Origin of the sequence: Prochlorococcus marinus (genome assembly GCF_001180245.1) — a bacterium.
Taxonomy (GTDB): domain Bacteria; phylum Cyanobacteriota; class Cyanobacteriia; order PCC-6307; family Cyanobiaceae; genus Prochlorococcus_A; species Prochlorococcus_A marinus_F.
The window spans coordinates 1-111,401 of sequence record NZ_CVSV01000131.1; the positions used below are offsets into that span (position 1 = coordinate 1).

The window sequence follows — 111,401 nt, forward strand, 5'->3', positions numbered from 1 at the left end:
GGCGAGCGAACGGGGAACAGCCCAAACCGATAGTCTTGACTATCGGGGTTGTGGGACAGCAATATGGATCAACAAGTCTAGAAGAAACGTTTGAATGGCGTGCCACAGAGGGTGAAAGCCCCGTAATCGAAAGATAAGTTGACCTAGCTGTATCCCGAGTAGCACGGAGCACGTGGAATTCCGTGTGAATCTGCGAGGACCACCTCGTAAGGCTAAGTACTACTGTGTGACCGATAGTGAAACAGTACCGCGAGGGAAAGGTGAAAAGAACCCCGGGAGGGGAGTGAAATAGAACATGAAACCGTGAGCTTACAAGCAATGGGAGCCCGACTAATCGGGTGACCGTGTGCCTGTTGAAGAATGAGCCGGCGACTTATAGGCACTGGCGGGTTAAACCGGAAATGGTGGAGCCACAGCGAAAGCGAGTCTTAATAGGGCGTTTGTCAGTGTTTATAGACCCGAACCCTGGTGATCTAACCATGGCCAGGATGAAGCTTGGGTGATACCAAGTGGAGGTCCGAACCGACTGAAGTTGAAAATTCAGCGGATGAGCTGTGGTTAGGGGTGAAATGCCAATCGAACCAGGAGCTAGCTGGTTCTCCCCGAAATACGTTGAGGCGTAGCGTCTAGTGCTCCAGCAGGGGGGTAAAGCAACCATTTCGGTGCGGGCTGCGAAAGCGGTACCAAATCGATATGAACTCTGAATACCCTGTGTGTAACTAGGCAGTCAGACTGTGGGGGATAAGCTCCATAGTCAAGAGGGAAACAGCCCAGACCGCCAGCTAAGGTCCCAAAATTAACGCTAAGTGATAAAGGAGGTGGGATTGCCCAGACAACCAGGAGGTTTGCCTAGAAGCAGCCATCCTCAAAGGAGTGCGTAATAGCTCACTGGTCGAGCGATCCTGCGCCGAAAATGAACGGGGCTAAGCGTTATACCGAAGCTGCGGATAAATTTATTTATGGTAGGGGAGCGTTCTATGTAGGGTGAAGCGTTAGCGTAAGCGGACGTGGACAGCATAGAAGTGAGAATGTCGGCTTGAGTAGCGAAAACATGGGTGAGAATCCCATGCCCCGAAACCCTAAGGGTTCCTCCGGCAGGCTCGTCCGCGGAGGGTTAGTCTGGACCTAAGGCGAGGCCGAAAGGCGTAGTCGATGGATAACAGGTCAATATTCCTGTACCAGATGTGTTTTGAGAAGGGGGACGGAGAAGGCTAACCAGGCCAGATGTTGGTTACTGGTTCAAGCGTTCGAGGCTTTGAGAGATGGAGAAAACATCTTGAGCTAAGGCGTGAGTACGAGCTGCTACGGCAGCGAAGTTGGTGATGTCATGCTTCCAAGAAAAGCCCTATACTCGTTAAGACACAAATGCCAGTACCCGAAACCGACACAGGTGGGGTGGTAGAGAATACCGAGGGGCGCGAGATAACTCTCTCTAAGGAACTCGGCAAAATGGCCCCGTAACTTCGGGAGAAGGGGTGCCAGCGAGAGCTGGTCGCAGTGAAGAGGCGCAAGCGACTGTTTACCAAAAACACAGGTCTCCGCTAAGTCGCAAGACGATGTATGGGGGCTGACACCTGCCCAGTGCCGGAAGGTTAAGGAAGCTGGTTAGCTTTTAGTGAAGCTGGCGACTGAAGCCCCGGTGAACGGCGGCCGTAACTATAACGGTCCTAAGGTAGCGAAATTCCTTGTCGGGTAAGTTCCGACCCGCACGAAAGGTGTAACGATTTGCGCGCTGTCTCGGAGAGAGGCTCGGCGAAATAGAATTGTCTGTGAAGATGCGGACTACATACACCCGGACAGAAAGACCCTATGAAGCTTTACTGTAGTTTGATATTGTGCTCGGGCTCTGAATGCGCAGAATAGGTGGGAGACGTTGAAATAGTGCTTGTGGGTACTATTGAGTCATCGGTGAGATACCACTCTTTTAGAGCTAGGGTTCTAACGCTTACCCGTTATCCGGGAAGCGGACAGTATCTGATGGGCAGTTTGACTGGGGCGGTCGCCTCCTAAAAGGTAACGGAGGCGCACAAAGGTTCCCTCAGGCTGGTTGGAAATCAGTCGTTGAGTGCAAAAGCAGAAGGGAGCTTGACTGTGAGACCTACAAGTCGAACAGGGACGAAAGTCGGTTTTAGTGATCCGACGGTTCTGCGTGGAAGGGCCGTCGCTCAACGGATAAAAGTTACTCTAGGGATAACAGGCTGATCTCCCCCAAGAGTTCACATCGACGGGGAGGTTTGGCACCTCGATGTCGGCTCATCGCAACCTGGGGCTGAAGTCGGTCCCAAGGGTTGGGCTGTTCGCCCATTAAAGCGGTACGCGAGCTGGGTTCAGAACGTCGTGAGACAGTTCGGTCCATATCCGGTGTATGCGCAGGAATATTGAGAGGATTTCTCCCTAGTACGAGAGGACCGGGAGGAACGCACCTCTGGTGTGCCAGTTATCGTGCCAACGGTAAACGCTGGGTAGCCATGTGCGGAGTGGATAACCGCTGAAAGCATCTAAGTGGGAAGCCCACCTCAAGATGAGTATTGCCATGGCTTAAGCCAGTAAGGTCACGGGAAGAACACCCGTTGATAGGCTCTACGTGGAAGCTTGGTAACAAGTGCAGCGGAGGAGTACTAATAGACCGAGGGCTTGACCAAATAAACTTAATTTATTGTTTTTAATATATAATTTTCTATGCAGTTCTCAAGGTTCACACTATCCTGGTGTTCATGGCGATGTGGAACCACTCCGATCCATCTCGAACTCGGTTGTGAAACGCATCAGCGGCGAAAATATTTAGGGGGTAGCCCCTTGAGAAAATAGCTCAATGCCAGGTAAAAATATTTAAAAGGGTTTACTCATGATGAGTAAGCCCTTTTTTATTTTTGGCATTTTGGACACCAATGGGTACTTCTTCCAGTAATTTTTTGTCTTTCAATTAAATTTCCACATTTACGACATTCTTTTCCAGTTCTCCTGTAGACATTTGTCTGTAAACCAAAATTCCCATTTTCTCCTTCCAAGTCCCTAAAATCACTAAATGTAGTACCACCAGAACCTATACTTTTTTTTAATATAGTCACAATAGATTCTTTGAGCTTTATTAACTCATTCTTTTTTATTGTTCGAGCTTCCCTAAAAGGGGAGATGCCAGCAGAGTATAAACTTTCATCAGCATAAATATTACCAATACCTGCCACTATTGTTTGATCTAATAAAATAGCTTTTATAGATTTTGTTCTTTTTGAAATAACTTTCTTAAGGTAATTTGCATCAAAGTCTTTAGAAAATGGTTCTGGTCCTAATGAACCTAATCCTTTTATTATTTTGTTAAGCGATAGGTCTTTATTAATCCACCACATTTGGCCAAAACTTCTTACGTCAATGTACCTAAGCTCATTATTATTTTTATCGAAAAATCTTATTCTTGTATGTTGACAAGGATGACTTGCGTTTTCAATAAATTTAAAATATCCAGTCATTCTAAGATGAACTACAAGAAATCCGTTATTTTTTGAATTTTCTAAAAGAAATTGGGCATTATCATTTTGAACTTCTTTTAATTGAGCTATTAAATATTTTCCTCTTCTATCCCATTTATAAATAAGTGAGTTCAGAAGTCCTTTAATGAATTCTTCTTTGTTTTTTGGGAATGCAATAGTTGAATCCCTACAGATTTCTACTTTTTTAATAATAAAGTTATTAAGTTTTTGCTCTAAACCTCTGCGAACTGTCTCTACTTCTGGTAATTCAGGCAATTATTTAAGCTTTCTCTAATTCACTTTCAGCGAAATTATTTGTATTTGCTCCACCATCAGTTCCGCTTATCCCAGCGTAATTTACTTTATCGAATCTGACTACACAGTTATATTTAATGCCTGAGGTGTCAACTGAAGCAACTTTACCGATTTCATTATACCAATATGATTCTGGTCTTTTTACTCTTACGAGATCTCCTCTTGAAATAGCCATTACTATTAATTTAACTTTTTGTAGAATAACTCATCATTAATATTCTTAGACAAATTATTCACACATATTAATTAAAGTTTTAACAAAAATCATTTATTAAATTGTTTTCGAATTCTTCTTTAACAGGCTTACTTCCCATCCATTTCCTGCCAGGTATTCTTACATCTAATTCATTTTTATCACAATTGATTGAAATAATCAGTTTTTTATTTTCTTGATTTAGAACGTTTAAAACTTTTCTACCTTTAATATCTTTATATGATTTACTTTGGATAATTATAGGACCATAAATTTTTTTATCTAACTCAATTAATTCATTATTTTTTTTATTTTCAGTTGTTTCATATTTTTCTGAATTAATTGTGTTCTTTTTTCTTATTGTGAGCTTTTGACCAATTTTTATTGAATCAGGATTATTGAGATTATTAATTTCTGTCAGTTCTTTTACTTTTAAATTATATTTGTTCGATATGTCAGTAAGATTTTCACCAGTTTGAACAATATGATAATTTTTAATTAAATCTGATTGTTTTGTGAGATTTTCAGGAGAATCGGAGATAATAAGATTTTGGCCAATAAAGATATAATCTTCATCTTTTAAGTCATTCAATTTAATAATTAAATCTTTATTAATTGAATAGAATTTTGAAATACTTGATATTGTATCTCCACTTTTTACAATATGAATTTTTGTTATTTCACTTTTTTCTTCAGTAATTGATTCTTTTCTAGCAATATTCTCAATTTTATTTTTTGATGAAGATATCTTTTCTTCTGATTTTATCAATGAGTGATTAAAAAGATTAATAAATATGGCAATTACTAAAAATGCAAATTTCATAAAACTCACTATTTATTTAAAGATAAACTTTAAATTTAAAATCGCTAGGTTTTTGAAAACAATTTAAGTAATTTAAACCTGAAAAATAAACTTTAACAATTTCTTTACTCTTTCATAAGGGGGATACCGCAGATTTGAATCAAATAAAAAACCTTTAAAAGTAATAGATTTTTGATTTGAAAAATTTCGAAAACCTTCTTCTCCATGAAATTTACCAATACCACTTTGCCCAACGCCTCCAAACGGTAAATTTGGAATAAGGACTGGTAACATCACATCATTTATACAAATTGTTCCGGAGCTGGTTACTTTTGAAATATGATTATGGATTTTTTTATTGCCTCCAAATAAGTAGATTGCTAAGGGTTTTGATGTTTGACTAATCTGTTTTAAAGCTGATTCCTTATCATTAATTCCAACTACAGGAAGTAGTGAACTGAATAATTCTTTCTGCAAAATATCTTTTTCATTTAATTTAGTTCTCAAAATTGTCGGAGATATTTTCAACTTTTTTTTACTAAAAGTCCCCCCAAATAAAATTCTTTTTTCTTTTTCATATTTTTTGAGAATTTCTACAGTTGAGGTAAATTGTTTTTTCTCCAATCTTGATAGGTTTTCGGAAATAATTGGATTATTTCCGTAAAAACTTACTATGTATTTCTTTAATTTTTCTATAAAAATATTTTCAATTTCTTTATCTACAAAGATATGATTCGGAGCCATGCAGGATTGACCAGAGTTAAAAAATTTACCCCAAACAATTCTTTTTGCAGCCACTTCTAAATTCGCATTCTTGAAAACAATTACAGGATTTGTTCCGCTTAACTCAAGAGTTAATGGAGTTAAGTTTTTTGAAGCTAATTTCATTATAGATTTTCCAGTTTCAGTACTACCTGTAAAAAAAATGTGGTCAAAATTTTGTTCAATTAATTTTATGGATTGTTTATTATCACCCTCTACTGTCATTAGAACATCTTTACGGAAATATTTGGAAGTAAGCTTTTTAATAAGTTTTGAGGTCGCAGGACATTTTTCTGATGGTTTTATAACTGCAGTATTTCCTGCTGAGAAAATATTTACCAATGGCTTTAAAATATAAAGTAATGGATAATTATAAGGACCAAGAATTAAGACACACCCAAGAGGTTCATATATAACTTTGGAGGATGATGGAAAAAGATAAAAAGGGGTGTCAATCTTTTTTGGTCGCATCCAAGAATTGAGTTTCTTTTTTATAAGTGAAATTTCTTCTTTCACTAAAAGGATTTCTGAAAGCCCTTCAATTTCGGATTTGCCGAGATCAATAAAAAGTGATTTAATTATCTCTTTTTTATTTTCATTTAAAAGTTGAGAAACTATATTAATCTGATGGATCCGCCATTTTATATCTTCCGTTTTACCAGTGAGAACTGTATTTTTTAATTTATAGATGTCTTCTAAATGAAATTTATCAGAAATTTTCATTTTTTACCTTTGGATAGTATTAAATATATCAGAGGATAAATTTTAAATAACTGAGGTTTTTAGGCAATTAAATCAAAGCGAATGATTTATGAGAAATAATCAAATTTATTAATATTGTCTTTAAAAATTCAAATTTTTCTTGGTTAGTATATTTCTATGAGGGAAAATTTTTCTATTAGATTGATATCTATAAATGAAATACCAGAAGTCACAAACTGGGCAAGGTTAGAAGGATTTTCTCCTGGAATGGATGATGTATCAATTTATAGAAATACAGATAAACAAGGGATATGGGTAGCTTGTCTAGATAATAATCCTATAGGCTCTATTGCGTGTATAAAATATAATTCCTCTTATGGTTTTATAGGCTTATTTATCGTTAAAAAAGAATTCCGAAATAATGGGTATGGAGTGAGATTATGGAAACATGCTCTAGAATACTTGAAAAATGTTGCTTGTATTGGTCTTGAGGCTGCCCCAGATAGATTAAATGATTACGCAAAGTGGGGATTTAGAAAATCTTCCATTACAAATCGATGGAAATTAAATGGTTCTCAAGATTTGCCATTGAGAAATTTCTATAAAGATCAATTTCATTCTTTTAAAGTTGTCCCGGGTAATAAAATTTCCTCTGAAGCAGTTTTAATTTATGATGATCAAAGAGAACCTAGCCCCAGACCACATTTTCTAAATGACTGGTTGAAAAATTCTCATGGTAATGTCAGTGCAATTGTCGATAAAAATGGGATGTGCCATGGATTCGGCAGGATAAGACCTTGTGTATTAGAGGATAATGAGCAAGGCTGGAGAATTGGCCCCCTTTTAGCGGATACTCCACCACTTGCTGAATTATTAATAAGGGAGTTAGTTGGTGATTTAGATGCTCAAATCTTATTGGATTGCTCTAATCTGAACCCTTATGCAAATTATCTTTTATCAAGTTTGGGATTTGAGGAAATATCAAAAACTTACAGAATGTATAAAGGCATTCAACCTCCCTGCCCTATGAATCAAGTATACGGACTTGCCTGCTTGGAACTGGGGTGATTTCCTTTAAAGCGTTTATTTTTACTTTTGTTTCTGTAATTCTGAAAGAAGTTTGTTTGATTAAGATTAACTTCCAGAAGGTTTCAAAATTTTTTCTACAATATCGGCGTTGATTATAGTGATCTCTCCATTGTCAATATTGGCAACTTGAAACAAGGTCCATGAATTTGGATTTCTAGCTCCTCCAATACAGTCGATAACTTGACCGACCCAATAATTTTCATTCTTTTCCTTAGTATCTTCGCAATTTTCTTTTTTAATTGCGACATAATCACCAGGCCTAACGAAAAGAAACTCAGGAGTTGCTGAGTTCACAATAAATAACTAATAGTATATATGTACTATAGCAAGTTATTAGTTTTGTTGCTGAATTTTGAATTATTTAGCAAACTAGGAGTAATTCTAAAATAAAATGGAATCAACTGAAATTGCTATATTTTCAACATTATTAGGATTAATTTTAGCTTTAACTGACGCTTATATAGAAAGAAATATTCCTGGATAATATTTCCAATTCATTTCTTAAATTAAATAAGATGTAAGTTGATCTAATATGTCGGCACGGTTGGAAACTAATTTTGTAAAAACTAAATATATCAACCCTCCCATTGCGAGTCTTCCGTTAATTTTTTCTAACTGCTTTAGTTTTCTCAAAAATTACCCTTGCTGTTGTATAAAATTTAAAGGGTATAGAAAATAAAAAAGTATTGATTACTTCAGAATTAAAAAAAAATAAGTAGAAATATTGTTTCAAACAAGAATTAAATTTAAAGCCAAGCTTCTTTCATCTCAAAATAAAGTTTCTCGCTCTCAGCAGAATTAATTTTGCTGTCTGAATAGGATTGCTGCTGCTGCTGTTGTTGTTGCTGAGTTGAGTTAGTATTTGAATTTTGGACTTCGCTCATTAGAGGGAATTAATATTTGTGTTTATTCTCTCATATTTAGAGCTTTTTTTGTCAACTTAAATTCTTAAATTTTATTTAAATTTTCTACGTTTTTAATTTTCCTGTTTTGAGTGAATTTATTTCGCTACAGTAGTTTTGGTATAAAGGAATTTAACTTCCCAATATACAATTCCTAGGAAAATAGCACTTGCAATAATAATTTCAGAAATGGCTAACATTTTATTTTTCAATACTAATTTAATTTTGGTATCAAATTACACAGAATGCAATAGGTACTAATTACATTTTAGATTTTAAAAAATCTTATTTAATAAAATAACGCGTCGATATAATATAAAATTTTAAGTTAGATACATAATTATTTCTGTGGGAAATTTGATAAATTCAACAACTCTTATACCTTTAATACCTTTAGTAACCTCTTTTTTTATTCTTATTTTATTGGCAAGTTTTAACAGAACACTTAACAGGTTAACAAAACCAGTTACTGCACTGGTTGCATTATCTTTATTAAGTTCTGCTTTTATAAGCTTATTTGACTATTTTAAGAAAATAGAACAAGAATTAGTTTTATCTGAATTTCTCAAGTTTTTTGAAGAAAAAAATTTAGTTATACATCTCAATTTAGTAAATGAAAAAATTATAATTTTTTTCTCATTAATAATGATATTAATTATTGGAATATCTTTTTATAAATTGCCTAGAAAAAAAGGTTTTGTCTCATTAATGATTAGCCTAGGATTAATTTCTTCTTCGGTGATACTCTCAATATTGCTAATAGATTTCTCAGCACTAATCTAAACTGTTGTAAGCATTGACAAAGCTTCGTTAAGTTCTTGGACATGATTCAATTCATCTTGAGCAATTTCTTTAATTTTTTGATCATTTGGATTATCTATTAAATATTTGGAATAAGTTTCAAATGCATGTTCTTCGATTTTTATGTTGACATCATATGCATTGGCTGGAGAGAGGAAATAATAAAAAACCATGATCCAGTAATAGACAAGAACAAGGTGTCTCGCAAAAAATCTATCAATCCAGAACCTATCTCCTCCTCTTTTCTCCATTTCTTTAAGATGCTCAGTTTCGTTAATAGCTTGATAAAAATGTTCTTTCATTAAAATCATTGTTTTCTCATTTTTAATTCCTAGGGATTCTTTAAAATGAAGAACTGAAAGAAATGCAAAATAAGGTGATCTAGCTATAACTTCTAAAACCCAAAATCTTTGTAAAGATCTACCAGAGTATATGAAATCTAAGAATTTAACTGTACTATTCAAAATCAAAGAATTTAATTTCTTCATAAATTTGATTTTCTTTAAGTATAATTACTTAGCTATTAGAGGACTATAATTTCTTGAAGTAATTAACCAAAATTAATATTCAAGTCTAAAAAATTGTTACTTCCATTGAAATATTTTTTTTTCATGCATTAATTGGATAGATAAAAATTTTATATGACAACTACTGAAAAAATTGCAAATGCCAAAAAGAGGATTGATGAATTAGAAAGACTTATAAAATTTTGGAATGATTCAGACCATGATGAGGCAAAAATTGTAAATTTTTCAAGGAATATTGAAAATAAAGTTGCTTAGATTATGAAGATTAAGGTTAATTAAGTTTATCTACTGAAATTTATTTAATATCTTAGAGGTTTCGAATAGTGTTTAATTTATAAATAGAGCAATTAAACCTATTTTCAAAAACGGTAAGTAAGAAATAATCTAAAAGAAAAATAAATATGAAAACCTTTTCAAAAAAATATTTAGTTCCGATTAAATTTATACCATGGGTTTTTTGGGTATTTATATCTTTTATGAGTTTATATTTGTGTAAGATAGCCTGGGTAAATTGAATAATTGATAGATCTAGCTTCTTCTTAGCCAACCAGGAGCACCGCCAAACCAATCAGATATATCATCTTCATTAGGGTTGAAATGATTTTCTTTATCTAGTCCATCTATCCCAAATGATTGTAAGAGGTTATCAATCCCCCCATCACTTTTTGTACCATTCCTTCTAAAGCTGTTAGCTTTTTTCAGCCAAAGAGAAATTGTAGAATTATGGTGTGCAAATTTCTCAACAAATATCCTTTCTTCTAATGTAATTGATCTATCTTGAGCAATTCTTTTAATTATTCCTTGGATTTTTAGTCTTTTTGCATTACTAAGCATTTTTGATCAATTCTTTATTCTTTTTTATAGGAAGGAATACTAAATATATCTTGTCAATGTTAATTTCAACAAATTGACTATTTTAAAAGGTTTTTAAGCAAGAAAAGTTTTAAGACACTAAAAAAAGGGATCAATAAGTTACGCATGATACTTTTATACATTTATCAAACTTATAATTCCTACAAAAAAGATAAAAAAAATCAATTCATTCTCAAAGAGATTTTAAACTTAAGAAAAAGCCGATCCGATTGTTGCATAATAGTAAAACTGTACTATTATTAGTACAGATGTATTATTAAGATATGAAAGTGATTTCGTCTTCTCCTTATGCTCCTTTTAATTCAAAAGAGTGGAATTTTCTAATAAGCAAAAATGTAAAGTTTGAAAATACTCCAATAAAGATTCAAAAAAAAATTTATAGAACTTCTACTCTAAAAAAGATTGAAAAAGATAAAGTTTTGCAAGAGAAGATTGGATTGCACCAACAAATGCAACTTGTATTCGGATAGGAAAATATTAACTAACAATCTTTTTATTGAATATTATTTTACGAGATCCAATTTTTTGTTAGATTAGTAGAAATACAAGAAGGATTTAATTTGGCTGTTGATCGAGAACTTTTAAAAGAAGTTACCCAAGAACTTTGGAATACCGTAAAAAAACTAAGACCTGAAATAGATCGGCAAACTAGACTTCAATTAGTTTTAAAGGCCTTATTAACTATTGGAGATTTACCAGATCAAATGCAAGCTGCCATGGTAGTAGGTGTTTGCGCAGAAATGGATAAAAGTGATGTTGATAATGTTGAAACTAATTTACAAACTAAAGATTCAAGCGGAGTTGATACTTCTACAGGCAGAAAAGTAGTTAGAAGAAGTTCAGCTAAATAGACCTAAAACGATCACCCTTTAATTTTCTTTGATTCGTTTTTGTTAAGTCTATTGAATAGGTAATATGAAATTACAAGTAAGAGAGGAACGAATATTGAATGCAGAGTCATCATTAATTCTGTTTGGCCCATTCCTATAAGATTTGACTCGTTTGGAAGTTGTTCTGACCAAGTGCCAACTAAATGCCAGGCTTGAGGAATTGATAAGAAAAACATATAAGAGCTATAAGTTAAGTTTATGTTCAGATAAAGATTATCATTATTGAACGTTTTTGCTTTCTTTATTCTTATTTCTTAACTAAGTATTTGTAGAGTTATAAAAAATAACTTGATTCATAAATTTATTTTCTTAAGAAGAGTTTTAAACTCTTTTTTACCAATAATTTTTTCAGCTGCGTAAGCGCCACTTGCCGAAACAGCAGGAATTCCAATACCTGGAAATGTACTTGCGCCGCAAGTAAATAAATTTTTCACTGGAGTTTTGCAGCCTGGGAAAAGACCTTTTGCTGCAGATAATGCAGGGCCGTAACTACCGCAATAGGTATTGGTGAATTTTTTATGAGTGATTGGGGTTCCTAGCATCTTTAAATCAATCCTTTCATCTATATCAGGGATAAATTTTCGCACTGCATTAAGGAATATTGAACATCTTTCTTCTTTCAAATTTCTATATTCTAATTCCTTTGGATTTAGGTTTTCCCAAATTTCCCAAGGTTCATTTGCGGGAGTATATCCATGAAGAACATGTTTTCCTTCAGGGGCCATATTTTTATCTAAAACAGATGGGATTGAAAATACGACTATATTTCTTTCTGCGGTTATACCTTTTTCCCACTCATCAACATGTATTGCATGTATTGGCAAATTTTCAAGACCATCAGCATCAAAACCTAGATGTATATGAAGGAAAGAATCACATTTATTAGGGTTCAAAACTTTTGTATTCCATTTTTTTGAAATTTCATTTGGAATTAACTTTTTTAAATTCCAAACATCAGTATTCGTGACAACAGATTCACAACTATAACTAGAACCATCATTCAGAGTTATACCTGTGGCTAAATTTTTATTGAAGTTAATTGTCTTTACTCTCGAAGAAAGAATTAATTCTCCTCCATTTTTTTTAAATCCATTAATTAAAGCTTTTACGATAGATTCACTACCTCCTTTGGGGTATTCAAGGTATGAATTTGGTTCAAACCATTCGTTAAATAAGGTAGCCATCGCAGCTGTATTTGTATCATGCATTGACATACCACTTATCAAAAAGCTCAATAGATCAACCCAATTCCTGAGAAAAGGATCCTCTAGATGATTATTTACTAAATTCCCAAAGCCTTTATTAATTTTTGGTATTTGATTGATATTAGGTAAAAATTTTGAGATTAAATTTATTAAATCTAAGAAATTTATTGATTCGGGAGAAAATGAGAGTAAAGGTATTTCATTTATTATTTGGCTAAGAGGTTTTATTCCGGAAATAAATGATTCCCATTCTTTAACAGATTTCTCACCTCTTAAAGTTTTAATAGTATTTTTAAAAGGTTCTTCCCCCACATCAAGATTAAAATTGCCTTCTGGGACAATTACTTGCCAACCTTTGTATTGAAATAGTTCAACTTCTTCATCAAGTAATTTAAGAATTTGCCCTAGGGGATTAGTTGTCGGCCATTTACCTATTCCACTCCACAATGAAGGACCTGATTCGAAAGTGTAACCATTTTTTCTGAAACTGTGGGCAACACCTCCAGGTTGGCTATGAGCTTCACATATAAGTACTTTTTTACCTGATAAAGCGAGAATCGAACCGCAACATAATCCCCCTATTCCACTACCTACTATTACGACATCGTACTTTTCCATTAAATATTAACTTTACTCTTCTCTCAGAACTAATTAGTTTTAGACAAATGTATTAGTTGAAGTTGTAATACTTAGTACAACAGCTAGGAAAAATATGTAAGGGACTGCCTTTAAAGGGATGTAGCCTTGACTTTTAGAAATAAAATCCATTACTTTAGTTACTTTATGTAAATATATTAACGAGATATTGTTCCTTATGTGTGCCATCAAATTATTTTTTTGGAAATATTTTGAAATAAAGAAATCTTTTTGGAGATATTTTTAACTAAGAACATTTTTTTTTGAGTTATCTTAGTATTTGATTCTTAGATTAAAATCTATTATGAAACAATTTCCTGATATTAATGAGATAAAACTTTTAGAAAAAAATTCTCAAAAAAACGGTAGCGGAATCTTATATGAGGAATTATTAGGAATATGGAAGTTTAATTATGTATGGGGAAAGGAGTCAGATGAAATCAAAAATATACCCAGTTCTATTCTCCAAGTATTGTCGGCAAGACTCGAATTAAGAAATAAAAATAAAGAGGATCAAATAAATTATGAAATAAAAAATTCAATTAATTTCGGATTATTAAATATTACTTTTATAGGCAGTGCAGAATTAAAAGGGCTTAGACCTTTATTGGCTTTTTATTTTGAAAAATTGAAAATTAGTATTAGTAGTTTTCCAGTATTTAATAAGGAATTAAAAAAACCAGAAGAAAAAAAAATGCCTTTTTTCTCTCTTGTAGGAATTAGCACTAAAGATAATTGGTTATGTGCTCGAGGAAGGGGCGGAGGGCTTGCAATATGGGTTAAGTCTTAATTTAGTGATATTCTCCTGGATGATCTACCTTTCTTACGGTAACTTTATCAACTTTTTGTCCATTAAATCTTAAGAGATCATCTCCGGAAAAGTCATAACCTAAGCGTTGACCAATAAGGGCTACATCATCCGCTGTAGAGGATGTTGTAACCTGCTTTTTTAAGTCTTCATCAGATTGCATCTTGATTAAAAATTTTCTTATTTCAGAAAAACTCATTACTAGAATTTGATTGATTGATTTAAAAGAAATTTATAAAATCTTTTTCTTAGTAAGAACAAGATAAATAGATAATCATTATACTATTTTTATGACTTACTTATTCCTATATATAGTTGGCATAATTTTAATATGGTGGATATATCGTGTTGGTTGGCTTGAGGCGCTCAAAACAGTAGTTAAAGTTATAGTCCCCTCAGCGCTTATTATTTTATTTAACGTAAAAGCAGGAAGATTACTTTTTAAAAGTCCTGTAGTTGGATTATTAAGCGCTTTGCCTACCTCTATTTTTATTTTTAGAGGTTCATTGCCTTTAGTTAGTTATATAAATAACTGGATTGAAAATAAAATAAATAAGTATGATGATTCGGAAGTTATAGATACTGATTCTGTGTCTTTAGATGATTAATTTAGTTTAATTCAATCAAAGCCAAGAAATAATTCTTTGTGTACAACAAGAACATCAAATAAAGTTGTTCTATGAATAGGACTTAATGGGATTTTGTCTATATTTAATGCTTCTGCACAAATTAAATGAGCATCCCATCTTGTATTGTGATCACTTATTTCAATTGACCACTCAATTACTTTTTTGAAATGATCTGGCATCTCCGAACCAATTTTTCTGCAAATTTGACATAAAACTGACAAAAGAGGAGGTTTTGATGGCCTTTTTAAATCTTTAATAAGACTAGGTTGTGTAAAAACACTTGTATAGCGGATGTAGTCTATCAATTCATATTCTTCTTTAGTAAGAGCTGCTTTATCTAATGCTCTTTCAAATTCGTCTATGGGGGTTATGGGCCTATCCAAGATATTATTTTTTGCTGTTTTCTGAATCTATTTTTTCTTGATTAATTTCGTTGGTTTGATTGCTTTCTATAGATTTAGGAGATTCATCTTTATCTTCTTCGTTCATAACTTGGTCGATTTCGTTTTGAAATTCATTCGATGCTTTTTTAAGACTTTTCAAAGTTTTACCAAGCTGTTTCCCTAATTCTGGAAGCTTTTTTGGACCAAAAATTAAAAGAGCTAAGATAAGTATTACAGTAACTTCAGGCAAACCTACACCAAAAATATTCATAACTGATAACTATTTAACTAATAAGGCAATCTAGTATTAAATATAGTCAAATCATGTGAAAATTTCATTCTCGGAAGAGCTTTTTTTAATATTAAAAAATTTTGAAAAATATTATTGTGATTAATACTCCTTTAAAGAAAACTAACCAAAGTAATTGATAATCACTCAATTTGAATTTTTTTTGGTACCAATTTATAAGAGTTTTATGTTTGTCTATTAATTTTCTCATTTTCACCGAGACTATTTATTACTAACACTTATTTTATCTTAATTTCTTTTAGTATTATTTTATAGAAATCCTAGATTCAATTCATAATAGATTATTCTATTAAATTTTAATCTTTTCTAAATTAATTTTTTTTCTAAACTATTCAAACCATTTGCTAAATATCTACTATCAAAAAAAAATGAAGTACTTATTTGTTGTTTTTTACCTTTTTTTTCAAATTTATCCAGCTGAAGCTGTTACCACAAAAATGTTTAAAGTATTGGATACGTGTGCAAGATATCGACTAGGTGAAATTAATGCTAATGAGGCTATAGAAAAACTAAAATTAAAATTAACGAATCCTTCCAATATTCAGCCAAAGGACCTTGTAAAAAAATATTGCTCAGTATTTACTCCAAATGAAAAAATTGAATTTTAATCTTAGCAATACTTATTTAATTATTCTTTTTTGAATAATCTTTGGCTTTGTTTTGTATTTCTTTAATTTTTTTAAAATTAGTTATTTTTAAGTTAAAAATAACTCCCAAAAAAAGAATTAGAAATAAAAAAATATAAATTATTAATTCCATATTGTTGAATTAATAAATTTACCCTAGTTTATTTCAATAATTTTTTAGTATCTTTTAAAACAAAAAAACTGACTTTAATAACAGTTATTTACTTTAAGGCCACAAAAAAAACATACTAACCTCTAATATGGAATTTTATAAGAATCATTGTGCAGATTGGAGATAAAATTCCAGAATTTTCTTTACTGGATCAAAATGGAGTTAAAAGATCAAATAAGGGATTAAAAAATCCCCTTGTTTTGTTCTTTTATCCAAAAGATGATACGCCGGGTTGCACTATAGAAGTTTGCGGATTTAGAGATAAATATGACTTATTTAAAGTATTAGGGGCACAAGTTTGGGGAGTAAGTAATGGAAGTACCTCAAGTCATTTAGCATTTGCCAATAAAAATAAATTACAATATCCATTACTTTGTGATACGAATGACGCTCTTAGGAAAACTTTTAAAGTACCTAAAGTATTAGGTTTTATGGATGGTAGGGTAACTTACGTTATCGATCGCAAAGGGATAGTTAGGCATGTTTTTAGAGATTTATTGAATGGTCCTCAACATATTAAAGAGGCTATTAGAGTACTTAAGGAAATTCAAAATCAATAAATTATTATTTAAAGAATTTTAGATTAATAACTTTTGTTTTATTATAGTTTCAGCTTTTTTTAAGTATATGAAGAAAATGGGAATGCAGGCTGTTGATCTTGCTATTGAAAATGGAGTGGATCTTGACGGTACTCCAATCCCTCAAAAAATGCTAGATCTATACAATAGAATTATGGATGAGGAGAATAAAAGACAAAGGAGTGGTGTTAAAAAATCAATGAGAAATAGATGCGTCAAAACCGGTTCTAAGCATTTTGATAAAGAAACATTGAATCAATTATTAATAGACTCGGGATGGGAAGGTCTTAAAGAAAAGGAAATTTTATTTTTTTATAACTAAAAAAATCTTTTTAGTTATTTTAAAAATTATATATGGTAATTTTTTACTTAAATTAAAAAACTGAGAACTAATAAAATATTTTTTAGATCTAATTTTTTTGAATTATTTAAACCATCCTTTTTTGGTAGTGGATATTATTTTCTCTTTTTCAGCTTTTGTTTTATTAATTGCTTTTTTGAAAGCCAAGTTGGCTTCTATAACTGTAACTATTGATATGAAAAAAAGACCAGAAATTCCAATTATTTGTTCATTTTGAGAAGGCTCTGAATCACCTTGTAAAAAAATACCTAAAGCGAACCAAGCAGTACTAGCAGTGAGGGTAAAAAAATAGGGTTTCCATCTTCTTTGATATAAGTAACCCGATCCTAAACCAGGAAGAAAATTTAAAAAAGATGCTACCCACCCTTTTGAAGATGCAAGTATTTCATCTCTTGTGGGATAAGACATTTATTTTAGGTATTTATTAAATGCGAATTTATATAAGCAAAAGATATTGCTGCACAAATTATCCAACTAAAGGGTAAGAACATTCTTATTTTTTCTTTGTTGTTGTTCATTTTTTAATTATGGAAAATATTTTTAAAATCTGTGGATTTAATATATCCCTTACAACTATAAGAATTAAAAAAAGACGGTTTTTAACCGTCTTTGAAAAAAGTAATTTCTCTAAAAATAAATTATTTATCTTTTGAGGCTGAGAGTACTTTAAGTTCTTTTTTTACTTCTTTTTCTCTCTCTTCAAGATGTTTTAGTTGAGCTTTAAAAGCATCTTCAAGTCTTACTTTTTGTTTTGTAATTTCATCAAGCTCTTCTTGATGTTGGTTTTTCTTTAACTCCTTCATTTCACTATCGGAAATAACATATACAGGGCGATATGAAGGTGTTTCAAAAAGAAGATCAAACATTGAATACATAAGTGACCTTTGAATTAGTACAAATTCAATATCTGATAATTCTTTGAAATATGAAAGGATAAATACCGAAGATATTGATACGGCAAATACACCGAATTTCGGTTTACCTAACTTAACCGCCCAGTATTTACCGATCGAATTTTAAGTTATGTTTTAAAGTATTAAGGAGATTATTATAAAGATCTAAATCAAAAAGAACTAAAAATGGATTTAAAAATTACTAAAACATTAGTAATCCCATCCAACGAAATTAAGTGGCGATTTTCCAGATCCTCCGGTCCTGGAGGACAAAATGTAAATAAAATTGAAAGCAGAGTAGAGATTATTTTTAATTTAGAAGATTCCAAAGTATTAAATGATTATCAGAAAGAAATTCTTAAGAGAAACTTGAAAAATAAATTAGTGAATAATAGCTTACGTTTAACGTTTCAAGAACACAGAAATCAATTATTAAATAGGCAGCTAGCTTTAATAAAATTAAGTTCAATAATAAAAAATGCTTTAACTAAACCTTTTAAATTAAGAAAATATACACAACCCACTAAAGCATCACAAAAGAAAAGAGTTGAGGTTAAGAAAAAACGTGGCGAATTGAAAAAAAGTAGACAAAAAGAAAAAACGTATCAAATATGAATAAACTAAATAAATATTTTCCTCGTAGATTGCAACTAAACATGTGATAAATTTAATTTAATTTTTGGTTTATTGAATTCAACTAATGATTTCTGGTTAATAGACTCCAATTTTGTAGGGGTGATGCGTTTCTACAAAGATAATGATCATTCTGATAAATCTATTGATTATATGTTTATTGAAGAAGGAATTATTATGGGAATGCATGGAGAAAATGCTCCTTTGATGAAAACTAGAAAAAAAATTTTTATAGAAGAAGCAAGATTATTGTGGCAAAAATTGTTAAATGAAGGTTGGCAAAAAACTAATAAAAAATGGTGAGTAGATTTTACAAAAACTTTTTTAATTTCAGAAAATAAATGAACCTTTAGGGTATAGCCTGGAAATTTTTTCCTGTTGTAAATATTTCTTTTTTTTGATGTCGTTTTCATATCTTCTCAACATCATTAGATAGTTTGTAACTCCAAAAATTACTAAAAAGACAATAAATCTTATTCCTGCCTCAAAGTTCATATGAGAATTCAGCTTTATTTTAATCTGACAATTACCAATCAAAAATCAATCGGTATTTATATCTAATTAAAACGTCTAAGGAAATTTTTTTTTGATTTTACTGCATAAAAAATACATAACAAAAGTAATATTAAAATTGCACTAAAGCTTCCGATTGGGTTCGGAATATTTTGTGTAAAAGGACCTGCTAAGAAAGAAGGTGTATTTTCTTTGAATTCTATTAATCCGTTATTTATAAAAAACCAAATACCCACAAGTCCCCCATGAAGTCCTATGCAATTCCATAGAGAACCTTTATCTCTAATTTTGACTAATGATAGAAATATCCCAAGTAAAATAAATCCTAAACGTAATCCTATTATGTTCCAAAATATGTCATTTGATAAATTATGAACAAAGCTAAAAACTATAGCTTGTAAAGCTATTGATATTTTTGTACCATATTCAAATTTTAGTTCTTCTAGTAACCATCCTCTAAAAATTATTTCCTCTGCGAATCCAACACCTAATCCTAGTACAATAGAATTTAATAATATTATTGGCGAGAATTCACCTATCCAAGAAATATAATTTTTTTGCAATAGTGGTACCAGAATTAGAATTATTAAAACTAAGGAAAATAAGATACCTTTAGAAAAATTGACAAAGTTTTTTAAAAATTTGTCTTTAGTTATCCCAAGAAGTAACCAAGCACTTGTTTTGTTTCGTTTTATATAAAACCAATATGGGAGTAAAAAGATAAAAAGAAAAAAAGTAATAATAGTTCCAATTAAGGATAAATTTTCTTCTTCAAAATTAAACAATAGAAGTGGCTGAGATAAAGCCCAGCCAATGCCATAAAGAATTGGAATAAAAAATATAGTGGATAAAAATCTTGGTCTTAAAAGAAAAAAACTTTTAATTAATATCATTAAATTTTTCATTTTAGTTTGAATATTAATTAACCCCAGCCTTTGCCTTTTATTATTCTAACTACTTGTTCAAAAAGTTTTAGCTTTTTCTTTTTACTATAGTTTATGTTTTTTGAAAGATCCGATAAATCTTTATAAAATTGCCGAGTTATTTTATCTTCTTTATCACTAGGCCATAGTAAGTCTGACCCCTCTTCATATTCTTCTTTATATCTTTCTTTATTCAAATTTTTTTATATCGTAATAATTTAAATTTTACTTATTGCAAATGCTTAAAAGTGATGTTTATTAAATTTGTTTATTTATTTAAAATTTATGCTGATTAATCTTTCAACTTTAATTTTTACATTATTATCTCCATTGCTTATTTTTGCAGTAATAGTATCGGTTTACTTATTTCATTAGGAAGTATCTAACAAATTAAATTAATTATTTTAAGGGTGTATTATGCCTACTTTTTCTAATGCAAATGATAAAACTGCAATTACGGCCATTACTGTTAAGATCTTGTTCTTTTTGATGAAATCCATAATGCATATTAATAATCTATTTATTAAATTCTTATATAAAATAATAAATAATTAAAACTATTATAACAATTAGAATGGAACCCATATATGTAGGAGATTTACTACCCTCAATAGCTTCTTATAAAAAGATAATTGAAAAATATGATAAAGGTATAAAAGAAGGGGAATTTTATGAAGAACTTATAGGCGGAGATTTTAATTACCCTGATTGGTAAATATGCTTACTACAAAAATAACTTTTGCCTTGGCAGATTGGATTAGAGAGTGGCGTAAGTGCCGGGATAAGAATCCTTCTATTGATGAGTGTGTAAAATTTGTTCAGTGGAAATTGGAAGATTATAAACTTTCTGATAGTGAAAAAAGAATAATTGAATCTATTTTGCTCTATGAATCTGAATAAATAAGAGATTATAGACTTTATTATTTCAATTTATCTATAAAAAACAAAGGATCATTTAAATCCTCTTACAAATTAAGAAAAAAGTAAATCAGCATATTTACGGATTTACTGAAAATATAAAAAGGAGTAATTTATAAATGTTGAGTTCGGAGGCAATCTAAATGATTGATAGTCCGCCTGAAATTTAGCAAATTCCAAAATATAGGAAGCGTATTCCTGAGAATGGGATTATTCGAAAATTAAAGTTCAATCAATTAGTCTGATAAGACTTCGCTTTATAATTACTAGCGACAATAGGGACTGAAATTATCGAGAGAAATCCCCGAATTCACGTATTCTAGGTTTATGAGTAAATAGACTTTAAAATATGTAATTACAAATCCTGTAAGAAGGAAATCAAATATCAAAAAGGACTGTACAAGCAGTCCTTTTTTTGTTTAACAAAATACTTCTAAACTAGACTTCTTTTTGGATAATATGAATAAATAAAGTGATTAAAAATATTTAAAAATGAAAGATCAAGTCTTGTTTCCGAAAATTGAAGTACGTGAAAAGGGTTTTTTACAAGTAAGTGATATTCATACGATTTATTGGGAAAGATCTGGTAATCCAAAAGGCAAAAAAATTCTTGTTATTCATGGAGGTCCAGGAGGAGGAAGTCAACCAAGATATAGAAGATACTTTGACCCAGATAAATTCGATATTATTCAATTTGACCAAAGAGGTTGTGGTTCTTCAACTCCTTTCTCCGAATTAAAAGAAAATACGACCAATCATTTAGTTGATGATATTGAGAAATTAAGGATCCTTTTAAAAATAGATAGTTGGCATTTGTTTGGTGGATCTTGGGGCTCAACACTTTCACTTATTTATGCGATTAAAAATCCCTCAAGAGTTATCAGCTTAACTTTGCGAGGAATATTTTTATGTAGAAAGTTTGAATTATTGTGGTTCTATCAATATGGTGCAAGTGAGATATTCCCCGATGAATTTGAAGAATATATTTCTGTAATACCAAAAGAAGAAAGAAATGATTTAATAAGTTCTTTTTATAAATATCTAACATCATCAGATGCAAATCTTAGATCAAAAGCAGCAGCAGCTTGGACAAAATGGGAACTCTCAACAAGTCATTTAATAAATAAAAAATTTGATTTTGATAAGTCTGCAGTTAATTCTTTTTCAGATGCCTTTGCAAGGATCGAATGTCATTATTTTATTAATAATATTTTCTTAGAGGATGATTTTATTTTGAAAAATATAAAAACAATAGAATCGATTCCAACAAAAATAATTCAGGGTAGGTATGACGTAGTATGTCCTGTTAGGAGTGCTTGGGATTTAAATAAAAAATTAAAGAATTCTGAATTAATTATTGTTGATGATGCTGGTCATTCAATGAGTGAAAAAGGTATTACTATCGAACTAATAAAAGCTGTAAAAGGAATTCAAAATCTCTAAAAGAGAGAATATCCCTTTAAAATTTAAAGGCCATTATCTTCAATATTTTGTGCAATACTTCTAAGAAGTTCGACAATATCAGAATCTTCGCATTTAGTATCTTCTTTGAGCAAAATGCACTCGTCTCTAATACTTACATTAGTACTCCACCATATACCTGAACTATTGGTATCATCCCATTCAAATCTCTCAGACATAATTAATGAAATCTAATAAATACATTAAAGCTTGCATTAGTTCATCGTGGATTTATATATTTAATTTTAAAATTTAAAAAACTTTCCTAGGCATTAAAAGGAATCTAGAAATTTCTGACAATAAAATTTAGAAATCTAATTTCAGTTCGTATTGTTTTTCTTTTTCCTTAGAAACAGTTTTTTTATTATTTATGTTTTTTCTAAGCCTTTTTCTAGAGCCATGCTTTAAATAAATTTCTTTTGAGATATCCCAATATCCATCCTGTTTTGTGATTTCCTGGATTTTCTTCTTTGCAGTTTTAGTGCTATTTGGGATGTCAATTATTGGTCTTGTGTAATTAATTTGTTCATATTCTTCTTGATTAAATCTAGATAATAGCCATGGTTCATGAATGAAATTAAGTGATATATGCTTTAATTCTGGTATCCATTTTTTTATAAATTTTCCTTGAGGATCATGATCTTTTCCCTGCTTAATAGGATTATAAATTCTATTGGTATTTATAGAAGTAGTTCCAGATTGCATTTGGCATTGGTTCCAATGTATTCCAGGCTCATAATCTACAAATTTATTTGCTAATTCAGAACCTGAATCTTGCCATGGTAGCCATAAATTATAGCTAGCAAAAGACATTAACATAGCTCGCATCCTAAAGTTAATCCATCCATTCAAATTTAATGAGCGCATACATGCATCTATAAAAGGAAAGCCAGTATTACCTGAACTCCATAAATTTAGAAATTCATTATTTTTTTCTCTAATATTTTTAAAAAAAGGATGGAATTCCCTAAACTCAAGTTCTGGTTCACTTTCAAGTTTCTGAATAAAATGACAATGCCAAGTTAATCTGCTTTTTAACATCCTGGAATTATTGTTTTTTGATATATTTGCCTTTTTAAAAATTTCTTTTAATGAAATGCATCCCCAACAAATATATGGGGATAGTCTTGAACAACTATCAAATGATTTTTCTGGGCTAGAAATATCTTTTGAATAAGAATCTAATTTATTACTAAAGAAGTATTGCATTCTCTCTAAACCTTTCTTTCTTCCACCTTGCATTCTTCCCGGACAAGTTTCTTTTTTAAAGGTAAAAATTTCGTCTGAGGGTATTTCACCAATACTGTAGTTAATAGAATTAATTCTTAATGGAGCCTTAAAAAAGTCTTTTTCGGCATTTTTTTGCCACTTTTTAGACCAATTATTCCTATCTAAATTTCCTCTAAAAACTGAAAATTGTAGAAATTCCTTCCAAATAATATTTTTGCTTAAAGCCCATTTTCTTACTTTTTGATCTCTTTTATAAGTAAGCCAATCTCCGGTTTCTTGATGGCTATATATACCTTTGATTTTAAATTTTGAACTAATTTCATCAAAAATATTGATAACATTGCCAGTCCTAATAATTAATGGTTGTCCAATCTCAGCAAGTGCATCTCTTAAGTCTATTAAACTTTCTTTGCAAAATTGCCATTGTCTATCTGAATGAGTATTTTGGCTCCAAATATCTAACTCAATAATATAAATAGGTAAAATATCATAATCTTTAATAGCCTCACAGAGAGCTTCGTTATCAAAAATTCTTAAATCTTTCTTAAACCATAAAATATTTATTTCTTTCATAATTTTTTCTTTTAATCCTAGAAAAATAAGATTAAGTTTGTAGGTGAAAATATAAAAAATTTTAGAATAACTAAAAATCAAAAAAATGAAAATAACAAAAAAACTTTGGAAGGATAATTATGAGATTGCTTTACTAAGTTTAAATACAAAATTTGTTCAAGGTTTAAAGAATGGAAGTCTCCCTAAAAATATATTTCAAGAATATTTAGCTCAAGATTATTTCTTTTTAGAGACTTTTGCTAAGGCTTATGGTCTTGCTGTTTCCAAATCAAAAGATAAGTACTCAATAAGGAAGTTAAGTGAACTCTTAATGGGCGTTTCAGAGGAGTTAATACTTCATGAAACGTATGCAAAAGAATGGGATATTGATTTGTCTAATAACTATATAAAAAAAGCCACTAAAAATTATACAGATTTTCTTGATGATACTTCCAAAAGACTTAGCTCCGTTGAAATAATGTTTGCAATGACTCCATGCATGCGACTTTATTCTTGGATAGGAAAAAGTTTGTATAAGGAGGATTTTGACATTAAATATAAAGAATGGATAATTACTTATTCTGATGAGAGCTTTGAAAAGCTAGCAGATTCACTTGAAAATCTTATTGAGACTAATAAAGAAACATATGATATTAATCAGGCCAAATATTTATACAGGAGAGCTATGGAATTGGAGTTAGATTTTTTTAATGCATATTCAGATTTCTGATTTAAATTAAAATTTACTTATAGTACTTTCAAAAACAATTTAATAAATTATGTATTCTAAAATTGCACTTTCAATAGGTGGTAGTGACTCCGGCGGTGGAGCAGGTATACAGGCTGACTTGAGAACTTTCATGGCCCTTAAAGTACATGGATGTTCTGTTATTACATGTATTACAGCACAAAATAGTGTAGAGGTTTCGTGCGTTCAGCCAGTAGAGAAGAATACTTTATTAAGTCAGTTTGATACTTTATTTGCTGATTTTGGTATTGATGCCTTAAAAACTGGAATGTTATTAAATGAAAGGATAATCAATGATACTGCTTCAAAATTAAATACATACAAAATAACCAAAATTATTGACCCAGTAATGGTTACAAGAACTGGTTCTAAATTACTGGAAGATTCTGCTATTAATGCTTATAAAAATCTCTTATTACCAATTGCTGATTTGGTGACTCCAAATATTTATGAAGCAAATCTACTTTCTGGTTTAGAAATAAGGAGTAAAGAAGATATCGAAAATTCAGCAAGAAAAATTATTGGTCTTGGAGCTAAAGCGGTACTTATAAAAGGTGGCGGTTTAAAAGATATGAAAGGGAAGGATTTTTTCCTTGACTTAAATGGTAGAAAAGAGTGGTTATTTAATAATTTTATAAATACAAAAAATACCCACGGAAGCGGCTGTACTTTGAGTGCTGCTATTTGTGGTTACAAGGCTTTAGGTTTTGATCTATTTGATTCCATACAAAAAGCGAAATTATTTGTTGAGAAATCTTTAGACAATTCTTATAAAATAGGCTCTGGCCCTGGTCCCTTAGGCCATCATTAATTATTTATAGAAGTGGAGTTAGAACCACCATTTTCTGTAGGGTTTTTTTAAAAATAAGATTTCTTCAGTCTCCCATCCGCCCTCCAACCACTCAAGATGCTCAAGTAATAAAGACTCACTTTCCCTTTTGCTTAATTGCCCGATTCTATTAGCAATACCATCGAACCTTACTTTCATCAATTCCTCAATCTTGATGTTATTCATAGGTTAAATAATAAATTTTTTCTACTCTTACTTGTATACATTTTCTTGTCAACGATTTAATTTTATTTGTTTACTAGCAGTTTTTAAATATGTATTAAATACAACTTTTTAAAATAGATAGTAATTAAGACTTATTCACATAGATTTAATTAAAGACTAATTTATATAAAAATACTTCAACTATGAATAAAGAAGAAACATCAAATCAAAAAACTATTTTAAATGTAGGCTATTGTGAAACGACCTCTGAATGGCTCAATAGAATCATTACTGAACTGGCAGATGAAAATAAAAATTTTGTAGATTTGTCAGTTATTTGTGCTTAATTTTTTAGAAAATATAGTTTATTTTGATTTTTTTTCAGTTTGCTTTTAATTATAAGAGAAATTTAAAAGATATTTTGTGATGTGAATCCTAATAAAAAAAACATAGAAATAATTAAACAATTCAATTTATCTCCTCATCCTGAGGGTGGATGGTTTAGAGAGATAGTAAGGAGTGAGAATTCTCTAATAAGAGAAGATGGCCAAAGTAGAAACTTTATTACGGGAATTTATTATCTTTTGGAGAGAGATGCAAAAAGTGCTTGGCACAGAGTAAAAAATGCAGATGAAATTTGGATTTATTTAAGGGGTGATCCTCTGAATTTATGGTGCCTAGATAATGATAATAAGTTAATAAGAAATTTAATTTTAGATTCCAATAATCCAGTAGAAATGATCCCATCTGGATATTGGCAAGCTGCAAAAAGTACAGGCGAATTTACTTTAGTGAGTTGTTGTGTTGGCCCCGGCTTTGATTTTAAGGATTTTGAATTACTCAGAAATACAAATCATACTTCTAGATTGGATAAAGCAATTAATGATCTTATTTGAGACATTTTTTTGTTTATATTTTTGAAATTATCCTCTAGATTTATAAGGCTACTCAATCAATCTATATTTAATGAATGAAAATTCTGTCAAAACAATTGGTATCAATGATGAACCAAGAAAAGATTCATACTTAGTATATGTAAATCAGGCTGATGGATTAAAAGGCATCCTTAATAGAGATTTTGATGAATGGTCAAATTTTGATAGTTGGAAAAATTATTTCAGTTCAGCAATGGATTTTTTCTAGAGCTTTAGAGGTTTTCAGAGGTAAGAAAATTGATATTAAATGCGACTGATGTGAATATAATGATTTAATCCCAAATGATTTTGAGAGTATTAAAAAAGAAAAAAGTTTTGGTAAAAAAAGTGCTTACATGATTGAAAAAGTTGTAGATGAAATTGTATTAGCTAAGGCAAGAAGAGAAAGTGATGGAACATATTCTGCGTAAGATTCATAAATATATATGAAATGAAAAATCTTTTACTTACCAGTGAAAATTATCAGAAGAACCAATCGTTAAATTTCTAGTTGACATCTTATGGAACTTAAAGTGTACCGAATCACTGAACTCCTTTTCATCTGAGTAATTAACAAGATCCACTGGGTCGATGTTTTCATCGAACCATGCATCATATTCAATATGGTTTGGTTCAGCAAAATAACTCATATCCAATTAATAGCTTTCAAAAAACATATAAACGGTACAAGCGATACCAAATTAACATTCTTAATTTTTAGATAATCCATATTTTTATTTTTTTCATAAAGATTAGTTGCTAGAAAGATGGGAGAAATATCTGTAAATTAATGTCTCTAGATACAACCATGGTTTCTATCCATCCCCACTTCACAATCAAGGATGGGAAGATGGACCAGTGCATAGCTCTCTTAGAAGAAATTTTGGTACTGACAAAAGCTAATGAACCTGACTGCCTTTTTTTTAATATCACTACATGCGGTTCAAATAAGGCTTATGTAAGAGAGGCATATAAAGATGGTGCTGCCGCTTTATTTCATCTCAAAAATATGGGACATATGATTCCCAAGCTTTTTGAAGTGTCAGATATTACTGTGCAGGTCCAAGGCCCAGCTAAGGAGATTGAACCTTTGAAGGAAATACTCCCAGACGCTGATTTCTATGAAGCAATATCTGGATTCTGATAAAGGGTGTTTTTATTGACATTCGATAGCTTGGGGCTTTTAGCCCCCTTTTTTATTTAGGAATTCAAAATAAATTAATCTTCCATTTACTTATATCAAGTAGCTTTATTTCAGCACAAAAATTATTTTTATGGCATCAACTTTTTATATTGTTCATCATGAATTTAAGGCAGGAAAAGCTGAAAAATGGTGGGAAACAGCTTATGCGGCAATGTCACCAGGTGGTGGATGGGATGATGCGGTAGCAGCTAATAAAGAAAAAGGATTTTTTAACCATTCTGCAAATGCAGTAACTAAAACTGGCCCTGTATATTGTTTTTGGGAAGTAAAAGAGGGTATTTCAGCTGAGGAGTTTCAGGAGTTTATAGACGGTCCCTCTGGTCCAGGTTTTGGACAAGATGCTCTGATGAATATCTGTAAACCAATTGACACATCATTAATGAATGGACAAACGCCTTATCCACCAGTTTTTTCTTGATTATTGACAGTCGATCTAAAATAAATAGCAATTAGCTTTTTTTTATGACTATTGAAACTACTGTTTTCACCTTTAAACTTTCAAATACATTTGAGGAGTGGGTAAAAATGTTTGATAGTCCAGAGATAGATGAATTTCATAAAACGGTAGGACTTACTCCTCTATATCGTGGCAAAAGTTTAATTGATCCAAAAGAAGTTATTGTTATTCATCAAGCTGAAGAAGGTGTGGCTAAGCATGTTTTTTCAGATCCAGAAACCATCAAGAATATAGAATCTGGAGGGCATATTTATAGCACAACAAAAATCACATGTTGGGTTTCTGATTAGTCGAAAAAGTAACTATGCAAACTTACACAAGTTTAATGCGTAACAAGAGTCCCATATAAGATCTTTAAAACAAAATTTGGTTATAACAGAGTTTAAGGATAAGGGTATTAACTAACTAGTTCGACTAAATTATTAATAGGAATCTGAGTGCTAGAGGTAACCACAGACATAAAAGAAGCAATAGTAAAAGGGTAATAGCATGAATATTTGGAATGTATTGCTCTTTTAAAATTTGTGTCTTCATAATCTATCTAGCCTTCTTAAGTTTGATTTCTCTTCTGATAAGCAGAGCTATAACTACAACACACATGTTCATTAGAAATACGTCTAATGGCATTTGATAAAAAAGTCTCTACTCAATTAATAGCAAGATTTTTGATCTACGAATCAAGAAATGATTACTAATATTTATTGGCTTAATAAAACGAATTTAAAAATTAAATTTATGCTTAAATATCTCAGTTCACATAACTATTAAATGGCTTATTCAGAAACAAGAATAGTAATAGGCGGTCTAGCCCATGTACCTGTTCTTATTTTTATAGCCAATTTTATAAAAGGTAAGTTTGGAATTAAAACTCAAGAGACAAAAAACACTTTAGTCAAAGGAGAGCTAGTTAAAATTATTGAGGTAAAAGATACTGTAGTTAAAGAAGGAAAAGCAGAAGCTATAAAAGAAATCTCTAGTAAGCTGGACAGTATCGAAAAGAAGGCTGATAAGCTTTATGAAAAGGTAAAGAAGAAAAAAAAGGATAAGAAGAAGAAAAAAAAGAATAACTAGATTGAGATCCTATCAAGCATTAATATGTCTTGAGCTTGGATTGTATCTCTCTTATCTTCATCTTCGGGGTCTTTATAAGATTCAATTTCAGCTTGAATTTTTCTCTTGTAAACTCCTTTGATATAGTCCATTTCTCTTTTGTCTTTGTCCAGAATTGAGAATGGTGATCTTTTTAAGTTCATAACTTTATCCTAATAAATAAGTTTTGATCAGCTCCATTTTTTATCAGATTCAACAAAGCTATCCAATGTTTGTTGATTCCTTATTTCTTCCTCAAGAAGTTCTTCTTCTGATCTTTCTTCAATCTCAGATTTAAGATCTTCTTTTAGAGTGGATTTGGTAGACATTTGCTCATGACGACTACAATAATGTTCTAACTAGTTAGAGAGGCCATTCGACTAATAAATATGTACGGTTTGAGGTACTCCCATATACGGATAAAGGATCAACAATTGAATTTGAATATGGTTAAAATCGAAAAAATCGCGATTAATTTTTTCCCCCTTTAAAAATCATTAGTAAAGGCAGACAAATAAGCATAAGACTCCCATCAATTAATAAAAAAGTATTCAGATGCATTTACCCATTCCCTCGGGGGTAACCAAATTAAGGGGTATGCCTTTTTTTACGGGCTCTTTTCTCATATCATCCATCTCTTTTCTGATTTTGTTGTAATATGCCAACTCTTCTGGATCATCAGAACCAAGGCCATAATTCATGGTCGCTGCAAGATAAATTCGGTGCATACGGTATGACGATAGTGGCATTACTAAAGGCAAATTATTTTAAATATATTTGAATTTTAGTTAAAGTGCTGATCTACGAGATCTCATTTATATTAATCAATTGCTCAAGTGCCCTCGTCGGGACTTGAACCCGAGACCTCTCCCTTACCAAGGGAGTGCTCTACCGCTGAGCTACAAGGGCAATTTTAAAGTGGGCCGGGTTGGATTTGAACCAACGTAGGCAGAGCCAGCGGATTTACAGTCCGCCCCCTTTAACCACTCGGGCACCGACCCCCACTATTTGAACTTATCAGTTAATGGACACTTTGTGTGAAATTGTTTTGGTTTTTTTGTTTCTTTCTAGATAGCATTTGTAAAGAAAAGACTTTATTGATGATGAATATTTTATTGATAAATGGACCAAATCTTAATCTTTTGGGCACTAGAGAACCTGAAATATATGGTAATAAAACATTGAGTGATATAGAAAAAGATTTAACTAAAGTTGCTAAAGAAAAAAGTATTAATCTTGAATGTTTTCAAAGTAATCACGAAGGAGAAATAGTAGATAAAATTCAGGAGTCTGTAAAAAGTATCCAAGGTATTCTTATAAATGCTGGTGCTTTTACTCATACCTCGATTTCTATTCGTGATGCTTTAATTGGATCAAAAATTCCTTTTGTAGAGTTACATATTTCAAATATTTTCAGTAGAGAAGATTTTCGTAAAGAATCTTTTCTTACAGATAAAGCTGTAGGAATTATTAGTGGATTTGGCATATCAAGTTATTCCTTAGCTCTTGAAGGAATTATTGGATATTTAAGTAGTAAAGATTAAATGCTAGTCCATTTTAAAAGGCCCACTTCTCATATTAAATATTTATCGTCATTTACCTCAGATGAGTGGATCAAACTCGCATTATCTAATCCAATAGATATTCTTATTGACCATGCTCATTGTGAAAGAAAAGCAGCTGGAGTAGCTATTCAATTGATGTTTAGATATCCATCAGAACCAAATCTGGCAGAAGTTTTAAGTCCAATAGCGAGAGAGGAATTAGAACATTTTGAAAAAATACTTTATTTTTTGAAGGATCTTGGACATTCTCTTGAGTCCTTAAAACCACCTCCATATGGAGCTGAATTGTCCAAGAATATAAGAAAGGAAGAGCCCAATAGAATGCTTGATAGTTTCTTAATAGCAGGACTTATTGAAGCAAGAAGTCATGAAAGATTAAGCTTGCTTGCGCTGAATTATGAAGATAAATCGTTTAAATCCCTTTATGAGTCTCTGCTAGAGAGTGAGGCAAGACATTTTGGAGTTTACTGGAAACTAGCGCAAACTAAATTCTCTAAAAATCAAACCTCTAAAAGGTTAGAGGAATTGTCTGAAATTGAGTCAGCAATACTGGCTGAAACTTTTATATTGCCAAGGGTACATAGCTAAAGTTAAAAAAATAAAAATGATAATAAAAAAGTTCTTAAATTTACTTAATCCATATAAAACTGATTTACCAACATTCACCATCGTTGGTGTAGGCCCTGGAGATCCATCGCTTTTAACAATTGCTGCTGTGGATGCAATAAAAAAAGCGAAAGTTATTGTTTTCCCAATATCAGATGATAATAAAAAGAGTTTTGCTGCGGAAATAGTCAAGAAATACACCAAATTTAAAAAAAATATCCCAATCATCTTTCCAATGGCTAGGAAGGATTTCGATCCAGATGAAATATGGTCTAATGCTGTAGAAAAAATTGTGAAATTTGTACAAAATGGTGAATCAGTCGTTTTACTTTGTCTTGGAGATACTTCACTATTTGCAAGTTCTTCTAATATCTTGAGGTTAATAAAAAATAATCATGCTGAAATTATTACCAAAACCATACCTGGTATTTCCTCTATTTCAGCGGCAGCAGCTTTGAATGATTTTGATTTGGTAAAAAAAGGCGAGACATTAATCATCAAAGAATGCCCTTCTTCAGAATCTGAACTAACAACCCTAATTAGGGAAAGTAAGGCAAATAAAACGGTATTGGCCATTATGAAAGTTGGCAAAAGATGGAATTTAGTTAGGGAAATTTTAAAAAAAGAGGATATCATCAATACAACATTAATAGCTTTGAGTGTTGGGATGCCTGATCAAATTATTCAATATGCATCACAATATAATGAAGCATTTATGCCTTATTTTTCTTTGATTTTGATAAGGTTAGATTAATGTATAAAAAAGAAAAATTAGTTGAAAATAAATTTACATGGCCAATATGTAAGGATCTATTATTTCTTGTTCTCGAAGATAGGGTTAGTGATGTTTTTGTTTGTGAATTGGTTTGGGAAAGACTTTTTTATACTAAAGAACTCTCTATAAATGATTGGGTCTTTAGCGCATTAACTCCTTCTTATTGGTCAGAAAAATTTGAAATAGCTCCTCAAATCATTTCAGAGCGACCAGCCTCAATACATTTGACTCGATCAATTCCAAAAGAATATAAACAGGGATTGAAAAATTTTCTCAATTTTAAAGGTTATAAGATTAATGAACTATATCCAAGAAGAACTAGAAGAGCGACGGCAGTAAATTGGTTGATTTATTGGGCGATTGAAAATGATTGTTTTTCAAAAGATAATGGATTAATGCCAAATCCTACTTCACCCCCTGTTAATCCAGTTATAGGACATTTTGGCGATCCAGAAATTAAATAAGTTTTTTTTGAAAAGGGTAAATGATTCTATTAAAGGTATAGTTGTAATGGATACTACTTTCTTTGGAGAGAAGAATTGATTCTTCCTACAGTAGCAATTATCGGAAGACCTAACGTTGGGAAATCTACCTTAGTTAATCGTCTTTGCCAAAGTAATGATGCAATAGTATTTGATAAGCCAGGTGTTACAAGAGATAGAACTTATCAAAATGCTTCATGGGGAGGTAAGGAATTTCAAATAGTTGATACTGGAGGTTTAGTTTTTGATGATGATAGTGAATTTCTCCCAGAGATAAGGACGCAAGTTTTCTTAGCTCTAGAAGAGGCTTCACTCGCGTTACTGGTGGTAGATGGGAATCAAGGCGTTACTGATGGTGATTTATCAATAGCAAAATGGTTAAGAAACTCAAGCTGTAAAACTATTGTTGCTGTTAATAAATGTGAATCGACTACTCTAGGAATATCCCTAGCTTCAGAGTTCTGGAAATTAGGATTGGGCGAACCTAACCCTGTTTCAGCTATTCATGGTTCAGGTACTGGAGATCTTTTAGATCTCGTTATTGGCGAACTTCCTGAAAATAATATCCAGGATGATGAAGAAAAGATAATGATGTCTATTATTGGTAGGCCTAATGTGGGTAAATCTAGTTTGTTAAATTCAATCTGTGGAGAAAAAAGAGCAATAGTTAGTGATATTAGTGGTACAACAACTGATTCAATAGATACGCTCATTAAAAAAGGTGATATTCATTGGAAAATTATTGATACCGCAGGGATTAGAAGAAAAAAAAATGTTAAATATGGCACTGAATTTTTTGGTATTAATAGGGCTTTTAAATCTATAGATAGAAGTGATGTTTGTGTTTTAGTTATAGATGCTATTGATGGAGTAACTGATCAAGACCAGAAGCTGGCTGGGCGCATAGAAGAACAAGGCAGAGCTTGCATAATTGTTGTTAATAAATGGGATCTTGTAGAAAAAAATAGTTCAACAATTTATCAAGTAGAAAAAGAACTTAGATCTAAACTTTATTTTTTACACTGGTCAAAAATGATTTTTATATCTGCCCTAACTGGTCAAAGGGTTGATAATATTTTTGAGCATGCTCTTAATGCTGTAAATCAACATAGAAGAAGAGTTACAACATCTGTAGTTAATGAAGTACTTAAAGAATCAATCAGTTGGAAAAGTCCTCCAACAAAGAGAAGCGGAAAGCAAGGTAGGCTTTATTACGGTACTCAAGTAAAGAACAAACCTCCCACTTTTACTCTTTTTGTAAATGACCCTAAATTATTCGGAATAACTTATAGAAGATATATTGAAAAACAAATTAGAGTAAATTTAGGCTTTGAAGGCACACCCCTCATTTTACTTTGGAGAGGGAAACAGCAAAGAGCTTTAAATAAAGAAGTCGAAAGAGAAAATATTGAGTTAATTCAAAAAGATTAATGAATTTGCTAACCAAATTTTCTGTTGGTCAATACGTTCATGGTAATAGAAGTTGGCTAAGAATTATAGATAGTAGATTAAAAATAATTATCGTAATGATATTTTTAATCACTCCAATCTGGGCAGGTCCAATATGGAGATTGAGTTTAGTTGGTTTTTTACTATTAATTACTTTTTTAAGTTTATTGCCATCTAGAGTATGGTGGCGATCATTATTTTTTCTCTCATGCTTGTCACTTTTAATTGGATGTATATCAATTCTCGCCTCTTCTGATATTCAATCTCTTGATGGCTACTTGAGAAATCCCAATGAGTTGCAAGTAGTACTGGAAAGCCAAAAAGAATGGAATATTTTGCAAATTCCTTCGCAGAAGATATGGTTTATAAATTTTGGTCCCTATAACTTATCAAGAAAAGCCTTTGAACTAGGAATAAAAACCTCCACTTTGATATTTACCGTTATTCATAGTGTGAATTTGATGCTTTTAACCACATTGCAGGAAGACATTGTATGGGGATTAAGTTGGTTTATGTATCCATTAAGAAAGATTGGATTGCCAACTAGTAAGTGGCTGTTTCAGTTGTTAATTGCATTACGTTTTATTCCTCTAGTGCAGGAAGAACTTCAAAATATCATTAAATCAGTGTCGGTTAGATCAATAAATTTTCGAAATTTAGGATTAAAGAAATCTTTTAATGTTTTGTTAATCTTAGTGGAGAGGTTATTTCAAAATATTTTTCTGAGAATTGATCATGGAGCAGAATCATTACTTTCAAAAAAAAATATTATTATTAAAACCAACAGATTTAGAACTCTTTATCCTTCAAAATCACTCAATGTAATTGTCAATACATTATCGATTTGTTTTATTTGCATAGCAATTTTTCTTAGAAAACTGTATGGTGCATTATAAATAACACAATATTTAGGTTTGAGTTCTGAGCGTTATTTAAACCATCCAACATTTGGTATGTTGTACCAAGTCTCTCCTGGAAATGATGGGAGAGATATTTACGCGACTTTATATGCTCAAAAAATGTTTTTTTTGGTAGAAGTTAGACAGAGAGAAGTTTTTTTTGAAGTTATACCTTACTTAGATGCTCGTAATCAGGCGGAATTAAACCTTCAAAAAGCTAGAAGACAAGGATCTGAAGAACTATCTAAATGGGAGAATTTATTTACGCAAACTTTCTTATAAAATGTGAACCCTGCAAATTATTTAGAAATAAAAAATAAAATTCCTTCAAATGTAAATATTCTTGCGGTAAGTAAAGGATGTAAAAGTCAAGAAATCAAGACTATTCAAAATATAGGTCAGAACGATTTTGGTGAAAGTAAGGTTCAAGAGGCGCTTGAAAAACAATTAACCTTAAAAGATCATAAACAAATAAATTGGCACTTTATTGGAAGAATACAAAGTAACAAAATAAGAAAAATAGTTCAAAATTTTAAATACATTCATTCAGTAGATTCATTTGAAAAATTGCAAAAGATTTCTAATATTTCACGTGAAGAGAAGAAAAATCCATTAATAATGTTGCAGGTTAAGTTGAGTGATGACCCTACTAAAGGAGGCTTTAATCCTGAATTTTTAATAATGAAATGGAGGGAAATTCAAGAGTTGAAAAATATTTCATTAACCGGTTTGATGACTATTAATCCTAAAGGACTTAGCTCTAAAGAAAATTCAGGGTTGTTCAAAAAATGTCGTGCTCTCGCTGATTCACTGCAACTACAAGATTGTTCAATGGGGATGTCTGGTGATTGGGAGGAAGCTATTGACGCTGGATCTACTTGGTTAAGATTAGGAGCATTAATTTTTGGAGGTAGATCCTAATTAGTTATTTTTTTATAAAAATCTTATCTATAAACTTGCAGTTAAGTTCAACTAACGTTATTTAAGTATAGGTAGTTTATTCATTTAAAAAATGAATCTATTACTTAAGGTTCTTAAACCTTAGTAATCAATTTCAAGAGGATTTAAAAGGTGTCACTTATTTCTAGATTAAAGGCAGTAGTTGCAGGGGATGAGTATCTCGATGATGATTTTGATGAGTTGGATTATGCTTCAGAGGATGAATTAAATGATATTAATAATTTCAAACAAAATCCAAAGAATGCAAATGCCCTTGCAAATTCCAATCCATTCGATTTTATGAATAACAACAGATCATCAAAAGTAGTTGGTATGCCTGGAATCTCAAATTCATCCTCAGAAGTAAGCTTAATGGAACCAAGAAGTTTTGATGAGATGCCTCAAGCGATACAAGCATTAAGAGAAAGAAAAACTGTAATACTCAATTTAACTATGATGGATCCTGATCAAGCTCAAAGAGCGGTTGATTTTATTGCTGGGGGCACATATGCAATTGATGGACATCAAGAGAGAGTAGGTGAAAGTATTTTCCTTTTTGCTCCAAGTTGTGTAAATGTAACTAGTTCTTCCCCAGAAGAAGCTTCTCCTTCTTCTGTATCTACAGAAAACACTCCACAATATAGTTTGGGCAAAAATACCACTCCTGAACCAGCATGGGGTAATTCTAAATTAAGTGCTTATTCATGATTAATCTGTGACAGATAAAATTGCGGTAATTGGTTTTGGAAATATTGCAAGTGCTATAGTTACACCTCTATTAGATAACAAATTAATTCAGCCAGAGAATGTTTTTTGTGTTGTAAATACAGAAAAAAGTTTAGAAAAAATAAAAAATAACTATAAACATAATATAAACGTTTATAAATCAGGTTCTAAAGAGTCAAAAATAATTTGGGATTGTCAATATAAACTTCTTTCGATAAAACCCCAACAATTAAATGACATAAGTGAGGCACATCATATAAAAAATAAGGACAATTTAATAGTTTCTATTCTTGCCGGAGTTTCAATAAATAGACTTGCTCAAAAGTTTCCTAATCATAAATGTGTGAGAGTGGTTACAAATATTCCAATAACTATTGGAAAAGGTTTAACAGGGATTTCTTGGGGAGAAGAAATTACAGAAGATCAGAAACAATTCACAAAAAAATTATTTGAAAATACTAGTAAAATTTATGAATTTACTGAAGATTACCTTGATATATTTTTAGCTTTAACTTCATCAGGTCCTGCAATTATTGCTTTAATTATAGAAGCATTAAGTGATGGAGGATTAAGCGGGGGATTACCAAAAATAATTTCAGAGGAACTTGTTATGGAAATGATACTAGGGACTATTTTTCTAATAAAGGAAAATAAACTTACTACATCTGAGCTTAAAAATTTAGTAACTTCGCCAGGTGGAACAACTATTTCTGCTTTAAGGGTTTTAGAAAAAAAGAGTGTAAGGTCAGCATTAATTGAATCAATAGTTTCAGCTAGTAATAGAAGTAAGGAGTTTCGTTAGGTTTTTGAATTATCTTTTAAGTTCATATAAACTTTTTCAAGTGAATTTATATTTTTAGTAATTGTGTATCTCTGAAGTATACGACCTCTAGCTTTCTCTCCAAGATCTTTTGTAAATGAAGGGTGTTCTACAAGAATTGGGATTATAGTTTTTAATTGTGCAGCCACATTATCAGTTGAAATTACTATTCCTGCTCCGTTATCTAAAACTTCACCGTCAGCTCCAGCATCTGTAGCTACACAAGCAGTACCAGCAGACATTGCCTCTAAAAGTGATAATGATAAACCTTCTACTAGGCTTGGTAAGAAAAAAACTTCTGCTATTTGCATTATTGCTATCCTAGTTTCTAAATCTAATTCGGCACCCCACCAAATTAATTTCTCATTGCCAAGGTTAGAAAAACTATTTTCAAGTGTTGGCTTCATGGGTCCATCCCCAACAATAACTAATTTGCAATTTTGAGTTTTTGTTTGGCGCCAAGAACGTAAAAGTGCCTCGATATTTTTCTCATTTGCAATCCTTCCCATATATAAAAAGATTCTTTCATTTCCAAGTTTGTTTTTTACCTGATCATATTTTTTACTTTTTTCGCAAAAAGGTTTCCAAATATTTTCATCAACGCCGTTTGGAATAACTATTAGTTTTTCTGTAGGTACGCCTAATTTATCAAGAACATTTTTTTGAGGTTCAGAAAAAATAATTATTTTATCGAACTTTGCTAAAGATGGAGCATAAAGTTGATAGGTTAATTGTTGAGTGCTCGCAGTTAGATTTCTATTTTTTGCATCAAATGGTGGATGAAATGTTCCTATAAGAGGAACATTAATTTCATTACACAGCTCTGGAAGTCTAAAGTCTAAAGGAGATAAAGTTAGGCTTGCATGTACTATGTCAGGTTTTAATCTTTCCAATGATAGTCTTAGCTCTTTTTCCGCCCTTGGTGAGGGTATTGTATAAACTTGAGATTTAATTAAATATGGGAGACTTACATCAGGATCATTTGCAAGAAATAATGGTTCTGATGAATTTGAACTAGAGGGATTGTCGAAATGAATAAAACTAATTTTATGCCCTCTGGCCTTCAATTCCTTAGTAGTTGAATTGCCATAAGTTACATTTCCGCAAAAAGGGGATTTTTTACCCAACCAGGCAATATGAACCACATTAATTGATTTAGCTATTTATAAAGTTAACAGTAAGAGCCGCTATGATCATAATTTTTAAATTTTTTTATGATTTATAAAAATCTTAGTTATATATTTCTCTCAACATTTTTAGTGAAGATAATTCTTTCTCTAGTTGAGCAGAGATCCATGTCTCAATAATAAATAATATTTTAAGCCAGACTTTTTTTGGTCCCAATAACTCTCCATTAGATTTTATTGGTAATTCGGGGAAAAGAAGTCTTTGTAATAGAGCAACTTCAGATGCATTTATTTTTAGATTACTTTGAGGATCTTCAATTGAGGAAAACCCTTCACTTGGCAAATAATAACAACGCCATTCCCAATTTCCTAAAGGCGGAATAATAGGTTCTCCAGTTTTACAGCAATGATGAATTGGTAAATTTATACCTCCAATGGCTAATAGATGGATTAAAGATTGAATACTCATTGAGAGCATTTTAATATCTTCTTCTTTAGATTCTTCATACAAATAAATCCTATCTAGATGTGCAAGAACACAAGATAAATAGTTTTGTTGCTTATCATTATTACCTACTAATAAAAAAGTTAATTCAGTTATTGCTTGCGCGGCTGCAAGACATTCAATATTTTTCCCTAGACCAGAATAGCTTTTTAATATTTTAATTTGACGTACAGATTTAAGATTTCTTTTCCCAAAAATTTGCAGACTTAAATATGTTAATGGAGTAGCTGCGGCAAGACTACTTTTAGGACGTCTAGCACCAGGCACCGCTAATCGAACAATCCCCTGCTCATCAGTAAGAATAGTTATTAATCTATCATTCTCGCCTAATGGAGAAGCTTTAATACAGAGACCCTCTAGTCTGCACTCACCAGAACCAGACATTTAAAAATTTATTTCTTGGAAAATCTCACAAAAATTAGAAGTTCCAACGCAACTAATTCCATTATCAAACAAATCAATAACTTGTGTAAGTTTTTTTATACCACCTACAACTTTTATTTGATTTTGAGAGCCTGTTATTTTTAGTATTTCGGGGACATCATTAGATGTAAGAGGAGATCCAAACCCGTCCCCGAATTGAAAATTTTTTATTCCTAATTCCAAACATATTTCTATCGCATTAATAAAAACTTCTTCTTGTAGTTTTGATTTATTTATGATTATTGAAACTGGTAATCCAGATAATTTAACTTGCTCAATTTCAGCAGCGAAAGTTTCTAAATTTCTTTTGGATAAATTGATAAAGTTTGGGATATATTCGATTCCTTTTGCACCCTTATCTTTTGCAAAACAAACTAATTCTACAATAAATGAAACTGGTAAATCTGCTAAAGGGTAAGAAATAAGTGCGTTTATATCTGCACTGTAATTACCCAAACAGTTTTTAAGATCAGTTAAATAATTTAGTGAAGTAGAAATATTTTTGATATTGTATTTTCTTATTAAATCGCAATTCACACAGAAATCTTCCCATGATAAGTAAGGGTTAATAATAATCGCATGAATTTTCTCGTTTAATTCATATTCAATATTGGGCATTTAAAACTTATTTAGATTGAATCAATCCATAACCTCCATGATTCCTTTTATATATAACTTGAAGTTCATTATTTTTCTTGTTTCGAAAAACATAAAAATCATGATCAATTAAATCTAATTGTTTTCTTGCTTCGTCTGATGAAATTGGAATCATTTCAAAGTATTTATTTTTTATAGATGGCTCAGGCAGACGTGCTTCAGTTCCTTCTTTAAAAAAAGCTTTATCCAAAAAATTTGATTCCATACTTTCAATTGGTAAAGAATCTTTATTTTTAAATTGTTTATTATGAATTGTTTTATTGTTTCTTTCTTTGTATTTGCGTAATTTTCTACAAAGTTTATTCGAGACTAAATCAATACTTGAGTATAGATTTTCAGTTTTTTCTTCAGCTCTAATTACGGTACCATTTGCAAAAATAGTAACTTCTGCAGTTTGGAACGAGACTCTTGGATTCTTTTCAATTGAAAGGTGTATGTCAGCTTCTTTAACGATATCCTTATAGTGATGTGTTGCTTTTTCTATCTTTGCCTCAGTATATTCTTTTAATGCTCCAGTGAGCTCAAGATTCTTTCCATGGATTAAAATTTTCATAACAAATCTAAAAATATTTACTTACTTTCTAAATCTACTTAAATATGGATAATAGAACAGCAATAATTAAACAACCTGATAATATTTCTTCTTTTAATGATGTTTATAAATTACAAAAAGAATATCAGGAGGCATTGATTTTAGATAATTCTAACCCTGATTTTGTTTGGATAGGCGAGCATCAACTTTGTTATACATTGGGGAGAGGATCTAATTACGATAATTTACTATTTTCTCTAAATGATACTAAATATGATGTTTTTAAGATTGATAGAGGTGGTGAGGTAACTTGTCATATGCCAGGACAATTAGTAACGTATTTGGTTTTAGATTTGAAAAATTTTAATAAAGATTTAAATTGGTACTTAAGAAAAATTGAAGAAATTATTATAAGAATCCTTGGAGCTTTTAATATAGATTGTCACTCTAGAAAAGGGTTTACTGGTGTTTGGATAGGAAATAAGAAAATCGCATCAATTGGAATTGGGTGTAAAAGATGGATTACGATAAATGGATTTTCAATCAATATTGACTGCGAATTAGAAAACTTTAATAAGATTGTTCCTTGCGGAATAGAAAATTGTCTTATGGCAAATATTATTGATTACAATAAAAATTTAAATATTCAAGAAGTCAAGAGAATTGTTAAAAAAACCATCGAGGAAGAATTTAATTTTGATTTTATATCAAAATAGAAATTAAAATTTCAAAATCAATTTGATATGGGTGATTTAGCGTATTGGCCTGCAGCCAAACCTCTTTCTAAAAAAAATACATTTGCCAAAAATAGAGATTTTATTAAGAACCTTGATCATATAGATCAAATTTGGGAAAAATTAAAATTTAAATGTGGTGATACTTTAGCTGTTTGCGATTTAAGAGGGAAATACAAAGAAAAATTTTCTTATTCTGAGCTGGCTGATTTAATAACAAAAGTCTCTTTTTCTTTCGAAAATTATGGTTTAAAAAAGGGGGATGTAGTTACTGTAATATCTGAAAATTCTCCAAGATGGCTAGCAGTAGATCAAGGCTTAATGCGTTTAGGCGCTATAAATGCAGTGAGAGGTATTAATTCTCCTTCAGTAGAATTAGACTATATTATTGGGCACTCTAATTCAGTAGGACTAATAGTTCAATCTAGGGAAATTTGGCTAAAGTTAAACAACAAAGAAGAATTAAAAAAAAGACTGAAATTTATAATCAATTTAGAAGATGAACAATTTGAAAGTTTAATAAGTTGGAGTACATTCTTAAGTTCAGTAGAAAAAGAAAATTCACAAAATAATAATCTTGAAAAATTTAATCCAGAAATTGATGACATCGCTACTATCCTTTACACTTCTGGGACGACCGGAAAACCTAAAGGTGTGCCTTTGACTCATGCAAATTTTTTACATCAAATAATTAATTTAGCCTATATCGCTGATCCAGAACCAGGGACCTCTGTATTAAGCGTTTTGCCTATCTGGCATTCTTATGAGAGAAGTGCTGAATACTTCTTTTTTTCATGCGGTTGTTCTCAATACTATACAATTCCAAAATTTCTTAAAGATGATATTACACAAATAAAACCTGTTGTCATGGCTACTGTACCGAGACTATGGGAAGCAATACATGATGGTTTTTTTCAGGCTTTGAAAAAAATGCCTTCCAAAAAGCAAAAACTTATTAAGTTTTTGATAAGTAATAGTTCAGTTTTCAAAAGGAGTCTTAGAAAGATAAGAAATATAGATATAAATCAAATAACTTTTAAATCAAAAATCCCCTTGCTGGGTGCTGTTATTAGCCGATATCCTTTACATAAATTGTCTACTATTTTTTTATGGCCGAATATTCTTAGACAACTATGCGGAGAAAAACTGAAATTTCCCATTAATGGTGGAGGTGCATTGCCAGAACATGTAGATCTTTTTTTTGAATCTTTAGGTGTAGATGTTTTGGTGGGATATGGACTCACAGAAACTAGTCCAGTATTAACTTGTAGGAGAAGAGAATTAAATGTTAGAGGATCATCTGGGCAGCCTCTTTCATTTACTGAAATCAAAATAGTGAATGATGATAAAAAAAAGATTCTGAAGTTCAGAGAAGTCGGGAAAATACTTGTTAGGGGGCCGCAAGTAATGAAAGGTTATCTTAATAATGAAATAGCTACAAATGATGTTTTATCCAAGGATGGTTGGTTTGATACTGGTGATTTAGGTTTTCTAATACCAAATGGTTCTCTCTTTATAACGGGAAGAGCCAAGGATACAATTGTGCTATCAAGTGGTGAAAATATAGAACCAAATCCGCTAGAGACTGAAATTCTTAGTTCTGAATTTATTAATCAGATTCAATTAGTAGGACAAGATAAGAAATGTTTAACAGCCCTTGTAGTTCCTAATGTCGAATTGGTTAAAAGCAAGTTTTTGGAAGAAGACCTTTCAAAATTAAACCTGAATAAGAAAATTGGTACATTTTTTAAATCACAAATTAATAATTTGCTTAAAAGTCGATTAGGAGCAAGATCAGAAGAACAAATATTAGATTGTTATTTTGTTGATGCCTTTACTCTAGAAAATGGGTTATTAACACAAACTCTTAAACAAAAAAGAAAAGAAATAGAAAAAAAGTATTCATTACAAATAGAAAATATGTATGAAAACAAATTTAGTAAGAAAATTTGATTTGTTCTATCTATATTGAATAGGTAATTTAATTTTTTATGGAAACAAAAAACTCAATATCTATAAAGCGCTCAATAGCTATTAAAGCTGTAGTTACACCAACTTGGAAGGAAGATGCTGAAAAAGAATTAAGTAAAGCAATTTCAAACATTGATCAGCAATTATCGCAACTGGAGCAAGAGGGGCAGCAAATAGTAAATAATATTAGATCCCAATCGGTTAATCCCCTAGATCCAAGGGTTCAAGAACAGGTTAGTCAGGTGCAACAACAAGTCGCAGCAAAACGAAATGAAATTGAAGAGCAAAAAAGAAATCTTCTTCAACAACAGAGTCAAGTTCGCGAATTAAAAATGGACGAAATTGTTGATCAAGGGCAAGTGGATAGTTTCTGTGATGTCACTGTGGGAGACAATCTTATTGAAAAAATGCAAGTATCGATTACGGTTAAGGATGGAGTTATTCAATCTATAGATAATAATTAAATAGAAGATTTAGTATTTTTGATAAATATAAGTAAATCTTAATTTCGAAAAGTTTTAAATTCTAATCGATCTAAATTATTACTTTCTTAAGTTTTAAGAGTTCCCACTGTGAAGATGATTTCGTATAATTAAAACAAGAGTTTAAAGGGTTCTTAACCATAAAAACTGTAGGAAGTTTGGTAGAAATCCCTTGAAACTTATGCAATAACAATTTTCTTATGTCTCACGAAATATTCATGCCTGCCTTGAGTTCTACTATGACGGAGGGCAAGATTGTGGAATGGTTGAAAAATCCAGGAGATAAAGTTGAAAGAGGTGAATCTGTCTTGGTTGTTGAGTCTGACAAGGCAGATATGGATGTTGAATCTTTTCAGGATGGATATCTTGCGGCTGTTTTAATGCCTGCTGGCAGCACTGCACCAGTAGGAGAGACTATCGGTCTTATTGTAGAAAATGAGGATGAGATAGCTTCTGTTCAAGAACAAAATAAAGGAAATCAACCCGAAGTTTCAAGTCCGGATCAACTTGAATTGGTAAGCAATAAAACTGAAGAAAAACCAGTAGTTCAGACTGAAAATATCAATAAAGAAGCTGAAGAAGTCGTCTTAAAGAGTGAAAAGCCTGCACCATCTTTTAATAGTGATCAAATTAATGCTGCTACGAGTAATGTTTCTTCGAGGGTGATTGCATCTCCAAGAGCTAAAAAACTTGCCTCTCAAATGGGTGTTGATTTAGCAAAGGTTCATGGATCCGGACCTCACGGAAGGGTTCAAGCTGATGATATTTTAAAAGCTAATGGCCAACCAGTCTCTATACCATGGATAGGTGAAGGTGGTTCTCCTGCAAGTATCCCTGGTGCAAATCTGGGAGTTGAAAGTAAACCAGAAACTTCAGGAAATAGTTTTGGTAATCCCGGAGAAACAGTTCAATTTAATACTCTTCAAAAAGCGGTAAATAAAAATATGGAATCTAGTTTAGATGTGCCATGTTTTAGGGTGGGGTATTCCATTAACACGGATAAATTAGATAATTTCTACAAAAAAGTAAAACAGAACGGAGTTACTATGACTGCTTTACTAGTAAAGGCAGTTGCAAAGACACTAAAGAAACATCCGCAAGTTAACTCAAGTTTTTCAGAGAACGGAATTTCTTATCCAGAAAATATAAATATTGCTGTTGCTGTTGCGATGGAAGATGGTGGACTAATAACTCCAGTTTTAAAAGAACCATGCAATACTGATTTATTTGAATTGTCTAGGGAATGGAAAGATCTCGTAAAAAGATCAAGATCAAAACAATTAGAACCTGATGAATACTCAACGGGAACCTTCACTTTATCTAACCTTGGGATGTTTGGAGTTGATAGATTTGACGCAATTCTTCCTCCAGGTACCGGTGCTATTTTAGCCATAGCATCATCGAAACCAACCGTTGTTGCTAATAGTGATGGTTCAATATCTGTTAAAAAAATAATGCAAGTAAATCTAACAGCTGATCATAGAGTGATCTATGGAGCTGATGGAGCTTCATTCTTAAAAGACTTGGCTTCCCTGATTGAAGATGAGCCAGAGACTCTTGTCTCCTAAATTTAATTGATTTCTCAAATTAATAATGAAGAAAGAGATTATAAGCTTGAAGCTTATGATTATCTACTTGATCCTTCATTAATTGCTAGTAAACCTTCTGCAATTAGGCATGAATCAAGATTGATGATAGTTAGAAATAGTTTTTTAGAAGAAGACTGTTTAACTAATAAATTTACCAAGGATCTTTTAGATGAATTTAGAGAAGGGGATCTTGTGATTGTAAATAATACTAAAGTTATGAAAGCTAGGTTAAAGATTGAATTAGAAAATAAGACATTAGTCGAATTATTAGTTTTAGAAAGATCCCATGAATGTGTTTGGTTATGTTTGGCAAAGCCAGCAAAAAAGTTAAAAATAAATAGAAAATTAAAATTAAAATCTCCATTAGCACAAGATATTAATTTGATTGTTGATGGAGTTGATGAAGAAACTGGAGGGAGATTTATTAAATTTCCGGAAAATATAACTTGTCTCAATTCAATGAATGAACTTCTTGATAAATACGGGGAAATCCCTCTTCCTCCTTATATAAAAAATTCCGAAGAAGAATCTTTTCATGAGAAAAGTTATCAAACTGAGTATGCAACAAATCCGGGGGCAGTTGCTGCACCAACAGCTGGTTTACACTTAAGCAAAAGTCTTATTTTCAATCTAAAAAAAAAAGGCGTAATAATCTTACCGATAACTTTGCACGTGGGTTATGGAACATTCAAACCAATTGATCAAGAAGATTTAAGTAACTTAAAACTTCACAAAGAATGGGTAAGTGTTAATAAGGAAGTAGTGGAGGAAATAAAAAGAATAAAGAAAACAGATAGAAAAATAATTGCTATTGGTACAACTAGCGTAAGAGCTCTTGAAAGTTGTTATTCTTACGAAATTAATGACTTTATTCCCATAGCTAAATATGTAGATTTAGTAATTAAGCCAGGTTATAAATTTAAAGTAGTTGATGGATTATTAACTAATTTTCATCTCCCTAAAAGTTCATTATTACTTTTAGTAAGTGCAATGATTGGTAGAGAAAGATTATTAGATCTGTATAAAAAAGCCATAAAAGAAAAATTTAGATTCTTCTCTTATGGCGATGCGATGTATATTTCACCAGATTCACTACTGGAGAAAAAATAGATTTATGCTTTGACTGGTTCTTGAATGATTCCGCTTGGGACTTCAGTAAACATAATTGACGATAAATACCTCTCTGCTAAATCAGGTAGAACAACTACAATTGTCTTCCCAGCATATTCATCTTGTTCCGCTAATCTAACAGCAGCAGCAGCGGCAGCCCCACAAGATATTCCTACTAATAGACCTTCCTCTTTAGCTAACCTAAGAGCCATCTCAATTGATTCGTCATTTGTTACTTGTTCGACCTTATCAACAATTGATAAGTCAAGGTTCTTAGGAATAAATCCTGCTCCAATTCCTTGGATTTTATGTGGTCCGGATTTAACCTCTTCTCCATTCATTGTCTGTGTAATAACAGGACTGTGTGATGGTTCTACAGCTACAGAAGTAATATTCTTGCCCTTCTCTTGCTTAATGTATCTTGAAACTCCTGTAATTGTGCCGCCAGTTCCAACCCCTGCAACTAGGACATCAATTTCGCCATCGCAATCATCCCAGATTTCTGGTCCAGTAGTTTTGAAATGAATTTCAGGGTTTGCTGGATTATCAAATTGACCTGGCATGAAATATTGAGAAGGATTACTTTCTGCAATTTCTTTAGCTTTAGCTATCGCTCCAGGCATACCTTTAGATGCCTCTGTTAAAACAATTTCAGCACCCAAGACTGCCATAACCCTTCTTCTTTCAATCGACATGGATTCTGGCATTGTAAGGATCAGTTTATAACCTCTTGCTGAAGCAGTAAAAGCTAGAGCAATTCCTGTATTTCCAGAAGTTGGCTCAACAATAGTTTTGTCTTTTGTAAGTTTCCCGCTTTTCTCGGCATCCCAGATCATGTTTGCGCCGATCCTACATTTGACACTATATGCGGGGTTTCTACCTTCAATTTTTGCAAGTACTGTAGCTTTCGCGTTTTTAGTAACTGATTTTAATTTTACTAATGGAGTGTTTCCAATAGCAAAACTGTTGTCCTCATAAATTTTTGCCATTTACATATTGAGAAAATATATATTAATACTAACTATTATTCAGAAAAAGAGTATATAAGTTTCTATACGGTAAATACTAGGAATTTAGAAATTATTTAGTGCTTCAGAAAAGGTTTTCCATAATTGATCTTGGTCTTCTAATCCAACTGATACTCTAATAAGGTGCGAAGGTATACCAAAACTTTCAGCCCAATCCAACTCGTCAAAATGAGCTAGTAAAACATAAGGACAAACTAGAGTAAATTTTGTACCTAAACTAGGTCCTTTAGATACTTTTAGAGAATCATAAAATTTTTTAGCTTTGTTCAATCCTCCATTTAATTCAAACGATAATAAGCAGCCGTATCCCCCATTAGAAGTAAGTAAAGAATTAAAATTTGGACAATTTTCAGGATGGAAAATATTTTTAATCTCGCTATGATTCTCTAATCTTTTTTTTAATTCTAAACATGCTTTATTTTGTTCAAAAACTCTTTGATTTACATCTCTACTAACTTTCTCTAAATAAACTATATCTCCATCGGAAAGTATTGGAATATTAATCTCGTTTAATGCATTTCTAAACTGATCAATCCATTTGCTTTTTGGATTTAGTATTAATGATCCGGCAAGAATATCACCACTACCTGAAAAAATTTTTGTAAGTGAAGTAAAAACTATATCTGCATGTTCTATGGAATTTATATTTAAATTCGAACCAATTGTATCGTCAACAATTAAGGGAATATTTAGCTTTTTTGCAATTTTTGAAATTTTTTTAATGTTTACACATTTGAGCATTGGATTACTTGGAAGTTCAATAATTAATGCTGATGGATTTATTCTTTTGATTTCTAATTCAATATCCGCGCAATTTTCTTCTGTAATTAACTTTGCTCCGTGAAAGATTTTCATTGGTAATTTAAGTACATCTACATATGGAAAACCAACTTGGAGTGTTGGTTTAGCTGGAAATAATTTATATATGATTTCTAATGATGTATGCAATGCAGACATTCCAGATGAAGTTAAGTGAATATCATTAGAGTCAATTTTTGTAGATTTAGAAATTCTATTTTTTATTCTTTGAGAACATTCATTTACGTAAGATTTTGGAGGGCAATCTTCAAGACCTAGTTCTATAGCGGCAGCTCTTGAAGATAGACCAAGACCAGTATGTTGCCAAAAATATTTTGCATAAATACTTCCTTCTTTTTCAGTTATTAAGAAAGCTAAATTATTTCTTTTTTCTATTAACGAAAATTTTTCAGAAGTATTTCTATCAATGTATTTTTTAGCTTTAAAAGCTATGCCTTCATTCGGATATGGCCAGATACTTTTATTGTTGTAGTAATTTTGCTTTTTTACTTTTTCGCATAATCTTTTCACTATGGGGTTTAGCCCGAATCGTGGGTAAATGGACTTCAATAAATTCATGCATTCTTGATCTTTTTCCTCGTAATTTATTACATCATTCCAAGTTGGTAATGCTACAGAAACGGCATGAATACTATCAGGAATTGCATATCCCAACTCTAAATTTTTCCATATAGGTTTTTTAAGTAAATCTCTCAATTTTCAGAATTTGTTTAGAGCAAATAAAATGTCCGAGATTAAATCGTTTGTATCTTCACATCCAATTGATAATCTGACAAGAGCATCATCAATCCCTAGTAGATTTTTTGTTTTATCATCAACAGAAGCATGAGTCATCGTTGCAGGGTGACAAATTAAACTTTCAACCCCTCCAAGGCTTTCTGCTAGAGAGAAATATTTGAGAGATTTGCAAAATTTAAAAGTATCCTTTTTATTTAAATTTAATTTTAGGGTGATCATTGAACCTCCAGATTTCATTTGCGATTTTGCTAAATTAAATTGCGGATGTTCTTGATTAAAAGGGTAAATTACTTTACTAATAATTTTATGATTACCTAATTCTTCAGAAATAAATTCTGCACTTTTAGTTTGTTGTTCGATTCTTAATGGAAGAGTTTTTACTCCTCTCGTAATGAGCCAACTATCAAAAGGAGATGGTTGAAGCCCGAGAGCTTTTTGAGAGAAAAGCATCTTACTATTCCATTCCTCATTATTTGTAAGTACTGCTCCGCCAAGTGCGTCACTATGTCCATTAATAAATTTTGTGGTGCTTACAACCGATAGTGTTGCACCAAGGTCCAATGGTTTTTGAATAAGCGCTGTAGAAAATGTGTTGTCTACAACTACTGGTATTTCGAGTTTATTCGCTTCATCACAAATCGCCTTAATATCAAGTACCTTCAAAAGTGGATTAGTTGGACTTTCTAGCCATATCAAGGTTGGCTCGAAGTATGAAATCTTTTTGATATTATTTTCGTTTGTAAAATCTGTGTATAAAACTTCTAGCCCAAATTTCTTGAAAACTTTTTCGAACATCCTCACTGTACAACCATAGAGATTTGACTCGCAGAGTATCTTGTCACCCGATTTTAGTGTTGATGAAATTGCAGTTACCGCGCTAATTCCAGATCCAAAAACTGTACAGTATTTAGAATCTTCTATTGATTTCAGGACGCTTTCTAGAATTCTAAAGTTTGGATTGCCTGATCTGGTGTAGTCGAAATTATCTTTATTTCCATGTTTAAAAGTGGATGTAGAAAAAATAGGAGGCATAACGCATCCAGTTTCTTCTGCAAATGTTTCCCCATGGTGAATAGATAGGGTCTTAAAACCTGGCTTTTTGATATTATTTTCCTTATTTCCCATTATTTTTAAAAATAAGAATTAAATTAAATCTCTCATTTTTTTTAATGAGAGATTTAATAATCCAAAGAAAAGTAGTATTAAACTTTTCTTGAATAATATTCAACAACTAGTAGTTCGTTTATTTCAAGAGCCACCCACTCTCTATCGCATTTTCCATTTATTTTTCCCGTTAATTTAGGTTTGTCTAAATCAAGATGAGGTGGAACATTTGCTAATCCAGGGAATTCTATATTACCTTCAACAAGTTTTTTGCTTGCTTTGTTTTCTTTAATTCCGATTACATCGCCTGATTTGCATTGATAACCAGCAATATCAAGAACCTTTCCATTAACGGTTACATGGCCATGATTTACTAATTGCCTTGAGCCTGGAATGGTACCTCCAAAACCTAATCTAAAACAAACATTATCAAGTCTGTTTTCCAAAAGTCTTAGTAGGTTAGTTCCTGTAGATCCTTCTTGAGCTCTAGCTTTTTTTACATAACGAACTAGTTGTTTTTCAGAAACTCCATAATTAAACCTAAGTTTCTGCTTTTCTTCTAGACGAATTGCATATTCTGATCGCTTGCGACGGGCTTGGCCGTGCTGACCTGGAGGATTAGACTTCTTTGAAGCTTTCCTGGTGAGACCTGGTAGTTCTCCCAAGCGACGCGTAACCCTTAATCTGGGGCCGCGGTATCTTGACATAATTTTAAATTAAATAGAAATTTGCAATAAATTGGATAATTGATTAAATTCAATTAAACTAATTACTACTGGAAATATTATTTTACATCATTAAAGTGTTCAAAACTATTAATAAATCAATTACTTCTATACTTCTTTTTATGATTTCGTTTTATCAAAAGTGGTTTTCTCCTTTTTTTGGACCAAGATGCAGATTTATTCCAAGTTGTAGCTCTTATGGATATGAGGCAATTACTAGACATGGTCCTTGGAAGGGAGGGTGGTTAACTTTAAAAAGATTAAGCAAATGTCACCCTTTAACTCCCTGTGGATGTGACCCTGTGCCTGACTAAATGAATGAAAATATTTATTTTTGTTAGGCAGGGATGTTGCCTTTGTGATTCATTAAAAAATAAATTGGCAAAAATAAATCTTAATGAGTTATTCCCTAATCTAGAAGAGCTTAAAGAAATTGATATAGATAGGGTCGATTTATATAAAGATAAATATAAAAAATATGATTATGAAGTACCTGTTATTGCTATTGAAAGAATTAGGTCTGAGGAGATCATAGAATTGCCTCGCATTTCTCCAAGATTAAAAGATGATCAATTAAAGAATTGGTTTCAAAAAAATATTAGTACCATTCTGAAGAAATAATTTTTTTTATATGAGATCTATAAAATTACATAAACTTTTAGATTTAGTAGGAATTATTCCTTCATTAGATTTAATCGATCATGAAATCAATAATATTTCTTTTAACTCTAAAGAAGTAAAAAAAGGAACTTTATTCTTAGGAATGCCTGGTTTAAATGTTGATGGAGGAAAATTTTGTATTGAGGCAATTGAAAATGGCGCGGAGGCTGCCATTATTGGGCCTGCTGCAAAAGAGAGAATTGGATCTATTGATCGAGAAAGGATTTTGGTTATTGAGGATAATTTAGATTATATTTTTGGTCAAATTGTCGCTGAGTTTTGGAATAGGCCTTCAAGAAAACTTAAACTTATTGGTGTTACCGGTACTAATGGAAAAACGACAATTACTTTCTTATTGGAATATCTTTTAAAAAAATTAGGGAAAAAGACTGCATTATTTGGGACCTTGTTTAATAGATGGCCTGGCTTCTCAGAAGTTGCTTCTCATACAACTGATTTCGCTGATAAACTTCAAAAGAAATTAAATTCTGCTGTTGAGGCAGAATCTGAATTCGCGATATTAGAGGTAAGTTCTCATTCTATTGCTCAAAAGAGGATATCAGGATGCGAATTTGAGGCGGCTATTTTTACTAATTTTACTCAAGATCATCTTGATTATCACTCAGATATGGAATCTTATTTTCAAACAAAAAGAAAATTGTTTTTCCCACCTTACTTAAAAGAAAAAGATGGAATTTCTGTATTAAATCACGATGACCATTGGATATCTAAATTATCGTCTGATCTTGAAAAAAGATCTTCATTAGTGTCTACAAAGATTACTGAAAGTGAATTTGAAAATGATGATTTTTTTTTCGTAACAGATAAAAAATTTACTGAAAGTGGTTCCACTTGTATTTTTCATACACCTAGGGAAAAAATTCAACTTTTTGTTCCACTTGTTGGTGAATTTAATTTAATGAATGCGATTCAAGCAATAACAATTTTGTATAAACTGAATTTTTCTTTAAAAGATTTATCAAAGTTAATACAATCTTTCCCTGGTGCTCCTGGGAGAATGGAGAAAATACAAATTGATGATAATGACGTTTCAAGATCTCTTCCAACAATAATTGTTGATTATGCCCACACTCCTGATGGATTAAAAAAAGTTTTGCAATCAATTAAAAAACTTTGTGAAGGGAAACTAATAACTGTTTTTGGCTGTGGCGGAGATCGTGATCGTAGTAAAAGGCCTTTGATGGGATCAATAGCGGAAGAGTTGTCTGATCAACTTTTTATAACTTCAGATAATCCAAGATCAGAAGAACCCCAAAAGATAGTAAATGATATTTTGATGGGTATAAAAAAAAGAGAAAAAATAATAATTGAAATTGATAGATTTAAAGCAATAAATGAATCTATTAAATTTGCCAATAAAAAAGATATTGTTTTAATTGCAGGAAAAGGACATGAAGACTACCAAATTCTCAATGATAAAGTTATTAATTTTGATGATAGAAAAATAGCTTATAAATTATTAAAAGAAAAAAATAAATCTCAATAAAATTTCCTAATTAAATAAGAAAGATTTTACGCAAATCATGAGAAAAGTTTCTTAAAATTAGAGGAGTTAATTTTAATAAAATGAAAGGCTTAGCCTTAGTTGTAGGCGCAGGTGGAATTGGAACACAACTTGCTAAAGATCTTAATGAAAGTGAAAAAGATTTAGATGTTGTTTTGTGTGGAAGAAAAAGTGAATTTAATCCTTTTTGGGAATTAGATATAGAGGATTCTCAATCCCTTTTGCAGTTGAAAAATAAAATATCAAATCATCCTTCAAAATTAAGGCTAGTTGTTAATGCTACAGGTAGACTTCATAGTGATTCTCTTCAACCGGAAAAGAGATTACAACATCTTGATAAAAAAAATATGATGGAAAGTTTTTCAATAAATGCCTTTTCTCCTATTTTATTAGCTAAAGCGGTTGAAGAATTTATACCAAAAGATTTTGATTTTAATTTTGCAAGTATAAGTGCAAGAGTTGGTAGCATTGGAGATAATCAAACTGGAGGTTGGTATTCATATAGAGCTGCAAAATCTGCGCAAAATCAGTTTTTTAAATCTTTAAGTATTGAATGGGCTAGACGTTTCCCAAAGGCTGCTATCACATTGCTTCATCCAGGAACAGTAGATACTGATTTATCTAGACCTTTTCATAAATTTGTTCCAGAACATAAATTATTTAGTAAAGAAAAATCCTCCCAATTTCTGATCAATATTATTAAAAGTCAATCACCAGAATCTACAGGAAAATTTATTGCATGGGACAATTCGGAGATACCTTGGTAAACTAAATTTTTTTATTTATAGATCTTTAAGTCAATATTTTTTTTATTTCTTTAGCAAGTAAATCAATCTCAGCTTCACTAGTTATTTGATGTATGCATGCTCTAAACCATTTTGGATCTTCTAAAACTCTAATCCAAATTTTCTTTTCTCCAAGTTTCTTCACAAATTCATCCTTATCTTCAATATTTTCGATATTAAAACTAACAATCCCATTTAAATATTTTTTTTCTAAAACTAATTCAACACCCTTTAATTGATTTAATTCATCCCAAAGTTTTCCACTTAATTTTTTGATATTTTTGTTTTTTTCTTTTTCATGGCAGCCTTTATCCAAAAGATCTAAAGAATTCCGAAGCCCAGCAAGTAAAGGAATACAAGAGGTAGCTATTTCAAATTTTCTTGCATCATCATGAAAAAGATTATCTGAAGGCTCATAAATGCCTTGTTCTTTTTTTAATGATTTCCAACCAATTATTGTTGGATCTGTTTCATGAATAAATCTATCTGAGACATAAATGGCTCCAAGTCCTTCTGGTCCACATGCCCATTTATGAGAAGTTATTGAATATAAATCAGAATAAAAAACTTCTTTTTCAATATTTATGTGCCCAAAGGTTTGAGCACCATCAACGAGTAAATAAGAATCTTCTCGATTATTTTTTAATTCGATAGAAATTTGTTTTAAAGGAATTTTATATCCAAAGTTCCATAAGATATGAGAAATAATTAGGATCTTAGTCTTACGATTTAGATTTTTCAAAATCTCTAAAATTATATTTTCGTCGTTTAGATTTTTAATTTTTTGGATTGGCAAAATTCTGAATATTAATTTATTTCTTCTGCAAAATTCTCGACTTGCAGCTACTACTCCAGGATGCTCACAGTCACTTATTAATAACTCTTCTCCCTCTTCTACTTTTATTCCCCAAAAGGGCAAAATCATACCGGAAGAAATATTTTCGGTTAAAGCTACATTCTTTGAATTGACACCTAATTTTTGAGCAATTATTCTTTTTGTGGTCAATATTTCTTTGTAAATAAAAGGCCACATATCATTGGTAAATGGACCTAAATCTTGGATAATTTCCCAAGTTTTAACTATTGCTTCTAGAGAAGATTTTGGTAATGGTCCTTGACCACCATAGTTGAAATAATACTTATTTTTTAATGCGGGTATTTGATCTCTTGGATTATTTCTCATAGAAATTTATAGTAAATTTTCAACTCTTGAATTTTTTTAAATATTGCCCACTAAAGTTACTGTCCTAAATTCAATATCCTCAATTACTTTCCAAGGTTCAGAACTCCTTTCTGCAAATTTTAAATTTTTAAATCCTAGTTCTTTAAAATCACTTATAAACTCTGGCTCATACCATGCTCCACTAATACATCCTGTCCATAGATCATGATCATTTTGCAATCTTAAAGGAACTTTTTTGTTAGAGACGATATCGCTAATTGCAATTCTTCCATTATCGTTTAAAACTCTTTTTATGTTATGTAGAAGGTTATTTCTAGATTCTGGACTTACCAAGTTTAAAACGCAATTACTTAAAATAATATCTACTGATTTATCTGCGATTAATGGATTTAAATCTTTATCTAATTCATCAAGTTTTTCAATTGAACCTTCTAGAAATTCTGTATTGTTGAAACCTATATTTTTTGTAACTTCTTTAGAGGCTGATCTAGATAAAGAAAGCATGTCAGGATTCTGATCAACTCCAATAACTTTCCCTTCTTTTCCCACAATTTGGGCACAAATGAAAGCATTTTTGCCGCTACCACTTCCAAGATCTAAGACAATATCATTTTTTTGAACATATTTTGTTGGATCACCACATCCATAGTCTCTTTCTATAACCTCTTGAGGAATTGCTTCAAGTAAAACAGGATCAAACCCAACTGGTGTACAAAGACAACTTTCTTTTTCTTGTGCGGCTGAGCCATATCTTTCTTGAATCGCATCTTTATGATCGAATTGATTAGGTGCTTTATTCGATGTGTTTGTATTACAGCAACTTTCAGACATATTTTTTAAAGGACTCTTGATAAATATAGCCAAAAAAAAAGCCCCTGAAAAAGGGGCTTTTAATTTGTTTAATTAAATTATTTAGTGTAATTAACACCTCTGTAATTTAATTCTGCTTTTTCATTACTTGAAGAAGCGTCATCCATTCTCTTGGTGTATACGTTTCTTCTGTAGGTAAGTTCAACAAGTTGCTTTTTAGCAGCTTCTTTGTTTTGAACGTAGTTTTTACCTCTGTAAGTTAAAGTAGTCATGTTTCGATGTGACAACACGGCCATCCCCCGTTCCATGGTATGACTCGAACTGCGCCCTCAAACGAGGGTGAACGAAAAGTAGCAATTGCTACAAAATAATTATAAGCGTATTTTTAACTGCATGTCTAGCTTTAACAAATAGAAACGAAGATTTAATATTTTTTTAATTATTATCTTAGGTAAATTTTTTTATAAATAGTCTCTAAAAAGGTTTATGTTTATATTTGGTTTAATCTTCATGTAACTATTTATTTATGACAGGTTTTTTATATTTCTTGGGAAATACTTTAAGGTGGCCAGTTTTAAAGCCAAAAGAATTTTTTTCACTACATGCTTATTTTTCAATTATTTATTTGATAACTTTTACTTTGAGTAAATATGATGTAAGCCAATCAAATTTAGTTTTTACTTTAGGAATTCTTGCACCTCTTTTAATCGCTATTGGTCAAGGACTTCCAATTGATTGCCTTGATATGGAATCATCTTTGTTGAAGGAATTAAAAACTAAATAATATATATTTCAGTTAAAAATTTTTATAAAACTTGGACAACTTCGCTTATTTCAGGAATCATTTCTTTTAACTTTCTTTCAATACCCATTTTGAGAGTCATAGTGCTACTTGGGCAACTACCACATGCTCCTTGAAGTCTGACTTTGACAATTGGACCATCTATTTCTGCAATCTCCACATTACCTCCATCAGAAATTAAAAAAGGTCTTAGCTCGTCAAGGACTTTTTCTACATTTTCGTTTGTCAGCGAGAGTGTTTCAGTACTCATAATTTTGTATTAACTTTATAATAAGCCTAGAAAGAAATCTGATTAATTGCAAAAAAGATAATTTTCTGTTGTGACTTCATCCAAAAATTCCACTAATGACAATAGTTACTTTGATGCAGTCTTAGTAGGAGCAGGGATAATGAGTAGTACTTTAGCCCTCCTAATTTCAGAAGTTTTACCAGATATAAAATTTCTTATTATAGAAAAATTAAATGCTCCAGGAAGTGAAAGTACTGGCGCTTTTAATAATGCAGGTACAGGACATGCCGCTAATTGCGAATTAAACTATACCCCTTTAGATGAAAAAGGAAATCTAAAAATAGATAAAGCGCTCTCAATAAATCGTTCTTTTGAAACATCCATGTCTTTATGGGCCTCATTGTATGAAGCTGGGAAAATTGATATTAAGAAGTTTCTAAAATTTATTCCTCATATTAGCTTTGTGTCTGGTCAGGATAATATTTCTTTTTTAAAAAAAAGATTTCAGAAAATGACCGATAATCCTGAATTTATCGATATGGAATTTTCTACATCTTTTGATCAAATTTCATCATGGGCTCCTCTAATAACAAAAGATAGAAATCAATCTACTCAAATTGCTGCTACAAGAATAGGTAGAGGAACTGATATTAATTTTGAGGCTTTAACTAAAGAGTATTTGTCATTAGTTTCCTTAAACAAAAATGTTGAAATTAGATACAAAACAGAATTATTAGATTTAAAGAAAATTGATAAAAAACAATGGGAACTAGAAATCAGTTCTGAAGGTAGAAAAACTTCAATTAGAACTGGTTACGTTTTTCTTGGTGCTGGTGGAAAAACAATTAATTATTTACAAAAATCAAAAATTCCAGAAGCAAAAAGTTATGGTGGATTCCCTGTTAGTGGGAAATGGCTTATTTGCGAGAAAAAAGATCTTACAGAAAAACATAACTCAAAAGTTTATGGTAAAGCTGATATTGGATCGCCACCAATGTCTGTGCCTCATTTAGACACCAGATGGATTGATGATAAAAAACTTCTTTTATATGGACCTTTTGCTGGATTTACAACGAAATTTCTAAAACAAAGCTCATACTTTGACTTATTTAGTTCAATTAAAAAGAATAATATTTTTTCTATGTTAGACGTTGGTTTCAAGAACAACGATTTAATTAATTACCTAATATCACAATCATTAAAGAACCATAACTCAAGAGTTGAGAATTTAAAGAATATGATGCCATCAGCTAATCCTTCTGATTGGTATTTAAAGAATGCTGGTCAAAGAGTCCAAATAATTAAAAAAACTGAAGGTGGTGGTACTTTGAAATTTGGAACTGAGATTGTAAATTCATCTGATGGATCATTATCTGCTTTGTTGGGAGCCTCTCCGGGAGCAAGTACTGCGGTTTCAATTATGGTTGAGGTTCTTGAAAAATCTGCTTTATTTTTAAACGATAACTATAATCTTAAGAAAAAAATAAATGACTTAATTTATCCAGAACTATCAGTCTCTGAAAATTACAGTACCTTCATAAAAGAAATTAAAAAAAGAAATAATTCCATTTTTGGTTTCCATCCATAATTCTAATTAGCTAATATTAATCAAGATGTAATAAGAGGAGATTTTTTCTTTCTATATGACTGATATATCGGTTTCAAAAATTAGAAATTTCTGCATAATCGCTCATATTGACCATGGTAAATCTACCCTTGCAGATAGGTTGCTTCAAGATACTGGTACTGTGCAGCAAAGGGATATGCAAGAACAATTTTTGGACAGTATGGATCTTGAAAGAGAGAGAGGAATTACTATCAAGTTACAGGCCGCAAGGATGAAATATAAAGCTGACGATTCCCAAGAATATGTTTTGAACTTAATAGATACTCCAGGGCATGTTGATTTCTCTTATGAGGTTAGTAGATCTCTTCAAGCTTGTGAAGGCGCCTTACTTGTTGTTGATGCAAGTCAAGGAGTAGAAGCTCAAACCTTAGCTAATGTTTATCTTGCCTTAGAAAATAATCTTGAAATAATTCCTGTTTTAAATAAAGTTGATTTACCAGGGGCTGATGCTGAAAAAATAAAACAAGAAATAGAGGAAATTATTGGACTTGATACATCTAATGCAATAAATTGTTCAGCAAAAACTGGAGTTGGTATTAAAGATATTTTGGAAGCAATCGTGAGAAGAGTACCTCCTCCTCAAGATGAAATTAAACTTCCTACAAAGGCACTGATTTTTGATTCTTATTATGATCCGTACAGGGGAGTTATTGTTTATTTCAGGGTGATATCTGGGTCTCTAAATAAGAGAGAAAAAATATTATTAATGGCAAGTAAGAAAAATTATGAACTCGATGAGATAGGAATAATGGCCCCTGATCAGCAGCAAGTTGATGAATTACATGCAGGAGAAGTTGGTTATTTAGCTGCTTCTATAAAATCAGTTGCTGATGCGAGAGTAGGAGATACGATTACTCTTTTAAATTCACCTGCCAATGATCCTTTGCCTGGATATAAGACAGCAAATCCTATGGTTTTTTGTGGCTTATTCCCGACTGATGCTGATCAATTCCCAGATTTAAGAGTATCACTAGAAAAATTACAATTATCTGATGCAGCTTTAAAATATGAGCCCGAAACCAGTAGCGCAATGGGCTTCGGATTTAGGTGCGGATTCCTAGGACTTCTTCATATGGAGATTGTTCAAGAAAGATTAGAAAGAGAATATGACTTGGATCTAATCGTAACGGCACCATCAGTTATTTATAAAGTTAATTTAAATCAGCAGGAACATATCTTTATTGATAATCCTTCTACAATTCCTGATCCACAACTTAGAGAATCAATAGAAGAGCCTTATGTAAAAATGGAAATTTATGCTCCCAATGAATTTAATGGAACATTAATGGGTTTATGTCAGGAAAGAAGGGGTGTATTTATAGATATGAAATACATAACAACAGATCGAGTTACCTTGATTTATGAAATTCCATTAGCAGAAGTTGTTACAGATTTCTTTGATCAAATGAAAAGTAGAACCCAAGGGTATGCATCAATGGAATATCATTTGATTGGCTATAGAAAAAATGACCTTGTTAGATTAGATGTTCTAATAAATTCAGAAAGAGCAGATCCATTAACTTCTATTGTTCATAAAGATAAGGCTTATGGAATTGGCAGAAGTTTAGTTGAGAAATTAAAAGAACTTATTCCAAAACAACAATTTAAAATACCTATTCAAGCATCAATCGGTAGCAGGATTATTGCAAGTGAAAGCATAAGTGCTTTGCGAAAAGATGTTTTATCTAAATGTTATGGCGGGGATATTTCTAGGAAAAAGAAACTTTTAAAGAAACAAGCCAAAGGTAAAAAGAGGATGAAGGCAATGGGTAAAGTTGAAGTCCCTCAAGAAGCTTTTATGGCAGTCTTGAAATTAAACCAGTAATTTCTTTTAATTTAAAATTTATAGCTATTTATTTCTAAAAGAATTGGGTATATTTCATTTATATCTTTAAAAAAAGATTTTGGATATTAACTCATTTAAGCGTGTCGGCGCAAATATCAGAAAAGCTGGATTTTTAATTGTACTTTTTTATCTTCTTGTTGTTTTAATAATGAAATTTTTAGAGGCCAATAATTTTTTTGGCTATTCATTTTCAATGTTAAGCAATGATATCTTTGCCCCTCCTTCTCTTAATCATTTTTGTGGCACAGATAGATTAGGAAGAGATGTTTGCTTAAGAACTTTGCAAGGATCATCATTAGCGATAGAAGTTGTATTCTTAGCTATTCTTTTTTCATTAAGTTTGGGTTTGCCATTGGGATTATTAAGTGGATATTTTGGTGGTTATTTTGATAAATGTTTATCACTAATAATGGATACTATTTTTTCAATACCTGTAATTTTACTTTCAGTTGTTGTGGCTTTTGTATTGGGTAAGGGTATCCTTAACGCGGCTTTGGCATTGTGTATTGTTTACTCTCCTCAATATTTTAGATTAATCAGAAATCAGACAATATTGGTTAAATCCGAAACTTATGTGGAGGCAGCTCAAGTTGCAGGAGCTGATGTTAAAAAAATTATTTTTAAATATATTCTCCCAAATGTAATAACACCATTGCCTATTCTGCTTACCCTAAATGCTGCAGATGCTGTTTTGGTATTAGGAAGTTTAGGATTTTTAGGCCTTGGCGTTCCTGCGGATGTCCCAGAGTGGGGAAGTGATTTAAATCTGGCTCTTGCCGCTTTACCTACAGGTATCTGGTGGACGGCTTTGTTCCCAGGTTTGGCAATGTTTTTTTTAGTTTTAGGTCTTTCTTTTATCGGAGAGGACCTTGAAGAAATTTTTGATAGTCAAAATTCTTAATAAATTTAGTTATCTGTAACAGGATCAAGTTCTCCTTGATCATTCAACTTTGGATATTCTTTAGCTGATTTTTTATACACCGCAGCTAATTCTGGGTAACACCATTCAAAAAGTGTTTTTTGATATTCATCCATATTTAACCCTTCTCCATTAGCGGGCAATATACCTTTATTTTTTCTTTGGCGAACAGCTTCAAATAATAATATAGAAGCAGCAACTGAAACATTCAGAGATTGAACCATACCTCTCATAGGTATAAAAATTGATTGATCAACCATTGATATAAGTTCATTACTTAGTCCCCATTTTTCTGCTCCTAAAACAAAACATGTATTTTGAGAATAATCAAAATTTCTATAATCTACTGATTCACTATTAAGAGTCGTTCCATATAATTTAAAGCCCTTATTCTTTAAATCAGATATTGCAGTGATAGTGTTTTCATGATTATTCAGTTTTACCCATTTTTGACTTCCTTGAGCTGTACTATTAAAAGTCTTAACAGCATTCGTTTTGCTAATAAAATTTGCTTCGAAAACTCCTGCCGCATCACATGTCCTTAATATCGCCGATAAATTATGTGGTTTATTGACATCCTCAACTAAAACAGTCAAGTTTTTCATTCTGCAATCTAAAACATTTTTGATTCGTTCAAATCTTCTCGGCAAAATTGACATTTATAATTAGTTCACACTTTTAAATTATATTTAAAAAATATTGATTACCTATTAAATCTCTTGGTTTATAATATTTTGGTAGTTTAATTTAACTCAATGGCATACATAGAATGGGACTATACATTAATAACAAGCATGGTAGAAAAACAAGGTTGGAATTTACCTGATCGTGAATCGGAAGAATGGAATAAATTTAACGATGAATTAGGAGAAAAAATGCGAGGTGTTGGACTTATTTTTGAAAAATATTGTAAATTCACCCCTGACGTAGGAGAAGGAGTTCATCTTCTAGATGACTGATCATAAATAGTTTTAAACCATTGATGTATCCCTTAATCAATGGTTTATTAATTAACAAGATAATATAATTTCACTAAATTAGAACTGGCAATTATTAAGGCTTTATAAAGCTTGTACTCTAAAAAAATTTTTTTATTCCACAAAAAAGTTATTTAATTTCTATATTTGAATAAAAATATGAAAAATAAATTAACCTTTTTATTCGATGGTGGTTGTCCACTTTGTTTGAGGGAAACAAATTTTCTTAAAAAAAGAGATACCTTAAATCAAATTGCATTTATAGATATTAATAGTAAGGATTATGATCAAAGTCTTTTTAATGACATCTCATATTCAGAAGCTATGTCAAACCTGCATGGGATTATTGAAAATGGTGAAATTATTAGGGGACTAGATGTACTTGCATATTCTTATGAATTAGTTGGTTTAGGTTGGGTTTATTATCCCTTGAAGATTAAGCTCTTATCTCCATTATTGAGATTGGTTTACAGATATTGGGCAAAATATAGACTTCAAATTACAGGTAGATCCGATATTGAAAAACTTTGTACCTCACAATGTGAACAATAAATATGGAAAGTATCGATATAGACAGAATAATAGAAATGTGTTGGGAAGATAGAACACCCTTTGAAGCTATCGAGTATCAATTTGGTTTAAAAGAGGAAGATGCGATAAAAATTATGCGTCAAAATCTTAAACCCAAATCTTTCAAAGTCTGGAGAAAGAGAGTTTCGGGAAGAAATACAAAACATATGGCCCTTAAAGATTCAACTAGATTTAAATCTACTCATAAAAGAAAATTATAAATTTTGAAAAATCTTTCTACTAAAACTTGTCCTGTTTGCAATAGGCCATTTGAGTGGCGTAAAAAATGGAAAAAGTGTTGGGATGATGTTATCTACTGTTCAAAAAGATGCAGTAACAGAAAGTCGCAAAGATGAAACAAATATCAATTATTTTCCCCAATCAACTTTTTAGAGAAAGCCCAATCTTAAAAATAAATTGTGAAGTTTTGATTTTGGAAGACTCATTATTTTTTGGAAATGATAAATTTCATAAATTAATTAACCATAAAAATAAGTTAGTTTTTCATAGAGCATCTATGCTCGCTTATAAAAATTATTTAGAAATATCTGGCTTTAAAGTTTTATATATCGAAAACAAGAATAATGTTTCTACAGTTGATCATTTATCGGAACTTATTAAAAATAAATATCAGAAAATAAATCTCATTGACCCTCATGATTTTTTAATAATGAAGAGGATTAATAATTTTGTTGAAAGTAATAATTTAGCTTTAAATATTTTGCCTTCTCCTATGTTTATGAGCTGTGAAGATTTAAAAGATTTATTTGCATCAAATACAAAAAAACCTCTTATGGGGAGATTTTATGAGAATCAAAGAAAGAGCCAAAAGATATTAGTTAATCCTGATGATACACCTGAAGGTGGTAAATGGAGTTTCGATGAAATGAACAGAAAAAAATTACCAAAAAAAATAAATATACCCGATACACCTAAATTACAAAAAAATAAATTTGTAGTTAATGCAGAAAGGTCATTAGCCAATTTTGATATTGAGTTTATTGGAGAAAGTAACAACTTTTTATATCCAACTAATTTTGAAGAGGCAGATGCATGGTTAAATGATTTTTTTAAACATAGATTTTTCTTATTTGGAGATTATGAGGATGCTATTTCTAAAGAAAATTCTTTTTTATGGCACAGTTTACTTTCTCCTCTTTTAAATATCGGCTTATTAACCCCAGATGTAGTAGTAAATAAAGCATTACTTTTTGCAAAAAATAATAATGTTCCTATTAACTCTCTAGAGGGTTTTATTCGGCAAATTATTGGATGGAGAGAATTTATTTGCCTCGTCTATAAAAAGTACGGAACAAAGATGCGAAATAGTAATTTTTGGAATTTTGAAGATAAGCCAATTCCAAAATCTTTTTATCAAGGAAATACAGGAATTGAACCAGTAGACGTTGTTATAAAAAATATTATTAAATTTGGTTATTGTCATCATATTGAGAGGCTAATGATTGTTGGCAACTTTATGCTTCTATGTAGAATTCACCCCAACCAAGTTTATAAATGGTTTATGGAAATGTTTATTGATTCCTATGATTGGGTTATGGTCCCAAATGTTTACGGAATGAGTCAGTTTAGTGATGGAGGTATCTTTTCAACAAAGCCATATATATCAAGCTCTAATTATGTAAAGAAAATGTCTAATTTCAAAAGTGGCCCATGGTGTGAAATATGGGATGGCTTATTTTGGAAATTTATTAAAGATAATGAAAGCTTTTTTAGAAAGCAATATCGTCTGGCAATGTTAACGAGAAATCTCGATAAAATGTCAGAGGAAAAATTAAATAATCACTTAAAAACGGCCGATAAATTTTTAAGAGATATTCAATAAATTAAGAGTAATAACCTTCAGTTGTCTTTGAAAAATTAAAAGAATATTATGTTAAGAAGAAATATTAAGTACGGATGTTAATTTAGAAAAAATTAGATTTATCTAATGGAAATTGGAACACTTTTTTTAAAAAGTAATTCGACGGGAATAATCACTTTTTCTGAATTAGATTGGATAACTACACATCAATCTAATTTCACTAGGCTGGAGGAATCCATAGCAATTAAACTAGGCAGAATGCTTGATGCAGGATCTATCAATATTGGTTGCCGTTTGAAATCCTGAATAAGTTTTTATTTTAATAATGAAGTATCAAAAAGAGAAAAAAAAATTTTTTCGGGAAAGAATCCATTCTTTAAATATCTTTCTTTTTTTAGGATTTAATCTTTCACTTATCTCTATCTTAGGTTTTATTTGGTTTAATTCTGCAATTGAAAAAGTAGTTTAAATTTTTGAATTTTTTGTATATTAAAGTTATATTTAAAAAATTAATTATATTTTGAGCATAGGATATTTACAAAGAAAGGCAGCTTGGGAAATTTTATTAAAAGTTAGTTCTGGTGATTTTTCTGATCATGCTCTTGAAAAGGTTTTAAAAAATTATCAATTTAATCCTCTTGATATAGCTTTTATTACGGAATTATCTTTTGGATGCATAAGGTATAGAAAATTTCTTGATCTTTGGACGGATCATACATCAAAAATTACTCATAAAAAGCAGCCTCCAAAGTTAAGATGGCTTCTACATATAGGTTTGTATCAACTATTGAAAATGGATAAAATTCCATTTCCTGCTGCTATTTCTACCACTGTAGAAGTAGCTAAAAAAACAGATTTAAATGGTTTAGCGGGAACTGTTAATGCGATATTGAGAAATGCATCAAGAAAATTAGATCAAAAAATCTTTCCGGAATTATCTTCTGATAGAAAAGAAAGAATTTCATATCTTGAATCATTTCCATTATGGCTTGTGAAGGATCTTTATAGATGGGTCGGCAATAGCGAGGGCGAAAATATCATTAAGGCATTTAATAAAAAACCATCAATTGATTTGAGAATTAACCAATTAAAAACTAATTTAGATAACTTTTTGAAAGTACTTCATGAAAATAATATTGATGCTGAAATTATTAATGATTTACATAATGGAATTACTTTAAAATCTAATCCAAGATCTATAAAAAATTTACCAGGGTATAGTGATGGACTTTGGACAATTCAAGATAGATCTTCTCAGTGGATAGCACCTCTTTTAAATCCAAAAGAAGGTGAAAAGATTTTAGATGCTTGTGCAGCTCCAGGAAGTAAGTCTACCCACCTTGCAGAATTAACAAATGATAGTGCTGAAATCATTGCCGTAGATAGATCAGCAAAAAGATTGAAAATACTGCAATCAAATTTAGAAAGGTTAAATTTGAAATCTGTCAATACACTTAAGGCTGATGCTACTAGTTTGATTGAATTAAATCCTAAGTTTATATCTTATTTTGATAAGATTTTATTAGACGCTCCATGTTCGGGCATTGGAACCCTTTCCAGGAATCCAGATTCTAGATGGTCTTTAAGTAAAGAAAAAATAAAATCTTTAACTTTATTGCAGGAAAAACTTTTAGATAGTATTTTCCCTCTTTTGAAAAAAGATGGCACTTTAGTTTATTCAACTTGTACTATTTGTCCCGATGAAAATAATCTATTAATTGAACGATTTATTAAAAAAAACAAAACTTTAAAATTGGTTAGCCAAAAGCAAATTTTACCTAGCTTGGATTATCCTGGTGATGGATTTTACTCTGCAATAATTTCTTATAAATCTTGAAAATATAATTTATTTTTAAATTGGAATTTTATAAATTTCAGATATGAACTTCTTCCATAAATAAGCTGCATTACCACTAGATAATGCAGATTCCTTATTATCGTCGTAACCTATCCAGATCCCTGTTGTAAGGTTATCAATGGAACCAATAAACCAGAGATCTTTATTTCCATCAGATGTTCCTGTTTTCCCATAAATTTTCTTTCCTTTTATTGAGGCTGCTTTTGAAGTACCTTCTTTTACAGATTTTTTAAGAAGTTTATTTATTTTCTTGTTTATTTTTAAATCTAATATTTTCTTGGAAATAGATTTGTTTTCCCAAATAGGCTTTTTTTTAAATGATTCTATTTTTTCTATGATTTCAGGGCTTTGAATCTTACCATTATTGTTTATTGCAGAATATGCATTTGTGATGTTTAAAAGATTATCTCCGTAGGAGCCAATAGCTAATGATGGGAATTCCTCAAACTCTTGCTCGTAACCTAGTCCAAATGAATTAGCTAAATTAATAATTTTTTTTAAGCCGATTTTTTTTGTTATTGATATTGGAACGATATTTGATGAACTTTTAAATGATTCAATCAAAGATATTGAACCTCGATAGTCTTCTGAAAAATTTTTTGGGCAATAACTTTCCCAGCATTTTGGTAAGTCTTCAAATTTATCGCTTAATTTTATTCCTTCTATTAATGCAGCAGTATAAGGGATTATTTTAAAAGTAGAACCTAAAGGTCTTACAGATGAAATCACTCTATTGTATTCATTAATTGATGGATGTTTGCTGGTTATCATTGTCCTAATTAGTCCTGTGTTTGATTCGATAGATAACAGTGCAAATTCAAGTTCTTTAGGCCCAGCATATCTTGATATTTGTTGACCTTTTTCTTGCCAATCTTTGTTTATTGAAGATTTAATTCTTAAAAACTTATAATCATTTTTACTTCCGATTCTTTTATCTGTTTCCAGAAGAATAAAGTTAATTAGTAATTTATCATCTAAAAAATTATCAGCTGTTTGATAATTTAATTTTATTTTTTCTTTAATAGCCTTATTCTTATTTGCAAGAGAAATATATCCATCAACATACATTGATTCAAGAACTTTATTTCTATTTTTAATAGCTAGTTCTAAATTTTGATAAGGTGAATAAATTGATGGAGCTGGAGCTAATCCTGCAATTAATGCGATCTCTGATAATGTCAATTCTTCTATAAATTTTCCAAAATAAACCTGGGCGGCCTCGTTTATCCCATAAGCTCCTGATCCTAGATAAATATTATTTAAATATAATTTTAAAATTTGATTTTTGTTATATCTAAATTCAAGTATGAGTGATATAAATATTTCTTTGATTTTTCTTTGAAAACTTAAATCATTATTTAGAAAAAGTAATCTAGCAACTTGTTGTGTAATCGTACTTCCTCCCTCTCTAACATAACCACTTCTAATATTTTTAATAAGGGCACGTGAAATACTTTTTAAATCTATTCCATTATGTTTATAAAATCTTTTATCCTCAGAAGATACAAAAGAATGTTTAAGAAAAAATGGAATTTTATTATTACTATTATCTATTTCAAATTTGCGGCTTAATTTGCTTAGTATCTTATTATCAGAGGATGTTATTACATAAGAATATTTGGTTTCCCGAGACTTTTTATTTTTAGATACGTCAAATTTTAAGGTACTAGATATTAGACTAAAAAAATAAAAATATATCCCAGAAAAAATTAATATTGGAATTATTAAAACAAAAGATTTGAATTTAATCTTTTGCACCTTAAGCAACTAAAAAACTATGTCCTATCGCTAAAGCTGTAACTAACATTCCAGTTATAAGGAACGGTTGGGCACTTGCTTGATATTTGACATCAAACTTTAGAGGATCTCTTAGTAACCACATATCTTGAAATGTAATTTGTGGAATTACCAATAAAACCAAAATTACAGAGGCTAAATGTTGGCCAATAACGACTAACACTACAACCATTGCTAATTGAAAAATATCAATCAGTCCTGCACTTATTCTACTTGCATTTTTAATTCCAAATACTACTGGTAGAGAATTTAAGCCTAGCTTTGAGTCTCCTTCAACACTTTTGAAATCATTAATAACAGCAATTCCAAGTCCTGAGAGGCTATAAGCAAGTGTTAGTATCGCCGTCACGATTGTTAATTTCCCAAACAAGGCTTGTCCTGCCCACCAAGGTAAAGCAATATAAGATGCCCCTAATGCATAATTTCCAAGCCAACCATTCTGTTTTAATTTGAGTGGTGGAGCAGAATATATATAACTAACAAAGGAACCTCCTAATGCCAAAAGTAAGACGGAGGGGAAGCTGTGCTTAGCATATATATCTAATAAAAAAGCAACTATTAAACCCGCTATAAGTAATACCCAGATTTGTATTTTTACATCTTTAATTGAAATTTTCCCAGAAGGAATTGGTCTATTCGGTTCATTAATTGCATCAATTTCTTTATCAAAAAAATCATTTATGGTTTGGGTATAACCAGCCAGAAGCGGTCCACTCATCAACATACATGCTAATGAAGCTAGAACATTACTAAATGTCCATTCAAAATTCCCACTTGCAGCTGCTCCACAAATAACTCCCCATATCAAAGGGATCCACGTTATGGGTTTCATTAACTGTATACGGAGTTTCCATATACTCGATGTTTCAGAAGCACCCTTAATTCCTAATAGTTGTTTTGGATCATTCACTTTACTCTTTAACCTTTCTCAATTTCTTCTGGGAAAAACCAATTTTGCTCACCATTCTGAAATTTTGCGGTGATTCCAATACTTCTGCCGTCTGTCATTTTATAGCCAGTAATTACGGCTTTAGGACTCGAGGATATTTGATCTATTAATTTTGCTGGTAATCTATCTTTTACTTTGTTAATGTTAATTTTGATTTTACTACCGATTTTAGGTAATAAGTTTGTTTCAGCCATAAGAGGTAAAATGGAAGCTATTATGCAAGATTAACAGCATTTGGACAATTTTTACTAAAATGGTAGCTCTTCGTTTAATTCCTTGTTTAGATGTCGCCCATGGCAGAGTGGTTAAAGGTGTAAATTTTGTTAACTTGAGAGACTCAGGCGATCCTGTTGAATTGGCTTGTAGGTATTCTGATGAGGGCGCAGATGAATTAGTATTCTTAGATATTAGAGCTAGTGTAGAAAATAGAAATATATTAGTTGACCTTGTCTCTAGGACCGCAAAATCAGTAAAAATCCCATTTACAGTAGGTGGAGGAATAGATTCTGTTTCTTCAATTAATGATCTTTTGAGAGCTGGAGCAGACAAAGTGAGTTTGAATTCTTCTGCTGTTAGAAATCCAGATTTAATTTCTAAAAGTTCTAGAGAATTTGGCAATCAATGTATCGTGATAGCAATTGATGCGAAAAGAAAAGTTAATAAGACTGATGAATGGGAGGTATATGTGAAAGGAGGGAGAGAAAATACTGGAATAGATGTATTAAGTTGGGCAAAGAAAGTTGAGGAGTTAGGCGCAGGGGAAATTTTACTTACTTCAATGGATGGTGATGGCACGCAGAATGGATATGATTTACATCTGACTGAATCTGTTGCCAATATTGTTAACATCCCAGTGATTGCTTCTGGAGGAGCGGGTTGTTTAGAAGATATCTATGATGTTTTCAATGAAGGCAGGGCATCTGCCGCACTTTTAGCATCATTACTTCATGATAAGAAACTTTCTTTAAGAGAAATAAAGACTTTCCTCCTAGAAAAAAAACTTCCAATTAGACCATATGAATAAAAAATTTAATTTAATACCAAAAAGAAATAAGTTAAAACTTTAAAAATGAAATTCACAAAAACTATCGAAGTCAAAAATATATTTAATAAAATTTCTCATAAATATGACTTTTTAAATAATCTATTAAGTTTTGGGCTGCACAGATTATGGAAAAGGAAATTAGTTAATTTATTGGAACCTTTAAATGGTGAAGATTGGGCTGATTTATGCTGTGGAACTGGAGATTTAGCATTCTTAATTTCTGAGAGAGTAAGTCCAATGGGCTCAATTACTGGAATTGACAGTGCAGAGGATATCTTAAATATTGCAAAGAAAAAATCAGAGCAAAAAAAAAATAAATTTATTAAGTGGGAAATTCAAGATGTATTGGAAATTAATGATCATTCAAAAAATTTTGATGGGATTTGCATGTCATATGGACTTAGAAACTTGAATAATGTTGAAGAAGGAATAAAAAAAGTTTTTTATCTTTTGAAGGATAAAGGAAGGGCAGGATTTTTGGATTTTAATCACTCAAAAAAAAATTCTTTATCAAATATTTTCCAGAAAATTTATTTGAGATTAATTGTAGTAACCATTTCGCAGCTTTTTAATATGGGTCCAGAGTACGCATATATTGAGAAAAGTATTAGAAATTTTCCAAAGAAAAAAGAATTGATAAATATTGCTATGGAAGTTGGATTTAAAAAAGCTGAATATAAGACTATTTTGGGGGGGCAAATGGGAATACTAATTTTAACTAAATAAAGAATTTAGTTATTTATTTTTCTCCAACAAAAAGAACACTTTCCCCATCTTTTGATTTCGCCCTCAGGAGTTGGGGAATTACAGAAAGTACAAATGCACATATTATTTTGATGGATTCTGCTTGGATGATTCGCCCAAATTATCTTTGCATTATTAGCTTTAATATTTTTATTTTTAATTTCATAATTTTGTATTATTTTTATTTCATTCAAAGTTATTCCAATTTTCTCGATTCTCTCTTTTAATTTATGCTTGTTATAAATTAAAGCTTGTCGCCACTGTGGATGATTTACTGCAATAGTAAGTATTTTTTTTTCAATATTTAATGGTTTGCATTCTTGAAATAGTTCCAAACCGATTAAGTTCTTCCAGTTTTCATTGATTTTGGAAAGTTTATCTAAATCTCCCCATGATTTTTTGAAATTATCAAGACAATTTTTTAATGGATGTGGATTCCTTTTATTCACTATTGGCAAATACTTTTTGTCCAATTTGTAAAATTTACTTATTAAGACTAAAGTTAATCTAATCTTCGAAAAGATGCTCGTTGTTTTAATAAAGAATTTGTGAAAGTTATTGGACCTGCAGCTAAGACAGTTTTTTATTTAAAAAAAATTCAGGGTCAATATCCAAGCTGGAGACTTCTTTACAAAATAAAATGTAAAAGTACCGAAAATGAGCTAACAAGCCTGCTTGGATATTCTGAAATAAAGAAAAATCAGCCAGTAGCGATAATCGCAAGAGAACAGTTCTTAGGGGTTGGCCAAAACTCAAAAACTTGGTTTTCTCCAAAAGGCGGGATTTGGTTAAGTGCAGCTTACCCAATATTTTCAAAAGAATTTGCATGTCAAATATTTAATTTGTCTTTAGGCATTAAGTTATGTGAAATGCTTAGACAAGAGAATATAAATGTTTGTTTGAAATGGCCAAATGATATTTTTTTTGGTTCAAAAAAGTTGATTGGATTTTTACCAAGGGTGATAACAAGAGGCAAAGAAATTATCTATGTAAGAGTAGGACTTGGCATGAATGTTTTAAATTACACTCCATCAGAGGGTATTTCATTATCAAAAGTACTTCAAACTAAGAATATTAATCAACATTATTGGACAGCCAAAGTTCTTAAAGCTTTTTATGATTCAATTGAATGTAATAAAAAGAAAGAATATGTGATTAAATCTGCAAATAAGTTTCTTACTAAAAGTTTTTTACCTAGTGGTTATTGTCCTCATAAATGGAAAATTAAAGATATTGATTCCAATGGGAATTTAAGAATTGAAAATGAAACTCAACTGAAAGTAATTAGAAGGTTTTGAATTTAATTTACTTTTAATTCAACTATTCTTCCATCTTTAAATTTGGCTATTTTTTTTGCGCGATTTGCAACTTCATCTTCATGGGTAACTAAAACTATAGTTATTCCAGATTCATGCAGTTTGTCAAAAAGATCTAATACATCTTCAGTGGTTTTTGAATCTAGTGCTCCAGTAGGTTCATCTGCTAATAAAATTGCAGGGTTATTTATAATAGCCCTCGCAATAGCAACTCGTTGCTGTTGACCTCCGGATAATTGGTTTGGACGATTATTCATTCTTTCTGAGAGGCCAACTTTTGTTAAAGCATTCTTACCTCTCTCTAATCTTTGCTCAGGATCAATACCAGCATAAATCATTGGCAAAGTAACATTTTCAAGTGCAGTTGCGTCCGAGAGAAGATGAAATTGTTGAAAAACAAAGCCTAATTTTTGGTTACGTATTTCCGCGAGCTCATCATCAGATAAATTCTCAACAGGAATTCCATTTAATTTATAAATACCTTCAGATGGTCTATCTAGACATCCAATAATATTCATAGCTGTACTTTTGCCTGAGCCACTAGCTCCCATTACAGCTAAATAATCACCTTTATAAATTTCTAAGTTTATGCTGTCTAAGGCTTTAACAGTTAGATCTTCTTTCCCATATGTTTTAGATATATTTTTTAAACTCGCGACTTTCTTAGACATTTATTGAAGAACTCTTCTAGGAAATATTGTTTGCTGTAGCAATAATATCTTGTAAGAAAGGAGTTTCTGAAACAGCTGTATTAGCTAATTTAAAAAGAGGATTAGAAAGGATTCCTCCAAGAGCGGTTACTGCGACACAAGTATAAAGTGCAATTCTCAAGGGAGGTAATCCTACAATTCCCCAATTAATTTCAGGATATGATTTGACTATTTCAGAAGCTTCTTGTGGTTCTTTAACTACCATCATTTTTATCACTGAAATGTAGTAATAAATAGATATAACTGAAGTTACTAAACCAACTATTACTAATAGATATTGATGATTTGCCCAACCTGCAAAGAACAAGTATATCTTTCCAAAAAATCCTAGCATTGGAGGTAAACCTCCAAGAGATAGAAGACAAAGGCTTAAGCCTAATGTAATTAGAGGATCTTTTTGGTAAAGTCCTGAGTAATCAAGAATTCTGTCAGAACCAGTTCGAAGTGAGAAAAGTATTACACAGGAAAATGCACCCAAATTCATAAACAAATATGCAGCCAAATATAAAACAGCCGCTGATAAACCATCTTGTGTTCCAGATACTATTCCAATCATTACGAATCCTGCTTGTCCAATAGAACTGTAAGCTAGCATCCTTTTCATTGAGGTTTGAGCTAGAGCTACAACATTTCCTAGAGCCATGCTCAATATGGCCAAAATGGTAAATAAAAGTTTCCATTCTTCGTCAAAAGAAGAGAAAGTTGTGCTTAATATTCTTATCGCAAATGCAAAGCCCGCTGTTTTTGAACCAACAGATAAAAAAGCTACTACAGGTGTAGGTGAACCTTCATATACATCAGGAGTCCATTGATGAAAGGGAACAGCAGCAATTTTAAAGGCAACTGTTGATAAGACAAATACAAGAGCTAGTGAAGTAATAAAGGATGGCTTATTGATAATTTCTAAACCTATGGTCGCTAAGTTCGTTGAACCACTTAATCCATAAAGAAAAGAGGATCCATACAAATAGACCGCAGCAGCAGCTGATCCAACAAGGAGGTATTTTAAGGCCGCTTCTGAACTTCTTGGATCTCTCTTGAGGTAACCAGAAAGTAAGTAACTTGCTACGGATAAAGTTTCGAGAGATATAAATACACTAATAAGGTCAGTAGATCCACACAAAAGCATTGCGCCAAGGGTGGCCGAAAGAACTATCGCAGCAAACTCGCCAATTGGGCTACCACTTTGTTCTGTATACCGCCAACTTATCAGTAAAGATACTAGGGTTGATAAAGAAATTATTGCTCTAAATGCTATTGCCAAATTATCTGAATTGAAGGACCCAAGGAATGCGCTTTCTACCGGATTACTCCATTGCATTGCCAAACTAACGAGTGAGCTGCCTATTGATAAATAGCAAATTATTGGTGCCCATTTTGATGCAGTTTTTTCTCCAGCTAAATCTACAAGAAGTGTTCCAACAATGCCTAATAGAATAAAAGCCTCTGGAATAATGGCTTGAGCATTTAGATTAATTGTAAAGATTTCGTTGGGCACTTTATTAAATTGGATTAAATTAGATGTTTGATTGTAAGGGTCTAAGAGTTAATCTTAACTTGATTATAATTTGTGGGTATGATTTTTGAAATTTTAAGAAGAAGTTACTTGAAAAAGCTTCAAATAATCATAATATGCCCTAACTGAACAAAAACACCAATTTTTGAAATAAACCTTGGATCACACACTTGTTATTGTTGAAAGTCCCACCAAAGCAAAAACCATCAGAAAGTTTTTGCCTTCTAATTATGAAGTTCTCGCTTCAATGGGACACGTAAGAGATCTTCCAAAAGGAGCTGCTGAAATACCAGCTGCGGTTAAAAAGGAAAAATGGTCAAGGATAGGAGTTAATACAACAGAAGATTTTGAACCACTTTATATAGTTCCAAAAGATAAAAAAAAGGTTGTTAAAGAGTTGAAAGATGCATTAAAAGGTGCAACCCAGCTATTACTTGCAACTGATGAAGATAGAGAGGGAGAGAGTATTAGTTGGCATCTCCTGCAAATACTTAAGCCTAAAATACCAACTAAGAGAATGGTTTTTCATGAAATTACAAAAAAGGCAATTAATAAAGCTTTAGACCAAACTAGAGATATTGATATGGAACTTGTTCAGGCTCAAGAAACAAGAAGAATCTTGGATAGGCTTTTTGGATATGAATTATCTCCTTTACTTTGGAAGAAGGTAGCCCCCAGATTATCTGCTGGTCGTGTTCAATCAGTTTCAGTAAGGCTTCTTGTTAGGAGAGAGAGAGAAAGAAGATCTTTTAAAAAAGCTAGTTACTGGGGTATTAAAGCCTCCCTTGTGAAAGATAATGTTACTTTCGAAACAAAATTATTCAGTTTAAACGGTCAAAGAATTTCTAATGGTTCCGATTTCGATGAACAGACCGGCAAATTAAAACAAGGAAATAAATCTTTAATAATTGGAGAAGATAAAGTAAATGATTTACTGAAGACTTTTTCCTCAAAGGATTGGTTAGTCTCAAAAATCGAAAAAAAACCTTCCACTCGTAAGCCAGTCCCTCCATTTACAACTAGCACACTACAACAAGAAGCAAACAGGAAGCTTCGTTTGTCTGCAAGAGAAACTATGAGATGTGCACAAGGGCTATATGAGAGAGGTTTCATAACATATATGAGGACTGATTCAGTTCATCTTTCAGAACAAGCCACAAGAGCTGCTAGAGAGTGCGTCAGTTCTATGTATGGAAAAGAATATTTATCTAACTCACCAAGACAATTTAATTCAACTGCAAGAAATGCTCAAGAAGCACACGAAGCTATTAGGCCTGCAGGTGAGGCATTTAAAACACCAAAGGAAACTAGTCTTACTGGTAGAGACTTGTCTCTTTACGATTTAATTTGGAAAAGAACTGTAGCTAGTCAAATGGCGGAAGCTAGGCTAACAATGATTAATGCTGAAATTAGAGTGGGGGATGGAATATTTAAATCGAGTGGAAAAAGTATTGATTTTGCGGGATTCTTCAGAGCTTATGTGGAGGGGAGTGATGACCCAAGTTCGTCCCTTGAACAACAAGAAATTATTCTCCCAAACTTAACAACAGGAACATGTCTTCAAGTTACTAATAAGGAGTCTACTTTTCATGAAACTAAACCTCCTGCAAGATATACAGAGGCTGCATTAGTTAAGGTCCTTGAAAAAGAAGGGATTGGAAGACCTTCTACCTATGCAAGCATCATAGGGACAATTGTGGATAGAGGTTATGCAAATATATCCTCCAATACTTTAGCTCCAACGTTTACAGCTTTTGCTGTTACCGCGTTACTAGAAGAACATTTCCCTGATCTGGTTGATACTACATTTACTGCAAAAATGGAATCTTCATTGGATGAAATATCTTCAGGTAATCTTGAGTGGCTACCCTACCTAGAAACTTTCTATAAAGGTAAAAATGGTTTGGAGGTAAAAGTTCAGAAAACAGAGGGTGATATTGATGGTAAAGCTTATAGACAAGTTGATTTCGAAGACCTTCCTTGCGTAGTAAGAATAGGCTCTAACGGACCTTGGCTAGAGGGTACAAAAATTGATGAATCTGGTAATGAAATTCTGGCTAAAGGTAATCTTCCAATGGATATTACTCCTGGAGATTTAGACATAAAGAAAGTTGATCAAATTTTAAGTGGGCCATCAGATCTTGGAACTGATCCAAAAACTGGGGAACGAGTCTTTTTAAGATTTGGCCCTTATGGACCTTACGTACAATTGGGAAATAATGATCAAGATAAAGCTAAACCAAGAAGAGCTTCATTACCTAAAGAGTTGAAAACTGATGATCTAACTCTAGATGAGGCTCTTGTACTTTTAAGTTTACCTAGATTGTTAGGAGTTCATCCTGAAGGAGGAGTTGTTGAAGCTGATAGAGGAAGATTTGGCCCTTACATCAAATGGATCAAAAATGAATCTGAATCTGAAAATAGATCACTAAAGAAAGAGGATGATGTTTTTACTGTTGACATAAAACGAGCATTAGAAATTCTTGCTATGCCAAAAATGGGTAGAGGTGGTCAAGAGGTACTTAAAGACTTTGGAAAACCGAAAGAATTTAAAGAAAAAATTCAAATATTAAATGGAAGATATGGCGTCTATTTAAAATGTGGCAAAACTAATGTTTCCATTGCTAAAGATACTGATATAGAAAAATTTACCATAGATGAAGCAGTATCTCTCTTAGAAGAAAAACTAAAAGATAAAAAAGGTGCAATTTTAAAAAAAACAAAGATTAGTAATAAAAAAACTATAAGGAAAAAGAAAAGTTAGAAAAAATATGATTTTAAAAAAAAAAGAATTTTTTTTATTAATATTTTTAATTTTCTTGCAATCATGCTCTGGAGGGAGGATTGGAAATTTTCTTGAAAGTAGTTTTAATGATTTAGAAAAAACAAGGAAAAATGAAGATTTACAAAATAACTTATTAAATAAAAACGATATAAATTTAGAAAAAGAAAACAAAAAATTTGATGATAAAAAAAATAAAAAAATTAAAAAAGTAGAAAAGCCAAAAAATGTTCCTGAAAATAAAAACGATATAAATTTAGAAAAAGAAAACAAAAAATTTGATGATAAAAAAAATAAAAAAATTAAAAAAATTAAAAAAGTAGAAAACCCAAAAAGTGTTCCTGAAAATAAAAAGGATACAAATTTAGAAAAAGAAAAAAAAGAAATTAATGATATAAAAAATAAAAAAATTAAGAAATCTATAAGAAAAAAAAATATGGATCTTCAATCTTACAAAATAATATTCATCTTAAAAGATGTAGATCCAAAAGATCCTACTGAAGAGTTGAGTTCCATATTAAGTAATTCTGAGGTAAATTTTGAAATAGAAAAGATTGAACGGATCTTAGATTCAAAAAATAAAAGTATGAATAAAAATTAATTAAAAATATTTAACAAAAAATGAAAATAACAACAAAAAATGAAGCATTAAATATCGTCGAGACCTCTTATTTAGCATCTCTTTCATCTTTATTATGGGTTGCATTATATTATCTGCCAATTGGGGGAGCTTTATTAAGATTGATTTTACCTCTCCCAATGATCTTGTTGCACTTGAGAAGGGGAAGTAAAATTGCATTGGAAGGACTTTTAATACAATTTCTACTTTTATTCATAATTATGGGTCCTATTAGAGGAACTTTATTTTTATTTCCTTATGGGATTTTGGCTTTTTGGCTAGGTTGGTGTTGGTTTAAAGAAAAGAGTTGGAAAATTAGTTTAACTGGGGGTGTTGTTATTGGAACCCTTGGCTTTTTAATAAGAGTAATAGCATTATCTACTTTGGTTGGCGATAATCTTTGGGTGTTAATTACTAGAGCGAGTTATGGTCTAATAGAAAAGTTAATTGGATTATTTAATTTACCTTTATATCCCTCAATTTTGAGTATACAACTAGGTGCAATTTTATTAATAATTTTTCAAGAAATAGTTTATGTTTTAACTGTACATGTAGTTGCCTATTCTCTGTTTCCTAGATTTAAATTAACTATCCCAGATCCTCCAAGATTGTTAAATAGCTTAGTTGATTTTAATAATTAAAAAAAGTAAGAATGTACAGTAAAGAATTAGGGATAAATTTTTTTGGAAATAAATCCAATAAAAAAAGACAACTCAATAAGATAGAAATACTGAAAAAGAATATTAAAAATTTAAAAATATTTCTTATAATTGCTGGCACTAACACATCACAAATTCCAGGAATTTCCGCAGCAGGTATTAATCCAAAATCGAGGAGAAAAACTGCTCTCGCAGATGCTGAATTTTTACTTGAGGGTGCTTCAAAAGATCACAAATATAAATTGCCTCTTCTCAATGCAGGAGTAACTCCGGCCCTAATCAGTCATGTTTGTTCAAAGCTGATAAATACTTATCCAGTTATTGTTCCTCTGGGAATAGGAGCAAAGCCTTATTTTAATCATTTGGTTGTAGAAGATAGAAATTTGGGCCCATCAAATTGTCTTACTACTGGTAAATCGATGACTAAAGAGAGAGTTTTAAATCTCTATGAGAAAGGTCTTGCGATAGGAAAATCCTTAAAACAATCAGTTTTAATTTCTGAATCTGTACCTGGGGGCACCACAACTGCTCAGGCAGTAATGGAAGCTTTTGGTTTGCAGGTATCTAATTTAGTAGGGAGTAGTTTATTTAAAGCTCCAAGAGAACTAAGAAGGCAGATAATTAAAAGGGGACTTTTAAATGCGAATTTTAAGGCTGATTTTGACTCTTTTGATGTTGTCGCGGCAGTAGGTGATCCTTTCCAAGCTTTTTCAATGGGTCTATTAATTGGTGCCAGGTTAGCAAAACAACCTGTAATATTGTCTGGAGGAAGTCAAATGTTAGCAGTCATTTTGCTTGTATTAGAATTTTTAGGCGAAAAAAATAAAGATGAATTTATTGAAGATGTTTTTATTGCAACAACTGGGTGGCTTGTGAAAGATAATTCTCTAAATGATTTAGTAAATCTAATTAATGAAAAATATGATGTCAAATTATTAGGTTTAGCAAGTCCTTTAAATTTTAAATCTTCAAAATACAAAGAATTGAAGGATTATGAATTAGGTCATGTAAAAGAAGGTGTAGGTGCTGGTGGAATATCATTGCTTGCTTTCTTAGATGGATTTAAAAATGAAGAAATAGTTTCATTGTGTCAACAAAATCTGGAAATGATGAAGGGCCTAGGTCAAATTTCTTTAGAGAAGGATTGCTGAATGTTTTCAAAATTTGCAACCAGAAGAGAATTTTTAAATTTTGGGAAGCTTTCGCTTTTATTTTTCTTAAACTCTTGCAGTAATCTGCCTAATAAAGTAAAAATTGCATTACAAAATTCTTTTTATCCAGAATCTTTTAAAGATACGATTCCAAAAGATTGGAAGCAGGAAAAAATTAATTTTGAAAATATTCAGCTACAAAAAAATAGAAACACAATTTTGAATTCTGACTTTACTTTAATAAATGATGGATGGATTTCTAGTATAGATTTTTCAGAATTTGAAAAAATAAATGAATATGCACTGTTCGAAAATTTGGATAAGAGATCAATAGATTTTTTGGGAAGCTTTAATCAAAATCAGAAGAGTAAATTATTTCCTATTGGCGTAGTACCCTATACAATCATCATTAAAAATAATAAAGAATTAATAACTTCAGCAAGAACATCTTGGAATTTTCTTCTTTCTGAAAAATTAACTGGGAAAATTATTTTTCCTCAAAGTCCCAGAATAATATTGTCAATTGCTCAAAAAATTAATTCATCTAATTCTTTAAAAAAACTCAAAAGCCAAGCTATGTTATTTGATGATAAAAATATGCTCAATTGGTTGATTAATTCTGATGCTATTGTCGCAATAGTTCCTTATAGTCTTTGTTCAAAATATTTAAAAATAGACCCAAGGCTTTCTTTAGTTTTCCCTAGCCAAGGCGTACCTTTGATGTGGCATTTTCTACTTAGTCGATCAAATCTAAATAATGCAATATTAATGAAATGGATTAAATCTTTAGAAAATAAATCAATAGTAGATAAATTAGTTAGCCAGGGTTGGTATCTTCCATTCAATAGTGATTATTTGCAAAGTAAATATAAAACTGAAATGCTCCCCATCTCAGGACCTTCTGAGAAATGTTGGGAAAATAGTTGGTCTTTCCCTGTCTTAACAAATGAACAAAAAATTAATCTTAAAAATATCTGGAATGAGTCCTTATCCCCATAATCTTTTTGTAGGATTTTCAATTAATAAGTTATGAGTTTCCTTTAATAAATTTGGTATATCTAATTTACTAGGACATTTAGGAACACATTTATTACATTCTTGACAAAATGAGGAATTTTTTTCTTCCCACCAGTGGCCAGCTTTTCCTATTAAATTGTATCTTTCTTTTGCAAATTCTAATTGGCCATAACCAACAGATATATTTCTTAAACGAAGTATTTCTGGAATAGGCACTTCATTTGGACATGGAAGACAAGATCTACATTGTTCACATTTGGTTGAGTTTAATCTTTCATTAGAAACTTCCTTAATTTTATTAAGGGCGCTTTTTTCAAGTTTTGTAAGCTTCTCAAATGAGTTTCTAAGTTTATGCGCAAATTCAAAATCTTTTTTGTTTGTCGCCCCCAAGGATAAAGTTGTAATGCCTTTTGCGAGAAGAAATCGATACGCTAATTCTAATGGATGAAAAGGCTTAGAGGCCTCTAACAAAATATCACTTGGAGAATACAATCTACCGCCTTTATCTGCAGGTGATATTGCTAAAACTCCCATACCTTTTTTTATAGCTTCCTCTGCTAAAGCAATCTTAGATTGATCTAAATAATGTAAATGAAGACTACAAAAATTAAAAACTTCACAGTTAATTGCATCTTGAATTAGTGAATAACTTCCGTGAGAACTAAAACCGACTTGATCAACTAGTTCCTTCTCAAGTATCCACGAAATGAATTTCTTACCCTCTCCAGAAATAACCCAATCTAGATGTTGTTTTAAGTTGAGTCCGTGAATTGCAAGATTATTAATTTTCTCGCGATTTAAATTTTTAAGAGACTTTTTAAAATTATTTTTTAAAAAGGCAAAATCTCCCTTTGGTAAAACTTTGGAAGTAATCACCCAATTTTTTTCTTTTATATTCTCTTCTATTGCTAATTTTTTTATTGAATTTCCAATAAGTGATTCAGCATCACCATAAGAGGGTGCTGTTTCTATGTGGTTAATTCCTACATAATATGCATTTTTTATTATGCTATACATTTTTTCGAGACTTTCAGTCGCTCGCATTGTCCCCAAAGTGAACAAGCTCACTTTCGCCCCTCTACCAAATGATCTTTTTTGTGAATTAATAATCATCTAAATATGATCAATTTCTTTTTATTTACTCTTTAATTTATTTATAGTTGAAAATGATTTAAAGTAAATTAAAGTAAATACAAAATTTTGCAAAAATATTTTTTTAAACTATGTTTACAGGAATAATTCAATCAGTTGGAAAACTAAGACAAGAAAAAAATATTTTAGAAATTGAAATTCTAGATAATTTATTTGATATGGCAATTGGTGACAGCATAGCTGTTGATGGAATTTGTTTGACAGTTAAAGAGATTTTTCAAAATAAATTTACTGTTGATGTTAGTGAGGAGACATTAAAAAAAACAACTTTAGGAGTAAAGTCGAACCTGAATCAGATTGTTAACTTAGAGCCTGCTCTTAGGGTGTCTGACCGTCTAGGAGGGCATATAGTCAGCGGACATGTTGATGGCCTTGGAACAGTGGAGAATATAGAAAAATTAGAGAAATCTTGGCTCTTATCAATAAAGTGGAAAAATAATAATTTTTCAAAATATGTAGTTAATAAAGGTAGTATTTGTGTAAACGGTATAAGTCTTACGATTGCAAAATATGAGCGGGAAGGAGAAATATTTACTATTGCGATAATTCCTCATACTTGGCATAAAACAAATCTGAATAAATTAAATATCGGTGACAGCGTAAACCTTGAGGCAGATGCACTAATTAAATATGTAGAGAAATTACTTTTATTTAATAAAAATAGTAATAAAGATTTATCTTCTAATAATATTTCTTCCGAGTGGCTTAAAGAAAACGGTTGGTAAAATATATTTTTTAATTTAATGGAATCAGATAAATTGTTTTTGACTCTTTTTTAAGATCGATTTTAAATTCCTGACCAGGTTCTAGACCTAATTTTTTGGTGTAGGCATGACCAATTAATAGGTTCCCATTGCCATGAACTTTAGTTTTGAATTCTGTCTGTCTGCCTCTTGAAGCTCTATTACCATTTTTCCCCAAACGACCCTTTCCTATTTTGTAACCCTTAGCTTCGATAAGCGCCCTATAGAAACTTTTTCTTAAGATTCTTCCACTTGGACCTACGTACCCACAACCTTTTGCTATCTCATCTTCAGATTTTTTACTTAATAACTTTGCTTTTTCAAGAAGTTCTTTTCCTTCTAGCATTATCTGACAAATTCATAATTATATATTCTTACTAAAAAGGAGAACTGTGGCAATATAAATTAATAAAAAATATATTTAATTTTTGAAATTTAGTTTTTTATAAAAGATACAAAATAATAAATAAAACAACCCATATTCCATCTACAAAATGCCAGTACAATTCAACAGCTTCCAATGGAAACATATTTTGACTGGTTAATCTTCCGCCATTCATTCTCGATTGCCAAGCAATAATTAAAATCATCAAAGTGCCTAAAGTGACATGTAATCCATGAAAACCAGTAAGAGCATAAAAAGTACTTGCAAATAAATTATCGGTTAATCCAAAAGGTAAATGAAAATATTCAAATAATTGACATATTAAAAATATAATTCCAAGAAAAGCAGTAAAAAATAACCATTTTTGGGAATCTGAGTTTTTATCTTTTAAAAGTGCTTTGCCTGCTTTATGGAAAGTTGCACTACTAACAAGTAACAAAATTGTATTGAGAGTAGGTATTGGTAGTTCTAATTCATAAATAGCACCATCTGGTAATGGATTTACTGCTTTATAAGTTAAATAAGCAGCAAAGAATCCAGCAAAAGTCATTCCGTCCGCAATTAGGAAAGTTATAAGACCAAACATTCTGAAGTCTTCATGTGTTTCATTAACTTCAGAATTATTTTTTTGAATTTCTTTTGAGCTATCTAGTGTTGTCATATGTTTTTATTTCTGTTCAGAAATTTCTTTACCGTAACCATATGGTTCTTCAACTAATGGAGCTTCTCCTTCCCAATTTTCAACTGGAGGTGGAGAAGATGTTAACCATTCAGGTGTAAGAGCATTCCATGGATTATCTCCAGCATTTTTTCCATTTCTCACACTAAGGAATACGTTAATTAAAAAAGGAATTGTACTTATAGCCATCAAAAGAGCCCCAAGGCTACTAATTTGATTAACGAACTGGAATTGAGGATCATATTCTGCAACTCTTCTTGGCATTCCATTTAAACCAAGCCAATGTTGAGGAGCGAAGCACAAGTTAAATCCAATAAAAGTAATGATAAAGTGTAAAATTCCTAATTTTTCATTGAGCATTTTCCCAGTTACTTTGGGGAACCAATGATAAATGGAAGAGAAAATAATAAAAACAGTCCCTCCATAAACTATGTAATGAAAATGGGCTACAACGAAATAGGTATCATGTACGTGAATATCGAAAGGTACCTGTGCCAAAGCAACCCCTGTAATACCTCCAAAAACAAAATTTATAATAAATCCGCAAGAGAATAACATTGCACTATTGATGGAAATTTTACCTCCCCATAATGTTGCAACCCAATTGAAAAATTTTATACCTGTTGGAACAGCAATAAATGCTGTTGCAATAGTAAAGAACAATCTCATCCAAGGGGGGGTCCCACTTGTAAACATGTGATGTGCCCAAACAACTAAACCTAAAACTACTATCCCCATTATTGAAAAAACCATTGTTGTATATCCAAAAAGTGGTTTTCTAGCATGTACAGGAAGTATTTCACTAACTAAACCGAAGGCAGGAAGGACCATAATGTATACAGCAGGATGAGAATAAAACCAAAATAAATGCTGATAAACTACGACATTGCCACCTAAAACAGGATTGAAAAAACCTGTATTAGCGATGATATCGAAACTAAGTAGAATTAAAGTGCCTGCTAAAACAGGAGTTGACAAAACAACTAATAGACTTGTCCCTAGCATTGCCCAACAATACATTGGCAATTGCATAAGTTTTAATCCTGGCCTTCTTAATTTGATAATGGTCGCGATAAAGTTTATTCCACCAAATATAGAACTGCCTCCAAGTAATAGAACGCTCAGAATCCAAATAATTTGTCCTGATTGAGGAGTAGTTATGCTCAAAGGAGGATAAGCCGTCCATCCAGCCTGAGCAGCACCCTCAACAAAATAGCTTGCTACCAGCATCAAACCTGAAGGAGGAATTAACCAAAAAGCTACAGCATTCAATCTTGGGAATGCCATATCTCTAGCACCTACATAAAATGGAATTAAATAATTTCCAAAAGCACCGTTAACTACAGGCACTATCCATAGAAAAATCATTATTGTTCCATGAAGGGTTAAAACTTGGTTATATACATCTCTCGGCATAAAGTCAGACATCGGACTAGCTAGTTCAATTCTTATAGCGCTAGCTAAGGTTCCGCCTATTAAATAGAAAAGAAAACCGCAGACTAAGTATTGTATCCCAATTACTTTATGATCAAGGCTAAAACTAAAGTATCTAAGCCAGCCTTTAGGTTGAAGACTTTCATTATTAGTTTTTTGTGGATCAATTGATATTGTCATAAATTTACCTCTGGTTTTTTATTTTTGTTAAACCATTCGTTGTAATCAGATTCTTCTTCAACAATTATGGAGGCTCTCATTCCTCCATGATATGGACCACATAATTCTGCGCAAATAATCGGATATTTTCCTACTTTTGTTGGAGTGAAATTTAGAATAGTCGGTTGTCCAGGAATAATATCCTGTTTAATTCTGAACTCTGGTACCCAAAAAGCATGAATCACATCTTTGGATTCCATTTTCATTGATACTTTTTGATCAACAGGAACGTGTAGTTCACCTGATATGAAATTGCCCTTGGGATAATTGAATAGAAATGCAAATTGCATAGCTGAAACTTCAATTGATAAATTATTTATTGCTATTTCATTATCAGAGGTTTGACTTATTCCAGCCCAAATTTTTTCAGTATTAGAACTCATCATTTCGTGGTTATGATTTAGTTCTTTCATCCCTCCCATTCGATCGTAGATGTTGTAGCTATATAAACCAATTAATAAAACAATTATTGAAGGGATAATTGTCCATACAATTTCTAAGCTTAAATTTCCCTCTAAGGCTATGCCATCGCCTATCTGATCATTTCTTTTCCTAAACTTAAATAAGCTGTATATAACAGCTATTGTCATTCCTATAAAAATGATTAATCCAATGATGAAAAGAATTTTAAAAAGTTCATCGTAAATTGGTGCGTTAATACTTGCTTCAGCTGGGAGCAAATTTACATTAAAACCAATCCAAAAAGATATAGCAAAAACAAGGGAAATAATTAGAATTAAATAAAAGTTTTTATTTAACAATTGAGCTCTAAAAATTTGTATTTATATCCTCAAGATATTCAATTTTTTTAATCCTGCATCCTTTGTTAAAAGAAAAACATTTAAATTCACAACTTCTTAAGATTTATGAAATAAAAGGCGTATTATTAATAACTTTTTAGAGTTAATTGTCAGGGAAAAAAGATTAAATTAGTAAATTATTTTTTAAATTAAACATATTAATTTTTAATTAATGTTTGGTTTTTAAATCTAATTTATTATGCAAAATAATAGGTTTTAACCATTTGATTAATAATCAATTATATAAATCAAAATATCTGACAATTTTTAAAAGGTTGGGAAGTCATAGTGTAATGGCACTTATTGCACTAATCGTAATTGGAGGTGCTACTAGAGTCATGGAGGCTGGACTTGCCTGCCCAGATTGGCCATTATGTTATGGATCTTTTTTGCCTTTTAATCATATGAACCTAAGAGTATTTCTAGAGTGGTTTCATCGTCTAGATGCTTTTCTGGTTGGCATATTAATTCTTTTTAAATTTTCCCTTTCAATTATATGGAAAAATGAAATTCCAAATTGGTTACCTAAAACTTATTCACTATTACTTTTTCTCGTTATTGTCCAAGGATCTTTAGGAGCTTTAACAGTAATAAACTTGCTTGATTCATATACTGTTACTGGCCATCTTTTAATAGCTTTTCTACTTCTCATCACAACAATTTCAATAAATCAAAATTTAGAAAATGACGATATAGAAGAGCCATTAATTTGGTGGAGATTTTTATTGTTTTTTCCTCTTTTACTTACTCTTATTCAATCTTTTATTGGAGTAAGGCTTTCTTCAACCTGGTCAGCACATATTTGTTTATCTTTTAATAAACAATGTCTAATTCTAAATACTCATAAATTATTTGCTTTTCCAATTGCTTTTTCAATTCTATTGATTATTGCTACTGCAATTTATAAGAGAAGTTTGCTAAATGAAAATTGGAAATATCTCTCAGCACTTATTTTTCTATTGTTTTCCCAAATTGCTTTGGGTGTTTTAAGTCTTAAAACAAATTTGAATGAACCTATTTTTATTATTGGTCATCAACTTAACGCCTCTTTATTTATTGCGATATTAACAACATTAATTTTTAGAAATCCTTTTACCAAAAAAGGTCTAAACCACTCCCTAAATTCTCAAATGGTTGGTATCAATTCATGAACAGTAGTAACTTAGAAAACTTGAACTATAAATCTTCAATTAGGGATGAAGTTGTACCTTCTAGAAAAAAAATAACTTTGCCGCCTTGGCTTGAAGTGGCAAAACCCAGATTAATCCCACTTTTACTGGCAACAACTTTGGGAGGAATGGCTTTAACTGAAGAATGGCCTTTGTCTTCACCGAAACTTATCTGTACTTTAGGAGGCGGAGCTTTGGCAGCAGCAGCAGCTGGAGCTCTTAATTGCTTGTGGGAAATGGAGTTAGATAAGAGGATGACAAGAACTAGCAAAAGAGCATTGCCAGCTGGAAAGTTGTCATCTGAGACTGTATTTTTAGCTGCCGTATCATGTACTTTGGCAGCCTCGATGCTTTTAGTAAGTGGTGTAAATTATTTGGCTGCGGGATTAACTCTTCTTGGTTTGTTTAGCTACGTAATTTTATATACAGTTATTTTGAAACCTCGTACAACAAAAAATATTGTTTTCGGAGGAGTTGCTGGTGCGATACCACCTTTAGTTGGAGCATCTGCTGCTACAGGGCATGTAGGTCTTAGTGGTTTGTGGTTGTTTGGTTTAGTAATGTTATGGACCCCAGCTCATTTTTGGGCACTTGCAATTTTGTTGAAGGATGATTACGCATCAGTTGGTATTCCTATGCTCCCCTCTGTTAAAGGATCTGTTTTTACTGCTAAAGCGATTTCTCGTTATGGATGGGCAACAATTTTAATGAGTCTTATGGGAGTTTTTGCCTTGCCTGAAGGGGGTCTTTTATACGGAATTATGTTATTGCCATTTAATGGAAGACTTTTGCAATTAATAAATGAATTAAAGAAATCTCCTGATGATCTTTCAAGAGCAAAGTCTCTCTTTAGGTGGTCTATTCTATATATGTTTGGTATTTGTCTTTTGTTATTAATTTCCAGAACCCAACTATCTGTAGAATTTGAGCAGCAATCTATGCAGATATTTTTATCTATAGTATCCCTGCTTAGTAATTAAATTAGATGTAAAATGTTTTTTAAGTAAATTGTAAGTTTGATGGATTATATAAAAGTAAAAGGGCTTTCAAAATCTTATTCAGATATCAAGGCATTAAAAAATTTAGCGATAGAAATTGAAGCTGGCACATTATTCGGAATACTAGGCCCAAATGGTGCTGGCAAATCAACACTAATAAAAATACTTGCTACTTTAATAGAGCCTGATAGTGGAGAAGTTTTTATAAATAATATTAATGTGATAAAAAATTCAAGGAAAATTAGAGAATTAATTGGTTATGTTGCCCAAGACATTGCACTTGATAAAATATTAACTGGACGAGAGCTTTTGGATTTTCAATCAGATTTATATCACATCAACAAAAATAAAAAATTTGAAAGGATAAATAAATTAATAGATCAATTAGAAATGAATGATTGGATTGATCGTAAGTGCGGAACTTATTCAGGGGGAATGAAAAGAAGAATAGATCTAGCAGCTGGACTTTTACATTTGCCCCAAGTATTAATTTTGGATGAACCTACAGTTGGTTTAGATATTGAAAGTAGAAATATTATATGGCAACTTTTGAAAGATTTGAGAAATAATGGAATGACCATTATTTTAAGCAGTCACTATCTTGATGAAATAGATAAATTGGCAGACAGATTAGTGATAATTGATGATGGAAGAGTTATAGCAAAAGGGACTCCTGCAGAGCTCAAAAATAAATTAGGAGGAGATAGAGTAACTTTGAAAGTAAGAGAATTTAGTAATCAGGAAGAAGCGAATAATATATCTAAAATTTTATCTTCAATAGATGGAATTAGTCAGATTATCGTAAATGAAGCTCAAGGGTTCTCGATAAATTTCGTAGCAGATAAGCAAAAAGATTTACTTACGAAGCTAAAAGTTGAATTGGCTTTCTCAAAGTTTGAAATTTTTTCTCTTACCCAAAGTCAGCCAAGCTTGGATGATGTATATCTTCAGGCAACTGGGAAAACATTATTGGATGCTGAAATTTCTATGGCAGGGAAAAGAGACCTAAAAAAAGAATCAAAGCAATCCATGCGATAAAAAAACTTTTGGTTAACTAACTATAATGAATACTAATTACGGCTAATTATGGAATTACAACAGTATAATTTATTTTTTTTATATCAAGAAACATTTGCCTTAACAAAGAGATTATTTATTCAATTAAAAAGAAGACCATCAACTCTTTTCGCAGGAATATTACAACCAATAATTTGGCTTTTTTTATTTGGGGCATTATTCTCTAAAGCTCCTGAAGGTTTTTTACCAGGTGTTGATTCTTATGGTAATTTTTTAGGAGCAGGACTTATTGTTTTTACTGCTTTTAGCGGAGCCCTAAATTCTGGTCTCCCTTTAATGTTTGATAGAGAGTTTGGATTTCTTAATAGATTACTTGTGGCTCCTTTAACCAGTAGATTATCCATAGTTTTATCTTCTTTTTTTTACATAACAATCTTGAGCTTTGTTCAGAGTATTGTAATAATGATTGTTTCATACATTTTGGGTTATGGATGGCCCAACTTATATGGTTTAGGAATTGTATTTACAACACTAATTTTATTAGTTCTTTTTGTGACATCAATAAGTTTATGTTTAGCGTTTGTTTTGCCGGGACATATTGAATTAATCGCTCTTATATTCGTAATAAATTTACCTCTTCTATTTGCGAGTACTGCTTTAGCTCCAATCTCTTTTATGCCAAATTGGCTGGGCTGGTTAGCTTCATTAAATCCATTAACTTTTGCTATTGAACCTATTAGGACTGCCTATACACAAACCATGGATTTAGAATTAGTGGCTTTACATGCCCCATATGGTGATTTAACTTGTAAGAGTTGTATCTCAATTTTATTTTCTTTAACAGTTTTATCCTTGATTATTATAAGGCCTCTGTTAAATAGAAAGTTAAATTAGAAATTTTATGCTTTTAAAAAATCATTTAATAGAAGTTTTTAAAAAAGCCTCTTTAGAAAATAATTTTTTGCTTAAAGAAAATGTTGTTCTTAAGTGGGTCCATAGATTTGGGATTGATTCATTAAATGATTTATTAATCCATAGTTCACTACAAAAAGAAAATCAGTGTGAAGAAGAAAATCAAGAACAGATATCTTTAATTGATGAAGTACATGAAGAAAATCAAGAACAGATATCTTTAATTGATGAAGTACTTATGAAAATAATGAAGAAACAAAGATGGAATCAAATGGCCTGGAAACTCCTAGAAGCAATGAAATATCTAGCAAAAATCAAAATTCTAATAAAATAAATCAATTTACTGAAACCCCAAAATTACCCCTACCTTACATTAAAAATTTAAGAAAGTGGATTAACAACGATAAAAAAGCTAGTTAGCTTTTACATCATACCCGGCATTCCCATGCCACCCATTCCTGGCATTCCCATGCCACCCATTCCTGGCATTCCCATGCCACCCATTCCTGGCATTCCCATGCCACCCATTCCTGGCATTCCCATGCCACCCATTCCTCCCATTGGATCTCCACCTGGTCCTTCAGGGGCTGCAGCTTCAGGCTCTGGAATGTCTGCCATCGCAACTTCTGTTGTAAGGAGCATAGCTGCAATAGATACTGAATCTTGAAGAGCTAATCTTATTACTTTGGTTGGATCTAAGATTCCTGAATCTTTTAAATCCTCATATTTTCCTGAATTAGCATTAAAGCCTTTATTAAGTCTTTTAATTTCAGCGACAACTACATCTCCATTAAAACCAGCATTTTTTGCTATTTGTTTGGTTGGTTCCAAAAGGGCTTCTTTGACTATATTTATCCCTGTTCTTAAATCATCTGAAGATGTTTCACTTAAATTTAAAAGGTCATCTGATATTTCGATTAAAGTTTGTCCTCCTCCAGAAACAACACCCTCTTCAATAGCAGCTTTCGTAGCATTAAGGGAATCTTCGATTCTCAACTTTTTATACTTCATCTCTGTTTCTGTAGCAGCTCCTACTTTGATAAGAGCTACTCCTCCGGCTAGTTTGGCTATCCTTTCATTGATTTTATCCTGATCATACTCAGATTCAGTTATATTAACTTCCCTCTTTAATTTCTCTACTCGCGCTTTAACTAAATCCTTAGTGTCTTCGAAGGCAACAATTGTAGTTTTATCCTTTGTGATAGTTATTTTTTTTGCTTTGCCTAAATCATTAATCGATACTTTATCAAGTTTCATTGATTTATCTTCGCTAATTAACTTAGCCCCTGTAAGAATTGCAATATCCTCAAGGGCAGCTTTTCTTCTCTCCCCAAATAACGGAGCTCTAACGGAAGCTACATTTAAAACCCCACTATTCTTATTTAAAACCAGAGTGGTTAAAGCCTCTCCTTCAATATCTTCAGCAAGAATTAGAAAAGGTGAGCCTGCCTTTTGAATTTCTTCAAGTATTGGAACTAGATCAACTAAAGTTGAGATTTTTTGATCAGTTATTAATATTTTAGGGTTTTCAAGTTCACAAACTTGTCTTTCTTGGTCTGTTACGAAATATGGAGAACTATAACCTCTATCAAAAGACATTCCTTCAGTTATATCTAATTCTGTTTCTAATGATTGAGATTCTTCAACAGTTATTACACCATCTGAAGTAACAATATCCATTGCTTTTGAAATTATAGATCCAATTTCTTCATCACCTCCAGCACTAACTGTTGCAACTTTTTGGATATCAGAACCACTTAATGAAATACTTTTGGAACTTAATTTTTCTAAAACAAAAGCTAGGCCTGCCTCCATACCTTTTTTTAACTCCATAGGGTTGGCACCAGAAGCAATATTTTTTAATCCCTCCTGAACCATCTTCTGAGTCAAAATGGTTGCTGTTGTTGTCCCATCTCCAGCAGACTCTTTTGTCTTGGATGCAACTTGTTCTATTAATTTCGCACCTAAATTAGAAATAGGGTTTTCAATCTCGATCTCTTTAGCAACTGTAGATCCATCTCTTACTATATCCGGCGAACCAAATTTCCTTTCTATTACAACGTTTTTTGCTTTTGGCCCAATAGTAACCTTTACTGCATTAGCTACAAAATTCACACCTTTTTCTAGCTCTTCTCTTGATTCGTTAGAAAAACTTAACTGTTTAGCCATGTTTACTCGATCTTTAGTCTTATTCTAATCTCCCATAGAATCATTTTTAAGGGATATTTAATTAAGTGGGGAAAGCCGAATTTCTTTTCATGAGACGTACCAATTAACTCAAATAAGAGTATCTTTAAGTTATGGAAGAAACAAATAATCTTATTTTTACTCTTACCGCAATCCTCGCGATTGCTATGACATTAATTTACTTTCCTTTAAGATTTTTCTTGACATTAACTGCTAGAAGTCGAAGACTTAAACTTTTACAGAAAATTAGAAGGCTAAGAGATGAATTAGGCCAGCCTTATGAAAGTACATAATTAAATACTCATACCACCGTCTATACTTATTGTTTGCCCTGTAATGTAGCTTCCAGCATTACTTGAAACTAAGAATGACACTAAGTTTGCAATTTGAGTACAACTTCCTAATTTTCCTAAAGGGATAACTTTAAGTATCTCTTCAGTATTAAGTTTTTCAGTCATTTCTGTTTCTATAAAGCCTGGAGCTATTGCATTTACGTTTATACCTCTTGAAGCAAATTCTTTAGCACAAGTTTTGGTGAATCCAATAACTCCAGCTTTAGCTGCAGAATAATTTGCTTGACCGGGATTACCAATTATTCCAACAACAGATGAAATATTTACGATACTACCACTTCTTTTTTTCATCATAAATTTTGAAGCATATTTTGTACAAAGAAAAACCCCTTTTAAGTTTGTATTTAATACATCATCCCATTGTTCCGATTTCATTCTCATCAATAGTCCGTCTCTAGTAATACCAGCATTGTTAATAAGAATATCAATGGAGCCATTAATTTTTATGATTTCTTCAAAAGCTGAACTGACGGAATCCTCTCTTGATACATCAAATTTTAATTTATGAGCTTTACCTCCCGAAATTTTTATTGAATTTACAACTTCTTCAGCTTTTTCATCAGAAGAAGAGTAATTAATAAACACTTCTGCTCCTAAGCGGCTTAGTTCTAAAGCAATTTCTTTGCCAATTCCTCTGCTAGCTCCAGTGATTAAAGCAACTTTGCCTGATAATGAATCTGTATTGGACATTATGAAATTTTATAATTTTCAATCGTAGTACTATTTGTGTAAAGATATTGCTTTTATTTATAATTGTCTAGAAAATATTAAGTCCTTCTATTGTGCATTTTTTAATACCAGCTGCAGGGAGTGGTACCAGAATGAAAGCTGGAAAAAATAAATTACTTATTGATTTAGAGGGAGAGTCTTTGATTTATTGGACGCTTAAATCTGTATTTTCTGCAAGCTCAACAAACTGGGTTGGAATAATTGGGCAACCGAAAGATAAAAATTTATTATTAAACTCAGCAAAGGAGTTTGCTCAAAAAGTTCATTGGATTAATGGTGGTGACACCAGACAACAGTCAGTTTTAAATGGTTTAATAGCGTTACCAAAAGATGCTAAAAAAGTTTTAATACATGATGGTGCTAGATGTCTAATTAATCCTGAATTGATAGACCTTTGTGCCAATCAATTAGATGAAAATGAAGCCGTAATTTTGGCTACTAAAGTAACTGACACAATAAAGATTGTTGATAATGAAGGTTTTATTAAAGAAACACCAGATAGAAATTATTTATGGGCAGCGCAAACTCCTCAGGGCTTTTTAGTAGATAGATTAAAAAAAGCTCATAAGATGGCAATTGATAAAAACTGGAAAGTCACAGATGATGCCTCACTATTCGAAATGCTTAATTGGAAAGTGAAGATTATTGAAGGAACTTATTCAAATATAAAAATTACGTCCCCTATAGATTTGAAAATAGCAAAACTTTTTGTGAAGAATCCTAGTTAAAAAGGTGTATCGATACTAAGAATGCCGTTATCACCATTTAAGGTGGCTTCGTATCCTAAAGGAATGCAAGCATTCCCCGATATGTGGCCTATTGGTAGGTCAAAAAGAATAGGAAAATCAAACTCTTGGAGTCTTTCAATAATGCAGTTTTTTAGTAAATCTTTCCATTCAAGGTCGCAGGAATCATTAGAAAAACTTCCGAATCCAATACCAGCAATTTCAGTAATTGTTCTAGTCATTCTTAGGTAAGTCAACATGCGATCAATTTTATAAATATCTTCATTAATATCTTCAAAAATTATTATTTTCCCTTTACAATCTGGAAAGTGATTAGTACCAATTAAAAAAGTAGTAATAGTTAAATTAGAAACGATAATTTCTCCTTTAGCTTTCCCACCTCTTAACGGAATTCCTCTTATGTCCTCAACATAGCCTTCAAAAAGTAAATTTCTTAATCTCTCAAGACTCCACTCTGGCTCTTTGAAAAGGCTTGTAACCATGGGCCCATGAATAGAACCTATAAATCCTTGAGAATATTTAGATAGTAATAAAGAACATGTATCTGAGAATCCAAGCATTAAACCATGCTGCCAAGAAGGTTCTTTTTCTAATATTCTTGCTGAACCCCAGCCTCCTTTTGCAAAAATTATTAGCTTACTATTTTGTGCTTTTTCCAGTTCTTCAAATCTACTTAGATCATCACCTGCAAAATAACCAAACTTTTTTGACAGAGAATTATTTTCATTAATTTCCAAGCCCCAGTTTTTTAAGATTTCTATACCTTTTTGAAAATTTTCTACTTCATCAATAAAGGAGCCAGGAGCTAAAATATCTATTAAATCACCTTTTTTTAATCTAAAGACCATTTTTAGAATTTATGAGGCAATAATAATTCCCAATAAAAGAAATCCTCCATAAATTGATTGATTTTTGAAGTGATTCCCAATTTTTTTTATAGACTGCTTCTCTTCAGGGAATACCTTTAGTATATCTCGCTGCATTAAGATTGCAGTTGACAGCCAAATTGGCCAAAAAATAAAATTCATTTGATTAATAAATCCGCATAATGCAAGAAAAATAGAAGTTAATAAATAACAAATTTGAATAGTTATTCTTGTATTGTTCTGAAGGTTAACAGCGGAACTATTTATTCCAATTTTGATATCATATTTTTTATCTGCTAAAGCATAAATTGTGTCAAAGCCAAAAGTCCAAAAAATAGTGGCTAGCCAGCAAAACAATAAAACAATGCTATTTAAATTGCCTTCATTTGCGGCCCAGGGAATTAAGACAGCAAAACCCCAGCATATTGATAAGATTAATTGAGGATATTTAAACCATCTTTTGGCAGAAGGATAAATTAAAATAATAGGTAGAGCTAAAAAAGCAAGTGAAATGGAGAGAATTCTGCCAGGTTCAGGCAGTGACAAAGTTAGAAAGAAACTACATAAAATCAAAAAGAAAAGAATTGAATAAGCTGTTTTAAGGCCGATTTTATTTGCGGCTAGAGGTCTATTTTTTGTCCTGAAAACTCTTTGATCAATTTTTTTGTCCCAAATATCATTAACTACGCAGCCTAATCCACTTACTAGTAGCCCTCCCAGGATTATTCTTAGCAACATTAAAAATGTTGGATTAGCATCTGGGGTTAAATATAAACTCCATCCAGCAGGAATGAGTAAGATAATTCTTCCAGTAGGCTTATTCCACCTTAATAATTCAAAAAAAGGACTTAATTTGATTTGTAGATTTTTATTTTGCATATGACCTATTGTATATTTCATAACTTTAAATAATCTTACTAGGATTAAATGATTTCTATTATTTAATAATCAATCTTGGGTATATTTATTAATGGATTAAAAATATCTGTATCTTATTAAAAGAAATGATAGAGAAACAAGATTTAAGATATTTTCAAGAAAATCAAATTTTAGTAGCTTCTATAGATATTGGAACTAACTCTACACATCTCTTGATAGCAGAAATTAATCTAGAGTTAAAATCGTTTTCAATAAAATTCACTGATAAATCAACCACTCGTCTTGGAGAAAGAGATGAGGAGGGTAATCTTACTGAAGAATCAATCCAAAGAGCATTAGTTACTCTTAAGCGATTTAAGGAATATTGTAAAAGTAATGGAGTAAAACAAATAGTAACAGCAGCAACAAGTGCAGTTAGGGAGGCTCCAAACGGGCAAGATTTTATTAGAAGAGTTCTTGATGAAACTGATATTCAAATAGAAATGATAAGTGGTTCTGAGGAAGCCAGATTAATTTACCTTGGTGTTCTTTCTGGTATGGCTTTTGAAGATCAGTCTTTTGTAATCATAGATATTGGAGGAGGATCTACAGAGTTAATACTTGCAGATAAAAAAGATGCCATAGCTCTTACCAGTTCTAGAATTGGTGCAGTAAGACTTAAAAATGATTTTTTAAATAAAGATTCTATAAATTCAGAAAGATCAATTTTTCTAACAACTTTTATCAAAGGATCTTTAGAACCATCTGTTCGAAAAATAAAGAGTAGATCTAAGGGAGATAAGCCTTTATCTATGATTGCAACCAGTGGCACTGCAACCTCATTAGGAAATTTGATTTCAGATGATTTAGGAGAATCTAAACAAAAGTTGCATGGTTATAAATTTAAAAGGGAAAATTTGCAAAATTTGTTGGAAAAACTACTCAAATTACCGGTTTCTGAAATCAAGAAAATACCTACATTAAGTGAGAGAAGAGCAGAAATAATTATTCCAGGAGCATTGATATTAAGCACAGCAATGGAGATGTTGAACTTTAATGAATTAATAATAAGTGAGAGGGCTCTTCGAGAGGGTTTAGTTGTAGATTGGATGCTTCGTAAAGGGATAATTAAAAACGAGTTAAATATTCAAAGCAATATTAGAAAAACAACTATAGTTCATCAGGCTAGAAAGTTTGGAGTAGATAATACAAGAGTTGAGAAAGTTATTGATATTGCCTTTCAAATTTATGATCAGACTAAAAATATCTTTCATAGCGATAATGACCCTAAAGCTAAAGAACTTCTTTGGGCAGCTTCTAATCTTTATAATTGCGGGAAATTCGTGAATGTAGTTTCATATCACAAACACTCTTGGTACTTAATTAAAAATTGTGAGTTGTTGGGATATTCTGAAGCAGAAACAAATGTTATTGCTTCAATTGCCAGATACCATAGAAAGACTCTACCCAAGAAAAGACATGAGTCTTGGCAAAACTTAATATCTAAAGAAGATAAAACATTAGTTCTTGAAATGTCATTAATTTTGAGACTAGCAGCATCTCTTGATCAAAGACCTGATAAAGTAATTTCCTCAGTTCAAATAAAATTGCAGGAAAACATTCTTACATTTGAACTCCTACCTTTCGATAGAAACAATGATCTTCTACTTGAAAAATGGAACTTAGGATTATGCCGTAATGTAATAAAAGAACTAAAGAATTTAGATTTAAAAGTTATTTAGTTTTTTTAATAAGTTCTTGTTTTGGAGTTTGATTTTTAGAAGAGTCTGAAAATAAATTGAAAATTAAGGATGATGCGATTAGTCCCAGAAAGCCTGAAATTAAAATAAATGTTAGGAACCCTACTGGATTAAGATTCTTAGATTGCCTAGGCTTGTAATTTTTTTTGGAAACTTCTTCAACTATTTCTTCAATTTTCACTTCTTTCTTCTCTGTTTTGAATTCAGCCATTATAAAATCTGTATCAAGTTTGAGCTTCTGTGAAATCCTTCTAATCATTGCTTTGACGAATACCTTTTCAGGTAGCTTTTCTTCGTTACCCTCTTCTATGGCTTCAAGTTGATGAGCTCCAATTTTTAAATCAGAAGCCAATTCTTCAATAGATTGATTTCTACTTAACCTTGCCTCTTTAATGAAATTTCCAATTCTCTTTAAAGAGGAATTTTCTCCTTTATTGTTGTTTTCCGAAACAGATTTTATTTCTTTCAAAGCAAATAAATTTTTACTAATTATAGTGATTAATATTTTTCTATCAACTTTAAGATTATTTATTCCTAAAAAGATGCCTATAAGATGGATTATAAAGATTAGATCTTTTTTGAAAATTACTAATTGCTGGGCTAATTATATAAATGGTTGTTCTAATTAGTTTTTTCTCAATAGAAAATTTTTCCATATCTTTTAATTCTATTAATGATGTCCAACCATCATCCCAAGATACTCTAAATCCAACAATAACTTTAGTCTCTGGAGGGTAAAACTCTAGTAGAGTTTCTTGAGACCTTTTCACATGCCTAGCACTTAGATATAGACATATAGATGAATTGTGTTTCGCAAGATCTTTCAGAGATTCTTTTTCGGGCATCCCTGTTCGCCCTCCTGCTCTAGTTAAAATTATTGTTTGCGTTACGTCAGGGATGGTTAACTCAGCTTCATGATATGCTGCAGCAACTTGAAAAGCACTTACTCCAGGAACAACCTCAATTTCAATTTTTTCGTTTTTTAAAATTTCGATTTGCTCTCTAATTGCTCCAAAAAGACAAGGGTCTCCGTCATGCAACCTCACAACAGTTTTCCCTGCCTGAAATTTTTCTATCATAATTGAGGTGATTTGCTCTAAGTTAAGTGAACTCGTTTTTATTTTTTCAGAACCTTCTTTAGCAGAATCTAAAATCTTTTCCGGAATTAGAGAATCAGTCCAAATAATGACATCTGCAATTTTTATCTTTTTTAATGCTTTTAAAGTTAATAATTCTGGATCGCCTGGACCAACGCCAATAAAAGAAATTTTGTTATCCATTCTTTCTATTTTTTCCACTATATGTTCTTAATCTTAAAAAAAATATTCCAATTAATCCAGAAGAAAATAGAAAAATACTTATAAATTGAGCCATTCTTATGCCGCCATTACAGAAAGGTGGAAGTCCACCAACGCATAGTGGGTCAGTTCTTAAACCTTCAATCCAGAATCTTCCAAAGCTATAACTTATTAAATAAAGACAGCTAATAAAGCCAGGCCTGAAAAAATCTGTTTTAGTTTGTTTTTTAAAGGTAATAATAAGGACGATGAAAATTAAAAGATTCCACAATGACTCATAGAGAAATGTAGGATGAAAAAATTCATAATTAATAAATTCTAAAGGCCTATTTTGGATAGGTATAAATAATTTCCAAGGCAAATTTGTAGGAACCCCAAAGGCTTCATTATTGAAAAAATTTCCCCACCTTCCTATTGATTGTCCAAGAATAATCGAGGGTATTAATATATCTATAAAAGTTTTTAAATTAATTTTTTTCGACTTACAGAAATAGATAATAGATATTAATCCTCCAATTAGACCTCCATGGATTGCTATGCCTCCTTCCCAAACTGCAAGAAAAGAAGGTATTTGAATGATGTTATTGAATAGTTCAAAAGAAGTAAAAAAGTTTTCTCCGCTATATTGCCTCCACTCAAAAATTACGTAATAAGCTCTAGCTCCAATTATTGAAGAGATTATTAATGATGGAAGTATTTCACTAATGAAGTCTGGGTTAATATTTCTGGCCTTTGCTAGTTTTTTAGAGACAAATAAGCCTATTAAAACTGAAACCGAAATAAGAAATCCGTACCATCTAATAGTTATAAATCCTAAATTTAAAAAAGTTTCTCCTGGAGATTGTATAAAAGCTTGAAGTATAAGCATTAAGAGAAAGTTAGATACCCTCTGCTGCTTGCACTTTTTCTACTTGTTTTTTCTTTAATACTAAAAGTATTTGTGTTAAGCCTACACCAATGAAGAATGCAATCAATCCAATAACTCTGTAAGGGCTCTGGAGTACAACCTCAGCATCTAATTGTCCAAAGCCACCAACGTTGGGATCATTAGTAAGAGGGTCACCTACATTAATTTTGTCTTGCGCTTTAACGATAAGTTGAGGACCAATAGGGACTTCTTCAGTAGTTATTTCACCATTATCGTTTTCTATATTGACTTTATAGCTACCATCTTCATTTGTTTCTATTGAATTTATAGTTCCTGCGGTGGAAGAAGTGAATACTACATTATTGCTCTTGTCTCCAGTTGGATATACCTGACCTCTACCTCTATTGCCTCCAATATGTAAAGAGTATTTTCCATAGTGATATTCTTTATTAGTGGATGGGTCAGGGGAAAGTACAGGGAAAACGATTTCTTTATTGGTATCGCCAGGTAAAGGTCCGACAATAATGATATTATCTTTCTCTTCACTGTAATTAGTGAAATAAACCCCTTCTGTCTCCTCTTTTATTTCTTCGGTCCATCTTTCTTGTGGAGCAAGTTTAAAGCCATCAGGCAGCATTACAACAGCACCAACTTGTAATGGGACTTCCGAACCATCAGCCCCTATCTCTTTTAAATCGTTTTTGTAGGGTATTTTGACTACAGCTTTGAAAACACTGTCTGCTCCAACAGATTGGGGAACCTCTGCAATTGTAGGCATCTGAGCGAGATGACAATTTGCACAGACTATCTTACCTGTGGCTTCTCTTGGGGATTCGTAGTTTTGCTGCGCCCAAAATGGATAGGCAAAACTGATCTTTGGATAAAATACAATGCTTGAAATGAAAAGCAGAGTACAGATAAATAAACTTGTTTTTTTCATGATTTGATTTTTAAGACCTTTCATTTTTTTATGCCCACCATGGATTTTCATTAGTTCTAAAGTCAGTTTCTGACCATTGTTTGACGAGTACAGCATCATCTTCAATATCGACATGAGCTAGAGCTAAAGATAAAGGCGCAGGCCCTCTTACTACCTTCCCGTTAGTATCGTACTGACTGCCATGACAAGGACATATGAATTTATTAGCACCACTATCCCACGGGACAACACAACCTAAATGAGTACAAATTGCATTTAAACCAAATTCTCCTATTTCCCCACCCTCATTAACTATTAAATAAGTAGGATCTCCCTTTAGACCCTGAACTAAACTTCTGTCTCCTGCTTGATGGGTAGCTAACCAACCTGTCTTAGTTATTGGATTACCTAATTCATCTTTCGCAGAAGTTCCACCTCCACCACCTCCTGCTCTTAGAGGCATGAAATAATTCGCTACAGGGTAAAGGGCTCCTAAAGCTACACCAGTTGCAGTTCCAAATGTAAGAAGATTCATAAATTGCCTTCGACCCATAGAAGGCACATCATTGGAACTTAATTGAGTCATTCGCTACTTGGTTCTGTTATTTATTAGTTATTATGGAGCAAATAGTTCAATTTCTGTTGCAAATAGATAGGACTTTTAATAATTTAAAGTAAAAGTTTAGGAAGTCTTAATTAATTGATTTAAATGAACCCATTGCTAGTAGATGAAGTTATACATTATTTGATTCATCGCTGGGGAAAAAAATATGATTTTAGACTCTTTAGAAGAGGGAAATTCGTGTATTTTCAAATGATGTGGGGATTTCTTGGACAGGAATCATTCCCTTTAAGTGAAGTTGAATATAAAAAATCGATAGCTGATAAAATCGAGATTTTAAATAGATGTGGATATTCAGAAGAAGTAAGGGAATGGCTAAAGAAAGTCAATGCTAAGCCAAGGTTAGGTAGAGCTGTCAGCTTGCAATTAGATCTTAATGAGAAGATGAAAGAGTTTTTGACTTAAGATTTTCTGATAAGTAAGTTAATCCAGTACCCACAAAAAATAAAAACACAATCGATATAGATAGCAATGACATAGTCAATGGGTCAGTTGAAGGGGTAATCACTGCAGATAATATTGCAGAGGAAATTACAACTATCTTCCAATTTGAAATCATTTTTTCTGTTGTGATTATTCCAAGAGAACCAAGAATAAATTGCAATACTGGCAATTGAAAAGCTATTGCAGTGCTAGACATTAATAAGAGAACAAAATCAAAATATCTTTCTATAGACCAAGTTGGTTCAACAATATCAGCACCGAAACTAATGAAGAAATTTATTGCTGCAGGGACTAATATCCACCATGAAAAAATTAATCCTAAAAAAAATAGAAGACCTGAACCAAAAACTGCAGGCAAGATAAGGCTTTTTTCTTGTTTTGTTAAACCAGGAGAAATGAATAATATTATTTGATAAAAAATATAAGGCATAGAAACTATCAATCCGCTGTAACCTGCAACTTTAATAGCGACAAATAAAAACTCTCCTGGAGCAAGTTGTAGTAAATGAATATCTCCAGCTGGAATTTCTAAAAAAGATATTAATGGCTTTATGATGAGAAAACTAAAGAATATTGAAATAAGTATTGAGTAAATTGAGTTTAATATCCTTTGACGAAGCTCCTCTAAATGATCACTAAAAGACATCGAATCTGATAATTTTTTTTCACTTTGACCTGTACCTTTCATTATTATCTGATAAAAATTGTGTAAGAAAAAGGTTTAAAACTACTAATGTCAAAGTCTAATTTATTTTTTGATAAACTTAATTATTTGCTTAATTTAGGATTTGTTGGATCTGGTAATAAGAAAGGAGGGGCATCATTTAAAGATGATTCACCATAAGTTTCATATTCTCGATATCCACCCATTTTCCCATTTGTTTTCATTAAAGCGCTTACGAAGGCAAGTAGTAAGAAAACAGTAGGGGCTCCAATTATTAATGCAGCACCAAATAGATATCCAACAATAAATTCTGGAAAACTATGATTTCCTAAAAATTCATGAGTGCCTAAAAGAAAATCAAACATTTAGATTTAAAAATTTTTTTTATTATAAACTAAATTACTGTTTTAAGATTTTTTTTAATGTAATCTTCTCCTCTTGTAGGATTTCCCCAAATAATTTCTCCATTTTTAAAGGAAACGCAACCCGGTCCTCCGTTTTTGATTTTTTGCAAATCTTTAATCTTTACTAAATTAATTGGAACTTTAATGTTTCTTTTTGCCTTGCTAAATAAAGCAGCTAAATCTGCAGCTATTTGAAGATCTTGTTCAGATGCTACTTGAGATGAAGACTTCAAAACTACATGACTGCCTGGTGATTCCTGTGCATGAAACCATAAATCGCCTTTTTTTGAGAACTTAAAGCTTATTAAATCATTTTGCCTCATATTTCGCCCTACCTGAAGCTTTAATCCTGTGGGAGTTTCAACTTGAATTGGTGAAGACTCTATTTCATATGTACTTTTCTGATCTTCTCTTTGTTTTTTGATATTGATATTAAATTCGCTACAAATTTCTTCCATAATTTCTTCTAGTAGTTTGATTCTCATAGAAAGTTTTTCATGATTTAAAGAAGTTAAATTTTCTATAAGCGTAGTGAATTCTTCTAATCTCTCTATGTTTGTTTTGTAAATACTTAATCTTTCTTTTATTAAATCTCTAGATCTCTTTAGTTTTTTTGATTTTTTATATAATTTTTGTCCCTTTATAATGTCTTGTTTTTTAATTTCATGTGAGGCAAATATATTATCAGCTTTTTCTTTATATATCTCGTAGTTTTCTGAATTTTTCAGAAGATCATGTTGAATATTTAAATTCTTTTTCTCAGTATTGGTCTGTTTAAAAATTATCCCTTCAATTTTCTTTTCCAATAATTCAAGTTTTTTTTGTTTCAGATGGTAACCATAATAATTTTCTAAGCTTGTGCATAAATCTATTTTATTTTCGCAATTAATTTCCTTATCAAAAAACCAAACGCAATAAAAATCTTTGTTGAATGTAGAAAAATTAAAGTTATTGTTTTTAAACCTGTTTATCCAAATCTTCCAATTTTTAAATATCTCCTTTAAGTCTGAGTTGCTAATGAAATCAATATTTTTTTCCATTATTTCTGAATCAACAGTTGCGCTAACAACCTCTAATTGTTTTGTGAGGATAGGGCTTACTCCTTGATAGGTATTTATTAAACAGTATTTCAAAGACTCAGGTACTATTGAAATTGAGTCTTTCCATGATTGAAAAGACTCATCTTCTCTAGGTTGTTTTTTGAGATTGACTGGAGGGCCAGAATAAATTGATCCTGTTGAAATTGTTCTAAAACTAGATTGACTTGATTTAATTTGTTTACCAACGGCAATTATTTTATGTTTATTATCCAGATAAAAAATATTACTATGTTTTCCCATTAATTCAAAAATTAAATACTTATTAATTTCATCTCCAGGTTTTTTCGCAAAACTAAATTTTATAACTCTCTCGAAATCATCTTGATCAATCGAAATTAAAGCCATATACTTTAATCCGTATCTTATTTGTTTAGAAAGTGTGCTTTCTCTCCCAATCTTTTCTGGCTTATTTATCTTTAGTATTCTTGGAGAGTCTCCATTCCATGAAACTTCTAACCATGTTTGAGAATTAACTCCTCTGAAACATAATTGAATTGTATTAGGCTCTGGTTGTTGGGCAGTCTCAAACTTTGTAGGTAAGATGTTCTTTACCAAATAATGCAAGACAGATCTAATAGAAGTAATATCCATTATCTGTGGAACACCTTTTTGCATTATTCCTACTTAATTCACAAGATGTCTATTTTACTGTAAAAAATTTAATATGAAAAATCAAAAAAAACTTATTATCCTTACTGGACCCAGCGGGGTAGGTAAAGGAACAGTTGTTAAAGAAATTTTATGTAAAGAAAAAAATTTTTGGCTTTCAATATCTGCTACTACTAGAGAACCTAGAGAGGGAGAGAAGGACGGAGAAAATTATTATTTCTTAAACAAAGAAAAGTTTAAAGAAATGATTGAACAAAATCTTTTCCTTGAATGGGCTCAATTTGCTGGAAACTACTATGGAACGCCTTTATCTTCTGTTAATGAGAAAATAAAAAAGGGATTTATCGTACTACTTGAAATTGAAGTAGAGGGTGCAAGGCAAATAAAAAATAAGTTTCCTAATTCACAGTCAATATTTTTACTTCCTCCGGATAAAGAAGAGTTAGAGAGAAGAATAAGAAATAGAGGTACAGAAAAAGAAGAGGCAATTAAAAAAAGACTATCAAGGGCTAATTATGAGATTTCAGTGTCAAATGAATTTGATTTTGCATTAACAAATCATAATGTTGATGAAACAGCAAAAAAAATAATCAAGTTAATAAAAACTTGATTATTTTCTATTTATCAACTCATTGGATGGAATAATAAATCTGGGAAAAACCTATTAAATTCAATAATTATTCCAGCTGTAAGGCTTAGCCAAATTGCTGCTACCACTGGAGCAGATCTGACAAATTTTGTGTTTAGAATTTTGAACATTTTTTTTATGAAAGTTTTTTAAGAATGTTTAGCGAGGACCATTAAGTGTAATATTGTTATCTTTCTCTCTTAAATCTCCATTTCTACCTTGTTTATTAGCAAGAAGAGGCCATTGGGCTCCTTTTACAAGACATTTTCTTGCTAAGTCTAGGTCAATAATGATCTCAAGATCTGCTGGATTCTTAGTCTTTTTTGATTCAATGAGATACTCTCTTCCTGACCAACCTATAATTCCAGCAATGTAAATGAACAATACGCCGGGAATAAGTAAATCTCCTTCATGACCTCTATTTAGAAGAGCCCCCCATGGCTCTAGAGGAGGTCCAATTATTAAATGAGGAAGACCATCATCTCCACATGATGCTTTTCCATATCTTTCAAATCTTGCTATGTCTTTTTGAGTAGTTGCAGAATTTGCTCTCTCAATGAATTTAGGATTTTCAGAGCATTTTGTGAGGGCTGAAGCGGTATATTCTGTGCTAGCTCTATCTGCGTTTAAGGCAGGCCCATTTGCAGCTAGAGCAATTGGAGTAATTCCGAGGAACAGAAAAACTGAGGTTATGATTGAAAAAAAGAATTTCATAAGTTGCAATCTTTAATTCCTTATAGTGTGTTAAGTAAGAAATTAATATTAAAATAGAACAAGTTGAATCAAAAATGCATAAAGTTTTAGCTATTGAAACAAGTTGTGATGAGACATCTGTCTCAATAGTTTCAAATATTGGCGATACTTTCAGAATACATTCAAATATAATTGCCTCTCAAATTGAAGATCATTCAAAATGGGGTGGAGTTGTGCCTGAACTTGCAGCTAGAAAGCATTTAGAATTATTACCTTTTGTTTTAGATAAGGCTCTAGAAGAAGCAAAAATTAAAATTGAGGAAGTTGATTATATTGCGTCAACTGTAGCTCCTGGATTAGTTGGTTGTTTACGAGTTGGCTCTATAACCGCAAGAACACTTTGCATGTTACATTCAAAACCATTTTTGGGAATTCATCATTTGGAGGGGCATTTATCTTCAATTCTATTTTCAGAAAACTATCCAAAGAAATCTTTTCTTACATTACTTGTTAGCGGCGGGCATACTGAATTGATAAAGGTAGATGATAGTAGGGGGATGCAAAGACTTGGGAAAAGTTTTGATGATGCTGCTGGAGAAGCCTTTGATAAAGTTGGCAGACTATTAGGTCTTAGTTATCCAGGAGGGCCGGCAATTGAAAAGATTGCTAAAAATGGGGACCCAATGAAATTTAATTTACCAAAATGTAAGATCTCTGATAAAAAAGGTGGATTTCTAAAATATGATTTCTCTTTTAGTGGTTTAAAAACTGCCGTATTAAGATTAGTTGAGAGAATAAATTTGGCTGGGAAGACCGTTCCAATTCCAGATATTGCTGCAAGTTTTGAGAGAGTAGTGGCAGAGGTCTTGGTAGAGAGAACAATAAAATGCGCGGAAGATCATTGCTTAGATAATGTAGTTGTGGTTGGAGGAGTGGCTGCTAACAACACATTAAGAAAAATGATGATTAGTGAAGCTAGTAAAAAATCTATTAAAGTACATTTAGCGCCTCTTGATCTTTGTACAGATAATGCGGCAATGATTGGAGCGGCGGCTTTGTTCAGAATCAAATTTAAGCATCATTTAAGTTCCCTTAAATTAGGTGTTGTAGGAAGACTATCAATTGAACAAGCAAATACCCTTTACGAAGAAAAACCGCCTTTCTAATTTCAATGAACAAACAACCTAAAATCGAGATTAAAGAGACAAAAAACTTCGTTGATAAAAAGGAATTGAATTTGTGGAAAAGAGGTTTTACCCCTCAAGCTGAAATATGGAATGGAAGGATGGCAACTGTTGGTATAGGAATTATTTTCATAATTATTGCTTTAATAAGCCAGTTTTCTTAAAAGAAATAAAATTAATTTTCTTAAAAGTATTTTTGAAAGAATTTTTAAAAACTCTTGTTCAGCCGGTGAATTAAATTAAAAAGTATTGTTTTTATTGGACTAGAGATAAGATTATTGATTTAATCAAAATAATGAATGTTTTTATTATTTATAATTTTATATGACGCCTGAAAGGCTTGGCTTACTTTGGGGGATAACTGTATTTGCAGGCGCTTGCGCTCGATTATTCTCTTCTTTTACAGGATTCCCAAGTGTTGTTATTTTATTGCTTTCTGGATTATTAATTGGAAGATCAGGATTGGGACTTGTTGAGCCTTTAGATCTCGGGCAAGGGCTTGAAACTATTGTTGGGCTTTTGGTCTGTTTGGTTCTTTTTGAAGGGGGATTAAATTTAAAACTGCCTGAGGGGAATATAAGAAATACTGTTTTAAAAATTTCATTGGTAAGACTTTTTATTTCATTATCAGCTGGAATTTTCATTGCTCATTGGCTGGCTGGCCTCTCATGGCAAGTTGCAGGAATATATAGTGCCATAGTTTTAGCTACTGGACCAACAGTTGTCTCTCCATTAGTGGAACAAATAAAATTAGCTTCCCCACTCTCGGAGGTTTTAAAAGCTGAGGGATTGCTGCTTGAACCAATTGGTGCAGTACTAGCATTACTGCTTTTAGAATTAACTTTAGGGGACCTTCATGGGATTAACGATGTATTTGTAGCATTAATGCAAAGATTAGGGGGAGGAGTTTTAATCGGATTAAGTGCAGGATGGTTACTATCAGAAATTTTAAAAAAAATTAAAAATGAAGCCTCATTTGGTACAGAGCTTCAAGTTACCCTTGGATTTATTTTCCTTGTGTATGGTATTTGCGAATTTTTTTTACCAGAATCAGGCTTGCCGGCTTCAGTCGCGGCAGGTTTTATTGTAGGCAAAAGAGAAGTTATAGATAAGGAGAGATTGGATAATCTAATAGGTGAATTAGCCCAATTAGCAATAACAGTACTTTTCCCTCTTTTGGCCGCTGACGTTTCTTGGGGTGAATTAAGTCCGCTAGGCTGGGGAGGGGTTGTTTGCGTTTTTATGTTGATGGTAATTGTTCGCCCTATTTCTATCTGGATAGCAACAATGGGGAGAGACTTGAACTTAAAAGAAAAAATATTTTTAGCCTGGGTAGCCCCAAGAGGTATTGTTACTGCAGCTGTAGCTTCTCTTTTTTCTATCAGATTAGAGCAGGCTGGTATCCTTGGGGCGGGCCGTCTACAAGGTTTAGTCTTTCTTACTATTTTGATGACAGTAGGGATACAGGGACTTTCAGCTAAACCTTTGGTAAATAGACTTAAATTAGGCCAAAAAAATAATTCTGATTGATTAAAGACACCTCTTAATTCGAGTTCTATCAGTTTTACTCTCTGCGAAAAGCTCCCAACTTTGAATTAAATCTGGCCCACTGAGAGATCCAAAAAAGGCTACTCTTAATGACTTCATTAAAATCCCTTTTTTAATATTATGCTTTTTTGAGATTTCGTTTATTATTTCTTTGGCTTTCTCTTTATTTAGTTTTATAATGTTTTGCTCAATTAAATAATTTAAGATTATTTTTAAAGATAATTTGCTTTCCTGGTTTTCCAAAAAATCTTGACCTTCTTTTTGAATTGTAGGTATTAAGAAAAATGGTTTTGATTGATCAATTGAATCTTTTAAAAGAGTCATAGAGTCTCTAATCAAAATTGCTAATTTAATAGCCCATTCTTGAGATGGCGGCTCCCAACCATTTTCATCCCAGTATTTTCTCATGATCTCAATTAACTTTATTGATTCCATATTTTTTATATATTGAGAATTAATCCAGTTGAGTTTTTCCCAACTAAATTTGGCTCCAGCTTTATTTATTTCTGATAAGTCAAAAATTTCAGATATCTCTTCAAGTGAAAGTATTTCTCTGTCAGCAGATTTTGGAGACCAACCTAAAAATGCCATATAATTCGATAGGGCCTCAGGTAAATATCCCATTTCTCTAAATTCATCGATTGAAGTAACGCAATCTCTCTTGGATAATTTTTTCCCTTCGCTATTAAGTATTAAGGGTGTATGCGAAAAAGTTGGCAAATTAAAATTTAATGCTTTATAAAGCAATATTTGTTTTGCAGTGTTCGAGATATGGTCTTCACCCCTTACAACGTGAGTAATATGCATGAAATTATCATCAACTACAACTGCAAGATTATACAAAGGATCACCAATCTCATATCCCTTAGCCCTTCTTGATAAAACTAAATCACCGCCCAAATCCTTTCCTTGCCATTTGATTTCACCTCTTATCTGATCTACCCATTTAATAATAATTTTTTCATCAATCTTAAATCTTATTACTGAAGTCCGTCCTTGGGATATGAATGTTTCTATTTCTTCTTTTGAAAGACTTCTATGTCTATTATCATGCTTTGGAGGTAATCCTTTCTTTTTTTGTTCTTCTCTTAATTCAGATATTTCATCTTCTGATGTAAAGCACCTATATGCAGCTCCACATTCCAATAGTTTTTTGATATAACTTTTGTGAATCGAAATTCGGTCACTTTGCTTAATAGGTTCTTCATCCCATTTAAGTCCAAGCCATTTCAAGCCCTCTAATATATTTTTTGTATATTCAGATTTAGATCGAAGAAAATCTGTATCTTCTATTCTGATAAGAAATTTTCCACCTATTTTTTGTGCATACAACCAATTGAATAGTGCTGTTCGCGCTGTCCCAATATGAAATAAACCCGTTGGACTCGGGGCTAGTCTTAAACGTTTTTCCAAATTTCTTTTAGAAAAAACGGGACCGACGGGATTCGAACCCGCAACTTCCGCCGTGACAGGGCGGTGCTCTAACCAGTTGAACTACGGTCCCAGAGTTTTGTTCTAAGTTTATTTAGAACTTCATTCTTAAAATTATCAGATCATAATACTTAATTTATGGGGTTGTAATAAAAAAAATTTATTAATTTGAGGATTTACAGAAATAATTAGTTTTTTAACTGCCTTAGTGTATACAACTATTTATTTTTGAGGTCTAAAACCAGCAGGTTCTATCAACCTAACTTGGTTGCCTCTAGCAGTAAATTCTCTGCCTTGGTCACTTTGTACGACAACTCTCCCACCAGACTTAACTCTGATAACTCTTGCACGAACCCATCCTAAAGCTGCTGATTCGAGGACTTTAACTACGTCCCCAGGTTGAAGATCTAACTCCATCTTATGAAAAATGATTTACATAATGTTGATCAAACGCGTCGTGGAGGACTTGAACCCCCGACATCAGGTTTTGGAGACCTGCGTTCTACCAACTGAACTAACGACGCATTTAAATAATTATAAGCGTCTTTGTGACCAATAAGTTGATTAATTTACAACTTTATCGATCAAAGCGTTGTTTTACGCGAGTAGCTTTTCCTACTCTATCTCTAAGATAGAATAACTTAGCTCTTCTTACTTTACCTCTACGTTCAACTTTTAGAGAGGCAACCTGTGGACTAT

At 31.6% G+C, this 111,401-nt stretch carries 141 protein-coding genes, 4 tRNA genes, 2 rRNA genes and 1 pseudogene (1 of these 148 running past the window's edge); 78 read left to right on the top strand and 70 right to left on the bottom strand.

From position 1 onward, the window contains the following. Positions 1-2,642 (top strand): 23S ribosomal RNA (locus AMO19_RS05170); the annotation flags it as partial. A 62-nt stretch (positions 2,643-2,704) separates the two neighbouring features. Next, a 5S ribosomal RNA gene (gene rrf, locus AMO19_RS05175) occupies positions 2,705-2,821 on the top strand. Between the two features lie 43 nt (positions 2,822-2,864). On the opposite strand, the gene AMO19_RS05180 is transcribed toward rrf, so the two are convergent. The 4 genes from AMO19_RS05180 to AMO19_RS05195 all read right to left on the bottom strand — a co-directional run bounded on the left by AMO19_RS05180 (position 2,865) and on the right by AMO19_RS05195 (position 6,262). Beyond that, positions 2,865-3,743 (bottom strand): DNA-formamidopyrimidine glycosylase, encoded by an 879-nt coding sequence (locus AMO19_RS05180; RefSeq protein ID WP_075507597.1) that lies wholly within the window; start codon positions 3,741-3,743, stop codon positions 2,865-2,867. A 4-nt stretch (positions 3,744-3,747) separates the two neighbouring features. Further along, positions 3,748-3,957: a photosystem I reaction center subunit IV gene (locus AMO19_RS05185; RefSeq protein ID WP_011817817.1), complete on the bottom strand. Its 210-nt coding sequence runs from the start codon at positions 3,955-3,957 to the stop codon at positions 3,748-3,750. 79 nt (positions 3,958-4,036) lie between these two features. Beyond that, the gene (locus AMO19_RS05190) at positions 4,037-4,798 is read right to left on the bottom strand and encodes a LysM peptidoglycan-binding domain-containing protein (protein ID WP_075507598.1); all 762 of its coding nucleotides are present in this window, start codon (positions 4,796-4,798) and stop codon (positions 4,037-4,039) included. Between the two features lie 72 nt (positions 4,799-4,870). Beyond that, a complete protein-coding gene (locus AMO19_RS05195) occupies positions 4,871-6,262 on the bottom strand; it encodes an aldehyde dehydrogenase family protein (RefSeq protein ID WP_075507599.1) in 1,392 nt (463 codons plus the stop codon). Between the two features lie 156 nt (positions 6,263-6,418). On the opposite strand from AMO19_RS05195, the gene AMO19_RS05200 reads away from it, so the two are divergent. Further along, positions 6,419-7,309, top strand: coding sequence for a GNAT family N-acetyltransferase (locus AMO19_RS05200; RefSeq protein ID WP_075507600.1), 891 nt, complete (start codon positions 6,419-6,421; stop codon positions 7,307-7,309). A gap of 66 nt (positions 7,310-7,375) precedes the next feature. On the opposite strand, the gene AMO19_RS05205 is transcribed toward AMO19_RS05200, so the two are convergent. The 3 genes from AMO19_RS05205 to AMO19_RS08540 form a co-directional block, all read right to left on the bottom strand. Then, positions 7,376-7,624 carry a DUF3104 domain-containing protein gene (locus AMO19_RS05205; protein WP_075507601.1) on the bottom strand — a complete coding sequence of 83 codons (249 nt, stop codon included), beginning with the start codon at positions 7,622-7,624 and terminating at the stop codon, positions 7,376-7,378. Between the two features lie 207 nt (positions 7,625-7,831). Next, a complete protein-coding gene (locus AMO19_RS08785; RefSeq protein WP_257008964.1) occupies positions 7,832-7,963 on the bottom strand; it encodes a hypothetical protein in 132 nt (43 codons plus the stop codon). Between the two features lie 113 nt (positions 7,964-8,076). Then, positions 8,077-8,214: a hypothetical protein gene (locus AMO19_RS08540; protein ID WP_179850521.1), complete on the bottom strand. Its 138-nt coding sequence runs from the start codon at positions 8,212-8,214 to the stop codon at positions 8,077-8,079. 366 nt (positions 8,215-8,580) lie between these two features. Between AMO19_RS08540 and AMO19_RS05210 the strand changes: the two genes are divergently transcribed. Then, positions 8,581-9,015, top strand: a complete 435-nt coding sequence (locus tag AMO19_RS05210; protein WP_075507602.1) for an NADH-quinone oxidoreductase — start codon at positions 8,581-8,583, stop codon at positions 9,013-9,015. On the opposite strand, the gene AMO19_RS05215 is transcribed toward AMO19_RS05210, so the two are convergent. Further along, a complete protein-coding gene (locus tag AMO19_RS05215) occupies positions 9,012-9,521 on the bottom strand; it encodes an alternative oxidase (RefSeq protein WP_075507603.1) in 510 nt (169 codons plus the stop codon). The genes AMO19_RS05210 and AMO19_RS05215 overlap by 4 nt on opposite strands. A gap of 153 nt (positions 9,522-9,674) precedes the next feature. Here AMO19_RS05215 and AMO19_RS08545 point away from each other — a divergent pair, with 153 nt between their 5' ends. After that, positions 9,675-9,815, top strand: coding sequence for a hypothetical protein (locus AMO19_RS08545; protein WP_179850522.1), 141 nt, complete (start codon positions 9,675-9,677; stop codon positions 9,813-9,815). 273 nt (positions 9,816-10,088) lie between these two features. Here the strand turns inward: AMO19_RS08545 and AMO19_RS05220 are convergent, their stop codons facing one another. After that, entirely contained in the window at positions 10,089-10,394 is a 306-nt protein-coding gene (locus AMO19_RS05220; RefSeq protein WP_075507604.1) for a hypothetical protein, read from the bottom strand. A 302-nt stretch (positions 10,395-10,696) separates the two neighbouring features. Between AMO19_RS05220 and AMO19_RS05225 the strand changes: the two genes are divergently transcribed. Together AMO19_RS05225 and AMO19_RS05230 are read left to right on the top strand one after the other, a co-directional pair. Then, the gene (locus AMO19_RS05225) at positions 10,697-10,903 is read left to right on the top strand and encodes a hypothetical protein (RefSeq protein ID WP_075507605.1); all 207 of its coding nucleotides are present in this window, start codon (positions 10,697-10,699) and stop codon (positions 10,901-10,903) included. 90 nt (positions 10,904-10,993) lie between these two features. Next, positions 10,994-11,284, top strand: coding sequence for a TIGR03894 family protein (locus AMO19_RS05230; RefSeq protein ID WP_075449074.1), 291 nt, complete (start codon positions 10,994-10,996; stop codon positions 11,282-11,284). Between the two features lie 11 nt (positions 11,285-11,295). Here the strand turns inward: AMO19_RS05230 and AMO19_RS05235 are convergent, their stop codons facing one another. Further along, positions 11,296-11,499, bottom strand: a complete 204-nt coding sequence (locus tag AMO19_RS05235) for a hypothetical protein (protein WP_025922916.1) — start codon at positions 11,497-11,499, stop codon at positions 11,296-11,298. A gap of 117 nt (positions 11,500-11,616) precedes the next feature. After that, a complete protein-coding gene (locus tag AMO19_RS05240) occupies positions 11,617-13,146 on the bottom strand; it encodes a phytoene desaturase family protein (protein WP_075507606.1) in 1,530 nt (509 codons plus the stop codon). A 322-nt stretch (positions 13,147-13,468) separates the two neighbouring features. Here AMO19_RS05240 and AMO19_RS05245 point away from each other — a divergent pair, with 322 nt between their 5' ends. Then, a complete protein-coding gene (locus tag AMO19_RS05245; RefSeq protein WP_075507607.1) occupies positions 13,469-13,954 on the top strand; it encodes a hypothetical protein in 486 nt (161 codons plus the stop codon). Position 13,955: 1 nt separating this feature from the next. Here the strand turns inward: AMO19_RS05245 and AMO19_RS05250 are convergent, their stop codons facing one another. Beyond that, positions 13,956-14,171 (bottom strand): Nif11-like leader peptide family natural product precursor, encoded by a 216-nt coding sequence (locus AMO19_RS05250; RefSeq protein WP_025957575.1) that lies wholly within the window; start codon positions 14,169-14,171, stop codon positions 13,956-13,958. Positions 14,172-14,262: 91 nt separating this feature from the next. On the opposite strand from AMO19_RS05250, the gene AMO19_RS05255 reads away from it, so the two are divergent. Next, a complete protein-coding gene (locus tag AMO19_RS05255) occupies positions 14,263-14,580 on the top strand; it encodes a hypothetical protein (RefSeq protein WP_075507608.1) in 318 nt (105 codons plus the stop codon). Positions 14,581-14,591: 11 nt separating this feature from the next. On the opposite strand, the gene AMO19_RS05260 is transcribed toward AMO19_RS05255, so the two are convergent. Beyond that, a complete protein-coding gene (locus AMO19_RS05260; RefSeq protein ID WP_075507609.1) occupies positions 14,592-14,984 on the bottom strand; it encodes a hypothetical protein in 393 nt (130 codons plus the stop codon). Positions 14,985-14,988: 4 nt separating this feature from the next. Next, the gene (locus tag AMO19_RS05265; RefSeq protein ID WP_025891414.1) at positions 14,989-15,255 is read right to left on the bottom strand and encodes a TatA/E family twin arginine-targeting protein translocase; all 267 of its coding nucleotides are present in this window, start codon (positions 15,253-15,255) and stop codon (positions 14,989-14,991) included. Positions 15,256-15,662: 407 nt separating this feature from the next. Here AMO19_RS05265 and AMO19_RS05270 point away from each other — a divergent pair, with 407 nt between their 5' ends. The 3 genes from AMO19_RS05270 (at position 15,663) to AMO19_RS05280 (ending at position 16,992) form a co-directional block, all read left to right on the top strand. After that, complete coding sequence (locus AMO19_RS05270) at positions 15,663-15,902, top strand: non-structural protein (NS2)-like protein (RefSeq protein WP_075507610.1); 240 nt, start codon at positions 15,663-15,665, stop codon at positions 15,900-15,902. A gap of 300 nt (positions 15,903-16,202) precedes the next feature. Further along, positions 16,203-16,652, top strand: coding sequence for a peroxiredoxin (locus tag AMO19_RS05275; protein ID WP_082302703.1), 450 nt, complete (start codon positions 16,203-16,205; stop codon positions 16,650-16,652). Between the two features lie 67 nt (positions 16,653-16,719). Further along, a complete protein-coding gene (locus AMO19_RS05280; protein WP_025953439.1) occupies positions 16,720-16,992 on the top strand; it encodes a small RNA NsiR4-regulated ssr1528 family protein in 273 nt (90 codons plus the stop codon). A gap of 102 nt (positions 16,993-17,094) precedes the next feature. Here AMO19_RS05280 and AMO19_RS05285 read toward each other — a convergent pair whose 3' ends face one another. Together AMO19_RS05285 and AMO19_RS05290 are read right to left on the bottom strand one after the other, a co-directional pair. Further along, positions 17,095-17,439, bottom strand: a complete 345-nt coding sequence (locus AMO19_RS05285) for a hypothetical protein (RefSeq protein ID WP_075507612.1) — start codon at positions 17,437-17,439, stop codon at positions 17,095-17,097. 230 nt (positions 17,440-17,669) lie between these two features. Next, positions 17,670-17,906: a hypothetical protein gene (locus tag AMO19_RS05290; protein WP_075507613.1), complete on the bottom strand. Its 237-nt coding sequence runs from the start codon at positions 17,904-17,906 to the stop codon at positions 17,670-17,672. Between the two features lie 204 nt (positions 17,907-18,110). On the opposite strand from AMO19_RS05290, the gene arfB reads away from it, so the two are divergent. Both arfB and AMO19_RS05300 read left to right on the top strand, forming a co-directional pair. Further along, positions 18,111-18,539, top strand: a complete 429-nt coding sequence (gene arfB / locus AMO19_RS05295) for an alternative ribosome rescue aminoacyl-tRNA hydrolase ArfB (protein WP_075507614.1) — start codon at positions 18,111-18,113, stop codon at positions 18,537-18,539. A gap of 72 nt (positions 18,540-18,611) precedes the next feature. Then, complete coding sequence (locus tag AMO19_RS05300; protein ID WP_075507615.1) at positions 18,612-18,860, top strand: DUF1651 domain-containing protein; 249 nt, start codon at positions 18,612-18,614, stop codon at positions 18,858-18,860. A gap of 254 nt (positions 18,861-19,114) precedes the next feature. Here the strand turns inward: AMO19_RS05300 and AMO19_RS05310 are convergent, their stop codons facing one another. Next, positions 19,115-19,975, bottom strand: a complete 861-nt coding sequence (locus tag AMO19_RS05310) for a CPBP family intramembrane glutamic endopeptidase (protein ID WP_075507617.1) — start codon at positions 19,973-19,975, stop codon at positions 19,115-19,117. A 17-nt stretch (positions 19,976-19,992) separates the two neighbouring features. After that, positions 19,993-20,190: a hypothetical protein gene (locus tag AMO19_RS05315; protein ID WP_075507618.1), complete on the bottom strand. Its 198-nt coding sequence runs from the start codon at positions 20,188-20,190 to the stop codon at positions 19,993-19,995. Between the two features lie 377 nt (positions 20,191-20,567). On the opposite strand from AMO19_RS05315, the gene AMO19_RS08550 reads away from it, so the two are divergent. The 3 genes from AMO19_RS08550 to pip all read left to right on the top strand — a co-directional run bounded on the left by AMO19_RS08550 (position 20,568) and on the right by pip (position 22,354). Next, the gene (locus AMO19_RS08550) at positions 20,568-20,708 is read left to right on the top strand and encodes a hypothetical protein (protein WP_179850523.1); all 141 of its coding nucleotides are present in this window, start codon (positions 20,568-20,570) and stop codon (positions 20,706-20,708) included. Between the two features lie 2 nt (positions 20,709-20,710). Then, the gene (locus tag AMO19_RS05320; protein ID WP_075507619.1) at positions 20,711-20,893 is read left to right on the top strand and encodes a hypothetical protein; all 183 of its coding nucleotides are present in this window, start codon (positions 20,711-20,713) and stop codon (positions 20,891-20,893) included. A gap of 510 nt (positions 20,894-21,403) precedes the next feature. Then, positions 21,404-22,354, top strand: coding sequence for a prolyl aminopeptidase (gene pip, locus AMO19_RS05325; RefSeq protein ID WP_075507620.1), 951 nt, complete (start codon positions 21,404-21,406; stop codon positions 22,352-22,354). Positions 22,355-22,377: 23 nt separating this feature from the next. Here pip and AMO19_RS08555 read toward each other — a convergent pair whose 3' ends face one another. Both AMO19_RS08555 and AMO19_RS05330 read right to left on the bottom strand, forming a co-directional pair. Next, entirely contained in the window at positions 22,378-22,551 is a 174-nt protein-coding gene (locus tag AMO19_RS08555; RefSeq protein WP_179850524.1) for a hypothetical protein, read from the bottom strand. Between the two features lie 127 nt (positions 22,552-22,678). Further along, on the bottom strand, positions 22,679-24,175 hold the full coding sequence (locus AMO19_RS05330; protein WP_075508033.1) for an FAD-binding domain-containing protein: 1,497 nt from the start codon (positions 24,173-24,175) through the stop codon (positions 22,679-22,681). Between the two features lie 85 nt (positions 24,176-24,260). On the opposite strand from AMO19_RS05330, the gene AMO19_RS05335 reads away from it, so the two are divergent. Beyond that, positions 24,261-24,884, top strand: coding sequence for a TenA family protein (locus tag AMO19_RS05335; RefSeq protein WP_075507621.1), 624 nt, complete (start codon positions 24,261-24,263; stop codon positions 24,882-24,884). Positions 24,885-24,933: 49 nt separating this feature from the next. After that, positions 24,934-25,713, top strand: coding sequence for a bifunctional hydroxymethylpyrimidine kinase/phosphomethylpyrimidine kinase (gene thiD / locus AMO19_RS05340; RefSeq protein WP_075507622.1), 780 nt, complete (start codon positions 24,934-24,936; stop codon positions 25,711-25,713). Between the two features lie 18 nt (positions 25,714-25,731). On the opposite strand, the gene AMO19_RS08305 is transcribed toward thiD, so the two are convergent. Further along, positions 25,732-25,917: a hypothetical protein gene (locus AMO19_RS08305; protein ID WP_032515599.1), complete on the bottom strand. Its 186-nt coding sequence runs from the start codon at positions 25,915-25,917 to the stop codon at positions 25,732-25,734. Between the two features lie 182 nt (positions 25,918-26,099). Between AMO19_RS08305 and AMO19_RS08560 the strand changes: the two genes are divergently transcribed. From AMO19_RS08560 to AMO19_RS05350, 3 genes and pseudogenes are all read left to right on the top strand, one after another. After that, entirely contained in the window at positions 26,100-26,243 is a 144-nt protein-coding gene (locus AMO19_RS08560; protein ID WP_179850525.1) for a hypothetical protein, read from the top strand. Positions 26,244-26,324: 81 nt separating this feature from the next. After that, positions 26,325-26,792: a cupin domain-containing protein gene (locus AMO19_RS05345; RefSeq protein WP_025922935.1), complete on the top strand. Its 468-nt coding sequence runs from the start codon at positions 26,325-26,327 to the stop codon at positions 26,790-26,792. A 70-nt stretch (positions 26,793-26,862) separates the two neighbouring features. After that, positions 26,863-27,241 (top strand): annotated as a pseudogene (locus tag AMO19_RS05350) (phosphoenolpyruvate carboxykinase). Positions 27,242-27,277: 36 nt separating this feature from the next. Here the strand turns inward: AMO19_RS05350 and AMO19_RS05355 are convergent. Then, a complete protein-coding gene (locus tag AMO19_RS05355) occupies positions 27,278-27,460 on the bottom strand; it encodes a hypothetical protein (protein WP_011817860.1) in 183 nt (60 codons plus the stop codon). A 158-nt stretch (positions 27,461-27,618) separates the two neighbouring features. On the opposite strand from AMO19_RS05355, the gene AMO19_RS05360 reads away from it, so the two are divergent. From AMO19_RS05360 to AMO19_RS05375, 4 genes are all read left to right on the top strand, one after another. Then, positions 27,619-27,954 (top strand): putative quinol monooxygenase, encoded by a 336-nt coding sequence (locus tag AMO19_RS05360; protein WP_179850526.1) that lies wholly within the window; start codon positions 27,619-27,621, stop codon positions 27,952-27,954. Positions 27,955-28,084: 130 nt separating this feature from the next. Then, positions 28,085-28,432, top strand: coding sequence for a hypothetical protein (locus AMO19_RS05365; protein WP_025906306.1), 348 nt, complete (start codon positions 28,085-28,087; stop codon positions 28,430-28,432). 44 nt (positions 28,433-28,476) lie between these two features. After that, positions 28,477-28,761 (top strand): DUF3764 family protein, encoded by a 285-nt coding sequence (locus AMO19_RS05370; RefSeq protein ID WP_075507623.1) that lies wholly within the window; start codon positions 28,477-28,479, stop codon positions 28,759-28,761. Positions 28,762-29,239: 478 nt separating this feature from the next. After that, positions 29,240-29,542 carry a hypothetical protein gene (locus AMO19_RS05375; RefSeq protein ID WP_075507624.1) on the top strand — a complete coding sequence of 101 codons (303 nt, stop codon included), beginning with the start codon at positions 29,240-29,242 and terminating at the stop codon, positions 29,540-29,542. Here the strand turns inward: AMO19_RS05375 and AMO19_RS05380 are convergent. The 5 genes from AMO19_RS05380 to AMO19_RS05395 form a co-directional block, all read right to left on the bottom strand. Beyond that, positions 29,539-29,724, bottom strand: a complete 186-nt coding sequence (locus tag AMO19_RS05380) for a hypothetical protein (RefSeq protein WP_025880500.1) — start codon at positions 29,722-29,724, stop codon at positions 29,539-29,541. The genes AMO19_RS05375 and AMO19_RS05380 overlap by 4 nt on opposite strands. Positions 29,725-29,751: 27 nt before the next feature. Continuing rightward, on the bottom strand, positions 29,752-29,889 hold the full coding sequence (locus AMO19_RS08565) for a hypothetical protein (protein ID WP_179850527.1): 138 nt from the start codon (positions 29,887-29,889) through the stop codon (positions 29,752-29,754). A 222-nt stretch (positions 29,890-30,111) separates the two neighbouring features. Then, the gene (locus AMO19_RS05385) at positions 30,112-30,309 is read right to left on the bottom strand and encodes a hypothetical protein (RefSeq protein ID WP_075507625.1); all 198 of its coding nucleotides are present in this window, start codon (positions 30,307-30,309) and stop codon (positions 30,112-30,114) included. 88 nt (positions 30,310-30,397) lie between these two features. After that, positions 30,398-30,469, bottom strand: a tRNA-Thr gene (locus AMO19_RS05390). 10 nt (positions 30,470-30,479) lie between these two features. Further along, positions 30,480-30,561: transfer RNA gene (locus AMO19_RS05395), tRNA-Tyr, on the bottom strand. 102 nt (positions 30,562-30,663) lie between these two features. On the opposite strand from AMO19_RS05395, the gene aroQ reads away from it, so the two are divergent. From aroQ to proC, 10 genes are all read left to right on the top strand, one after another. Next, positions 30,664-31,104, top strand: coding sequence for a type II 3-dehydroquinate dehydratase (gene aroQ, locus AMO19_RS05400; RefSeq protein WP_075507626.1), 441 nt, complete (start codon positions 30,664-30,666; stop codon positions 31,102-31,104). After that, a complete protein-coding gene (locus tag AMO19_RS05405; RefSeq protein ID WP_075507627.1) occupies positions 31,105-31,713 on the top strand; it encodes a tRNA-(ms[2]io[6]A)-hydroxylase in 609 nt (202 codons plus the stop codon). A gap of 16 nt (positions 31,714-31,729) precedes the next feature. Further along, positions 31,730-32,485, top strand: a complete 756-nt coding sequence (gene cobI / locus AMO19_RS05410; RefSeq protein ID WP_075507628.1) for a precorrin-2 C(20)-methyltransferase — start codon at positions 31,730-31,732, stop codon at positions 32,483-32,485. Beyond that, entirely contained in the window at positions 32,485-32,970 is a 486-nt protein-coding gene (locus AMO19_RS05415) for a DUF1823 family protein (RefSeq protein ID WP_075507629.1), read from the top strand. Before cobI ends, AMO19_RS05415 begins: the two co-directional genes overlap by 1 nt. A gap of 75 nt (positions 32,971-33,045) precedes the next feature. After that, the gene (gene der, locus AMO19_RS05420) at positions 33,046-34,419 is read left to right on the top strand and encodes a ribosome biogenesis GTPase Der (RefSeq protein WP_075507630.1); all 1,374 of its coding nucleotides are present in this window, start codon (positions 33,046-33,048) and stop codon (positions 34,417-34,419) included. Further along, positions 34,419-35,333, top strand: coding sequence for an energy-coupling factor transporter transmembrane component T family protein (locus tag AMO19_RS05425; protein WP_075507631.1), 915 nt, complete (start codon positions 34,419-34,421; stop codon positions 35,331-35,333). Before der ends, AMO19_RS05425 begins: the two co-directional genes overlap by 1 nt. An 18-nt stretch (positions 35,334-35,351) precedes the next feature. Further along, the gene (locus AMO19_RS05430) at positions 35,352-35,618 is read left to right on the top strand and encodes a PII-interacting protein PipX family protein (protein ID WP_075507632.1); all 267 of its coding nucleotides are present in this window, start codon (positions 35,352-35,354) and stop codon (positions 35,616-35,618) included. Positions 35,619-35,621: 3 nt separating this feature from the next. After that, entirely contained in the window at positions 35,622-36,257 is a 636-nt protein-coding gene (locus AMO19_RS05435; protein WP_075507633.1) for a YggS family pyridoxal phosphate-dependent enzyme, read from the top strand. 150 nt (positions 36,258-36,407) lie between these two features. Further along, the gene (locus tag AMO19_RS05440) at positions 36,408-36,983 is read left to right on the top strand and encodes a cell division protein SepF (protein WP_025955246.1); all 576 of its coding nucleotides are present in this window, start codon (positions 36,408-36,410) and stop codon (positions 36,981-36,983) included. Positions 36,984-36,990: 7 nt separating this feature from the next. Next, positions 36,991-37,803 (top strand): pyrroline-5-carboxylate reductase, encoded by an 813-nt coding sequence (gene proC, locus AMO19_RS05445; RefSeq protein WP_075507634.1) that lies wholly within the window; start codon positions 36,991-36,993, stop codon positions 37,801-37,803. On the opposite strand, the gene AMO19_RS05450 is transcribed toward proC, so the two are convergent. The 4 genes from AMO19_RS05450 to hpf form a co-directional block, all read right to left on the bottom strand. Further along, positions 37,800-38,966 (bottom strand): glycosyltransferase family 4 protein, encoded by a 1,167-nt coding sequence (locus AMO19_RS05450; protein WP_075507635.1) that lies wholly within the window; start codon positions 38,964-38,966, stop codon positions 37,800-37,802. The genes proC and AMO19_RS05450 overlap by 4 nt on opposite strands. A gap of 85 nt (positions 38,967-39,051) precedes the next feature. After that, positions 39,052-39,837: a DNA repair protein RecO gene (gene recO / locus AMO19_RS05455; protein WP_075507636.1), complete on the bottom strand. Its 786-nt coding sequence runs from the start codon at positions 39,835-39,837 to the stop codon at positions 39,052-39,054. After that, positions 39,838-40,494, bottom strand: a complete 657-nt coding sequence (locus AMO19_RS05460; RefSeq protein ID WP_075507637.1) for a 2-deoxyribose-5-phosphate aldolase — start codon at positions 40,492-40,494, stop codon at positions 39,838-39,840. It lies immediately after the preceding gene. Positions 40,495-40,501: 7 nt separating this feature from the next. Further along, on the bottom strand, positions 40,502-41,086 hold the full coding sequence (hpf, locus tag AMO19_RS05465) for a ribosome hibernation-promoting factor, HPF/YfiA family (protein WP_075507638.1): 585 nt from the start codon (positions 41,084-41,086) through the stop codon (positions 40,502-40,504). Between the two features lie 44 nt (positions 41,087-41,130). Between hpf and lipB the strand changes: the two genes are divergently transcribed. From lipB to queA, 5 genes are all read left to right on the top strand, one after another. After that, entirely contained in the window at positions 41,131-41,781 is a 651-nt protein-coding gene (lipB, locus tag AMO19_RS05470) for a lipoyl(octanoyl) transferase LipB (RefSeq protein ID WP_075507639.1), read from the top strand. Between the two features lie 27 nt (positions 41,782-41,808). Continuing rightward, a complete protein-coding gene (locus tag AMO19_RS05475) occupies positions 41,809-43,752 on the top strand; it encodes an AMP-binding protein (protein WP_075507640.1) in 1,944 nt (647 codons plus the stop codon). A 38-nt stretch (positions 43,753-43,790) separates the two neighbouring features. After that, the gene (locus AMO19_RS05480; RefSeq protein WP_025880659.1) at positions 43,791-44,234 is read left to right on the top strand and encodes a YlqD family protein; all 444 of its coding nucleotides are present in this window, start codon (positions 43,791-43,793) and stop codon (positions 44,232-44,234) included. Positions 44,235-44,452: 218 nt separating this feature from the next. Beyond that, the gene (locus AMO19_RS05485; protein WP_075507641.1) at positions 44,453-45,820 is read left to right on the top strand and encodes a dihydrolipoamide acetyltransferase family protein; all 1,368 of its coding nucleotides are present in this window, start codon (positions 44,453-44,455) and stop codon (positions 45,818-45,820) included. A 6-nt stretch (positions 45,821-45,826) separates the two neighbouring features. After that, a complete protein-coding gene (gene queA, locus AMO19_RS05490) occupies positions 45,827-46,951 on the top strand; it encodes a tRNA preQ1(34) S-adenosylmethionine ribosyltransferase-isomerase QueA (RefSeq protein WP_075507642.1) in 1,125 nt (374 codons plus the stop codon). A gap of 2 nt (positions 46,952-46,953) precedes the next feature. Here the strand turns inward: queA and cysK are convergent, their stop codons facing one another. From cysK to rpsD, 4 genes are all read right to left on the bottom strand, one after another. Next, positions 46,954-47,940: a cysteine synthase A gene (cysK, locus tag AMO19_RS05495; protein ID WP_002805805.1), complete on the bottom strand. Its 987-nt coding sequence runs from the start codon at positions 47,938-47,940 to the stop codon at positions 46,954-46,956. Between the two features lie 84 nt (positions 47,941-48,024). After that, positions 48,025-49,494 (bottom strand): PLP-dependent transferase, encoded by a 1,470-nt coding sequence (locus tag AMO19_RS05500; RefSeq protein ID WP_075507643.1) that lies wholly within the window; start codon positions 49,492-49,494, stop codon positions 48,025-48,027. A gap of 3 nt (positions 49,495-49,497) precedes the next feature. Next, the gene (locus AMO19_RS05505) at positions 49,498-50,661 is read right to left on the bottom strand and encodes a trans-sulfuration enzyme family protein (protein ID WP_075507644.1); all 1,164 of its coding nucleotides are present in this window, start codon (positions 50,659-50,661) and stop codon (positions 49,498-49,500) included. Between the two features lie 77 nt (positions 50,662-50,738). Next, complete coding sequence (gene rpsD, locus AMO19_RS05510; protein ID WP_011817920.1) at positions 50,739-51,347, bottom strand: 30S ribosomal protein S4; 609 nt, start codon at positions 51,345-51,347, stop codon at positions 50,739-50,741. Between the two features lie 95 nt (positions 51,348-51,442). Between rpsD and yidD the strand changes: the two genes are divergently transcribed. From yidD to AMO19_RS05530, 4 genes are all read left to right on the top strand, one after another. Beyond that, entirely contained in the window at positions 51,443-51,679 is a 237-nt protein-coding gene (gene yidD / locus AMO19_RS05515) for a membrane protein insertion efficiency factor YidD (RefSeq protein ID WP_025922984.1), read from the top strand. A gap of 4 nt (positions 51,680-51,683) precedes the next feature. Next, a complete protein-coding gene (locus AMO19_RS05520; protein WP_075507645.1) occupies positions 51,684-51,986 on the top strand; it encodes a glutaredoxin family protein in 303 nt (100 codons plus the stop codon). 10 nt (positions 51,987-51,996) lie between these two features. Continuing rightward, complete coding sequence (locus tag AMO19_RS05525) at positions 51,997-53,532, top strand: UDP-N-acetylmuramoyl-L-alanyl-D-glutamate--2,6-diaminopimelate ligase (protein WP_075507646.1); 1,536 nt, start codon at positions 51,997-51,999, stop codon at positions 53,530-53,532. 80 nt (positions 53,533-53,612) lie between these two features. After that, entirely contained in the window at positions 53,613-54,317 is a 705-nt protein-coding gene (locus AMO19_RS05530) for an SDR family NAD(P)-dependent oxidoreductase (RefSeq protein WP_075507647.1), read from the top strand. 25 nt (positions 54,318-54,342) lie between these two features. Here AMO19_RS05530 and AMO19_RS05535 read toward each other — a convergent pair whose 3' ends face one another. From AMO19_RS05535 to AMO19_RS05545, 3 genes are all read right to left on the bottom strand, one after another. Next, a complete protein-coding gene (locus tag AMO19_RS05535) occupies positions 54,343-55,518 on the bottom strand; it encodes an aminotransferase class V-fold PLP-dependent enzyme (protein WP_075507648.1) in 1,176 nt (391 codons plus the stop codon). 36 nt (positions 55,519-55,554) lie between these two features. Then, positions 55,555-56,349, bottom strand: a complete 795-nt coding sequence (locus AMO19_RS05540; protein WP_075507649.1) for a methyltransferase domain-containing protein — start codon at positions 56,347-56,349, stop codon at positions 55,555-55,557. A gap of 77 nt (positions 56,350-56,426) precedes the next feature. Beyond that, complete coding sequence (locus tag AMO19_RS05545; protein ID WP_075507650.1) at positions 56,427-56,600, bottom strand: DUF4278 domain-containing protein; 174 nt, start codon at positions 56,598-56,600, stop codon at positions 56,427-56,429. A gap of 254 nt (positions 56,601-56,854) precedes the next feature. Between AMO19_RS05545 and AMO19_RS05550 the strand changes: the two genes are divergently transcribed. Next, entirely contained in the window at positions 56,855-57,112 is a 258-nt protein-coding gene (locus tag AMO19_RS05550) for a hypothetical protein (protein WP_011375974.1), read from the top strand. Positions 57,113-57,134: 22 nt separating this feature from the next. On the opposite strand, the gene AMO19_RS05555 is transcribed toward AMO19_RS05550, so the two are convergent. Further along, a complete protein-coding gene (locus tag AMO19_RS05555; protein ID WP_002805305.1) occupies positions 57,135-57,380 on the bottom strand; it encodes a NifU family protein in 246 nt (81 codons plus the stop codon). A 70-nt stretch (positions 57,381-57,450) separates the two neighbouring features. Here AMO19_RS05555 and AMO19_RS05560 point away from each other — a divergent pair, with 70 nt between their 5' ends. From AMO19_RS05560 to AMO19_RS05570, 3 genes are all read left to right on the top strand, one after another. Next, on the top strand, positions 57,451-58,947 hold the full coding sequence (locus tag AMO19_RS05560; protein ID WP_075507651.1) for a malate:quinone oxidoreductase: 1,497 nt from the start codon (positions 57,451-57,453) through the stop codon (positions 58,945-58,947). A 55-nt stretch (positions 58,948-59,002) separates the two neighbouring features. After that, positions 59,003-60,811, top strand: a complete 1,809-nt coding sequence (gene lepA, locus AMO19_RS05565; RefSeq protein ID WP_011817927.1) for a translation elongation factor 4 — start codon at positions 59,003-59,005, stop codon at positions 60,809-60,811. 169 nt (positions 60,812-60,980) lie between these two features. Beyond that, positions 60,981-61,733, top strand: a complete 753-nt coding sequence (locus AMO19_RS05570; RefSeq protein ID WP_075508034.1) for an ABC transporter permease — start codon at positions 60,981-60,983, stop codon at positions 61,731-61,733. Between the two features lie 5 nt (positions 61,734-61,738). Here AMO19_RS05570 and trmH read toward each other — a convergent pair whose 3' ends face one another. After that, positions 61,739-62,410, bottom strand: coding sequence for a tRNA (guanosine(18)-2'-O)-methyltransferase TrmH (gene trmH / locus AMO19_RS05575; RefSeq protein WP_025955266.1), 672 nt, complete (start codon positions 62,408-62,410; stop codon positions 61,739-61,741). A 96-nt stretch (positions 62,411-62,506) separates the two neighbouring features. On the opposite strand from trmH, the gene AMO19_RS05580 reads away from it, so the two are divergent. The 7 genes from AMO19_RS05580 (at position 62,507) to AMO19_RS05610 (ending at position 66,957) form a co-directional block, all read left to right on the top strand. Beyond that, positions 62,507-62,710, top strand: coding sequence for a hypothetical protein (locus AMO19_RS05580; protein ID WP_075507652.1), 204 nt, complete (start codon positions 62,507-62,509; stop codon positions 62,708-62,710). A 177-nt stretch (positions 62,711-62,887) separates the two neighbouring features. Then, positions 62,888-63,280 (top strand): thiol-disulfide oxidoreductase DCC family protein, encoded by a 393-nt coding sequence (locus AMO19_RS05585; protein ID WP_042849887.1) that lies wholly within the window; start codon positions 62,888-62,890, stop codon positions 63,278-63,280. Between the two features lie 2 nt (positions 63,281-63,282). After that, positions 63,283-63,519, top strand: a complete 237-nt coding sequence (locus AMO19_RS05590; RefSeq protein WP_002806923.1) for a TIGR03643 family protein — start codon at positions 63,283-63,285, stop codon at positions 63,517-63,519. A gap of 3 nt (positions 63,520-63,522) precedes the next feature. Continuing rightward, positions 63,523-63,654 carry a DUF2256 domain-containing protein gene (locus tag AMO19_RS05595; RefSeq protein WP_075507653.1) on the top strand — a complete coding sequence of 44 codons (132 nt, stop codon included), beginning with the start codon at positions 63,523-63,525 and terminating at the stop codon, positions 63,652-63,654. Then, a complete protein-coding gene (locus tag AMO19_RS05600; protein WP_075507654.1) occupies positions 63,651-65,141 on the top strand; it encodes a cryptochrome/photolyase family protein in 1,491 nt (496 codons plus the stop codon). Before AMO19_RS05595 ends, AMO19_RS05600 begins: the two co-directional genes overlap by 4 nt. Positions 65,142-65,246: 105 nt before the next feature. Next, positions 65,247-65,426, top strand: coding sequence for a hypothetical protein (locus AMO19_RS05605; protein WP_025887585.1), 180 nt, complete (start codon positions 65,247-65,249; stop codon positions 65,424-65,426). A 214-nt stretch (positions 65,427-65,640) separates the two neighbouring features. Continuing rightward, on the top strand, positions 65,641-66,957 hold the full coding sequence (locus tag AMO19_RS05610; protein WP_075507655.1) for a 16S rRNA (cytosine(967)-C(5))-methyltransferase: 1,317 nt from the start codon (positions 65,641-65,643) through the stop codon (positions 66,955-66,957). 15 nt (positions 66,958-66,972) lie between these two features. Here the strand turns inward: AMO19_RS05610 and AMO19_RS05615 are convergent, their stop codons facing one another. From AMO19_RS05615 to petP, 3 genes are read right to left on the bottom strand one after another with little or no spacing between them, the layout of a single operon-like run. Then, positions 66,973-68,736: a transglycosylase domain-containing protein gene (locus AMO19_RS05615; protein WP_075507656.1), complete on the bottom strand. Its 1,764-nt coding sequence runs from the start codon at positions 68,734-68,736 to the stop codon at positions 66,973-66,975. A 1-nt stretch (position 68,737) separates the two neighbouring features. Beyond that, a complete protein-coding gene (gene chlG / locus AMO19_RS05620) occupies positions 68,738-69,685 on the bottom strand; it encodes a chlorophyll synthase ChlG (RefSeq protein WP_075507657.1) in 948 nt (315 codons plus the stop codon). An 8-nt stretch (positions 69,686-69,693) separates the two neighbouring features. After that, positions 69,694-69,918 (bottom strand): cytochrome b6f subunit PetP, encoded by a 225-nt coding sequence (gene petP, locus AMO19_RS05625; RefSeq protein ID WP_075507658.1) that lies wholly within the window; start codon positions 69,916-69,918, stop codon positions 69,694-69,696. A gap of 59 nt (positions 69,919-69,977) precedes the next feature. Here petP and hisF point away from each other — a divergent pair, with 59 nt between their 5' ends. Together hisF and ubiE are read left to right on the top strand one after the other, a co-directional pair. Then, positions 69,978-70,748 (top strand): imidazole glycerol phosphate synthase subunit HisF, encoded by a 771-nt coding sequence (gene hisF / locus AMO19_RS05630; protein WP_075507659.1) that lies wholly within the window; start codon positions 69,978-69,980, stop codon positions 70,746-70,748. A 45-nt stretch (positions 70,749-70,793) separates the two neighbouring features. After that, the gene (gene ubiE, locus AMO19_RS05635) at positions 70,794-71,495 is read left to right on the top strand and encodes a bifunctional demethylmenaquinone methyltransferase/2-methoxy-6-polyprenyl-1,4-benzoquinol methylase UbiE (RefSeq protein WP_075507660.1); all 702 of its coding nucleotides are present in this window, start codon (positions 70,794-70,796) and stop codon (positions 71,493-71,495) included. 5 nt (positions 71,496-71,500) lie between these two features. Here ubiE and AMO19_RS05640 read toward each other — a convergent pair whose 3' ends face one another. Next, entirely contained in the window at positions 71,501-71,962 is a 462-nt protein-coding gene (locus tag AMO19_RS05640; RefSeq protein WP_075508035.1) for a DUF721 domain-containing protein, read from the bottom strand. A gap of 99 nt (positions 71,963-72,061) precedes the next feature. On the opposite strand from AMO19_RS05640, the gene AMO19_RS05645 reads away from it, so the two are divergent. Then, entirely contained in the window at positions 72,062-72,811 is a 750-nt protein-coding gene (locus AMO19_RS05645) for a biotin--[acetyl-CoA-carboxylase] ligase (RefSeq protein WP_075507661.1), read from the top strand. A 2-nt stretch (positions 72,812-72,813) separates the two neighbouring features. Here the strand turns inward: AMO19_RS05645 and AMO19_RS05650 are convergent, their stop codons facing one another. Both AMO19_RS05650 and AMO19_RS05655 read right to left on the bottom strand, forming a co-directional pair. Further along, a complete protein-coding gene (locus AMO19_RS05650; RefSeq protein WP_075507662.1) occupies positions 72,814-73,500 on the bottom strand; it encodes an ABC transporter ATP-binding protein in 687 nt (228 codons plus the stop codon). A gap of 16 nt (positions 73,501-73,516) precedes the next feature. Next, on the bottom strand, positions 73,517-75,037 hold the full coding sequence (locus tag AMO19_RS05655) for an NAD(P)H-quinone oxidoreductase subunit N (protein WP_075507663.1): 1,521 nt from the start codon (positions 75,035-75,037) through the stop codon (positions 73,517-73,519). A gap of 175 nt (positions 75,038-75,212) precedes the next feature. Here AMO19_RS05655 and topA point away from each other — a divergent pair, with 175 nt between their 5' ends. The 5 genes from topA to AMO19_RS05680 are packed head-to-tail and all read left to right on the top strand — an operon-like array spanning position 75,213 to position 81,265. Further along, on the top strand, positions 75,213-77,819 hold the full coding sequence (topA, locus tag AMO19_RS05660; protein ID WP_075507664.1) for a type I DNA topoisomerase: 2,607 nt from the start codon (positions 75,213-75,215) through the stop codon (positions 77,817-77,819). A gap of 7 nt (positions 77,820-77,826) precedes the next feature. Next, complete coding sequence (locus AMO19_RS05665) at positions 77,827-78,438, top strand: hypothetical protein (protein WP_075507665.1); 612 nt, start codon at positions 77,827-77,829, stop codon at positions 78,436-78,438. A 20-nt stretch (positions 78,439-78,458) separates the two neighbouring features. Further along, the gene (locus tag AMO19_RS05670; RefSeq protein WP_075507666.1) at positions 78,459-79,097 is read left to right on the top strand and encodes a DUF2232 domain-containing protein; all 639 of its coding nucleotides are present in this window, start codon (positions 78,459-78,461) and stop codon (positions 79,095-79,097) included. A gap of 11 nt (positions 79,098-79,108) precedes the next feature. Further along, positions 79,109-80,266: a nicotinate mononucleotide-dependent phosphoribosyltransferase CobT gene (gene cobT, locus AMO19_RS05675; RefSeq protein ID WP_075507667.1), complete on the top strand. Its 1,158-nt coding sequence runs from the start codon at positions 79,109-79,111 to the stop codon at positions 80,264-80,266. After that, positions 80,267-81,265 carry a hypothetical protein gene (locus tag AMO19_RS05680; protein WP_075507668.1) on the top strand — a complete coding sequence of 333 codons (999 nt, stop codon included), beginning with the start codon at positions 80,267-80,269 and terminating at the stop codon, positions 81,263-81,265. It abuts the gene before it with no gap. Here AMO19_RS05680 and AMO19_RS05685 read toward each other — a convergent pair. Beyond that, complete coding sequence (locus AMO19_RS05685) at positions 81,254-82,396, bottom strand: aldo/keto reductase (RefSeq protein ID WP_075507669.1); 1,143 nt, start codon at positions 82,394-82,396, stop codon at positions 81,254-81,256. The two genes, AMO19_RS05680 and AMO19_RS05685, sit on opposite strands and share 12 nt — an antisense overlap. Before the next feature lie 110 nt (positions 82,397-82,506). Here AMO19_RS05685 and AMO19_RS05690 point away from each other — a divergent pair, with 110 nt between their 5' ends. Next, positions 82,507-83,160, top strand: a complete 654-nt coding sequence (locus AMO19_RS05690) for a riboflavin synthase (protein WP_075507670.1) — start codon at positions 82,507-82,509, stop codon at positions 83,158-83,160. Positions 83,161-83,170: 10 nt separating this feature from the next. Here the strand turns inward: AMO19_RS05690 and AMO19_RS05695 are convergent, their stop codons facing one another. The 4 genes from AMO19_RS05695 to coxB form a co-directional block, all read right to left on the bottom strand. Beyond that, the gene (locus tag AMO19_RS05695) at positions 83,171-83,524 is read right to left on the bottom strand and encodes an AbrB family transcriptional regulator (RefSeq protein ID WP_075507671.1); all 354 of its coding nucleotides are present in this window, start codon (positions 83,522-83,524) and stop codon (positions 83,171-83,173) included. A 97-nt stretch (positions 83,525-83,621) separates the two neighbouring features. Further along, entirely contained in the window at positions 83,622-84,224 is a 603-nt protein-coding gene (locus AMO19_RS05700; RefSeq protein ID WP_075507672.1) for a cytochrome c oxidase subunit 3, read from the bottom strand. 6 nt (positions 84,225-84,230) lie between these two features. Beyond that, positions 84,231-85,856, bottom strand: coding sequence for a cytochrome c oxidase subunit I (gene ctaD / locus AMO19_RS05705; RefSeq protein ID WP_025923016.1), 1,626 nt, complete (start codon positions 85,854-85,856; stop codon positions 84,231-84,233). Continuing rightward, complete coding sequence (gene coxB / locus AMO19_RS05710) at positions 85,853-86,656, bottom strand: cytochrome c oxidase subunit II (protein WP_075449558.1); 804 nt, start codon at positions 86,654-86,656, stop codon at positions 85,853-85,855. The genes ctaD and coxB overlap by 4 nt, the downstream gene beginning before the upstream one ends. 263 nt (positions 86,657-86,919) lie before the next feature. Between coxB and AMO19_RS05715 the strand changes: the two genes are divergently transcribed. The 5 genes from AMO19_RS05715 to AMO19_RS05735 are packed head-to-tail and all read left to right on the top strand — an operon-like array spanning position 86,920 to position 91,125. Next, positions 86,920-87,846, top strand: coding sequence for a COX15/CtaA family protein (locus AMO19_RS05715; RefSeq protein ID WP_075508036.1), 927 nt, complete (start codon positions 86,920-86,922; stop codon positions 87,844-87,846). Continuing rightward, positions 87,843-88,844, top strand: coding sequence for a heme o synthase (locus AMO19_RS05720; protein WP_075507673.1), 1,002 nt, complete (start codon positions 87,843-87,845; stop codon positions 88,842-88,844). Before AMO19_RS05715 ends, AMO19_RS05720 begins: the two co-directional genes overlap by 4 nt. A 39-nt stretch (positions 88,845-88,883) precedes the next feature. Further along, positions 88,884-89,900: an ABC transporter ATP-binding protein gene (locus tag AMO19_RS05725; protein ID WP_075507674.1), complete on the top strand. Its 1,017-nt coding sequence runs from the start codon at positions 88,884-88,886 to the stop codon at positions 89,898-89,900. 48 nt (positions 89,901-89,948) lie between these two features. Beyond that, positions 89,949-90,773: an ABC transporter permease gene (locus AMO19_RS05730; RefSeq protein WP_075507675.1), complete on the top strand. Its 825-nt coding sequence runs from the start codon at positions 89,949-89,951 to the stop codon at positions 90,771-90,773. A 7-nt stretch (positions 90,774-90,780) separates the two neighbouring features. After that, complete coding sequence (locus tag AMO19_RS05735; protein WP_257008969.1) at positions 90,781-91,125, top strand: hypothetical protein; 345 nt, start codon at positions 90,781-90,783, stop codon at positions 91,123-91,125. Between the two features lie 89 nt (positions 91,126-91,214). On the opposite strand, the gene groL is transcribed toward AMO19_RS05735, so the two are convergent. Beyond that, positions 91,215-92,960 carry a chaperonin GroEL gene (gene groL / locus AMO19_RS05740; RefSeq protein ID WP_075507676.1) on the bottom strand — a complete coding sequence of 582 codons (1,746 nt, stop codon included), beginning with the start codon at positions 92,958-92,960 and terminating at the stop codon, positions 91,215-91,217. A 131-nt stretch (positions 92,961-93,091) separates the two neighbouring features. On the opposite strand from groL, the gene AMO19_RS05745 reads away from it, so the two are divergent. After that, positions 93,092-93,271 (top strand): hypothetical protein, encoded by a 180-nt coding sequence (locus AMO19_RS05745; RefSeq protein ID WP_011862475.1) that lies wholly within the window; start codon positions 93,092-93,094, stop codon positions 93,269-93,271. Here AMO19_RS05745 and fabG read toward each other — a convergent pair whose 3' ends face one another. After that, positions 93,272-94,021, bottom strand: coding sequence for a 3-oxoacyl-[acyl-carrier-protein] reductase (gene fabG, locus AMO19_RS05750; protein ID WP_075507677.1), 750 nt, complete (start codon positions 94,019-94,021; stop codon positions 93,272-93,274). Between the two features lie 92 nt (positions 94,022-94,113). Here fabG and ispD point away from each other — a divergent pair, with 92 nt between their 5' ends. Beyond that, positions 94,114-94,788 carry a 2-C-methyl-D-erythritol 4-phosphate cytidylyltransferase gene (ispD, locus tag AMO19_RS05755; RefSeq protein WP_075507678.1) on the top strand — a complete coding sequence of 225 codons (675 nt, stop codon included), beginning with the start codon at positions 94,114-94,116 and terminating at the stop codon, positions 94,786-94,788. Here ispD and AMO19_RS05760 read toward each other — a convergent pair. Both AMO19_RS05760 and AMO19_RS05765 read right to left on the bottom strand, forming a co-directional pair. Beyond that, positions 94,785-95,654 carry an LD-carboxypeptidase gene (locus tag AMO19_RS05760; RefSeq protein WP_075507679.1) on the bottom strand — a complete coding sequence of 290 codons (870 nt, stop codon included), beginning with the start codon at positions 95,652-95,654 and terminating at the stop codon, positions 94,785-94,787. The genes ispD and AMO19_RS05760 overlap by 4 nt on opposite strands. 9 nt (positions 95,655-95,663) lie before the next feature. Continuing rightward, a complete protein-coding gene (locus AMO19_RS05765; RefSeq protein ID WP_075507680.1) occupies positions 95,664-96,572 on the bottom strand; it encodes a 4-hydroxybenzoate polyprenyltransferase in 909 nt (302 codons plus the stop codon). Between the two features lie 104 nt (positions 96,573-96,676). Here AMO19_RS05765 and AMO19_RS05770 point away from each other — a divergent pair, with 104 nt between their 5' ends. Then, positions 96,677-98,272 carry a Ppx/GppA phosphatase family protein gene (locus tag AMO19_RS05770; protein ID WP_075507681.1) on the top strand — a complete coding sequence of 532 codons (1,596 nt, stop codon included), beginning with the start codon at positions 96,677-96,679 and terminating at the stop codon, positions 98,270-98,272. Here the strand turns inward: AMO19_RS05770 and AMO19_RS05775 are convergent. Genes AMO19_RS05775 through petC form a run of 5 tightly spaced genes read right to left on the bottom strand, consistent with a single transcriptional unit; the run spans position 98,265 to position 101,961 of the window. Beyond that, on the bottom strand, positions 98,265-98,759 hold the full coding sequence (locus AMO19_RS05775) for a helix-turn-helix domain-containing protein (protein ID WP_075507682.1): 495 nt from the start codon (positions 98,757-98,759) through the stop codon (positions 98,265-98,267). The genes AMO19_RS05770 and AMO19_RS05775 overlap by 8 nt on opposite strands. A gap of 55 nt (positions 98,760-98,814) precedes the next feature. Then, the gene (cobM, locus tag AMO19_RS05780) at positions 98,815-99,570 is read right to left on the bottom strand and encodes a precorrin-4 C(11)-methyltransferase (protein ID WP_075508037.1); all 756 of its coding nucleotides are present in this window, start codon (positions 99,568-99,570) and stop codon (positions 98,815-98,817) included. Beyond that, entirely contained in the window at positions 99,563-100,456 is an 894-nt protein-coding gene (lgt, locus tag AMO19_RS05785; protein WP_075507683.1) for a prolipoprotein diacylglyceryl transferase, read from the bottom strand. Before lgt ends, cobM begins: the two co-directional genes overlap by 8 nt. A gap of 10 nt (positions 100,457-100,466) precedes the next feature. Then, on the bottom strand, positions 100,467-101,399 hold the full coding sequence (gene petA / locus AMO19_RS05790; protein ID WP_373554002.1) for a cytochrome f: 933 nt from the start codon (positions 101,397-101,399) through the stop codon (positions 100,467-100,469). Positions 101,400-101,424: 25 nt separating this feature from the next. After that, positions 101,425-101,961 carry a cytochrome b6-f complex iron-sulfur subunit gene (petC, locus tag AMO19_RS05795; protein WP_011817974.1) on the bottom strand — a complete coding sequence of 179 codons (537 nt, stop codon included), beginning with the start codon at positions 101,959-101,961 and terminating at the stop codon, positions 101,425-101,427. 123 nt (positions 101,962-102,084) lie between these two features. Between petC and AMO19_RS05800 the strand changes: the two genes are divergently transcribed. Further along, entirely contained in the window at positions 102,085-102,402 is a 318-nt protein-coding gene (locus tag AMO19_RS05800) for a DUF3067 family protein (protein ID WP_075507684.1), read from the top strand. Here the strand turns inward: AMO19_RS05800 and tatC are convergent. The 3 genes from tatC to AMO19_RS05815 all read right to left on the bottom strand — a co-directional run bounded on the left by tatC (position 102,371) and on the right by AMO19_RS05815 (position 105,200). After that, entirely contained in the window at positions 102,371-103,129 is a 759-nt protein-coding gene (tatC, locus tag AMO19_RS05805) for a twin-arginine translocase subunit TatC (protein WP_075507685.1), read from the bottom strand. The genes AMO19_RS05800 and tatC overlap by 32 nt on opposite strands. A gap of 80 nt (positions 103,130-103,209) precedes the next feature. Further along, positions 103,210-103,470: a hypothetical protein gene (locus AMO19_RS05810; RefSeq protein WP_011376025.1), complete on the bottom strand. Its 261-nt coding sequence runs from the start codon at positions 103,468-103,470 to the stop codon at positions 103,210-103,212. A 29-nt stretch (positions 103,471-103,499) separates the two neighbouring features. Next, on the bottom strand, positions 103,500-105,200 hold the full coding sequence (locus tag AMO19_RS05815; protein WP_075508039.1) for an Rqc2 family fibronectin-binding protein: 1,701 nt from the start codon (positions 105,198-105,200) through the stop codon (positions 103,500-103,502). 73 nt (positions 105,201-105,273) lie between these two features. Between AMO19_RS05815 and gmk the strand changes: the two genes are divergently transcribed. Next, positions 105,274-105,828 carry a guanylate kinase gene (gene gmk / locus AMO19_RS05820; RefSeq protein WP_075507686.1) on the top strand — a complete coding sequence of 185 codons (555 nt, stop codon included), beginning with the start codon at positions 105,274-105,276 and terminating at the stop codon, positions 105,826-105,828. A 14-nt stretch (positions 105,829-105,842) separates the two neighbouring features. Here the strand turns inward: gmk and psaJ are convergent, their stop codons facing one another. Continuing rightward, a complete protein-coding gene (gene psaJ, locus AMO19_RS05825; RefSeq protein WP_011862490.1) occupies positions 105,843-105,977 on the bottom strand; it encodes a photosystem I reaction center subunit IX in 135 nt (44 codons plus the stop codon). Positions 105,978-106,005: 28 nt separating this feature from the next. Beyond that, complete coding sequence (locus AMO19_RS05830; protein WP_011817979.1) at positions 106,006-106,560, bottom strand: photosystem I PsaF protein (subunit III); 555 nt, start codon at positions 106,558-106,560, stop codon at positions 106,006-106,008. A 74-nt stretch (positions 106,561-106,634) separates the two neighbouring features. Between AMO19_RS05830 and tsaD the strand changes: the two genes are divergently transcribed. From tsaD to AMO19_RS05845, 3 genes are all read left to right on the top strand, one after another. Further along, the gene (gene tsaD, locus AMO19_RS05835; protein WP_075507687.1) at positions 106,635-107,705 is read left to right on the top strand and encodes a tRNA (adenosine(37)-N6)-threonylcarbamoyltransferase complex transferase subunit TsaD; all 1,071 of its coding nucleotides are present in this window, start codon (positions 106,635-106,637) and stop codon (positions 107,703-107,705) included. A 5-nt stretch (positions 107,706-107,710) separates the two neighbouring features. After that, positions 107,711-107,887, top strand: a complete 177-nt coding sequence (locus AMO19_RS05840) for a high light inducible protein (protein WP_025933243.1) — start codon at positions 107,711-107,713, stop codon at positions 107,885-107,887. A 160-nt stretch (positions 107,888-108,047) separates the two neighbouring features. Continuing rightward, positions 108,048-109,253, top strand: a complete 1,206-nt coding sequence (locus tag AMO19_RS05845) for a cation:proton antiporter (protein WP_075507688.1) — start codon at positions 108,048-108,050, stop codon at positions 109,251-109,253. Here AMO19_RS05845 and gltX read toward each other — a convergent pair whose 3' ends face one another. The 5 genes from gltX to rplS form a co-directional block, all read right to left on the bottom strand. Next, a complete protein-coding gene (gene gltX, locus AMO19_RS05850) occupies positions 109,254-110,684 on the bottom strand; it encodes a glutamate--tRNA ligase (RefSeq protein WP_075507689.1) in 1,431 nt (476 codons plus the stop codon). Positions 110,685-110,701: 17 nt separating this feature from the next. Further along, positions 110,702-110,775: transfer RNA gene (locus AMO19_RS05855), tRNA-Asp, on the bottom strand. Between the two features lie 149 nt (positions 110,776-110,924). Further along, a complete protein-coding gene (locus AMO19_RS05860) occupies positions 110,925-111,119 on the bottom strand; it encodes a hypothetical protein (RefSeq protein ID WP_002807701.1) in 195 nt (64 codons plus the stop codon). 34 nt (positions 111,120-111,153) lie between these two features. Then, positions 111,154-111,226 (bottom strand) — tRNA-Trp (locus AMO19_RS05865). Between the two features lie 53 nt (positions 111,227-111,279). Then, a protein-coding gene (gene rplS / locus AMO19_RS05870; protein WP_257008970.1) for a 50S ribosomal protein L19 crosses the window boundary here: on the bottom strand, positions 111,280-111,401 show its end. It continues 358 nt past the right edge of the window; 122 of the gene's 480 nt are visible here — the last part of the coding sequence; its start codon lies off the right edge, out of view; the stop codon is at positions 111,280-111,282.

Coding starts and splice junctions, on each gene's coding strand:
- AMO19_RS05185 (WP_011817817.1), bottom strand. CDS start 3,957: ATGGCTATTTCAAGAGGAGATCTCGTAAGAGTAAAAAGACCAGAATCA.
- AMO19_RS05190 (WP_075507598.1), bottom strand. CDS start 4,798: ATGAAATTTGCATTTTTAGTAATTGCCATATTTATTAATCTTTTTAAT.
- AMO19_RS05195 (WP_075507599.1), bottom strand. CDS start 6,262: ATGAAAATTTCTGATAAATTTCATTTAGAAGACATCTATAAATTAAAA.
- AMO19_RS05200 (WP_075507600.1), top strand. CDS start 6,419: ATGAGGGAAAATTTTTCTATTAGATTGATATCTATAAATGAAATACCA.
- AMO19_RS08540 (WP_179850521.1), bottom strand. CDS start 8,214: ATGAGCGAAGTCCAAAATTCAAATACTAACTCAACTCAGCAACAACAA.
- AMO19_RS05215 (WP_075507603.1), bottom strand. CDS start 9,521: ATGAAGAAATTAAATTCTTTGATTTTGAATAGTACAGTTAAATTCTTA.
- AMO19_RS08545 (WP_179850522.1), top strand. CDS start 9,675: ATGACAACTACTGAAAAAATTGCAAATGCCAAAAAGAGGATTGATGAA.
- AMO19_RS05220 (WP_075507604.1), bottom strand. CDS start 10,394: ATGCTTAGTAATGCAAAAAGACTAAAAATCCAAGGAATAATTAAAAGA.
- AMO19_RS05225 (WP_075507605.1), top strand. CDS start 10,697: ATGAAAGTGATTTCGTCTTCTCCTTATGCTCCTTTTAATTCAAAAGAG.
- AMO19_RS05235 (WP_025922916.1), bottom strand. CDS start 11,499: ATGTTTTTCTTATCAATTCCTCAAGCCTGGCATTTAGTTGGCACTTGG.
- AMO19_RS05240 (WP_075507606.1), bottom strand. CDS start 13,146: ATGGAAAAGTACGATGTCGTAATAGTAGGTAGTGGAATAGGGGGATTA.
- AMO19_RS05245 (WP_075507607.1), top strand. CDS start 13,469: ATGAAACAATTTCCTGATATTAATGAGATAAAACTTTTAGAAAAAAAT.
- AMO19_RS05250 (WP_025957575.1), bottom strand. CDS start 14,171: ATGAGTTTTTCTGAAATAAGAAAATTTTTAATCAAGATGCAATCTGAT.
- AMO19_RS05255 (WP_075507608.1), top strand. CDS start 14,263: ATGACTTACTTATTCCTATATATAGTTGGCATAATTTTAATATGGTGG.
- AMO19_RS05265 (WP_025891414.1), bottom strand. CDS start 15,255: ATGAATATTTTTGGTGTAGGTTTGCCTGAAGTTACTGTAATACTTATC.
- AMO19_RS05270 (WP_075507610.1), top strand. CDS start 15,663: ATGAAGTACTTATTTGTTGTTTTTTACCTTTTTTTTCAAATTTATCCA.
- AMO19_RS05280 (WP_025953439.1), top strand. CDS start 16,720: ATGAAGAAAATGGGAATGCAGGCTGTTGATCTTGCTATTGAAAATGGA.
- AMO19_RS05285 (WP_075507612.1), bottom strand. CDS start 17,439: ATGTCTTATCCCACAAGAGATGAAATACTTGCATCTTCAAAAGGGTGG.
- AMO19_RS05290 (WP_075507613.1), bottom strand. CDS start 17,906: ATGTATTCAATGTTTGATCTTCTTTTTGAAACACCTTCATATCGCCCT.
- arfB (WP_075507614.1), top strand. CDS start 18,111: ATGGATTTAAAAATTACTAAAACATTAGTAATCCCATCCAACGAAATT.
- AMO19_RS05310 (WP_075507617.1), bottom strand. CDS start 19,975: ATGAAAAATTTAATGATATTAATTAAAAGTTTTTTTCTTTTAAGACCA.
- AMO19_RS08550 (WP_179850523.1), top strand. CDS start 20,568: ATGGAACCCATATATGTAGGAGATTTACTACCCTCAATAGCTTCTTAT.
- AMO19_RS05320 (WP_075507619.1), top strand. CDS start 20,711: ATGCTTACTACAAAAATAACTTTTGCCTTGGCAGATTGGATTAGAGAG.
- pip (WP_075507620.1), top strand. CDS start 21,404: ATGAAAGATCAAGTCTTGTTTCCGAAAATTGAAGTACGTGAAAAGGGT.
- AMO19_RS08555 (WP_179850524.1), bottom strand. CDS start 22,551: ATGTCTGAGAGATTTGAATGGGATGATACCAATAGTTCAGGTATATGG.
- AMO19_RS05330 (WP_075508033.1), bottom strand. CDS start 24,175: ATGAAAGAAATAAATATTTTATGGTTTAAGAAAGATTTAAGAATTTTT.
- AMO19_RS05335 (WP_075507621.1), top strand. CDS start 24,261: ATGAAAATAACAAAAAAACTTTGGAAGGATAATTATGAGATTGCTTTA.
- thiD (WP_075507622.1), top strand. CDS start 24,934: ATGTATTCTAAAATTGCACTTTCAATAGGTGGTAGTGACTCCGGCGGT.
- AMO19_RS08305 (WP_032515599.1), bottom strand. CDS start 25,917: ATGAATAACATCAAGATTGAGGAATTGATGAAAGTAAGGTTCGATGGT.
- AMO19_RS08560 (WP_179850525.1), top strand. CDS start 26,100: ATGAATAAAGAAGAAACATCAAATCAAAAAACTATTTTAAATGTAGGC.
- AMO19_RS05355 (WP_011817860.1), bottom strand. CDS start 27,460: ATGAGTTATTTTGCTGAACCAAACCATATTGAATATGATGCATGGTTC.
- AMO19_RS05360 (WP_179850526.1), top strand. CDS start 27,619: ATGGTTTCTATCCATCCCCACTTCACAATCAAGGATGGGAAGATGGAC.
- AMO19_RS05365 (WP_025906306.1), top strand. CDS start 28,085: ATGGCATCAACTTTTTATATTGTTCATCATGAATTTAAGGCAGGAAAA.
- AMO19_RS05370 (WP_075507623.1), top strand. CDS start 28,477: ATGACTATTGAAACTACTGTTTTCACCTTTAAACTTTCAAATACATTT.
- AMO19_RS05375 (WP_075507624.1), top strand. CDS start 29,240: ATGGCTTATTCAGAAACAAGAATAGTAATAGGCGGTCTAGCCCATGTA.
- AMO19_RS05380 (WP_025880500.1), bottom strand. CDS start 29,724: ATGAACTTAAAAAGATCACCATTCTCAATTCTGGACAAAGACAAAAGA.
- AMO19_RS08565 (WP_179850527.1), bottom strand. CDS start 29,889: ATGTCTACCAAATCCACTCTAAAAGAAGATCTTAAATCTGAGATTGAA.
- AMO19_RS05385 (WP_075507625.1), bottom strand. CDS start 30,309: ATGCCACTATCGTCATACCGTATGCACCGAATTTATCTTGCAGCGACC.
- aroQ (WP_075507626.1), top strand. CDS start 30,664: ATGAATATTTTATTGATAAATGGACCAAATCTTAATCTTTTGGGCACT.
- AMO19_RS05405 (WP_075507627.1), top strand. CDS start 31,105: ATGCTAGTCCATTTTAAAAGGCCCACTTCTCATATTAAATATTTATCG.
- cobI (WP_075507628.1), top strand. CDS start 31,730: ATGATAATAAAAAAGTTCTTAAATTTACTTAATCCATATAAAACTGAT.
- AMO19_RS05415 (WP_075507629.1), top strand. CDS start 32,485: ATGTATAAAAAAGAAAAATTAGTTGAAAATAAATTTACATGGCCAATA.
- AMO19_RS05425 (WP_075507631.1), top strand. CDS start 34,419: ATGAATTTGCTAACCAAATTTTCTGTTGGTCAATACGTTCATGGTAAT.
- recO (WP_075507636.1), bottom strand. CDS start 39,837: ATGTCTGGTTCTGGTGAGTGCAGACTAGAGGGTCTCTGTATTAAAGCT.
- AMO19_RS05460 (WP_075507637.1), bottom strand. CDS start 40,494: ATGCCCAATATTGAATATGAATTAAACGAGAAAATTCATGCGATTATT.
- hpf (WP_075507638.1), bottom strand. CDS start 41,086: ATGAAAATTTTAATCCATGGAAAGAATCTTGAGCTCACTGGAGCATTA.
- lipB (WP_075507639.1), top strand. CDS start 41,131: ATGGATAATAGAACAGCAATAATTAAACAACCTGATAATATTTCTTCT.
- AMO19_RS05475 (WP_075507640.1), top strand. CDS start 41,809: ATGGGTGATTTAGCGTATTGGCCTGCAGCCAAACCTCTTTCTAAAAAA.
- AMO19_RS05480 (WP_025880659.1), top strand. CDS start 43,791: ATGGAAACAAAAAACTCAATATCTATAAAGCGCTCAATAGCTATTAAA.
- AMO19_RS05485 (WP_075507641.1), top strand. CDS start 44,453: ATGTCTCACGAAATATTCATGCCTGCCTTGAGTTCTACTATGACGGAG.
- cysK (WP_002805805.1), bottom strand. CDS start 47,940: ATGGCAAAAATTTATGAGGACAACAGTTTTGCTATTGGAAACACTCCA.
- AMO19_RS05505 (WP_075507644.1), bottom strand. CDS start 50,661: ATGGGAAATAAGGAAAATAATATCAAAAAGCCAGGTTTTAAGACCCTA.
- rpsD (WP_011817920.1), bottom strand. CDS start 51,347: ATGTCAAGATACCGCGGCCCCAGATTAAGGGTTACGCGTCGCTTGGGA.
- AMO19_RS05520 (WP_075507645.1), top strand. CDS start 51,684: ATGAAAATATTTATTTTTGTTAGGCAGGGATGTTGCCTTTGTGATTCA.
- AMO19_RS05525 (WP_075507646.1), top strand. CDS start 51,997: ATGAGATCTATAAAATTACATAAACTTTTAGATTTAGTAGGAATTATT.
- AMO19_RS05530 (WP_075507647.1), top strand. CDS start 53,613: ATGAAAGGCTTAGCCTTAGTTGTAGGCGCAGGTGGAATTGGAACACAA.
- AMO19_RS05535 (WP_075507648.1), bottom strand. CDS start 55,518: ATGAGAAATAATCCAAGAGATCAAATACCCGCATTAAAAAATAAGTAT.
- AMO19_RS05540 (WP_075507649.1), bottom strand. CDS start 56,349: ATGTCTGAAAGTTGCTGTAATACAAACACATCGAATAAAGCACCTAAT.
- AMO19_RS05545 (WP_075507650.1), bottom strand. CDS start 56,600: ATGACTACTTTAACTTACAGAGGTAAAAACTACGTTCAAAACAAAGAA.
- AMO19_RS05550 (WP_011375974.1), top strand. CDS start 56,855: ATGACAGGTTTTTTATATTTCTTGGGAAATACTTTAAGGTGGCCAGTT.
- AMO19_RS05555 (WP_002805305.1), bottom strand. CDS start 57,380: ATGAGTACTGAAACACTCTCGCTGACAAACGAAAATGTAGAAAAAGTC.
- lepA (WP_011817927.1), top strand. CDS start 59,003: ATGACTGATATATCGGTTTCAAAAATTAGAAATTTCTGCATAATCGCT.
- AMO19_RS05570 (WP_075508034.1), top strand. CDS start 60,981: ATGAAATTTTTAGAGGCCAATAATTTTTTTGGCTATTCATTTTCAATG.
- trmH (WP_025955266.1), bottom strand. CDS start 62,410: ATGTCAATTTTGCCGAGAAGATTTGAACGAATCAAAAATGTTTTAGAT.
- AMO19_RS05580 (WP_075507652.1), top strand. CDS start 62,507: ATGGCATACATAGAATGGGACTATACATTAATAACAAGCATGGTAGAA.
- AMO19_RS05585 (WP_042849887.1), top strand. CDS start 62,888: ATGAAAAATAAATTAACCTTTTTATTCGATGGTGGTTGTCCACTTTGT.
- AMO19_RS05590 (WP_002806923.1), top strand. CDS start 63,283: ATGGAAAGTATCGATATAGACAGAATAATAGAAATGTGTTGGGAAGAT.
- AMO19_RS05600 (WP_075507654.1), top strand. CDS start 63,651: ATGAAACAAATATCAATTATTTTCCCCAATCAACTTTTTAGAGAAAGC.
- AMO19_RS05605 (WP_025887585.1), top strand. CDS start 65,247: ATGGAAATTGGAACACTTTTTTTAAAAAGTAATTCGACGGGAATAATC.
- petP (WP_075507658.1), bottom strand. CDS start 69,918: ATGGCTGAAACAAACTTATTACCTAAAATCGGTAGTAAAATCAAAATT.
- hisF (WP_075507659.1), top strand. CDS start 69,978: ATGGTAGCTCTTCGTTTAATTCCTTGTTTAGATGTCGCCCATGGCAGA.
- ubiE (WP_075507660.1), top strand. CDS start 70,794: ATGAAATTCACAAAAACTATCGAAGTCAAAAATATATTTAATAAAATT.
- AMO19_RS05650 (WP_075507662.1), bottom strand. CDS start 73,500: ATGTCTAAGAAAGTCGCGAGTTTAAAAAATATATCTAAAACATATGGG.
- AMO19_RS05665 (WP_075507665.1), top strand. CDS start 77,827: ATGATTTTAAAAAAAAAAGAATTTTTTTTATTAATATTTTTAATTTTC.
- AMO19_RS05670 (WP_075507666.1), top strand. CDS start 78,459: ATGAAAATAACAACAAAAAATGAAGCATTAAATATCGTCGAGACCTCT.
- cobT (WP_075507667.1), top strand. CDS start 79,109: ATGTACAGTAAAGAATTAGGGATAAATTTTTTTGGAAATAAATCCAAT.
- AMO19_RS05680 (WP_075507668.1), top strand. CDS start 80,267: ATGTTTTCAAAATTTGCAACCAGAAGAGAATTTTTAAATTTTGGGAAG.
- AMO19_RS05685 (WP_075507669.1), bottom strand. CDS start 82,396: ATGATTATTAATTCACAAAAAAGATCATTTGGTAGAGGGGCGAAAGTG.
- AMO19_RS05690 (WP_075507670.1), top strand. CDS start 82,507: ATGTTTACAGGAATAATTCAATCAGTTGGAAAACTAAGACAAGAAAAA.
- AMO19_RS05695 (WP_075507671.1), bottom strand. CDS start 83,524: ATGCTAGAAGGAAAAGAACTTCTTGAAAAAGCAAAGTTATTAAGTAAA.
- AMO19_RS05700 (WP_075507672.1), bottom strand. CDS start 84,224: ATGACAACACTAGATAGCTCAAAAGAAATTCAAAAAAATAATTCTGAA.
- ctaD (WP_025923016.1), bottom strand. CDS start 85,856: ATGACAATATCAATTGATCCACAAAAAACTAATAATGAAAGTCTTCAA.
- AMO19_RS05720 (WP_075507673.1), top strand. CDS start 87,843: ATGAACAGTAGTAACTTAGAAAACTTGAACTATAAATCTTCAATTAGG.
- AMO19_RS05725 (WP_075507674.1), top strand. CDS start 88,884: ATGGATTATATAAAAGTAAAAGGGCTTTCAAAATCTTATTCAGATATC.
- AMO19_RS05730 (WP_075507675.1), top strand. CDS start 89,949: ATGGAATTACAACAGTATAATTTATTTTTTTTATATCAAGAAACATTT.
- AMO19_RS05735 (WP_257008969.1), top strand. CDS start 90,781: ATGCTTTTAAAAAATCATTTAATAGAAGTTTTTAAAAAAGCCTCTTTA.
- groL (WP_075507676.1), bottom strand. CDS start 92,960: ATGGCTAAACAGTTAAGTTTTTCTAACGAATCAAGAGAAGAGCTAGAA.
- AMO19_RS05745 (WP_011862475.1), top strand. CDS start 93,092: ATGGAAGAAACAAATAATCTTATTTTTACTCTTACCGCAATCCTCGCG.
- fabG (WP_075507677.1), bottom strand. CDS start 94,021: ATGTCCAATACAGATTCATTATCAGGCAAAGTTGCTTTAATCACTGGA.
- AMO19_RS05760 (WP_075507679.1), bottom strand. CDS start 95,654: ATGGTCTTTAGATTAAAAAAAGGTGATTTAATAGATATTTTAGCTCCT.
- AMO19_RS05765 (WP_075507680.1), bottom strand. CDS start 96,572: ATGAAATATACAATAGGTCATATGCAAAATAAAAATCTACAAATCAAA.
- AMO19_RS05770 (WP_075507681.1), top strand. CDS start 96,677: ATGATAGAGAAACAAGATTTAAGATATTTTCAAGAAAATCAAATTTTA.
- cobM (WP_075508037.1), bottom strand. CDS start 99,570: ATGGATAACAAAATTTCTTTTATTGGCGTTGGTCCAGGCGATCCAGAA.
- lgt (WP_075507683.1), bottom strand. CDS start 100,456: ATGCTTATACTTCAAGCTTTTATACAATCTCCAGGAGAAACTTTTTTA.
- petC (WP_011817974.1), bottom strand. CDS start 101,961: ATGACTCAATTAAGTTCCAATGATGTGCCTTCTATGGGTCGAAGGCAA.
- AMO19_RS05800 (WP_075507684.1), top strand. CDS start 102,085: ATGAACCCATTGCTAGTAGATGAAGTTATACATTATTTGATTCATCGC.
- tatC (WP_075507685.1), bottom strand. CDS start 103,129: ATGAAAGGTACAGGTCAAAGTGAAAAAAAATTATCAGATTCGATGTCT.
- AMO19_RS05810 (WP_011376025.1), bottom strand. CDS start 103,470: ATGTTTGATTTTCTTTTAGGCACTCATGAATTTTTAGGAAATCATAGT.
- AMO19_RS05815 (WP_075508039.1), bottom strand. CDS start 105,200: ATGGATATTACTTCTATTAGATCTGTCTTGCATTATTTGGTAAAGAAC.
- gmk (WP_075507686.1), top strand. CDS start 105,274: ATGAAAAATCAAAAAAAACTTATTATCCTTACTGGACCCAGCGGGGTA.
- psaJ (WP_011862490.1), bottom strand. CDS start 105,977: ATGTTCAAAATTCTAAACACAAAATTTGTCAGATCTGCTCCAGTGGTA.
- AMO19_RS05830 (WP_011817979.1), bottom strand. CDS start 106,560: ATGAAATTCTTTTTTTCAATCATAACCTCAGTTTTTCTGTTCCTCGGA.
- tsaD (WP_075507687.1), top strand. CDS start 106,635: ATGCATAAAGTTTTAGCTATTGAAACAAGTTGTGATGAGACATCTGTC.
- AMO19_RS05840 (WP_025933243.1), top strand. CDS start 107,711: ATGAACAAACAACCTAAAATCGAGATTAAAGAGACAAAAAACTTCGTT.
- AMO19_RS05845 (WP_075507688.1), top strand. CDS start 108,048: ATGACGCCTGAAAGGCTTGGCTTACTTTGGGGGATAACTGTATTTGCA.
- AMO19_RS05860 (WP_002807701.1), bottom strand. CDS start 111,119: ATGGAGTTAGATCTTCAACCTGGGGACGTAGTTAAAGTCCTCGAATCA.